At 60.3% G+C, this 115,343-nt stretch carries 97 protein-coding genes (2 of these 97 cut by a window edge); 51 read left to right on the forward strand and 46 right to left on the reverse strand.

The features are described from left to right. A protein-coding gene (locus BLW36_RS02330; protein ID WP_091384744.1) for a pirin family protein crosses the window boundary here: on the forward strand, nt 1-619 show its 3' portion. The gene continues 299 nt to the left of window position 1, outside the view; only the last 619 of its 918 coding nucleotides appear in the window; the start codon falls outside the window, past its left edge; the stop codon is at nt 617-619. Nucleotides 620-755: 136 nt separating this feature from the next. On the opposite strand, the gene BLW36_RS02335 is transcribed toward BLW36_RS02330, so the two are convergent. The 4 genes from BLW36_RS02335 to BLW36_RS02350 all read right to left on the reverse strand — a co-directional run bounded on the left by BLW36_RS02335 (nt 756) and on the right by BLW36_RS02350 (nt 5,645). After that, nucleotides 756-1,226 (reverse strand): hypothetical protein, encoded by a 471-nt coding sequence (locus tag BLW36_RS02335; protein WP_091384746.1) that lies wholly within the window; start codon nt 1,224-1,226, stop codon nt 756-758. Nucleotides 1,227-1,339: 113 nt separating this feature from the next. After that, entirely contained in the window at nt 1,340-2,545 is a 1,206-nt protein-coding gene (locus BLW36_RS02340; RefSeq protein WP_091384748.1) for an efflux RND transporter periplasmic adaptor subunit, read from the reverse strand. A 1-nt stretch (nt 2,546) separates the two neighbouring features. Next, on the reverse strand, nt 2,547-4,925 hold the full coding sequence (locus BLW36_RS02345; protein ID WP_211567120.1) for an FtsX-like permease family protein: 2,379 nt from the start codon (nt 4,923-4,925) through the stop codon (nt 2,547-2,549). Nucleotides 4,926-4,928: 3 nt separating this feature from the next. Then, nucleotides 4,929-5,645 carry an ABC transporter ATP-binding protein gene (locus BLW36_RS02350; RefSeq protein ID WP_091384751.1) on the reverse strand — a complete coding sequence of 239 codons (717 nt, stop codon included), beginning with the start codon at nt 5,643-5,645 and terminating at the stop codon, nt 4,929-4,931. A 236-nt stretch (nt 5,646-5,881) separates the two neighbouring features. Here BLW36_RS02350 and atpD point away from each other — a divergent pair, with 236 nt between their 5' ends. Genes atpD through BLW36_RS02390 form a run of 8 tightly spaced genes read left to right on the forward strand, consistent with a single transcriptional unit; the run spans nt 5,882 to nt 12,057 of the window. Then, nucleotides 5,882-7,288, forward strand: a complete 1,407-nt coding sequence (gene atpD / locus BLW36_RS02355; protein ID WP_091386876.1) for a F0F1 ATP synthase subunit beta — start codon at nt 5,882-5,884, stop codon at nt 7,286-7,288. Continuing rightward, nucleotides 7,285-7,695: a F0F1 ATP synthase subunit delta/epsilon gene (locus tag BLW36_RS02360; RefSeq protein ID WP_211567121.1), complete on the forward strand. Its 411-nt coding sequence runs from the start codon at nt 7,285-7,287 to the stop codon at nt 7,693-7,695. The genes atpD and BLW36_RS02360 overlap by 4 nt, the downstream gene beginning before the upstream one ends. Before the next feature lie 8 nt (nt 7,696-7,703). Continuing rightward, complete coding sequence (locus tag BLW36_RS02365; RefSeq protein ID WP_091386881.1) at nt 7,704-7,979, forward strand: AtpZ/AtpI family protein; 276 nt, start codon at nt 7,704-7,706, stop codon at nt 7,977-7,979. Nucleotides 7,980-7,982: 3 nt separating this feature from the next. Next, nucleotides 7,983-8,696 (forward strand): F0F1 ATP synthase subunit A, encoded by a 714-nt coding sequence (locus tag BLW36_RS02370; RefSeq protein ID WP_091384753.1) that lies wholly within the window; start codon nt 7,983-7,985, stop codon nt 8,694-8,696. Next, on the forward strand, nt 8,693-8,962 hold the full coding sequence (gene atpE / locus BLW36_RS02375; RefSeq protein ID WP_091384756.1) for an ATP synthase F0 subunit C: 270 nt from the start codon (nt 8,693-8,695) through the stop codon (nt 8,960-8,962). The genes BLW36_RS02370 and atpE overlap by 4 nt, the downstream gene beginning before the upstream one ends. 6 nt (nt 8,963-8,968) lie before the next feature. Then, the gene (locus BLW36_RS02380) at nt 8,969-9,724 is read left to right on the forward strand and encodes a F0F1 ATP synthase subunit delta (RefSeq protein WP_091384758.1); all 756 of its coding nucleotides are present in this window, start codon (nt 8,969-8,971) and stop codon (nt 9,722-9,724) included. 3 nt (nt 9,725-9,727) lie between these two features. After that, nucleotides 9,728-11,203, forward strand: coding sequence for a F0F1 ATP synthase subunit alpha (locus tag BLW36_RS02385; RefSeq protein ID WP_091384760.1), 1,476 nt, complete (start codon nt 9,728-9,730; stop codon nt 11,201-11,203). Further along, entirely contained in the window at nt 11,170-12,057 is an 888-nt protein-coding gene (locus tag BLW36_RS02390) for a F0F1 ATP synthase subunit gamma (protein ID WP_139304797.1), read from the forward strand. Before BLW36_RS02385 ends, BLW36_RS02390 begins: the two co-directional genes overlap by 34 nt. 140 nt (nt 12,058-12,197) lie before the next feature. On the opposite strand, the gene BLW36_RS02395 is transcribed toward BLW36_RS02390, so the two are convergent. Beyond that, nucleotides 12,198-12,686: a Crp/Fnr family transcriptional regulator gene (locus BLW36_RS02395; RefSeq protein ID WP_091384764.1), complete on the reverse strand. Its 489-nt coding sequence runs from the start codon at nt 12,684-12,686 to the stop codon at nt 12,198-12,200. Nucleotides 12,687-12,867: 181 nt separating this feature from the next. Here BLW36_RS02395 and BLW36_RS02400 point away from each other — a divergent pair, with 181 nt between their 5' ends. Then, a complete protein-coding gene (locus BLW36_RS02400) occupies nt 12,868-15,564 on the forward strand; it encodes a cation-translocating P-type ATPase (protein ID WP_091384766.1) in 2,697 nt (898 codons plus the stop codon). 30 nt (nt 15,565-15,594) lie between these two features. On the opposite strand, the gene ppsA is transcribed toward BLW36_RS02400, so the two are convergent. Next, nucleotides 15,595-18,006 carry a phosphoenolpyruvate synthase gene (gene ppsA / locus BLW36_RS02405; RefSeq protein ID WP_091384768.1) on the reverse strand — a complete coding sequence of 804 codons (2,412 nt, stop codon included), beginning with the start codon at nt 18,004-18,006 and terminating at the stop codon, nt 15,595-15,597. Nucleotides 18,007-18,318: 312 nt separating this feature from the next. Here ppsA and BLW36_RS02410 point away from each other — a divergent pair, with 312 nt between their 5' ends. Continuing rightward, nucleotides 18,319-19,299 (forward strand): universal stress protein, encoded by a 981-nt coding sequence (locus BLW36_RS02410; RefSeq protein WP_091384770.1) that lies wholly within the window; start codon nt 18,319-18,321, stop codon nt 19,297-19,299. 146 nt (nt 19,300-19,445) lie between these two features. Here the strand turns inward: BLW36_RS02410 and BLW36_RS17585 are convergent, their stop codons facing one another. After that, nucleotides 19,446-19,568, reverse strand: a complete 123-nt coding sequence (locus BLW36_RS17585) for a hypothetical protein (protein WP_280140339.1) — start codon at nt 19,566-19,568, stop codon at nt 19,446-19,448. Between the two features lie 204 nt (nt 19,569-19,772). On the opposite strand from BLW36_RS17585, the gene BLW36_RS02415 reads away from it, so the two are divergent. Next, nucleotides 19,773-27,971, forward strand: coding sequence for a GH36-type glycosyl hydrolase domain-containing protein (locus tag BLW36_RS02415; RefSeq protein WP_170833091.1), 8,199 nt, complete (start codon nt 19,773-19,775; stop codon nt 27,969-27,971). Between the two features lie 57 nt (nt 27,972-28,028). Here the strand turns inward: BLW36_RS02415 and BLW36_RS02420 are convergent, their stop codons facing one another. Next, nucleotides 28,029-28,577 carry a GNAT family N-acetyltransferase gene (locus tag BLW36_RS02420; protein ID WP_170833092.1) on the reverse strand — a complete coding sequence of 183 codons (549 nt, stop codon included), beginning with the start codon at nt 28,575-28,577 and terminating at the stop codon, nt 28,029-28,031. 132 nt (nt 28,578-28,709) lie between these two features. On the opposite strand from BLW36_RS02420, the gene BLW36_RS02425 reads away from it, so the two are divergent. The 12 genes from BLW36_RS02425 to BLW36_RS02480 all read left to right on the forward strand — a co-directional run bounded on the left by BLW36_RS02425 (nt 28,710) and on the right by BLW36_RS02480 (nt 39,958). Then, on the forward strand, nt 28,710-29,831 hold the full coding sequence (locus BLW36_RS02425) for a 4Fe-4S dicluster domain-containing protein (RefSeq protein WP_244506102.1): 1,122 nt from the start codon (nt 28,710-28,712) through the stop codon (nt 29,829-29,831). Next, nucleotides 29,828-30,310 carry a cyclic nucleotide-binding domain-containing protein gene (locus BLW36_RS02430; RefSeq protein ID WP_091384778.1) on the forward strand — a complete coding sequence of 161 codons (483 nt, stop codon included), beginning with the start codon at nt 29,828-29,830 and terminating at the stop codon, nt 30,308-30,310. The genes BLW36_RS02425 and BLW36_RS02430 overlap by 4 nt, the downstream gene beginning before the upstream one ends. Further along, nucleotides 30,310-31,116, forward strand: coding sequence for an FAD/NAD(P)-binding protein (locus BLW36_RS02435; protein WP_091384782.1), 807 nt, complete (start codon nt 30,310-30,312; stop codon nt 31,114-31,116). Before BLW36_RS02430 ends, BLW36_RS02435 begins: the two co-directional genes overlap by 1 nt. 42 nt (nt 31,117-31,158) lie before the next feature. Continuing rightward, nucleotides 31,159-31,959 carry an NADH-quinone oxidoreductase subunit B family protein gene (locus BLW36_RS02440; protein ID WP_091384786.1) on the forward strand — a complete coding sequence of 267 codons (801 nt, stop codon included), beginning with the start codon at nt 31,159-31,161 and terminating at the stop codon, nt 31,957-31,959. Then, a complete protein-coding gene (locus tag BLW36_RS02445) occupies nt 31,946-33,265 on the forward strand; it encodes a Ni/Fe hydrogenase subunit alpha (protein ID WP_091384788.1) in 1,320 nt (439 codons plus the stop codon). The genes BLW36_RS02440 and BLW36_RS02445 overlap by 14 nt, the downstream gene beginning before the upstream one ends. Next, nucleotides 33,265-33,747: a hydrogenase maturation protease gene (locus tag BLW36_RS02450; protein WP_170833093.1), complete on the forward strand. Its 483-nt coding sequence runs from the start codon at nt 33,265-33,267 to the stop codon at nt 33,745-33,747. Before BLW36_RS02445 ends, BLW36_RS02450 begins: the two co-directional genes overlap by 1 nt. Continuing rightward, a complete protein-coding gene (locus BLW36_RS02455) occupies nt 33,729-34,001 on the forward strand; it encodes a hydrogenase/urease maturation nickel metallochaperone HypA (RefSeq protein WP_091384792.1) in 273 nt (90 codons plus the stop codon). The genes BLW36_RS02450 and BLW36_RS02455 overlap by 19 nt, the downstream gene beginning before the upstream one ends. Beyond that, nucleotides 33,991-36,315, forward strand: a complete 2,325-nt coding sequence (hypF, locus tag BLW36_RS02460) for a carbamoyltransferase HypF (protein ID WP_091384794.1) — start codon at nt 33,991-33,993, stop codon at nt 36,313-36,315. Before BLW36_RS02455 ends, hypF begins: the two co-directional genes overlap by 11 nt. Continuing rightward, on the forward strand, nt 36,306-36,548 hold the full coding sequence (locus BLW36_RS02465; protein WP_091384796.1) for a HypC/HybG/HupF family hydrogenase formation chaperone: 243 nt from the start codon (nt 36,306-36,308) through the stop codon (nt 36,546-36,548). The genes hypF and BLW36_RS02465 overlap by 10 nt, the downstream gene beginning before the upstream one ends. A gap of 9 nt (nt 36,549-36,557) precedes the next feature. Beyond that, complete coding sequence (hypD, locus tag BLW36_RS02470; protein WP_091384799.1) at nt 36,558-37,661, forward strand: hydrogenase formation protein HypD; 1,104 nt, start codon at nt 36,558-36,560, stop codon at nt 37,659-37,661. Next, entirely contained in the window at nt 37,651-38,688 is a 1,038-nt protein-coding gene (gene hypE, locus BLW36_RS02475; protein ID WP_091384802.1) for a hydrogenase expression/formation protein HypE, read from the forward strand. Before hypD ends, hypE begins: the two co-directional genes overlap by 11 nt. Before the next feature lie 94 nt (nt 38,689-38,782). Next, the gene (locus BLW36_RS02480; protein ID WP_091384804.1) at nt 38,783-39,958 is read left to right on the forward strand and encodes a thiolase family protein; all 1,176 of its coding nucleotides are present in this window, start codon (nt 38,783-38,785) and stop codon (nt 39,956-39,958) included. A 71-nt stretch (nt 39,959-40,029) separates the two neighbouring features. On the opposite strand, the gene BLW36_RS02485 is transcribed toward BLW36_RS02480, so the two are convergent. Beyond that, complete coding sequence (locus tag BLW36_RS02485; protein ID WP_091384807.1) at nt 40,030-40,359, reverse strand: hypothetical protein; 330 nt, start codon at nt 40,357-40,359, stop codon at nt 40,030-40,032. A 224-nt stretch (nt 40,360-40,583) separates the two neighbouring features. Between BLW36_RS02485 and BLW36_RS02490 the strand changes: the two genes are divergently transcribed. Beyond that, nucleotides 40,584-41,081: an acyl-CoA thioesterase gene (locus BLW36_RS02490; protein ID WP_091384809.1), complete on the forward strand. Its 498-nt coding sequence runs from the start codon at nt 40,584-40,586 to the stop codon at nt 41,079-41,081. A gap of 24 nt (nt 41,082-41,105) precedes the next feature. On the opposite strand, the gene ccoG is transcribed toward BLW36_RS02490, so the two are convergent. Further along, entirely contained in the window at nt 41,106-42,464 is a 1,359-nt protein-coding gene (gene ccoG / locus BLW36_RS02495) for a cytochrome c oxidase accessory protein CcoG (RefSeq protein WP_091384811.1), read from the reverse strand. 116 nt (nt 42,465-42,580) lie between these two features. On the opposite strand from ccoG, the gene BLW36_RS02500 reads away from it, so the two are divergent. Both BLW36_RS02500 and BLW36_RS02505 read left to right on the forward strand, forming a co-directional pair. Continuing rightward, complete coding sequence (locus BLW36_RS02500) at nt 42,581-43,984, forward strand: aminotransferase-like domain-containing protein (RefSeq protein ID WP_091384814.1); 1,404 nt, start codon at nt 42,581-42,583, stop codon at nt 43,982-43,984. A gap of 116 nt (nt 43,985-44,100) precedes the next feature. Continuing rightward, nucleotides 44,101-45,741 carry an acetolactate synthase large subunit gene (locus BLW36_RS02505; protein WP_091384816.1) on the forward strand — a complete coding sequence of 547 codons (1,641 nt, stop codon included), beginning with the start codon at nt 44,101-44,103 and terminating at the stop codon, nt 45,739-45,741. A gap of 59 nt (nt 45,742-45,800) precedes the next feature. Here the strand turns inward: BLW36_RS02505 and BLW36_RS02510 are convergent, their stop codons facing one another. The 7 genes from BLW36_RS02510 to BLW36_RS02540 form a co-directional block, all read right to left on the reverse strand. Further along, nucleotides 45,801-46,598 (reverse strand): CLCA_X family protein, encoded by a 798-nt coding sequence (locus tag BLW36_RS02510; RefSeq protein ID WP_091384818.1) that lies wholly within the window; start codon nt 46,596-46,598, stop codon nt 45,801-45,803. 80 nt (nt 46,599-46,678) lie between these two features. Then, nucleotides 46,679-49,174: an ATP-dependent DNA helicase gene (locus BLW36_RS02515; protein ID WP_244506103.1), complete on the reverse strand. Its 2,496-nt coding sequence runs from the start codon at nt 49,172-49,174 to the stop codon at nt 46,679-46,681. A 17-nt stretch (nt 49,175-49,191) separates the two neighbouring features. Then, nucleotides 49,192-50,886, reverse strand: a complete 1,695-nt coding sequence (locus tag BLW36_RS02520; protein ID WP_091384822.1) for a VRR-NUC domain-containing protein — start codon at nt 50,884-50,886, stop codon at nt 49,192-49,194. Between the two features lie 338 nt (nt 50,887-51,224). After that, nucleotides 51,225-52,337 (reverse strand): 5-(carboxyamino)imidazole ribonucleotide synthase, encoded by a 1,113-nt coding sequence (locus tag BLW36_RS02525; RefSeq protein WP_091384824.1) that lies wholly within the window; start codon nt 52,335-52,337, stop codon nt 51,225-51,227. Then, on the reverse strand, nt 52,337-52,834 hold the full coding sequence (gene purE / locus BLW36_RS02530) for a 5-(carboxyamino)imidazole ribonucleotide mutase (RefSeq protein WP_170833094.1): 498 nt from the start codon (nt 52,832-52,834) through the stop codon (nt 52,337-52,339). Before purE ends, BLW36_RS02525 begins: the two co-directional genes overlap by 1 nt. Further along, nucleotides 52,834-53,763: a sodium-dependent bicarbonate transport family permease gene (locus tag BLW36_RS02535; protein ID WP_091384827.1), complete on the reverse strand. Its 930-nt coding sequence runs from the start codon at nt 53,761-53,763 to the stop codon at nt 52,834-52,836. Before BLW36_RS02535 ends, purE begins: the two co-directional genes overlap by 1 nt. Before the next feature lie 2 nt (nt 53,764-53,765). Further along, complete coding sequence (locus tag BLW36_RS02540; protein WP_091384829.1) at nt 53,766-53,993, reverse strand: hypothetical protein; 228 nt, start codon at nt 53,991-53,993, stop codon at nt 53,766-53,768. A gap of 120 nt (nt 53,994-54,113) precedes the next feature. Here BLW36_RS02540 and BLW36_RS02545 point away from each other — a divergent pair, with 120 nt between their 5' ends. Further along, nucleotides 54,114-55,052: a LysR family transcriptional regulator gene (locus BLW36_RS02545; RefSeq protein ID WP_244506105.1), complete on the forward strand. Its 939-nt coding sequence runs from the start codon at nt 54,114-54,116 to the stop codon at nt 55,050-55,052. Nucleotides 55,053-55,382: 330 nt separating this feature from the next. Next, nucleotides 55,383-55,937 (forward strand): cytochrome b, encoded by a 555-nt coding sequence (locus BLW36_RS02550; protein WP_091384831.1) that lies wholly within the window; start codon nt 55,383-55,385, stop codon nt 55,935-55,937. A 7-nt stretch (nt 55,938-55,944) separates the two neighbouring features. On the opposite strand, the gene BLW36_RS02555 is transcribed toward BLW36_RS02550, so the two are convergent. Beyond that, entirely contained in the window at nt 55,945-56,565 is a 621-nt protein-coding gene (locus BLW36_RS02555; RefSeq protein WP_091384832.1) for an ABC-type transport auxiliary lipoprotein family protein, read from the reverse strand. After that, entirely contained in the window at nt 56,562-57,515 is a 954-nt protein-coding gene (locus tag BLW36_RS02560; RefSeq protein ID WP_170833095.1) for an MlaD family protein, read from the reverse strand. Before BLW36_RS02560 ends, BLW36_RS02555 begins: the two co-directional genes overlap by 4 nt. 271 nt (nt 57,516-57,786) lie before the next feature. On the opposite strand from BLW36_RS02560, the gene BLW36_RS02565 reads away from it, so the two are divergent. Further along, nucleotides 57,787-58,053, forward strand: coding sequence for a hypothetical protein (locus BLW36_RS02565; RefSeq protein ID WP_139304798.1), 267 nt, complete (start codon nt 57,787-57,789; stop codon nt 58,051-58,053). Nucleotides 58,054-58,326: 273 nt separating this feature from the next. On the opposite strand, the gene BLW36_RS02570 is transcribed toward BLW36_RS02565, so the two are convergent. From BLW36_RS02570 to BLW36_RS02580, 3 genes are all read right to left on the reverse strand, one after another. Continuing rightward, complete coding sequence (locus tag BLW36_RS02570; RefSeq protein WP_091384840.1) at nt 58,327-58,914, reverse strand: isochorismatase family protein; 588 nt, start codon at nt 58,912-58,914, stop codon at nt 58,327-58,329. Between the two features lie 155 nt (nt 58,915-59,069). Continuing rightward, nucleotides 59,070-59,282 (reverse strand): zf-HC2 domain-containing protein, encoded by a 213-nt coding sequence (locus tag BLW36_RS17590; RefSeq protein ID WP_091384843.1) that lies wholly within the window; start codon nt 59,280-59,282, stop codon nt 59,070-59,072. A gap of 6 nt (nt 59,283-59,288) precedes the next feature. Next, complete coding sequence (locus tag BLW36_RS02580; protein ID WP_091384845.1) at nt 59,289-59,912, reverse strand: RNA polymerase factor sigma-70; 624 nt, start codon at nt 59,910-59,912, stop codon at nt 59,289-59,291. Nucleotides 59,913-60,192: 280 nt separating this feature from the next. On the opposite strand from BLW36_RS02580, the gene BLW36_RS02585 reads away from it, so the two are divergent. Both BLW36_RS02585 and BLW36_RS02590 read left to right on the forward strand, forming a co-directional pair. Then, the gene (locus BLW36_RS02585) at nt 60,193-61,233 is read left to right on the forward strand and encodes a methyltransferase domain-containing protein (protein ID WP_091384847.1); all 1,041 of its coding nucleotides are present in this window, start codon (nt 60,193-60,195) and stop codon (nt 61,231-61,233) included. 23 nt (nt 61,234-61,256) lie between these two features. Next, nucleotides 61,257-61,772 (forward strand): arsenate reductase ArsC, encoded by a 516-nt coding sequence (locus BLW36_RS02590; protein WP_170833096.1) that lies wholly within the window; start codon nt 61,257-61,259, stop codon nt 61,770-61,772. On the opposite strand, the gene BLW36_RS02595 is transcribed toward BLW36_RS02590, so the two are convergent. The 5 genes from BLW36_RS02595 to BLW36_RS02615 all read right to left on the reverse strand — a co-directional run bounded on the left by BLW36_RS02595 (nt 61,769) and on the right by BLW36_RS02615 (nt 68,470). After that, complete coding sequence (locus BLW36_RS02595) at nt 61,769-62,740, reverse strand: hydrolase (protein WP_091384849.1); 972 nt, start codon at nt 62,738-62,740, stop codon at nt 61,769-61,771. The two genes, BLW36_RS02590 and BLW36_RS02595, sit on opposite strands and share 4 nt — an antisense overlap. A gap of 184 nt (nt 62,741-62,924) precedes the next feature. Next, nucleotides 62,925-63,422, reverse strand: coding sequence for a DUF411 domain-containing protein (locus tag BLW36_RS02600; protein WP_244506107.1), 498 nt, complete (start codon nt 63,420-63,422; stop codon nt 62,925-62,927). Then, on the reverse strand, nt 63,406-64,368 hold the full coding sequence (gene egtD, locus BLW36_RS02605) for an L-histidine N(alpha)-methyltransferase (RefSeq protein WP_244506176.1): 963 nt from the start codon (nt 64,366-64,368) through the stop codon (nt 63,406-63,408). The genes BLW36_RS02600 and egtD overlap by 17 nt, the downstream gene beginning before the upstream one ends. Nucleotides 64,369-64,376: 8 nt before the next feature. Continuing rightward, a complete protein-coding gene (egtB, locus tag BLW36_RS02610) occupies nt 64,377-65,660 on the reverse strand; it encodes an ergothioneine biosynthesis protein EgtB (RefSeq protein ID WP_091384855.1) in 1,284 nt (427 codons plus the stop codon). Nucleotides 65,661-65,863: 203 nt separating this feature from the next. Continuing rightward, entirely contained in the window at nt 65,864-68,470 is a 2,607-nt protein-coding gene (locus BLW36_RS02615; protein WP_244506108.1) for a TonB-dependent receptor, read from the reverse strand. A gap of 296 nt (nt 68,471-68,766) precedes the next feature. Between BLW36_RS02615 and BLW36_RS02620 the strand changes: the two genes are divergently transcribed. Further along, entirely contained in the window at nt 68,767-71,124 is a 2,358-nt protein-coding gene (locus BLW36_RS02620; RefSeq protein WP_091384859.1) for a penicillin acylase family protein, read from the forward strand. A gap of 99 nt (nt 71,125-71,223) precedes the next feature. Here BLW36_RS02620 and BLW36_RS02625 read toward each other — a convergent pair whose 3' ends face one another. From BLW36_RS02625 to BLW36_RS02655, 7 genes are all read right to left on the reverse strand, one after another. Then, nucleotides 71,224-71,448: a hypothetical protein gene (locus BLW36_RS02625; protein ID WP_244506109.1), complete on the reverse strand. Its 225-nt coding sequence runs from the start codon at nt 71,446-71,448 to the stop codon at nt 71,224-71,226. 117 nt (nt 71,449-71,565) lie between these two features. After that, a complete protein-coding gene (gene cysG / locus BLW36_RS02630; RefSeq protein WP_091384861.1) occupies nt 71,566-72,951 on the reverse strand; it encodes a siroheme synthase CysG in 1,386 nt (461 codons plus the stop codon). 88 nt (nt 72,952-73,039) lie between these two features. Continuing rightward, nucleotides 73,040-74,329: a serine--tRNA ligase gene (gene serS, locus BLW36_RS02635; RefSeq protein ID WP_091384863.1), complete on the reverse strand. Its 1,290-nt coding sequence runs from the start codon at nt 74,327-74,329 to the stop codon at nt 73,040-73,042. Nucleotides 74,330-74,347: 18 nt separating this feature from the next. Beyond that, the gene (gene crcB / locus BLW36_RS02640; protein ID WP_091384865.1) at nt 74,348-74,722 is read right to left on the reverse strand and encodes a fluoride efflux transporter CrcB; all 375 of its coding nucleotides are present in this window, start codon (nt 74,720-74,722) and stop codon (nt 74,348-74,350) included. Between the two features lie 132 nt (nt 74,723-74,854). Next, nucleotides 74,855-76,204 (reverse strand): replication-associated recombination protein A, encoded by a 1,350-nt coding sequence (locus tag BLW36_RS02645; protein WP_091384867.1) that lies wholly within the window; start codon nt 76,202-76,204, stop codon nt 74,855-74,857. A 6-nt stretch (nt 76,205-76,210) separates the two neighbouring features. Beyond that, nucleotides 76,211-76,822 (reverse strand): outer membrane lipoprotein periplasmic chaperone LolA, encoded by a 612-nt coding sequence (gene lolA / locus BLW36_RS02650; protein ID WP_091384870.1) that lies wholly within the window; start codon nt 76,820-76,822, stop codon nt 76,211-76,213. Nucleotides 76,823-76,918: 96 nt separating this feature from the next. Beyond that, nucleotides 76,919-79,261 (reverse strand): DNA translocase FtsK, encoded by a 2,343-nt coding sequence (locus BLW36_RS02655; RefSeq protein ID WP_091384873.1) that lies wholly within the window; start codon nt 79,259-79,261, stop codon nt 76,919-76,921. 396 nt (nt 79,262-79,657) lie between these two features. Here BLW36_RS02655 and trxB point away from each other — a divergent pair, with 396 nt between their 5' ends. From trxB to infA, 4 genes are all read left to right on the forward strand, one after another. After that, nucleotides 79,658-80,602, forward strand: coding sequence for a thioredoxin-disulfide reductase (gene trxB / locus BLW36_RS02660; protein ID WP_091384876.1), 945 nt, complete (start codon nt 79,658-79,660; stop codon nt 80,600-80,602). Nucleotides 80,603-80,726: 124 nt separating this feature from the next. Continuing rightward, the gene (gene aat, locus BLW36_RS02665) at nt 80,727-81,446 is read left to right on the forward strand and encodes a leucyl/phenylalanyl-tRNA--protein transferase (RefSeq protein WP_091384878.1); all 720 of its coding nucleotides are present in this window, start codon (nt 80,727-80,729) and stop codon (nt 81,444-81,446) included. Then, a complete protein-coding gene (locus tag BLW36_RS02670) occupies nt 81,439-82,158 on the forward strand; it encodes an arginyltransferase (RefSeq protein ID WP_091384880.1) in 720 nt (239 codons plus the stop codon). The genes aat and BLW36_RS02670 overlap by 8 nt, the downstream gene beginning before the upstream one ends. Nucleotides 82,159-82,284: 126 nt before the next feature. Then, entirely contained in the window at nt 82,285-82,503 is a 219-nt protein-coding gene (infA, locus tag BLW36_RS02675) for a translation initiation factor IF-1 (protein ID WP_067081888.1), read from the forward strand. Between the two features lie 118 nt (nt 82,504-82,621). Here the strand turns inward: infA and clpA are convergent, their stop codons facing one another. Further along, nucleotides 82,622-84,898: an ATP-dependent Clp protease ATP-binding subunit ClpA gene (gene clpA, locus BLW36_RS02680; RefSeq protein WP_091384883.1), complete on the reverse strand. Its 2,277-nt coding sequence runs from the start codon at nt 84,896-84,898 to the stop codon at nt 82,622-82,624. Nucleotides 84,899-85,034: 136 nt separating this feature from the next. Continuing rightward, nucleotides 85,035-85,415, reverse strand: coding sequence for an ATP-dependent Clp protease adapter ClpS (clpS, locus tag BLW36_RS02685; RefSeq protein ID WP_091384884.1), 381 nt, complete (start codon nt 85,413-85,415; stop codon nt 85,035-85,037). Nucleotides 85,416-85,694: 279 nt separating this feature from the next. Between clpS and cspD the strand changes: the two genes are divergently transcribed. Next, nucleotides 85,695-86,000: a cold shock domain-containing protein CspD gene (gene cspD, locus BLW36_RS02690; protein WP_091384887.1), complete on the forward strand. Its 306-nt coding sequence runs from the start codon at nt 85,695-85,697 to the stop codon at nt 85,998-86,000. Nucleotides 86,001-86,125: 125 nt separating this feature from the next. Here the strand turns inward: cspD and icd are convergent, their stop codons facing one another. Then, on the reverse strand, nt 86,126-87,376 hold the full coding sequence (gene icd, locus BLW36_RS02695) for an NADP-dependent isocitrate dehydrogenase (protein ID WP_091384889.1): 1,251 nt from the start codon (nt 87,374-87,376) through the stop codon (nt 86,126-86,128). A 148-nt stretch (nt 87,377-87,524) separates the two neighbouring features. Between icd and BLW36_RS02700 the strand changes: the two genes are divergently transcribed. From BLW36_RS02700 to BLW36_RS02740, 9 genes are all read left to right on the forward strand, one after another. Further along, nucleotides 87,525-88,127 carry a pseudouridine synthase gene (locus BLW36_RS02700; protein ID WP_091384891.1) on the forward strand — a complete coding sequence of 201 codons (603 nt, stop codon included), beginning with the start codon at nt 87,525-87,527 and terminating at the stop codon, nt 88,125-88,127. 119 nt (nt 88,128-88,246) lie between these two features. Further along, nucleotides 88,247-89,419, forward strand: coding sequence for a tRNA 2-thiouridine(34) synthase MnmA (gene mnmA, locus BLW36_RS02705; protein ID WP_091384893.1), 1,173 nt, complete (start codon nt 88,247-88,249; stop codon nt 89,417-89,419). 9 nt (nt 89,420-89,428) lie between these two features. Further along, a complete protein-coding gene (gene hflD / locus BLW36_RS02710; protein ID WP_091384895.1) occupies nt 89,429-90,064 on the forward strand; it encodes a high frequency lysogenization protein HflD in 636 nt (211 codons plus the stop codon). 15 nt (nt 90,065-90,079) lie between these two features. After that, nucleotides 90,080-91,453, forward strand: a complete 1,374-nt coding sequence (purB, locus tag BLW36_RS02715) for an adenylosuccinate lyase (protein ID WP_091384897.1) — start codon at nt 90,080-90,082, stop codon at nt 91,451-91,453. 107 nt (nt 91,454-91,560) lie between these two features. Then, entirely contained in the window at nt 91,561-92,715 is a 1,155-nt protein-coding gene (locus BLW36_RS02720; protein WP_091384899.1) for a cupin domain-containing protein, read from the forward strand. A gap of 2 nt (nt 92,716-92,717) precedes the next feature. Continuing rightward, complete coding sequence (locus BLW36_RS02725; RefSeq protein WP_091384901.1) at nt 92,718-93,140, forward strand: GNAT family N-acetyltransferase; 423 nt, start codon at nt 92,718-92,720, stop codon at nt 93,138-93,140. Next, nucleotides 93,133-93,627 (forward strand): DUF7931 domain-containing protein, encoded by a 495-nt coding sequence (locus BLW36_RS02730; RefSeq protein ID WP_091384903.1) that lies wholly within the window; start codon nt 93,133-93,135, stop codon nt 93,625-93,627. The genes BLW36_RS02725 and BLW36_RS02730 overlap by 8 nt, the downstream gene beginning before the upstream one ends. An 85-nt stretch (nt 93,628-93,712) precedes the next feature. Then, nucleotides 93,713-93,994 carry a hypothetical protein gene (locus BLW36_RS02735; RefSeq protein ID WP_091384905.1) on the forward strand — a complete coding sequence of 94 codons (282 nt, stop codon included), beginning with the start codon at nt 93,713-93,715 and terminating at the stop codon, nt 93,992-93,994. Between the two features lie 101 nt (nt 93,995-94,095). Continuing rightward, complete coding sequence (locus BLW36_RS02740; protein WP_211567123.1) at nt 94,096-94,974, forward strand: CheR family methyltransferase; 879 nt, start codon at nt 94,096-94,098, stop codon at nt 94,972-94,974. Here the strand turns inward: BLW36_RS02740 and BLW36_RS02745 are convergent. From BLW36_RS02745 to BLW36_RS02770, 6 genes are all read right to left on the reverse strand, one after another. Next, the gene (locus BLW36_RS02745) at nt 94,969-95,547 is read right to left on the reverse strand and encodes a flavodoxin family protein (RefSeq protein ID WP_091384908.1); all 579 of its coding nucleotides are present in this window, start codon (nt 95,545-95,547) and stop codon (nt 94,969-94,971) included. The genes BLW36_RS02740 and BLW36_RS02745 overlap by 6 nt on opposite strands. Beyond that, complete coding sequence (locus BLW36_RS02750) at nt 95,544-96,380, reverse strand: arylamine N-acetyltransferase family protein (RefSeq protein ID WP_091384911.1); 837 nt, start codon at nt 96,378-96,380, stop codon at nt 95,544-95,546. The genes BLW36_RS02745 and BLW36_RS02750 overlap by 4 nt, the downstream gene beginning before the upstream one ends. Before the next feature lie 108 nt (nt 96,381-96,488). After that, nucleotides 96,489-98,810: an FdhF/YdeP family oxidoreductase gene (locus tag BLW36_RS02755; RefSeq protein ID WP_091384913.1), complete on the reverse strand. Its 2,322-nt coding sequence runs from the start codon at nt 98,808-98,810 to the stop codon at nt 96,489-96,491. Next, the gene (gene fdhD / locus BLW36_RS02760) at nt 98,807-99,694 is read right to left on the reverse strand and encodes a formate dehydrogenase accessory sulfurtransferase FdhD (RefSeq protein WP_091384915.1); all 888 of its coding nucleotides are present in this window, start codon (nt 99,692-99,694) and stop codon (nt 98,807-98,809) included. The genes BLW36_RS02755 and fdhD overlap by 4 nt, the downstream gene beginning before the upstream one ends. Nucleotides 99,695-99,902: 208 nt before the next feature. Beyond that, a complete protein-coding gene (locus BLW36_RS02765; protein ID WP_091384917.1) occupies nt 99,903-102,083 on the reverse strand; it encodes a malate synthase G in 2,181 nt (726 codons plus the stop codon). Nucleotides 102,084-102,194: 111 nt separating this feature from the next. Beyond that, nucleotides 102,195-103,130 carry a LysR family transcriptional regulator gene (locus BLW36_RS02770; protein ID WP_091384919.1) on the reverse strand — a complete coding sequence of 312 codons (936 nt, stop codon included), beginning with the start codon at nt 103,128-103,130 and terminating at the stop codon, nt 102,195-102,197. A 116-nt stretch (nt 103,131-103,246) separates the two neighbouring features. On the opposite strand from BLW36_RS02770, the gene BLW36_RS02775 reads away from it, so the two are divergent. From BLW36_RS02775 to pta, 4 genes are all read left to right on the forward strand, one after another. Then, nucleotides 103,247-104,845 (forward strand): isocitrate lyase, encoded by a 1,599-nt coding sequence (locus BLW36_RS02775; RefSeq protein WP_091384921.1) that lies wholly within the window; start codon nt 103,247-103,249, stop codon nt 104,843-104,845. A 504-nt stretch (nt 104,846-105,349) separates the two neighbouring features. Further along, nucleotides 105,350-106,684 (forward strand): isocitrate lyase, encoded by a 1,335-nt coding sequence (gene aceA, locus BLW36_RS02780; RefSeq protein WP_091384922.1) that lies wholly within the window; start codon nt 105,350-105,352, stop codon nt 106,682-106,684. Nucleotides 106,685-106,814: 130 nt separating this feature from the next. Continuing rightward, nucleotides 106,815-108,023, forward strand: a complete 1,209-nt coding sequence (locus BLW36_RS02785) for an acetate kinase (RefSeq protein WP_091386894.1) — start codon at nt 106,815-106,817, stop codon at nt 108,021-108,023. 5 nt (nt 108,024-108,028) lie between these two features. Then, nucleotides 108,029-110,155 (forward strand): phosphate acetyltransferase, encoded by a 2,127-nt coding sequence (gene pta / locus BLW36_RS02790; protein ID WP_091384925.1) that lies wholly within the window; start codon nt 108,029-108,031, stop codon nt 110,153-110,155. 4 nt (nt 110,156-110,159) lie between these two features. Here the strand turns inward: pta and BLW36_RS02795 are convergent, their stop codons facing one another. The 3 genes from BLW36_RS02795 to BLW36_RS02805 all read right to left on the reverse strand — a co-directional run. Then, nucleotides 110,160-112,367, reverse strand: coding sequence for an acetyl-CoA hydrolase/transferase C-terminal domain-containing protein (locus tag BLW36_RS02795; protein ID WP_091384926.1), 2,208 nt, complete (start codon nt 112,365-112,367; stop codon nt 110,160-110,162). Nucleotides 112,368-112,391: 24 nt separating this feature from the next. Continuing rightward, on the reverse strand, nt 112,392-114,626 hold the full coding sequence (locus tag BLW36_RS02800; RefSeq protein WP_091384930.1) for an acyl-CoA dehydrogenase: 2,235 nt from the start codon (nt 114,624-114,626) through the stop codon (nt 112,392-112,394). Between the two features lie 93 nt (nt 114,627-114,719). Continuing rightward, nucleotides 114,720-115,343 carry the 3' portion of a DMT family transporter gene (locus tag BLW36_RS02805; RefSeq protein WP_091384932.1) on the reverse strand. It continues 219 nt past the right edge of the window, so only the last 624 of its 843 coding nucleotides appear in the window; the start codon falls outside the window, past its right edge — the gene reads right to left on this strand; it ends in the stop codon at nt 114,720-114,722.

Below are 115,343 nucleotides of genomic sequence, written 5' to 3' on the forward strand. Positions count from 1 at the left end.
GCCGATCCGTCCCGGGGATATCAATCTGATGGTGGCGGGTAGTGGCATCGTCCACTCTGAGCGGGAACGCCCGGAAGTCCGCGATATCGACCACTGCCTGCACGGGCTGCAGCTGTGGCTGGCACTGCCGGAAGCTGACGAGGAAATGGCGCCTGAATTCCACCATTACCCATCGGCAGACATTCCGGCACTGAACGTGGATGGCGCCCCAATCCGCGTCATTATGGGCACCGCCTACGGTGTCACGTCTCCCGTCAAGACTTTTGCCGAAACCCTTTACGTTGAGGCACACCTTCGGGCCGGACAGAAAATAACGCTACCGGAAGCCCAGGAGAGGGCTGTCTACGTGGCCGGCGGTAACCTGAAAGCGCGAGACGCCGAGATTCCGGAGTTCTCACTGGCAATATTTGCCAACCAACCCGGTGTGGTGCTGGAGGCGACCGAGGAAAGTCGCATCGCCATCATTGGCGGCGAGCCATTTGCGAAGCGGTGCATCGTCTGGAATTTCGTCTCCAGTCGGGCGGAGCGCATTGATGAGGCGGTGCGGCAGTGGAAGGAGGGCGGTTTCCCGCGGGTGCCCGGCGACGAGACGGAGTTTATTCCATTCCCGGATAAGTAGTCCCAGGTGCTGAGATCTAATTTGCCCGTACATTCGGTGTCAGGGAGCTTTTCCCTTCCGCAATGATGCCGGTCGTAGTCACAATTGGCAACAATGAGGCTAATAACAGTGCCAAGGGCATCGAGCCAAGTTACTACTAGTGTTGCCTGGAACAGTCACGGGCGCTCAGCCCGTAGATAAACCAGGTCATGATTTTCCAGTCGCCATTTAGCTTGGCGAGGGAGAGTATGTTGCAGAAATCTTTCAGTCTGGGATCCGCTGCAGATTTCCTCCGGAACGCAACCAGTACCGCTGCGGAACCATCGGCCCCGATTGCCTGATTCTCGATGTCGAAAGTGGTAAATGGATGGGAGTCAACGTGAAATGTTTCGCGATATCCTTGCACCATTTTCGCGGCCAGCTCTGGACTCGTACTGAATCCGGGCATTTCCCCGATGTAGAAAACCGGAGTGGCGGCAAAGTGGATCTCCGCGACATCCGATGCGCTCTTGGATTGATCGGAAAAGTCCTCGAAGAAGTTCTGGGTAAAGACCGCCAATTCTTGCTCTTCGTCGGCGTGGACCGAATACGTTAAGAGCATAAAAGCCGACAGCAATATGAGTTTCATAGTGACTGGATCATGTTGAGCGGGGATGTTTCAGATAGTGGGTGACTCCGTTAGCAATAACCAGAAATCCTGTGTTTTTGTCATGAAAGTGCGCGTTTTCTAGAGTGCGCTGACTAGATCTTTCGCTCTGTCAGCGCGGTTCCGTTCTCTATCCGCTCACTGGGGTGCAGGACCACTTTTTCGCCGGGTACCAGGCCGTCGAGAATTTCGGCCGTCTGTCCGTTGTTGTGCCCAACTTTCACTGCGGCGCGCACGGCACGACCATCCACCACTTTAAATACGGCCCACTCCCGCTTGTGACGAAACAGAGCACCAGTGGGCACCTGTACCACGTCGTCTCCCCGCCAGATCTCAATCGCGGCATCGACGCGATAGCCGTGGCCGAGCCGCGACCAGACCTCCTGGGGGTCGGTAAAATCGATAATTACGTTGACCCGCTGTTCCTCGATACCGAGGGCGGAGATCTTGGTAAAGCCAAAGGGCTCCACCAGGCGCACCCGGCCGTGGAGGGGACTGTCGCCGCCCCAGCTGGTGATCTGAACGGGCGCACTTTTATCGACCTTGACCGCATCGCGGGACAACAGGTCGACAACGATTTCCAGTTGTTCCGGATCGCCGATTTCCAGCAGTGGTGTACCGGCGGGAACAACCCTTTCACTCTCCTGCGAAATACGCAGCACACTGCCGCTGACCGGAGAGGTAACACGGACCAGATCGTCTTTCTTGATTTCCACCTCGCCGGGCTCTATCAGCGCGGCGCGGGCGTTTTCCAGTTCCCCCATGCGCATGCGCTCGGCGGCGCGGGCGGTATCCAGCGAGGCTTCAGCGCTGTCCAGGGCCAGCTCGAAGCGCTCCAGCTCAACCGTCGAGATATGCCCCTTTTTCGCCAGAATCCGCGCGCGCTTGGCATCGGCCCTGGCGAATGCCAGCTTGGCCTCGGCGTCGCGGCGTTCGGCAGCCGCAAACTTGAGAGCCGCCTCGGCGCTGCGGATATCAGCCTCGGCCTGGCTGCGGCTGCGTTCGTCGAGAAATTGCGGTTGCAGGGGCAGCAGGTCGGCGAGGCGCGTCTTGTTGGCGACCACGACATCGCCGACCTCACTTTCGATGCGCAGCAGGTAACCGGTCACGGGCGCCGACACCACATACACATCGTGGACCCGGGTGTAGCCCTCATCACTGACCGATACCTGCATCGGGCCCCGGCGCACTTCATCCATATCAACCGGCACCGGCTCCGGCAGGAAGGCGTAGACAAAAAAGAGCAGCAGCCCGGCAAGTAGTACCAGTCCAACGATGCGCTTGATCAGCTTCCTGGGCATATCACTCCCGGGTCTTCAGTACGGCGATCAGATCCAGGCGGTCGATACGGCGCCGCACCAGCAGGCCGGACGCCACCGCCGCCAGCACCACCACCAGCGCCGCGTAGCCATAGGTGCTCGACGAGACCACCAGTGGAATGCGAAACAGTTCGGTATCGAAGGACTGCACCAGCGTCCAGGCGAGCAGATAACCGAGCAGGGCGCCAAGTGGCAGCGCCGCTAGCGTCAGTAACGCGAGTTCGCCCAGCAGAATATACGACACCTCGCCGCGGGTGAGTCCCAGCACGCGGAGGCTCGCCAGCTCGCGGCCGCGCTCGGACAGGGAGATTCGCGCGCTGTTGTACACCACGCCCACGGCGATCAGGCCGGCAAACAGGGTGTTGAAAAATACAAAGGTACCGAGGCTCTCCTGCAGGGTCTCGTAAAAGGCATTCTGTGCCTGCTCCTGCAGGCTGACGCCGGCCACCACCGGGGTGCCTTTCAGTTCTGTGTAGAGCGCGTCGGTCAGGTCCGGGTCCACCAACAAGTAGGTGCCGGAGATGGCAATGTCCTCCTTGAGCAGGCGGTTGAGGCTTCTCAGGTCCATGTAGGCCTGGGTGCCCATAAAGGTTTTGACGATACCGGCGACGGTAACGTCCAGTTCCGGACGCCGCCCGGTGCGAATTTCGACGCGCAGCGGTTCCCCGGCGCGAATGGCCAGTAATTCGGCCAGCTTGTCTGACAACACTATACCGTGTCTGGGAAGCGGTACTGGCTGCAAGTCAGTATCGACCAGTCGCCCGAGATCGGCGCCCGGAACCAGGCCAATGATGGCTTCACGCCGGGTGCGCTGACCGTTGCGCAGCACCACCGGCACTGCGCGAAACGGTTCGGCGGCGAGCACACCCGGGGCATGAAGAACATCCTGCACCGCCCGCAGGTTGCGCGGCTCGACAAAATTGACCGTTACATCCTGACGATCGATCACATTAAACGATATATCGACCATATAGAGCATCGCATCCATCGAAAAACTCGAGCCGATCAACAGTCCCATGGACATGGCGATACCGATACAGGTCATGGCCGCCCGCTTAGGCCAGCGGTACAGGTGGCGCAGGATCATGCGCGATGGCTGATCGATCCAGGGCGCGAGCATTTCGAGCCAGCGGGCCGAGCGACTGTAATCCGGTGGAGGCGGCGGCACCATCGCCACCGCCGGTTCCAGGCGCATGACTTTCACTACCGACGACGAGGTACCGACGGCGGCCACGATCAGGCTGAAACCGATCGACAGCAGATAGACGTCCGCCGGCGCGCGAAAAAGCAGAAACGGAAATTTGAAATAGTCCTGGTACATACGTGCCAAGCCCTGGCCGAGCCAAAGGCCGAGGATGATACCGATAACGATTCCTATCAGGGTGATGGCGCCGATCATCTTCAGGTAGTGCAGCGCGACCGCCCTGTCACGATAGCCGAAAGCCTTCAGCAGGCCGATCTGCTCGCGCTCGGTATCGATCAGGCGGCCAACCACGACATTGAGCAGGAAGGTGGCCACCAGCAGAAATATCGGCGGCAGCAGCCTGCCTATGGTCTCCAGCTGCTTGATTTCGTTGGTCAGAAACTGGTCCGAAATCTGCTGTGATCGCCCATAGGCACCGGTGGCGCCGTAGCGTTTCAGTAACTGGTCAAGCCGCTCGAGCAGGGCTTCTTCGCTGGAGCCGGCAGAGGTGAGGATCACCGCCTCGTTAAAGGCGCCGTCCAGGTCGAATGCGTTTGCCAGCGCCTCGCGGTTCATCCAAAGGACGCCGAAGCGTTTTTTGTCCGGAACGATTTCTCCCGGTGAAATGGCGTACACATATTCCGGTGACTGCACTATCCCGGTGATCGTCAGTTTTTTCTTGGTGCCGTTCAGAATTCCATACAGGTGGTTGCCCGGCTCGAGGCCGTGCGCTTCTGCAAAGGCATCCAGCGCGAGCACCTCTTCCTCGTGAATCGGATCAGGGTAACGGCCCCGTCGCAGCACTATGTCATTGATATGGGGCCTTGCGATTTTCGGCAGCGACTGGATCTCACCGGTGATTGGCGCCGCTGCGCCCTCCACATCCAGAATGACGCCGGCGCGGATACGCGTCTCGGCACGGCGCACGTCGGGAAGCTCGGTGATCTGCTCCAGTAGCGCATTGGGTGCGCGTTTCACCGGCGCCCAGACATCGGCAAACCGGTAGCGTTCGTAGTAGGCGGCACGGGTTTCGGCCAGCGAGATCAGCATGCCCTTGGACATGATATACATGCCCACGCCGCAGCCGATTACCACGGCAATGGCGAGCGCCTGACCCTTGATGGCCCAAAGGTCCCGCAGCAGTTTGCGATCGAGTGGTTTTAGCAGTTCGATCAGCATCGCCTACCAACTCAGCTCGTGTGGATCACAGGGGTGGCTGTTCAGTTCGGTCTGCTGGATCTGCCCGTCGGCCATATGCAGTACCCGGTCCGCCATGGCGGCGATGGCCGCATTGTGGGTGATTACCATCGCGGTCGTACCGAGTTCGTGATTGACACGCGCTATGGCCTCCAGTACCACGATGCCGGTCTTGCTGTCGAGTGCGCCGGTGGGTTCGTCGCAGAAGAGTACGCGCGGTTGCTTGGCGATGGCGCGGGCGATGGCGACGCGCTGCTGTTCACCGCCGGACAACTGCGCAGGAAAGTGATCCATGCGTTTGCCGAGCCCTACCAGTTCCAGCGCCCGCTCCGGCGTCATCGGCTCCTCGGCGATTTCGGTCACCAGTGCCACATTCTCCCGCGCGGTCAGACTGGGGATCAGGTTGTAAAACTGGAAGACAAAGCCAACATATTCACGCCGGAATCTGGTCAGGTGCTCGTCGTCGAAGGCGGTGAGCTCCCAGCTGTCGAAATACACGCGCCCCTCGGTCGGGGAATCCAGCCCGCCGAGGATATTCAGCAACGTCGACTTGCCGCTGCCGGAAGGGCCGAGCAGGACCACCATCTCGCCACGGGGAACCTCGAGGTCCACACCGCGCAAGGCATATACGCGGGATTCACCGCTGCCGTAGAGTTTGGTCAGGCCCTCGGCGCGAAATGCCGGATGCTCGTTTTTTTCCATGGATCGATAGGCTTTCCGTGGCCCGCCAGTGCGCAATCCAACTATTTTAGTAACTGAGATGCCGTATCCGGTTTCGGAATAGGGCACTTACCCTGAATCGATAGACCGCACGGGTTGTTTCTATCCTTCAGCAACTTCTTACAGCAATAAGCAACCAGAATGGAACATGTTGCGACTAAAAGCCGCCATTGCGGTGGTAGCGCCCGCCAGTGTCGTCAAGTATGGCACCGGTGCCGATGACCAGTTCAGTAGCAGGCGAACAGACTGCCAAACCCACCGCGGCACCGATCGGCACTATCGCGGAGGTCCACGGCCCTGTGGTGGTGATTCGCTGCGAGAAGCTGCCGCCATTGCGCCAGGCGCTGAAGACCCTGCTCGACGGTGAAGCCTACCTGTTTGAGGTGCACCAGCATCTCGACCAGCGCCAGGTGCGCGCCATCACGCTGCACCGCACGGCCGGCCTGCGCCGCGGTATGCCGGTGTACGACACCGGCGCGCCGCTCCATGTGCCGGTTACGGCGGATTGCGTCGGGCGGCTGTTGAATATATTCGGCGAGCCGCTGGATGGCGGGGAGCCGCTGGAGGCGCGTGAATACCGCAATATTCACACGCCGCCGGCGGCACTGTGGGACGCCGTCGGTGCCGGCGCCATCCTGGAGACAGGTATCAAGGTGATCGACCTGTTGTGCCCGTTTGTGCGCGGTGGCAAAACCGGGCTGTTCGGTGGTGCCGGCGTCGGCAAGACGGTGCTGGTGATGGAATTTATGCACGCGGTGGCGGCGCTGCACAGTGGTGTATCCGTGTTTGCCGGTGTCGGCGAACGTATCCGTGAGGGCCACGAACTGTGGCAAGAGATGCGCGAGGCTGGAGTCATGGAGCAGACGCTGATGTCCTTCGGGCAGATGGATGAATCACCCGGTGTGCGCTTCCGCGTCGGCCTGTCCGCACTGACATATGCCGAGTACCTGCGCGACACGCTGCAAAAAGAAGTGTTGTTCGTGATGGACAATATCTTCCGTTTTGTGCAGGCGGGTAGTGAGATATCCAGTCTGCTCGGGCGCATGCCGGCGACTGTTGGCTACCAGCCCACGCTGATCAGTGAGGTCGCCGAGCTGCAAGAGCGGATTCTGTCTACCCGCGCCGGCGCGATTACGTCCGTGCAGGCCGTTTATGTGCCCGCAGATGACATGACCGACCCGGCGGTGAGTGCCATCTTCAGTCATCTGGATGCTTCGGTAGTGCTTTCCCGCGCGCAGGCGGGCAAGGGGATTTATCCGGCGGTGGAACCCCTGCTGTCCAGCAGTCGGCTGATGGACCGGCACACGCTTGGCGACCGCCACTATGCCGTCGCCGAAGGGGTGCGTGAACACCTGGCGCGCTACCACGAGCTGGAAGACATTATTGCCATGCTCGGTATTGAAGAACTATCCGAGCGGGACAGGCGTATCGTGATGCGCGCACGCAAGTTGCAGCGCTACCTGACACAGCCATTTATGGTTATCGCTTCACACACTGGTATCGCTGGTGTCTCGGTGCCTCTGGAACAAACACTGACCGACTGCGAGGCGTTTTTGCGTGGCGAATATGATGAGCTGACGGAGGAGGACTGCTACATGCGCGGCGGCATGCGCGACGGCGGATGATGAAGGCCTTTACCCTGCAACTGTATTCGGCCACCGAACACGAGGAGTTCGCCGATGTGACCTCCTTTGTCGGTGAAGACGCGTCCGGCAGCTTCGGCATTCTCGCCGGGCACCTGCGCTGTGTGACGTCGCTGGTATTCGGGCTGGCGCGTTTTCGCCGCGGGGGTGACGACTGGCAATATCTGGCGCTGCCCGGCGGGCTGCTCTATTTTCTGGACAACCGCCTGCAGATTTATTCCCGCAGTTACCTGCTCGACAGCGACTACGAACGGATCTCGACCTTGTTGCGGCAGCAGTTGCTGGCCGAAGAGCAGAGTCTGCATCAGATGAGGGAAAGTATGCGTCGCATGGAGGAATCGATATTGCGCCGGCTGTGGGAAGTCGGGCGCCGCCGAGTGCAGGATTAGGTTTGGCGATGGTCGACAACGGCGATAAAAAGCTGCGTAACCGGGTCGAGCGTCAGGCCCGGCGAATGAAACAGGCCGAACGGGACCGACCGACGCTGATCGCGCAGACGATCTATATCGGCACCCTGGGACTGGTGTTTGTACTGCCGGTGGTTGGTGGCGCCTATCTGGGCCACTGGCTGGATGGTCTGGTCGAGGGCTACTCCACCCGCTGGACATTGAGCCTGATATTTGCCGGCGTGATCGTCGGTGGTGTCAATGTCTATCTGCTGATTCGGGAGTAGGGCATGGACGGCGGCGAACTCTTTCCGTCAGCGTTGTTTCGGCTCGGACCGCTCACGGTCACCAGCACCGTTGTGACTACGTGGGCAATCATCGCTGTTATCGGACTCACGTGCTGGTTGCTGTCGCGGCAGCTGCAAACGCGACCCGGCGCCGTGCAGACGCTTGCGGAAGGTGTGGTGACGGCGATCGAAGATGCCATCGGTGCGGTGGCGCCGGATCACGTAAAGATGCTGCTGCCATTTATCGCCAGCCTGTGGATCTTCCTCGTGATTGCCAACCTGTGTGGACTGATCCCCGGCGTACACTCGCCGACGCGCGATCTGTCGGCGACGGCAGCACTGGCCATCCTGGTATTTCTGTCGGTGCACTGGTTTGGCATTCGCAGCCAGGGACTGCGGCGTTACTTGCACCACTACCTGACGCCGACCCCGCTACTACTGCCATTCCACCTGATCTCCGAGGTTACTCGTACTGTCGCGCTGGCCGTGCGGCTGTTCGGCAATATCATGAGCCTGGAAATGGCGGCACTGCTGATTTTGCTGGTGGCCGGTTTTCTGGCACCGATTCCTATACTGATGCTGCACATCATCGAGGCCCTGGTGCAGGCGTATATTTTTGGCATGCTGGCGCTCATTTATGTCGCTGGCGGCCTCCAGTCACAGATGCTGAGGCAGCAGCGGAAGGAGAACTCTGATGCGGAAGGAGAGCAGCGATGAATGACATAAGCTGGTTTGCGCTCGGTTCCACGGTGATTGCCGCCCTCGCCATCGGCATTGGCGTTATCGGGCCGGCTTTCGCAATGGGACGCGCCATCAGCAGTGCACTCGATGCCCTGGCCCGCCAGCCCGAAGCAGAGCGGTCGATCATGCGTACCCTGTTTATCGGGCTGGCAATGATCGAATCACTCGCGATCTATGTGTTGGTGATCGCGTTGATCATCCTGTTCCGCAATCCGCTGCTGGAATACCTACTGAAGAGCTAGAACAACGTGGAACTCAGCTGGTCGACATTCCTGCTGGAAATTATCAATTTTCTTGTCCTCGTGTGGATACTGAAACGGTTTTTCTATCGGCCATTGCAGGACGTGATAGCGCGTCGCCAGCGCGGCATCGAGGAACGGCTGGCCAAGGCCGAGGAAATGCAACGCACCGCACAGGAACTGCAGAAGAAATACCAGGGCCGGCTCGAGCAGTGGCAGGCCGAACGCCAGCAGGCCCGCGAGGTCCTTGAGAATGAGCTCAAGGCGGAGCGCGCGCAGCGGCAAGCGGCGTTGCAGCAAGAGCTGGCGCAACAGCGTGAAAAAGCCGCGGCGATGGAGCAGCGTCGGCAGCGCGATCAGCACCGCAAGTTGGAGTTACAGGCCCTGGAGCAGGGCAGCCAATTTGCTGCGCGCCTGCTGGAGCGGGCCGCGGGTCCGGAGCTGGAAGAGCGGCTCGGGGAAATGCTGACCGATGCTATTGAAGAGCTGGAACCGTCACAACTGCAACAGCTGCGCGCGCAGCTTACCGAGCGGGATACAGTGGCGGAAGTGGCAAGTGCCTTTCCGCTGGCTCCAGAACAGCGGCAGAAAATCGAAGCGCTGTTACAGGAGGTCCTGCAACGACAGCTGCACTGTCACTATGTGGAGGACCCGGAGCTTGTCGCCGGGCTGCGCATCGGTGTGGGGGGCTGGGAGCTGGATGCGAATGTCCGAGATGAATTACATGGTTTCGCGCGGCTGGCTCGTGAGCCCGCTGGTGACTGAGCCGTGAGCGGAAAACTGCTGCGTCGCCGTGCGCAATGGCTCAGCGAATACCGTCCGCAACTACATATTCGCGAGCGGGGACGGGTGGTCTCCGTCGGCGACGGCATTGCCTGGGTCGCCGGGCTGCCCACTGCGGCGATGGACGATGTGCTGGATTTCGACGATGGCAGCCGCGGCCTGGTGTTCGATCTCACCGGAGCGCTGGTCGGCGCAGTGCTGCTGGTGGAAAGCGAAAATCTGACCGCTGGCACCGGTGTGCGCCTGACGTCCAAGCCGCTGGGTATCTCCGTCGGCGATGCGCTGATCGGGCGGGTTGTGGATCCGCTCGGCAATCCCCTCGACGGCGGCGAGACGCCGGACTGTGCGGGCTGGCAACAGCTGGAGAGGGCATCGCCGACCATCGTCGAGCGGGACTTCGTGCAGCAGCCGCTCTACACCGGCAGCAAGGTACTGGACACGCTGATCCCTATCGGCCGCGGTCAGCGCCAGTTGCTGATCGGCGACGAGGGGCTCGGGCGCAGTTCGCTGGCACTGGATGCGGTGCTCAACCAGAGTGACCAGGATGTGTACTGCGTCTATGTACTCATCGGCCAGAAACGCTCATCGGTGGTCTCCACCATTGCGCTGTTGCGCGATGCCGGCGCGCTGGACTACACAGTGGTTGTCGTGGCCGAGGCCAGTGCACTGCCGGGCATGCAGCACCTAGCACCTTTCGCCGGCTGTACCATTGCCGAATACTGGATGCGTCGAGGACGCCATACGCTGGTGGTCTACGACGACCTCTCCACCCACGCCAAGACCTACCGGGAACTGTCGCTACTGTTGCGTCGGCCTCCCGGGCGCGAGGCTTTTCCCGGCGATATCTTCTCCGTGCATGCGCGTCTGCTAGAACGCACCACCTGTCTCAATGCCGCAGGCGGTGGAGGCAGTATGACGGCACTGCCGATCGTCGAAACCAAGCTGGGAGAAATTGCCGCCTACATTCCCACCAATCTAATCTCCATCACCGACGGCCAGGTCTATCTGGATCGGGACCTGTTTGCCGGCGGCTTTCGCCCGGCCATCGACATCGGCATGTCGGTGTCCCGCATCGGCGGGCGCGCCCAGCACGCGGCGATCAAACGCGAAGCCGGGCGCATGAAGCTGGACTACCTGCAGTTTCTCGAACTGGAGATGTTCACCCGCTTCGGCGCCAAGCTCGAAGCCGGTATGGAAAAGGCTATTCGCCGCGGGCGGCTGTTGCGGGAAATTCTGAAGCAGGAGCGGTTTTCGCCGCTGCCGATCACCTTCCAGTTAGCATGGATGGTGGCATTCAACGACGGTCTATTGGACGAGATCGAATTGGAATCACTGGCCGGCCTGCTGGACGAATTGCAAGTGAAGGTCGACGCGAGTGGGCTGACACTGGATGATGAGCGGCCGCGGTGGCACGGCCTGGTGCAAGAGTGGCTGCCCGATACGATCGGGGCCTCGACGTGAGCCACCGCCGGGAAATGCAGCATCACCGCCGGCAGTTGGCCGAAGCACGCCAGATTATCAGTACGATGCAGTCACTGGCGTTTATCGAAGTGCGGCGGCTGCGGCGCGTACTCGAAATTCAGCAACAGGTAGTGCGCGGAATCTTTGACATTGCCGCTGACTTCCTCAGTTTCCATGCGCAACTGATACCGGAACCACAGCCGTTGCAGAATCTATTCCTGGTGATCGGCTCGGAACGCGGTTTCTGCGGCAACTTCAACGAAGTACTGATACAGGAGCTGGAACGCTGTCTCGCCGCAGCTACCGGCGAACACACCGGGGTAGTGGCCTGCGGACGCAAACTCTGTGAACGCTTGACCGGACACCCCAGGCTGCTCGCACCGCTGGACGGGGCCGCCGTACTCGACGAAGTCGATGGCGCTCTGAGCCGCCTGATCGCGCGAGTTACCGACCTAGACGTGACCAGTGGCTCCATGGCTCTGACGGCGATTTACTGTGATCCACAACAGGAAAATCCGCAGGTTCGGCAATTGCTGCCGCCGTTTGAAGTACTGCGCGACGCCGAACGCAAATTCGCCTTTGCGCCGCAGCTCAATCTGCAACCGCAGCAGTTGCTACTGGAACTGGCGGATCAGTACCTGTTCGCCGCGCTCCATGAAATTCTCTACGTTTCGCTGACGGCGGAGAATCTCCGGCGCATGCAGCACCTGGAGGGAGCAGTGCGGCATCTGGACAACAACCTGGAGACACTTCAGCACCGGGAAAATCAGTTGCGGCAGGAAGAGATTATCGAAGAGATTGAAGTGATTCTTCTCAGCATGAACAGCGCAAGCCTGGCGCCGGCGGGAAAATAGACGGCTGATGGCACGTGCAGTGGCGGCCGGCTGCTAACTTCAAATTACCCTGCGATGAAACGTGAACTTCTGAGAAACTTGAATCCGGCAGCCCCGATGAACAGCAGTGACCACCAGCGCCAGTGGCGAGGCCTGCAACTTCATTGGTCGGCTTTTTTCAATTCCGCCACCGTCTTGGCGAGAGTCAGGATTCTCCGCGCCAACTCGCGAGACAGGTTGATCAGCAACACGCCAAAGTCCAGCGGCTTTTCACAATGCAGGGCATAAAACAGATCCGTCGTTACTTCCAACACGTAACTGTTATTGGCCGCTATCGCTGTTCCCGGCCATGGCGTTAACGCGATCATGCTGACGAAGCCAACCGCCTCCCCAAAGTGAAAATCAAATATATGCTCGCTGTGGTCATTCGATGCCTGGTAATAGGCAATCGAACCTTTGAGAACGATGAAGAAGGAAACGGATGGATCCCCGGCTTTGACGACTGTCTCGCCTTTGTGAAATGCGTGGATACGGCCATTTTTTAACAGATAAGCAATGGCGTCGTCGGACATGGCGCCTAATACCGCGGCATTTTTCAAATGGTCGATGCCGAGTTCGTTAAGTAAAACCGCACCGTCTAGCAGTCGCATCGCAACCTTCCCGATCGGAGGCTATTCGAGTTTAAGTATGGATCAATGGCGGCTGTTATGTTTTTTTCGTGGTGGGACACCACCTCGAGTCCACCGAAATTCTCCCGCTGGGCGGGCTGCAGTTTTTTTCGACTAATGTTGCATATTCATTGACGACAATCGGTCGTGTAAGCCGAAAGATATGACCAATCCTGACAGCTCGCGCCTGTGGCAATGCCTGCCGTTGCCGGAACTGCAGCGGCAGCTCGATAGTTGTGACGAGGGTTTAACAACAGCTGAAGCCGGTCGGCGCCTGACTATGTATGGCAGCAATGCGCTGCCACAGCCGCGCCCGCCGGGGTTTACACGCCTGTTCCTGCGCCAGTTCATCAGCCCGTTGATCTACGTGTTACTGGCGGCGATGCTGGTTTCTCTCATTGTCGGCAAACTGGCGGACGCGACTTTTATCGGCCTGATTCTGTTGCTCAACGCGTTGATCGGTGGGCTGCAGGAGTACCATGCCCACCGCAGTGCACTGGCGCTGCGCAACCTGATGGTCAGTCGGGCGCGCGTGCTGCGCGATGGCCAGATAGAGGAAATACCCACCTCGCAATTGGTGCCCGGCGACCTGGTGCTGCTCGCCTCCGGCGACCGGGTGCCGGCGGACTTGCGCCTGTTCGATGCCACGGGTCTCGAGATCGACGAGTCCGTGCTCACCGGGGAATCCCTGCCGGTACGCAAGGACAGCGGCGCCCTGTGCGAGGCCGACACGCCGGTGGCGGAGCGCTTGAATCAGTGCTTCGCCGGCAGCCTGGTCGCAGCCGGACGCGCAAGCGGCCTGGTGATTGCCACCGGCCTGCACACGGAGATGGGCAAGCTGAGTCTGAGCCTGGAGACGGCGGAAGAGGTCAAACCGCCACTGTTCCAGCGCATCGAGCGCTTCAGTAAAAAGCTTACCATCGGACTGCTGATTACGGTGGCGCTGCTGGCGTCGCTGGAGCTGGCGCGCGACACACCACCGCTGGTGATTTTTATGACGGCGGTGGCACTGGCGGTATCGGCCATTCCCGAGGGGCTGCCGATGGCGCTTACCGTGGTGTTATCGATCGGTACCCGGCGCATGGTGAAAAGGCACGTTATCGTGCGCAATTTGGTGGCGGTGGAGAGTCTCGGCTCCTGCACCGTCATAGGCGCCGACAAGACCGGTACCCTGACACAAAATCAACTGACCGCACGGGAAGTGGCGACCTGTGACGGTGACCGTTTTCGTATCGACGGCACTAGCCAGCCACCGGCGGCAGATCCTGTGACGACAAGCAGCGAGGCGGTGGCGCGGATCATCAGGGTAGCGGCGCTGTGTAACGAGGCAGAACTGCACACGCTCGAGAATGGCGACTGCCACAGTAGCGGTGATGCGGTGGATCAGGCGCTGCTGTTGATGGCCTACAGAAGCGGGCAGACACGGCAGCAGCTGCTCGCCGTACATCCGCTGTTGGCGCAGATTCACTACGAGCCGGTGCTCGGCTTCGCCGCCACGCTGCACGCTGACGGAGAACGCCGCCTGGTCTGCGTCAAGGGCGCACTGGAGAAGTTGTTGCCGATGTGCGCCCGGATGGCCACGGCGCGGGGTGATACTGCGCTGGATCGCGAGCGTGCCCTGGCCACTATGCATGAATTGGCGGAGACCGGCGCGCGCGTGCTGGCGATGGCCGAGGGTAGCTGGAGCGACGATCAGAAATTCAGCGCGGAAAACTTTGCCGCGCACCTGAGCGACCTGTGTCTGCTGGGACTGGTGGCGATGGTAGACCCGATGCGTCCCGAAGCGGCCGCAGCCGTGCGGGCATGTCGGCAGGCGGGTATCAGGGTATGCATGCTGACCGGGGACCACCCCCGCACGGCGCTGAGTATCGCGCGCGAGCTGGGCCTGACCGACGGTGACGAAGGGGCAGTGACGGGGGGTGAACTCGCGCAGGCCGAGAAAGCCGGAGCAGAGGCGGTCGATGCACTGACCGCAAAGACACGGGTTTACGCCCGTGTCTCGCCGGAACAGAAACTGACCATCGTGCAGTCGCTGCAGCGGCAGGGGCAGTTCGTGGCTGTCACCGGCGACGGCGTCAACGATGCACCGGCGCTGCTGAGTGCGCATGTGGGCGTTGCCATGGGCCAGCGCGGCACCGAGGTGGCGAAGGAATCCGCCGACCTGCTGCTGACCGATGACAACTTTGCGTCGGTGGTGTCCGGTGTCGAGGAAGGTCGTATCGCCTATCAGAATATCCGCAAGGTCATCTTCTTCCTGATCTCCACCGGTGCCGCCGAGGTGGTGCTGTTCGTGCTCAGTACTGCCCTCGGACTGCCACTGCCGCTTACGCCGGTGCAATTGCTGTGGCTGAACCTGGTCACCAACAGCGTGCAGAGTATCGGCCTGGCACTGGAACCGGGAGAGGGCGACGAGATGCAGAGGCCACCGCGGCCGCCGAAGGAGTCGCTGTTCAATCCGCTGATGCTGCGTCGCGTTATCACGTCCGGGCTGGTGATGGGCGTTCTCGGTTTCACATGTTTCTATGTGTTGCTACAACAGGGATTGGCAGTGGAAGCGGCGCGCAACAGCCTTTTGTTACTGATGGTGTTGTTCGAGAATGTGCAGGTATTCAACAGCCGTTCGGAAACCCACTCGATTTTCCAGCAGCTTTTTTTCAGCAACCCGATTCTGCTGCTGGGTACCCTGGCGGCCCAGGGCATACATATACTGGCGATGTACTCGCCGCTGATGCAGGAGGTACTGGGCGTGACTCCGGTCAGTGCGGCGCACTGGTCGACGCTATTGGGAGTGGCCCTGCTGCAGCTGCTGGCGATGGAAGTGCTACTGAGAGTTTCACAGCGATACACCGCGCCGGCATAGGAAGCAGGGCCGCGACGCTTCGAGCGTGCCTTAGCGCTTTGCCTCTATTTCCGTCACCTTCTCAATGGTGCGCAGCAACGCATCCGGACTCAGGCTGATCGAGTCGATACCCAGCTCCACCAGGTATTGCGCGACTTCAGGATAATTTGACGGCGCCTCGCCGCAGATACCTGCCGGTATCTTGTTGCGCTGGGCACCCTCTACCGCCAGGCGGATCATCTGCAGTACCCCGGGATCGCGCTCGTCAAAATCGAAGGCGACGATATCTGAGTCGCGATCCACGCCCAGTACCAGCTGGGTCAGGTCGTTGGAGCCGATCGAAATACCGTCGAACAGTTGGCTGAACGCATCTATCTGCACGACGTTGTTCGGGATCTCGCACATCACGTAGACCTCGAGGCCGTTGCTGCCCGGCGCCAGGCCGTGCTCGGTCATGGCCTGCAGGACCCGTTCGCCTTCGGGGATACGTCGACAGAAGGGGATCATCACCTTGATATTGTCGAGCCCCATATCCTCCCGCGCCCGCTTCAACGCGGCGCATTCCAGTGCGAAGCCGGCCGCGTAGGCCGCGTGCGCATAGCGCGCCGCGCCGCGAAAGCCCAGCATCGGGTTTTCCTCCCGCGGCTCGAAGGCGGCGCCACCGATCAGGCGCGCGTACTCATTCGTCTTGAAATCCGAAGTCCGCACGATTACCGGGCGGGGATAGAAAGCCGCGGCGATGGTGCCGATACCCTCAGAGAGTTTTTCGATAAAGAAATCGGCACCGCTGTCGTGATTGGCGGTCAGCTCGTCCAGTTGTTTTCTGTCAGCTTCGTTGTCGACCTTTTCCGGACAGACGAGCGCCATCGGGTGCGCCTTGATGTGTTCGCTGACGATAAATTCCATGCGCGCCAGGCCCACACCATCGCAGGGCAGGGCACTCAGGCGAAAGGCCTGTTCGGGGCTGCCCAGGTTGATCATCATGCGGGTCTCGGGCCTGGGGACATTGTCTAGCTCGATGGTTTCCATATCGAACGGGATTTCGCCGCGGTATAGTTTTCCCACGTCGCCCTCGGCGCAGGACAGCGTCACGGTGTCTCCGGCAGCCAGGTTGTGGCCCTCCTCGCCGATGCCGACCACGGCCGGAATGCCGAATTCACGCGCGACAATGGCCGCGTGGCAGGTGCGGCCGCCGCGTTCTGTTACTAGCGCCGCCGCACGGCGCATCGCCGGTCCCCAGTCAGGGCTGGTACTCTCGGCAAACAGTACTTCGCCATCCTTAAAGTCGGCCAGTTGCTCCGCACGCTCAACCCGGTGCAGTTTACCGCTCGCTATTCCGGTGCCGATTGCGCGACCACGGGCGAGCGTCAGTGCCTTGTCCGGCTTTTCGCGAAATTTGTAGCGCTGCAGCTGGTTGCGTGGCTTTTGTGAGGCGACGGTCTCCGGCCGGGCCTGCAGCAGGTAGAGCTGGCCGTCGTCGCCGTCCTTGGCCCACTCGATATCCATCGGGGACTCCTCGCCGCGGCGCTCACTGTAGTGCTTTTCCGTCTTGATGGCGTAATCGGTGAGCGTCAGGACTTCCTCATCGGAAAGGCTCAAATGATGCCGCCGCGCATCAGGCGTCTCTATATTGTGCAGTTCCTGGCTGTTGATATCCTCGTCGCACACCAGCGTGAGCTGCTTGGCTCCAAGCTGCCGACGTAACACGCAGCGATAACCGCGCTCAAAAGTCGGTTTGTGCACATAGAATTCATCCGGGTCCACCGCGCCCTGCACGATGTTTTCGCCGAGGCCGAAAGCCGAATTGATAAACACCACATCGCGGAAGCCGCTATCGGTATCGAGGGTGAACATCACGCCACTGGAAGCCAGGTCCGCGCGCACCATTTTCATCACTGCGATAGCCAGCGATACCTTGAAGTGGTCGAATCCGTTGCGCTCCCGGTAGCTGATTGCGCGTTCGGTAAACAGGGACGCAAAGCAGCGCCTGCAGGCCTCCAATAATCCGTCCTTGTCGCCAATATTCAGGAAACTGTCGTGCTGCCCGGCAAAACTGGCGGTCGGCAAGTCCTCTGCGGTAGCGGAGCTGCGCACGGCGAGGCGTATCTGCGGTCCGTACTGTTCGCATAGATCCACATAGGCAGCGGTAATGTCATGCGCGAGCCTCTCGGGCATGCCAGCGTTGTAGACGATCTCCCGCGCCTGGGCGGCAACCTGCGCCAACTGTTGGCTGTCATCGGAGGCGCGCTTCTGCAACAGCTTTTGCAGCGACACTCGTGCGTCTCCCTGGTCCAGCACCGTCTGGTAGGCGGCCGCCGTGATCGCAAACCCATTCGGCACCCGGATTCCCTGTGGCGTCAATGTTCGGTACATCTCTCCCAGCGACGCCGTTTTCCCCCCGACGTCGGCAATATCTTCGAGACCAATGTTTGCAAACCAGCGGACAAAGTGACCTTTGGGCATCGCACATTCCCTTGCAGTGACTGAGGTGTAGCCACGTACTGAACAGGTATTAAGTAATCCTGACCATAGACAAGTCTGCACCCTTCGTGCGGGGCATTCGAGGCGAAACCGGAAAGAAAACCAGCAGGGAAGGTTACAGCTGCTAAACTCAATGTCCTGCGGGAAGCGCATTCTCCCGTCAGTGGATGGCCCGCGGAGAACAATGAAAATTGCGACGCCAGATTGCGCTGCTGCGGCATCACGCGGCACTCTCGAAAACCTCCATCAACACAGAAAACGACCCACTGCCCAATCCGAGCAGAGGAAATTGGCATGCTGTTCAAACATATTCTATTGCCACTTGACGGTTCTTCCGTCGCCGAGGAAGCCATTACCCATGCGCTGCAACTTGCCCGTAACTGCGGAGCTGAAATCCATCTCCTGCATGTACAGCGCACCACTTCGCACACAGATGAGCACAGTATCGACCCGGTGCACTGGCGTTTACGCAGGGCCGAACTGCGAAGCTATCTGAATCGGCTTGCCGATTATATTTCCGGAAAAGAAATAGCCGTAACCGTTTCCGTTCGAGAAGGTAGGCCCGCCGAGCAGATCGTCGAATACTGCGAAGAGGCGGACATCGACCTGATCGTTTTCACTGCCTACGGCAAGGGCGGTGTCAGCCGATTCCATTTCGGCAGTACTGCCCAGAAGGTGTTCAGTGGTTCCGGCCGCTCATTTATGATCGTGCGTCCGGGTGAAGCCCCGCCGGACCCAGATCAATTTGCCTATCGTCGTATCCTGATCTCCGTTGATGGCTCGCCGCATTCCGAATGGATGGCCTGCCAGGTGGCTGCGATGATGCGCGGGCAGCCGGCAGAACTGATACTGCTACAGGTGATTGCTGTGCCCGAAATGCCGCGGCGAATGCCTATTACCCGAGAGGAGCAGGCCACTCGCGAAAAGTTTGTCGAAAACAACCGTCGTGCGGCGCAGACCTACCTCGATGAAATGGCCCAGCAACTGGAAAACGGCATCAAGGTAAGTTTCCGCTTGCTGATAGCGGAGAACATGGCGGATTCCATTTGCAAGACGGCCGCCGAGGAAGGGGTCGACTTGATCGCGATGAGTGCGCATGACTGGCAGAGTGGTGGCCAGCGCGTTATGGGCAATATCTGTCAAACGGTGATGTGCCACAGTCCTATTCCTGTCCTGGTATTGCAGGACCGGAGCGAGACCCGTCTTCCGGGTGAGGAGGATGAGGATTCCTGCCGAATTCACCGGGAATTCGACTCAGATAACGGCGCCGAGTGAAGATGAAATTGCGTCGCAAACTGAATTGGAGTGCCCGCGCAGGGCGTAAATTTTTTTCCGGACTGAAACTATCCCATAAGGCGATACTACCTCCGCGCGCTGCAGTGCTTTCAGCGGCGAAACGACTGCGGGATAGGGATCGTCAATTAGAAGAAGATATCGTCGCGCTTGCCATGCATCACCAGCAGCGAGATGGTGGCACGCGCGACTATTCCCTCAGGTCCCACCTGCACAGTATCGAAAATCACTTCCGGGAAATATATCGTCACCTCGCCAGGCGAGTGGAGGCCGGCGATAGGGGGTCCCGCGGAGAGGAGTGGCTACTGGACAATCGCCACATAGTGCAGGAAGCCCTCGAGCTTGTCCGTGAGTCCCTGCCACGCCATTTTCTCAGGCAGCTACCGACAATCCAGGCTGAAGGAGACCGGTCTGACCTGCGCGCGCGTGCACTGGCCACAGTGCTGGTGTCTGACATGGCGCAACCCCTGGATATAGGGTTGGTGTCCGAACTCGTCGACCGTTACCAAAGTGAGGTCGTATTGACCACCGGTGAACTGTGGGCGCTTCCGGCATTTTTACGCCTTGGCCTGCTCGATCAACTGGTGGATTCCGCCAAGGACATATTGGCGACGGAACAGGAGCCGGCCAGCGACGAAGAGTCCAACGCCGGCGATGTGGGAATCGCCAGTGCCATTATCAGCCTGCGCGAACTGCGTTCCCACGATTGGCGCGATTTTGTTGAGGCGCTCAGTCGCGTCGAGGACACGCTGCGGCAAGATCCGGCGGACGCTTACGACAAGATGGATTTTGACTCCCGCAATACCTATCGCGATGTGATCGAGGAGGTGGCGCGGAGTAGCGGCAAAACCGAAATCGACGTAGCCCGGCGAGCCGTGGAACTGGCCTCTGCGCACACCTCTGGAGACCGGCGCCGACATGTCGGTTACTACCTGGTAGAGGAGGGCCGTCAACAACTGGAAGCGGCGCTCGAGTGTGAGCCGACGCTCAGGAGTCGCCTGTACCGGGCCATATCTGATAGGGCGGCTACCGTCTATTTTTGTGTATTGGCACTGTTTTCCGTTCCATTCGTCGCCGCACTCGGAATCTACCTTCTGGCGAGTGGTATGCCGCTGTTTCAGACCCTGTTGGTCTTGATGCTGGTCACGGTGCCGCTACTCGGTATGGCCCTGGCATTCGTCAACGGACTGATCACTCACACGCTGCCGCCGCGGAAACTCGCCAAACTGGACTACGAACTCGGCGTACCGGATGACTGTCGCACGGCGGTGGTGATGCCAGTGCTGCTGACGGACTTCGATGACCTGCAGCACAACCTCGAATGCCTGCAAATCAATTTCCTCAATAATGACGACCCCAACCTGGTGTTCGCCATCCTGAGTGATTTCGCCGACACTGCCACGAAAGACGAGACAGGTGACGCGCAGCTTCTTGCGGCCGCCGAGGAGCAACTGCGCCTTCTGAATCAGCGCTACCTCGACAGCGAGGGCCGGACGCCGTTTCTTTTGCTGCACCGCAAGCGATGCTGGAATGCGAAAGAACGCTGCTGGATGGGCTGGGAGCGCAAGCGCGGCAAGTTGATCGAGTTCAACCGTCTGCTGCGGGGAGAGGAGACGAACTTCCGCACCTGTTTCGGCGATCGTGCACAGCTGAACGATATCCGCTATGTGATTACCCTGGATGCGGATACGCACATGCCGCCGGGGAGTGCGCGGCGTCTCGTTGGAGCCCTGGCACACCCGTTGAATCAGGCGTTGGTAGACAGTGGGCAGCGCAGAGTGGTGGCCGGCTTTGGATTCTTGCAGCCGCGTCTGGAAACCGATCCGACCAGCTCCGCCGATACGGTCTTTACCGATATCTTTTCCGGCGATCGAACCGTGGATATCTATACCCATGCGGTTTCCGATGCCTACCAGGATCTATTCGGCGAAGCCATATTCACCGGAAAGGGCATTTACGATCCGAGGGTTTTCAGCGAGACGCTGGCGGGAAGCCTGCCGGAGAATGCCGTGCTCAGCCACGATCTACTGGAAGGCGCTATTGGCGGCACGGCGCTGATATCGGACAGTGTTTTTTACGAGGAGTATCCGCCCAACATCTTTGCGCTACTGCGCCGCTCCCACCGCTGGATACGGGGTGACTGGCAGCTGCTGCCCTGGCTGCGCCGCGAAGTGCCAACGGCCTCGGGCGATAAGGTGCCGAATCCGCTGCCGCCCATCCACCGCTGGAAAATCATCGACAACCTGCGCCGCAGCCTCGAGACCCCCAGTCTGCTGGCTTTGTTCCTGCTGGCGTGGAGTGGCTGGCTGCCGGGGAGCCCATGGCTGTGGACGCTTGGCCTGCTGGGGCTGGCTGCGACACCGATCTGGGTGGAGCTGTTATCGCTTCTTTGGCGGACGATAGCCAAGCCGCTATATGTTCACCGACATTTGCTTGGCAGTCCCGTCCTGCTTCAGCAGCGCCTTGTGCACTGGGGACTCTCGCTGGCGCTGCTGCCCAGCTATGCGTTCAATGCACTGGACGCAATAGTGCGCACGCTCTACCGGCTCGGCATTTCCCGCCGGCGCCTGCTGGAGTGGACCTCGGCGGCCCATGTGAATCGCCTGGTGGGCAACAGTGCAACAGCAAACGCCACTTGGCGACAACTGTGGATTTGCGCCGCCTTCGCGCTGGCTGTTGTGGTGCTGTTGCTCTTGTGGGCACCCGTCAATCTGCTCGCCGCCGCGCCCCTGTTGCTGGCCTGGCTGTTCGCGCCGCAGCTGATCTACCGCATCGATCGGCCCCACCGCGTCAAAGAGCCGCTAATCAGTGACGCCGACCGCCGTGAACTTCGCCTGGTGAGCCGGCGCACGTGGCATTTCTTCGAGCAGTTTATGGGCCCCGACGATCACTGGTTGCCACCGGACAATTACCAGGAGGAACCGCTTGCGGTACTGGCGCGGCGGACTTCGCCGACCAATATCGGCCTCGGCCTGCTGAGTGTCCTGAGTGCCTATGACTTTGGCTATCTGGATCTCTCACAGCTGTTGGCGCGACTGGGCAACAGCTTTGACCGCATGGGAGGTCTCGAACGCTACCGCGGCCATTTCCTGAACTGGTACGAAACGCGGGAACTGCGCCCCCTGCAACCGCGTTACGTGTCCGCGGTGGATAGCGGCAACCTGGCGGCGAGCCTGCTGACCGTGGCCCAGGGACTGGAGGAGTTGCTGCTGCGGCCGTTTGACGGCCGCCAACTCGTACTGGGCATTGCGGATACGCTCGGCGTCGTCGAGGAGACGCTCATGCCGGATGAGAGCGCCGACACCGCGGCCGCGGTGCAGGCGGTGATCGGTGACATTCGCGAGCTGCGCGAAGGCCTGGAACAGCGGGCCGGTGATCGACACTGGTGGCGAACCATCGACGACATCTACGAGCGGGAGGTGCCCGCACTACAAGAACGCGTGATCGCAGTGATCGAGAGTGACGATCGAAATTTCAGTGCCGAGGCGTTGTCGCGACTGCGCCAGTGGCTCGACGAATTACATCACCAGGCGGTCGGTGCGCGACGTTATCAGGAGACATTCGAACCCTGGCAGCGGCTGGTCGAATCGCCACCAGAGCTGTATAGCCAGCCGGGGGCAGCGCAGGGCGACGTGTCGCTGCAGGCGAAATTCCGCGCCTTGTCTGATTTGCTCAGTGGCCCCGTGTCGATGGCCAGTCTACCGGCGGTCCGCGTCGACGCACTGAAGATTATCGATGCACTCGACAGTGCGCTCGGCAATATCGCAGAAGAAAAAACTGAGCAAGCCGCAGCGTGGAACAAAAGGCTGCGTGCAGTGCTGCAGACGGCGGCGGACAACACCAATATCTATTGTGCCGAGCTTTACAGCCTGGTCGACCGGGCGCGCGGCTGGGTGGCGGAGATGGATTTTGCCTTTCTCTACGATAGCGAGCGCCACCTGTTTCACATCGGCTACAACGTCACCGATGCCAGGCTGGATGCGAACTACTACGACCTGCTGGCTTCGGAGTCGCGCCTCACCGGATTCGTCGCCATTGCCAAAGGCGACGTGCCGGCGCGGCACTGGCGGCACCTGGAGCGGCCATTCCGGCGGCTGCATCGCAAGGTGGTGCTGATGTCCTGGAGTGCCACCCTATTTGAATACCTGATGCCGCGCCTGCTGATGGAAACGCCGGACAGGAGCCTACTGTGGCGTGCGTGCCGCAATGCGATTGACGCGCACCGCCAGTTTACCGGGCGCCTCGGATTGCCCTGGGGTATTTCCGAGTCGGGCTACTACGAACTGGACAGCCATCTGCACTACCAGTACCACGCCTTCGGTGTGCCGGGCATCGGTTTCCGCCGCGACCTCGGCGAACGCATCGTGGTATCGCCATATTCGTCGATGATGGCGTTGCCGTTTGGTGCCGACGAGGTGATGGACAATCTGCGTGTACTGCGGGCCCACGGCGGCAGCGGACAATACGGCCTATACGAAGCGATTGACTTCGGCCGCACCGCCAAGCCGGCGCCGCGACGCGCACGCGTCGTTCGCTCCTACATGAGTCACCATCAGGGCATGATCATGCTGGCCCTGAACAACTTTTTTCACGATGACATCATGCTGCGCCGCTTCCACGGAGACGTGCGCATCGCCGGGCTTACCGCGCTGTTGCACGAGCGCATACCCACTGCACCACCGGCGCCGCGCCCCTGGAAGCGCCCCGGCGTCATGCGCAGCTTTCACCCGGAGGTGCCACTGGAGAGTTGGTGGGCATCACCCCAACGCCCCTATGCTCAGTACAACCTGCTTTCCAACGGTCACTTCACGGTGGTCCAGTCGGCGGATGGCGGTGGCGGCAGCTACTGGCACAATATCGCCGTTACGCGCTGGCAGCCGGACCCGACCCGCCATCAGTGGGGGCAGTGGTGTTATGTGCGCGATCTCGATAACAGTCATCTCTTTTCCGTGGGCCTCGCCCCCTGTGGCGATGATGACGGTGACTGCTCTGCACATTTTTCTCCGCAGCGCATCGAGTTTCAGCGTCGAGAGGCCGAGCTTTTTTGCCGCCTGCAGGTGGCGTTGAGCTCCCAGCACGACATCGAAGTACGCCGGCTGATCATTAAAAACGAGAGCGATCGCGCTCGCCGTTTGTTGCTGGCGGACTATGCCGAAGTGGTGCTGGCGCCGGAAAAAGAAGACCAGCGTCACCCGGCCTTCGCCAAGCTGTTTGTCGAGAGCCAGTATCTCCCGCAAGAGCGGACGATGCTCTACCGGCGCCGGCCGCGCAGCAGTGCGGAGAAACCGATCTACCTGGCCCACTGCGTATTGCTGGCGTCGAACGTCAAGCATCGGCTCGCGTGGGAGACGGACCGTCAGCGTTTTCTCGGCCGCGGTGGTTCCGCCGCACACCCGCAAGCGGTGGTCGCCGGACTCGACGGCTTCACCGGCACCACCGGCCCTGTACTGGACGCCGTGATCGCTGCAGGCCTGGAGGTGCTGGTACCCGCGCAGGCGGAGATAGAGGTGATATACCTCACCGGAGTAAGCAAGTCGCGGCGGGAACTGCTGTCGGTATTGCATTCGTACCGCTCACAACCCAAAGCGCGCTGGATCTTTGATCTCGCGCGTATGCAGTCGGAACAGGAGCTGCGCCACCTGCAGATCGCCGCCAGTGAGATGCCGTGGATGATGGACCTGCTGTCGGCGGTGCTGGCGCCGGGCGGCGGCCTGCGCGCACCGTCCCAGGTGCTCAGTCACAGCGATCATATCCAGCCGTGCCTGTGGAGCCGCGGTATATCCGGTGACAACCCGATCCTGCTGGTACAGATCCGCAATGAGCAGGATATCGGCTTTGCCGAATCGATCATCCAGGCGCATACCTATTGGTGTGGCCGCGGTATCGGCGTCGACCTGGTACTCATCGACGAGGAGTCCGCTGGCTACGCCCAGCAGACGCGCGATCGGTTGCAGCAATTAATTATCGATATCCGCGGACGCACAATGCGCAAACTCAACGGCTCGGTGGTGGTAGTGCCGGGAATGGAGCTGCCAGCCGCGGAGCGGGTGCGCTTGCTGGCCGCCGCCAGGGCGCTGCTGGATTCGGGCGCCGGGTCGGTAGCCGCGCAGCTGGAGGCCGCCAGCGTGAAATTGCAGGCACAACTGCAGCCGCTGCCGCCGTTTGTCCCCGTGCACTCAGCCGATTACGCCCCCGAGCCAACGCCGGTGCTGGAGCGTCCCGACGACCTGGAGTTCGACAATGGCATCGGTGGCTTCAGCGCAGACGGGCGTGAGTATGTCCTGCACCTCAAGGCGGGCCAGCGCCCGCCGGCACCCTGGGTCAATGTGATTGCGAATCCGGACTTCGGCTGCCTGGTATCGGAGAGCGGCTCCTGCTGTACCTGGAGTGGCAACAGCGGCGAGCACCGGCTGACCCCATGGAACAACGATCCGGTCCGCGATCCCAGCGGCGAGGCCCTGTACCTGCGCGACGAGGAGACCGCCGAAGTCTGGTCACCAACGCCGGCGCCGCGGCCCGCCAACGCCGATTACCAGGTGTGTCACGGCGCCGGCTTCAGTGAATACCGCCACCACAGTCACGGCCTGAAGCAGGCCTGGCGGATATTCGTCGACCGCACGGCGCCGGTCAAAATAGGGCGCCTGACACTGACCAACTGCTGGCGACGGCCGCGGCGCCTGACCGTTACCTACTATCTGGAATGGGTGCAGGGCCTGACCCGCGCCAATAGCTGGCCGCATCTGGTCAGTGAATTTGTCGCCGACAGTCACGCGCTGCTGGCCCGCAACGCCTTCGTGCCCGATGCCGAACCCGGTGTGGGATTCCTGACCGCGAGCCTGCCGCCCCACGGATTGACGACAGACCGGCACGAATTCCTGGGCACCGGCGGAGATCTGGCGGCACCCGAGGCCATGTCCCGTATCGGTCTGTCGGGGCGGGTGCAGTGCGGCGGCGACCCCTGCGCCGCCTACCAGGTACATGTGGATCTCGCCCCCGGGGACACCCAGCAGGTTTATTTCGTGCTCGGCGAAGGCGCGGATCGCGCTGAAGCGCTGTCACTGGCGTCGGAGTTCCGACAGCCGGACAGGGCAGAGCGGGCGCGGACTGAGTTCGAACAGTTCTGGGAGGACTTCCTCGGCAGTGTGCAGATTCGGGTGCCCGACCGCGCCACCGAGTTGCTGGTCAATCGCTGGCTGCCATACCAGACCCTGGCCTGCCGACTGTGGGGGCGCAGTGGCTATTACCAGTCGAGCGGTGCGTTCGGGTTCCGCGACCAGCTGCAGGATGTGCAGGCGTTGTTGTGGACCCACCCGGAGTGGACCCGTGGACATATCCTGCGCGCCGCGTCGCGACAGTTTCAGGACGGCGATGTCCTGCACTGGTGGCATGAAAAGCCGCTGCGTGGCGTGCGCACCCGCTGTTCCGACGACCTGCTGTGGCTGCCGTTCGTCACCACACAGTACATCCGCACCACCGGCAACTACGACATATTGCACCAGTCGATTTCCTATCTGCAGGGCCCACCGCTGGAAAAGGACGAGAATGAGCGTTACGCCGAGTATGCAACCAGCGATGAGTCGGGCTCGCTCTACGAACACTGCTGTCGTGCCATAGAGCGGGCCGGTGCCGTCGGTCCCCATGGGCTGCCGGTAATCGGCAATGGCGACTGGAATGACGGCTTCAACCGCATCAGCACCACCGGCCGCGGTGAGAGTGTATGGATGGGCTGGTTTCTGCTGCGGGTCTGCCGCGATATGGCGCCCCTCTGCGAATACATCGGCGATACCGCATTGGCCGAACATTACCGCCAGCTCGGCAATAACCTGCACCAGCAGGTGGAGGAGAGTGGCTGGGATGGTGCCTGGTATCGGCGGGCCTACTATGACGACGGTACGCCGGTGGGGTCGGCACAGAGTGACGAGTGCAAAATCGATCTGATTGCGCAGGCCTGGTCCGTGCTGGCTCCAGCCGAACCCGCGGCGCGCGCCAGTGAAGCAATGGATTCCGCCTACCGCTACCTGGTGCAAGAGGATGCACGGCAGATATTGCTGCTAACGCCGGCGTTCGATCGCACCAAGAAGGACCCGGGTTATATCAAGGGCTACCCGCCGGGTATTCGCGAAAACGGTGGCCAGTATACCCACGCCGCCACCTGGGCGGTCTGGGCGGCGGCCGGTCTCGGCCACAGCGAGCGCGCCCACCACCTGTTCAGTCTGCTGAATCCGATCACCCATACGTCCGATGCGGCCGGAGTGCAGCGCTATCGCACCGAGCCCTATGTGCTCGCCGGCGACGTCTACGGGGTTCCGCCCCATGTGGGGCGCGGCGGCTGGACCTGGTATTCGGGCGCCTCCGGCTGGCTTTACCGCGGTGCACTGGAAGCGCTGCTCGGCGCGCGTATCTGCGACGGTACCAGCCTGGAGATAAAACCCTGCCTGCCAACTAACTGGAAACAGTTCCAGCTGTCATTGTGTTTTGGCAGCAGTCGCTACGAGATCGACGTGCAAAACTGCGGCGGTTGTCCAAGGGAGGTTAGGGAGATCACCATAGATGGCGTTCACGCTACTGGCGAGCGTATCCCGCTCGCGGATGATGGTGAAGAACATCGCGTTAGAGTCATTTTTGTTCCGGTTTCGGCCACCACCGAGCAATGAGCCGTCGACTGCGATTCTGCGAGTCAAAGCAAAATCTACCGCCTATGGAACAGGACGCTATACGGCAGTCAGATCGAAGCTGTAGATAACCTGGGTCGGGTCTTTCGGATCGCTGTGACATTCCCAGCCGAACTTCCGCGCAATCTCATTCAGCTTGTGGTTGTCCGCCGCATCCGTGGAGTAGAGTCGCTGGATACCGCGGGCGCGCGCCGATTCTATAAGTCGACTCACCAAAAGCATGCCGAGCCCATGTTTCTGCCAGTCATCGCCGACCACCACCGCACATTCCGCGGCCTTGCCATCCGCATCCTGGGCATAGCGACACTGGCCGATTTCCTGTTCTCCGTTATCCCCCTGAATGACGGCGATAAAGGCCTCCCGCTGGTCGTGATCGATATCGGTCAGCTGTTCCAGTAATTTCTGTGTCGGCTTGCCGATACCGCCGTGAAAGCGAAAGCGCCGGGAATCCGGCGAAAGGTTGCTGAGAAATTCCCGTTCGAGCTCTATATCCTCCCTGCTCATTGGGCGGATGGTCACTACCTGGCCGCCTTGCAATTTTTCCGTGACGGCAGTCGATAGCGCTTTCTGGGGTTGCTCACCGGACATTGTCATCTGTCTCCTCTCAAGCCATTCCGCAGGTCTCTACAATCTGTCTCAATAATAGATCTCTAAATTTGTTCCCGGCCATTTAAATGAAAGTATTTCAGTGCTGCATTGACCGGGATGGGGCCTTGCAAGATGCAATATTCTGTTCTGCTGGCAACGGATCTGGATCGGCTGATTCAGGCACTACGCGCGGAAGGGTACCAGGTCATGGGACCGACACTGCGCGATCAGGCGATTATTTACGACGAGATCCACAGCGTCGCAGAGCTTCCCAAGGGCTGGGGCGACGAGCAGGAAAAGGCACATTACCGGCTGAAGCAGCGCGAGGACGGCGCCTATTTTGGCTATGCGGCCGGCCCCCACTCGTGGAAAAAGTTTTTACAGCGCCCCCGCCGACCGGTATGGCGGGCGCAGAAGAGCGAAGATTCACTGCAGATCGTCGCCGCCGTGGAGACCGTCCCAGCCATGGCGTTTCTCGGTGTGCGCAGCTGTGAATTGCACGCCATTGCCACGCAAGATCGCGTCTTCACTGGCGACCAGTACCGCAACGACAGCTATAGCGAGCGAAGGGCAAAGCTGTTTATCGTGGCCGTGAACTGCACCACGGCGGCGGCGACCTGCTTCTGTACCTCGATGCATACCGGCCCCCAGGTCACACTCCCCTGTGATCTCGAAATGACCGAGGTGATTGACGACGCAGAGCACTTCTTTCTGCTGCGCAGTGGTTCTGCGGGCGGAGAAAGAATCCTGCAGCAGTTGCCGCTGCATGCGGCTGCACAGCGACATCACGTGCTGGCGCAGAGTGCTGTCAGTAATGCAGTTCGCCAAATGGAGCAGGGGCCGAGGAATTTTGACAGTTCCGATCTACAAGCGCTGCTGTACCGCAATTACGACAGCGTGAGCTGGGATCAGGTGGCGGATCGCTGCCTCTCCTGTGCCAATTGCACCATGGCCTGTCCGACCTGTTTCTGTTCGACCGTGGAGGACACCACCGATCTCTCCGGCGACCATGCGGAGCGCTGGGAGCGCTGGGATTCCTGTTTTACCGGTGACTTCAGCTATATCAGCGGCGGTGCCGTGCGCGCGGATACCCGCTCCCGCTACCGCCAGTGGATGACGCACAAATTGGCGACCTGGTACGACCAGTTCGGCTCATCGGGCTGTGTCGGCTGTGGGCGCTGTATTGCCTGGTGTCCGGTGGGGATCGATATCACCGAGGAGGTACAGAGTATTCGGGAGGCCGAAAAAAGGTGAAAAGTATCGAACAGCTGTTACAACAGCACCCGTTTTTTCACGGCTTGCCCGCCACAGATAGGCAACTGATCAGCGGCTGTGGCGAAAATTGTGTGTACAGCTCCGGCGAATATATTGCGCGAGAAAATACCCCGGCCGATTTCTTCTTCGTGATACGCGAGGGGCGGGTCGCGGTGGAGACCTATATGCCCAGTCACGGTGCCCTTTGCCTGCAGACACTGCACGACGGCGATATCTTCGGCTGGTCCTGGCTGTTTCCTCCCTACCGCTGGACATTCGATGCGCGCGCGCTGGAAAAAGTCCGCGCAATACGCCTGGACGGCAAGTGCCTGCGCCAGAAATGCGAGGAGGATCCGCGGCTCGGTTTCGAACTGATGAAACGCTTCGCCAAGATTGTGGCCGAGCGGCTGCAGGCGACGCGGTTGCAACTGCTGGACGTCTATAGCACTGAGCGTCCACCGCCGGCCGAAGTCCGCTAATGGTCCCGGATATCTATCGGATTGCCAGCCGCACGGAGGAGTTTCCGGGTACCTGCACGCTGGGGATCACGCCGCATTCCGGTGGCCGCGCGGGCAACTTCAGCGCCGGCCAGTTCAATATGCTGTATGCCTTTGGCGCCGGTGAAGTGGCCATTTCGATGAGCGGTTCGGCACAGGACGGCACATATATCCACACGATCCGCAGCCAGGGGCTTGCGACCCAGGCACTGCACCGCCTGCGAGAGGGCGAGTTCCTCGGTGTCCGCGGCCCCTTCGGCAGTGGCTGGCCAATGGAGCAGGTGGCCGGCAGGCACTTGCTGATCGTTGCCGGCGGCCTGGGCATGGCGCCTCTGCGACCGGTGATCTATTCGCTGCTCGAGGGAAAAACGCAACCTTCCTCAGCGCAACTTTTTTACGGCGCCCGGCGCCCGCAGGAAATGTTGTACACCGGCGAACTGCAACGCTGGCAGCAGGCACTGAAGGTGGTCACCACCGTGGATCACGCAGAGACCGAGTGGCCCGGGCAGATTGGTGTCATTACCAAGCCGCTCGGTGCAGCGACTTTGGACGCCGAGAATACGGTGGTATTTCTCTGTGGCCCCGAGGTGATGATGCGCTTTTGTATCCAGGTGCTGCTTGGCAAGGGGGTTTCGGCCGACGCCATCTATCTGTCGATGGAACGCAACATGAAGTGTGCCATAGGACACTGCGGTCACTGCCAGTGGGGACCGAACTTCATCTGCAAAGACGGCCCAGTTTTCCGTTACGGCGATATCCGCGCCTGGTTCGATATTCGCGCGCTGTGACAACCATGCTGGACGCAAAGGCAACTTCCATAGGACACCGCATTGAGTAACACGCAGGGCAAACCGAAACTGGCGGTCTGGAAATTCGCGTCCTGCGACGGCTGCCAGCTCAGCCTGCTCGACTGTGAGGACGAATTGCTGCAACTGGCGGACTCCATCGATATCGCCTATTTCATGGAAGCCAGCAGCCGCCAGGTCGAAGGTCCCTACGACCTGTCACTGGTGGAGGGATCCATCACTACCGCAGACGACGAGCGTCGCATCCGTGCGGTGCGCGATCAGTCACGAGCCCTGGTTACGATCGGCGCCTGTGCGACCGCCGGCGGTATCCAGGCACTGCGCAACTTTGCCGATGTCGAGGAGTTTACCGCGGTCGTCTACGCGCACCCGGAATATATCGCGACACTGAAAACCTCGACGGCGATCAGTGCCCATGTACCGGTGGATTTTGAACTGCAGGGCTGCCCGGTCAACAAGAGGCAGTTGCTCGAGGTGATCAGTGCTTTCCTGCACCGCAGGCCACCGCAGGTGCCGCCGCACTCGGTGTGCATCGAATGCAAACTGAGAGGCAACGTGTGCGTCTGGGTTGCCCACGGCACACCCTGCCTGGGTCCGGTCACGCACGCCGGCTGCGGCGCTATTTGCCCGAGTTACAACCGCGGTTGTTATGGCTGCTATGGCCCCAAGGAGAATCCGAACACTGCGTCCCTGTGCCACTGGTGGCGCGAGGAGCTGGGCGCGGATCAGGCCACGCTCATCGAAAACCTGCGCAACTTCAACGCCGCGGCGCCGCCATTCGAACGTGAGAGCCGCCGGCAGGAGCAACGGGATGGCGAAGAGTAAGACCATCAAGGTGGATTACCTGGCGCGGGTGGAGGGCGAGGGCGCACTGCATATCCGCTACGACGACAGCGGTGTCCACGACGTAAAACTGAAAATCTTCGAACCACCGCGTTTCTTCGAGGCGTTTATGCGCGGGCGCGATTACCTTGAAGCGCCGGATATCACCGCGCGTATCTGTGGCATCTGCCCGGTGGCGTATCAGATGAGTGCACTGCATGCGATGGAGCATGCGCTTGGCCTGGTGCCCACACCGGAGCTGCGCGCGCTGCGCCGGCTGATTTACTGCGGTGAATGGATAGAGAGCCATGTGCTGCATATCTACATGCTGCATGCGCCGGACTTCCTCGGTTATGACAGTGCGGTCGCCATGGCCAAGGACCATCCGAAAATCGTCCAGGACGGCCTGCAGATCAAGAAAGCCGGCAATGCCCTGGTGCGGTTGCTGGGGGGCAGGGAAGTGCACCCGATCAATGTGCGGGTGGGAGGCTTCTACCGTGTGCCCGGCACGACAGAGCTTGAAACCCTGCGCGAGCAACTGCAACAAGCCCGCGCGCTGGCCGAGGATACAGTGCGCTGGACGGCGTCGCTGCCGTTTCCGCAATTCGAACGGGCGGATGGCGATCAATATGAGTTTGTCGCCTTGTCGCATCCAGACGAATACCCGATGAATGAGGGCCGCATTGTCTCGACACAGGGCCTGAATATCGACGCGCAGGAATACGAGCAATATTTCCGCGAGGAGCATGTCGAATACAGCAACGCGCTGCACAGTGTGCTGGAGCAGCGCGGCGCCTATATGGTCGGGCCCATGGCGCGCTACAACCTGAACTTTGACCGGCTGGCCCCGCGGGTCCAGCGGCTTGCCGAGGAAATCGGCTTTCCGCCGTTCTGCGCCAATCCGTTTCAAAGCATTGTGGTACGCAGTCTAGAGGTGCTGCACGCATTTGATGAGGCACTGCGGATCATTGATGACTATCGCCCGCCGAGTGAACCTTTTGTTAGCGGAACGATACGGGCGGCTACCGGCTGTGCCGCCACCGAGGCACCGCGCGGACTGTTGTATCACCGCTACAGCGTGGACGACGCGGGCAAGATCACGGCGGCCAGGATAGTGCCTCCAACTTCACAAAATCAGAAGACCATCGAAGAGGACCTGCGCCTGATGCTGCCGCAGTTTATGCACCTGCCGGAAGCACGACTGCGCGCGCGCTGCGAACAGGCGATCCGCAATTACGATCCATGTATTTCCTGCTCCACCCACTTTCTGCAATTGCATCTGCAGCGCGGTGCCGGAGCGCTGGGCTGATGCGCTGGATGGTGATTAGCCTGGGCGATCGCTTTCGGGGCGACGACGGCGTCGGCCCGCTGGTCCTTGATGAGTTGCGCCGGCGGTACGGGGAGCATCTGGAAGGCGTCGAAAATCGCGGTGACATGACTCAGCTGTTGGAAGACTGGAGAGATCGTCAGGTTTTTCTCGTGGATGCCGTTGTCGCACAAGATAAGAGCGCCGGCGAAATCCTTCGCCTGGATGGTCTGACAGAGTCGGTGATGCAAAGCGTCTGCACGACATCCAGTCACGGTCTCAACCTTGCCGAGGCGCTCGAACTCGGTCACGCCGTTGGGGCACTGCCCGAGCGGCTGAACATCTACGCGATCTGTGGCGAGAATTTTGCCACCGGCGATGGCCTGTCACCGCAGGTGGCGGCGTCGGCGAGACGCGTGGCGAAGGAAATTGGCGAACATCTGCATGCGCAGACAGGAGGTCCATTTTGCACGAGCAATCCCTGATTAAGGATCTGGTGGAGAAGATTCATCGCATTGCCAGTGGTGAGGACGGGAGACTGGTGGCCGCAAATCTGCGTCTCGGCGCACTGGCCCATATTTCAGCCGATCACCTGCGCGAGCACTTCGAACGTGAGATTGCCGGCACCAGCCTCGAGGGCCTCCGCCTGGATATTGAGGAAGTGCCGGACATTCATCACGCCGAGGCACAGGAGATAGTGCTGGATAGCGTTGAATTCGAATACGGCCATGACCTCTGAGCGGTGGCACATCGCGATCGGCGGACTGGTGCAGGGCGTTGGTTTTCGGCCGTTCGTCTACCGCCTGGCGAAAACCTGCAACCTTTCCGGCTGGGTACTCAATGACAGCCATGGCGTGCAGATTGAAGTGCAGGGTGATCGGCAACAGTTGCGGAATTTTCTGCATAAGCTGCGCAAAGATAAGCCGCCGCTGGCTCGAATCAGTAGCTTGACGACCGAATCCAGGCCGCCGTGCCCAGAGACCAACTTCAGGATTCTAAACAGCGACGGTGATACGCCACCTTCGGCGACAATCCTGCCGGACCTGGCGCCCTGCCCAGACTGCCTGCGGGAAATGTTCGCGCCGGACAACCGGCGCTTTCGCTACCCGTTTACCAGCTGCACCCAGTGCGGTCCGCGATTCAGCATCGCCGAGCGGCTGCCTTACGATCGCGCCAACACGACGATGCGCGACTTTCCGCTGTGCGAAAGTTGCCGCATTGAATATGAGGATCCGCAGAATCGGCGCTTTCATGCCGAACCCAATGCCTGCCCAACATGCGGCCCGCAGCTGCAGCTCTGCGACGCCAATGGTCGTGGAGTGGCCGTGCGCGAAGACGCGCTAAAACAGGCCCGGCAAGCCATAGAGGCGGGGCAGATAGTCGCACTGAAAAGTATCGGCGGTTTCCAGCTGTTAGTGGACGCGAGCAACAGCGATGCCGTGCTGCGACTCCGTGCGCGCAAGCGCCGTCCACTCAAGCCGTTCGCGCTGCTGTACCCGGATGTCGAGAGTGTCGAGCAGGATTGCTCGGTCTCGGATCTGGAAAAGGGGCTACTAGAGGCGCAGGAGCGACCAATCGTATTGCTGGCCGCGCGCGGTCAGGCGCGGCGCCATGTCGCGGCGGCGGTGGCACCGGACAACCCCAACCTGGGTGTGATGTTGCCAAGTTCACCGCTGCATCACCTGCTGATAGCGGGCCTGCAGCGGCCACTGGTGGCGACCAGCGGCAATCTATCCGGTGAGCCGATTTGTTACGACAACGGTGGCGCCATCGAGCGACTGGGAGCTATCGCGGACCTGTTTCTGTTACACGACCGGTCAATCGCGCGGCCGCTGGACGATTCGGTGGTGAGGGAAATGGACGGATCCCCAGTGGTGTTGCGCCGCGCGCGGGGCTACGCGCCGTTGCCAGTCGAGTTGCCGGTGTTGCCGGACACTTTTTCAGCCGGGGATCTGCTGGCGGTGGGTGCGGACCTGAAGAATACCGCGGCCATATCTCGCGGTCGCGCGGTCTACGTCACCCAGCATATCGGCGACCTGCAAAACCGTGTCGCCCGTGAAGTATTTGAACAGGCGGTCGACGATCTCGCCGGCTTCTACCGGAGTGAACCCGCGGCCGTGATCGCTGATCTGCACCCCGCCTATGTGTCCAGCCGCTGGGCCCGCCAGCGAGATCCGCAATATCTCGGCGCGCAGCACCATGTTGCGCATTTCTTTTCCTGTATGGCGGAACATGGCTACCGCGGTCGCGCACTGGGTATCTGCTGGGACGGCACCGGCTGGGGCGCCGATGGCATAGTCCGCGGTGGTGAATTCTTGTGCTGGGACGGGCGCGAACAGGTGCAGCGAATTGCCGGACTGCGCACCTTCCCGCTCCCGGGTGGCGAGGGCGCGATCCGCGAGCCGCGCCGCCAGGCAGCCGGATTGCTGTATGCCGTAATGGGAGAGCGTGCTTTCGCCGGCAAATTTTTACTGGAGCAGTTCAGTGCCGGCGAGCGGCACAACCTCGCCCGCATGTTCGAACGCAAAATCAATTCGCCCCTGTGCAGCAGCGCTGGTCGCCTGTTCGACGGGGTGGCGGCACTGTTGGGACTGGCCAACGCTGTGACTTTCGAGGGCCAGGCCGCGATGGCAGTCGAGTTCGCCGCGCAGCAATCCGCCACGACGCGTAGCTATCCTTTCGCCATCAACCAGCATGACAGCTGCAGGACACTGGACTGGGAACCTCTGGTCGCCGCACTGCTGCAGGATGGAGAGCAGGGCGTGTCCGTTCCGGATCGGGCCAGGGCATTTCACAACACACTGGCGCAGATGATGTGCGCGATGGCCGTGCGCGCCGGAGAGGAGAACATTTTTTTATCCGGTGGCGTTTTCCAAAACCGCGTCCTGACAGAAAGCGCGGCCACATTGCTGCGGCAAGAGGGATTTCGCGTGCACTGCCACTGTGTTGTGCCACCAAACGACGGGGGCATTGCGCTGGGTCAGATTTACTACGCCCGCTGCATGGCCGCGGCGCGGACGCCGGCAGAGGAGGGTAGCAGACAATGTGTTTAGGCATTCCCGGCCGTGTACAAGCAATGCTGAACAGGACACCACTGGAGCGCAGTGCGCTGGTGAACTTTGGCGGTATCTGCAAGGAAGTGAATCTCGCCTATGTGCCCGAGGCCCGCGTCGGTGACTACGTGATTGTCCATGTGGGCTTTGCGATCAGCCGCGTGCACGAGCAGGAGGCGGACCGGATATTTCGGTATCTGGAGCAAATCGGTGAACTCGGGGACCTGGAATAGGACAACAACATGAAGTTCCTGCACGAATACCGTCAACGCGACGCGGCCGAAAAGATCGCGGGTGAGATCGCCAGGCTCGTCACGCGGCCATGGACCATCATGGAAGTGTGTGGCGGACAGACGCATGCGATCGTCAAGTTCGGTCTGCAACAACTGCTGCCGGAACAGATCGAATTGGTGCACGGACCGGGCTGCCCGGTGTGCGTGACCTCGCTGGAGGTTATCGATCAGGCGATCGCCATCGCATCCATACCCGATGTCATTTTCTGTTCCTTCGGCGATATGCTGCGCGTACCCGGCAGCGAGCGGGATCTGCTGGCCGTCAAAGGCGCCGGCGGGGATGTGCGTACGGTTTACTCGCCTCTGCATGCGCTGCAGTTGGCTGAGAAGAATCCAGACAAGGAAGTGGTTTTCTTTGCCATCGGCTTCGAGACTACCGCGCCGGCTAATGCAATGACGGCATTTATGGCCGCAAAAAAGGGCCTGCACAACTTTTCGCTACTGGTTTCCCATTTCCTGGTGCCGCCGGCGATTGAAACCATCTGTTCGGCTGCCGATTCGCGGGTGCAGGGTTTTCTCGCTGCTGGCCACGTGTGCGCGATTATGGGCTACGAACAGTACCTGGCACTGGCCAGGCAACACCGCGTGCCGATTATCGTCACCGGATTTGAGCCGCTGGATATTCTCGAAGGCGTGCTGCTGTGCGTGCGAGAACTGGAACGTGGCGGCTGTGCGGTGCAGAACCAGTATGTCCGTGCGGTGGAGCGCAAGGGCAATATTGCCGCGCAGCAAATGCTCCAAAGGGTATTCGATATTACCGGCCAGACCTGGCGCGGTGTCGGCCATATCGACGCCAGCGGTTTGCGCCTGCGCGCGGAATACAGTCGCTTCGATGCGGCGAGAAAGTTCGCCCCGGTGACACCGATTTTGGCCGGCGACAGCGGCTGTATCAGCGGCCGAATAATGCAGGGGCAGAGCAAGCCGTGCGATTGCCCCCATTTCGGTGGGCGCTGTCGCCCGGAGCAGCCGCTGGGGGCGCCCATGGTGTCCAACGAGGGCGCCTGCGCCGCCTATTATCGCTATCGCAAACGGAGCACTGCCAATGAACACTGAATGTCCCCTACCGGTTGCCGAAGATGAAACTGTGCGCCTCGGTCACGGTAGTGGCGGCGAGCTGACCCAGCGGTTGTTACGGGATTACATCTATCCGCATTTTGACAATCCGTGGATCGCCCAGGGCCACGATAGTGCAACGCTGCCGCTGACAAACGAACAACTGGTATTCAGCACCGATTCCTTTGTCATAACGCCGCTTTTCTTCCCGGGGGGCGATATCGGCGAACTCGCGATCTATGGCACCGTCAACGACCTGGCCATGAGTGGTGCCAGGCCCCGCTACCTGAGCTGCAGCCTGATCCTGGAAGAGGGCCTGTCGATGCAAACCCTCGCCAGGGTGATGTCTTCGATGGGCAAGGCGGCGGCCGCAAGCGGGGTACAGCTGGTGACGGGCGACACCAAAGTGGTGGAAAAGGGCAAGGGCGACGGGCTCTATATCAATACCGCTGGCATAGGGTCGGTGGAGCACGGCCTGTCTATCGGTGCGCACAGCATCCTGCCCGGGGACCTGATCCTGATTTCCGGCGACATTGGTCGCCACGGCATGGCGGTGATGGCGAAGCGTGAAAGCCTGGAGTTCGAAGGGCCGCTGCTCAGTGATTGTGCGCCGCTGCACGAGCCAATACTCGCCTTACTGGATGCCGAAATCAGCGTGCACTGCCTGCGTGACCTGACACGCGGCGGCTTGGCAACGGCGCTGGTTGAACTGGCCGAGACTGGTAGCCAGCAATTTTACGTGCGTGAAGACGACATCGCCATTTGCGAGCCGGTGCTGGGCGCCTGTGAAATGCTCGGCCTCGATCCATTGTATGTCGCGAATGAAGGGCGCTTTGTCGCTTTCGTGCCAGCGCAACAGGCCGAGCGTGCGCTTGCGGTTCTCGCTCAGTTCTCGGTTACGGCAAACAGCCGCGTGATCGGGGCCGTCGCTGACGGCAGGACCCCGCAGGTGATTCTGCAGAATTCGCTCGGTTGCGAACGCCTGCTGGACCGACTTGCCGGCGAGCAGTTACCACGGATCTGTTGACCGGGCTCTGTGCTGTTCGCCGATCGCAGCGGTTCGGCGCCACGCCAGTGACCTATGTTTATTGATATAGCGGTTATGCCACCAGGAGCCAACCATGAAGGATGTCGCCGTTGTCGCTTATTGTCGCACTGCTATCGCCAAGGCCCGCCGCGGCGCTTTCAACCAGACCCACGGCATCCCGATGGCAGCCCATGTATTGAAAGAAGTGGTGCGCCGGGCCGGGGTGGCGACCGACGAAGTCGAGGATGTGGTACTGGGCTGCGGCCTGCCGGAGGGCGCTACCGGGCATAACATCGCGCGCAATGCGGGCCTGTATGCGGGCTTCGGTATGGATATCCCCGGCGTCACGATCAACCGCTACTGCGGCTCGGGGCTGACCGCCGCCTCGATGGTGGCAAACCGTATCGCGACCGGCGAGATAAAGGCCGCGATCGCCGGCGGCGTGGAAAGTATCAGCCTGGTGCAGTTCAACATGAACCTGAATCATTTCATCTACGAGCCGCTACAGCAGCAGATACCCGCGGTCTGGTGGACCATGATCCAGACCGCCGATCATGTGGCGAAAAAATACGGCATCAGCCGCGAGTCGCAGGATGAATATGTGTTGAAGAGCCAGCAGCGGGTCGCCGAGGCCAGCGCGGCGGGCAAGTTCGCCGAAGAAATCGTGCCGTTGGAAACGACCATGTTGGTGAAGGATAAAGAGAGCGGCGACACCAGCGAGCAGCGAGTGGCGCTGGCCGAAGACGAGGGCCCGCGGCCGGATACCACGCTGGAGGGGCTCGCCGGCCTCGAGCCGGTGAATCCGGGCGGCACGGTTACGGCCGGCAATGCGTCCCAGCTCTCGGACGGAGCGGCAGCGGTGCTGATGATGGATGCCGACCTCGCTTCCCAGCGTGGCCTGCCGGTGCTCGGACTGTTCCGCGGCATGCAGCTGGCGGCGGTGCCTCCCGAGGATATGAGTATCGCGATCGCACCGGCGGTAACGAAACTGATGCGGCACCACGGACTCGGCGACAGCCAAATTGATCTGTGGGAGCTGCACGAGGCCTTTGCAGTAACCACGTTGTACAACCAGCGCGAACTGGACACGCCCTGGGAGACCACCAACGTGAACGGTGGCGCCATCGCGCTGGGGCACCCCTACGGTATGTCCGGCGTGCGCTACCTCGGCTCGACATTGCTAGAGCTCGAACGACGCAATGCGCAGCGGGCGATCATCGGTGTCTGTGCGGCGGGCGGCATGGCCACCGCGGCCTATCTGGAGAGATAGGCACAGCGGAGGCCTGCTACGGAACTCTGGGTATCGCGTCGAGCGCGCCGATACTGCAAACGCGACAGCCGTCAGTTGACCGCGCAGGTCTGCTGTAACTCGGCGAAATCCAGGTAATAGGACATGTACTTATGCATCGCCTGGAAGGCCTCGATATTGCCGTCGATTGCCTGCTCGAACTCCGGATGGAACGTGATTATATGCGCCATGCCCAAATGATAATCGCCGTCGGCGTGGCTACGCAGCGTCTCGGCGGCAACGGCCGCCATCCGTTCGGCGTTCGCGGCCGGCGCGCCGTTGTCTATTAACGTTTCACGGAATGTGATTTTGAAGCGGTCAAAGTGCGGTTCTTCGGTGCTGAAAAGTTCTATGGCCTGATAAATTTTTTGTCCTGTGGTCATGGTCATCTCTCCCCCAATACGTCGAGCCGCGCATACTACCGAAAGGGGAGAGACGGCCAAATAGATTCGCCGGTGAACTGCATGAAATTGATGACAATATTTTCGGAGGCAGCGTTATTCGCGCCAGTGGCGCTGTCGTGAATCGGATTCCTGTACTACGGCTTTATTTCTGTCGCTGTAATACCAGGTAGGGAAACTGCACGTTTGCGGCAGAAGGAGTGCTTATGGAAGCTCGCGAACACCAGCTCAGCATGAGTGTGCTGATGACGCCGGATATGGTCAATTTCACCGGCAAGGTGCATGGGGGAGAACTGTTGTCCTACCTGGACAAGGTGGCCTACGCGTGCGGCAGCCGCTATGCCGGCACCTACGTCGTGACGCTGTCGGTGGACAGGGTGATCTTTCGGCAACCGATTAATGTTGGCGAGCTGGTCACTTTTCTCGCTTCGGTAAATTACACCGGCAATACCTCGATGGAGATTGGCATCAAGGTCATTACCGAAGATATTCGCAACAGAATCGTGCGTCACACCAATAGCTGCTATTTCACGATGGTCGCCATCGACGATGACGGCAAACCGACGCCGGTACCGAAATTTGAACCGGAGACGGCGGTGCAACGGGAGCGTTTCGAGGCCGCGGTATTGCGCCGTGAACTATTGCGGGAGCAGGAGGCCGCGCACGATGCCATCAAGGCAAAAGTGCGCGGGCGCAAGCCGTGACCTCGCCCGGGCTAACCGTTTATTCTAGAAGGCCCGGTTCAGGAATGTCGTCTTCTTCGCTGTGGTCGCCGAACCGCCGTGAAAGTTAAAGGTCAGCTCCGCCATCGGTGCTGTTAGATCGCGGACGCAGATCCGGTACGGCAGCCAGTTGGCGCTGCTCTCGCCCAGGTCGATCTGGCGTGGGCCGAACAGCTGATAGTCTCCGGCGCCGGATATAGAAACCTCGACCGCGCTTTGGCCCTCGATGAATCCCTCGACTTTGATGCGGTAATTGTTGCAAACCGTGCGCTCATCCAGCCGCGTAAACAAGGTGCCTCGATCACGCCTGATCTCTACCAGCAGCTTGGTGGTGTCGGCGAAGCCAGCCAGTACCGCGCCGAAGGCACAGACCATGACGGCACCATATCCAGCCAGGCGAGGGCGGAGGAAGCGGCCGTCCTTGCCCGCCAACTGGGATTCGGAGGCGAAACGGATCAGTCCCCTCGGCCGCCTGACCTTGTCCATTACGCTGTCACAGGCGTCGATACAGGCCCCGCAATCGATACAGGCGGCCTGCAGCCCATCGCGAATATCGATCCCAGCCGGGCAAACCTGCACACACAGGCCGCAGTCGACGCAGTCACCGCTGTTGGCAGCGCCGCTACGCAGGCTGGCACGGGGTTCGCCGCGGCGCGCGTCGTAACTGACGGTCTGCGTATCGCCGTCAAACATCACGCTCTGGAAGCGCGAGTAGGGGCAGGCGTGCAGACAGATCTGTTCACGGACAAGGCCCGCATTGGCGTACGTCAGCGCCGCCATCAGCAGCAGCCAGCCGGTCACCGATGCCGACAGCTGCAGCTGCATGCTGTCCGCCACTATCTCGCGGATCGGAATGAAATAGCCGGTGAAGGTGGCCGCGGTGGCGAGTGCCAGCAGTATCCACAGCAGGTGTTTTGCAATTCGCCGCAGGAGCCGTATTCCCGTCAGCGGCTGGCCTTCCTGTCGGGCTCTCTTGCTCGCCCTGCCTTCCGTCAGGTCCTCGATGCGGATAAACAGCCAGGTCCAGATGCTCTGCGGGCAGGCAAAGCCGCACCAGACACGGCCCCAGGCAACTGCGAGGAAGAACAGCAGGCAGGCCGCGGCGATCAGCAGCCCGGCCAGCAACGACAGATCGCGCCAGGACAGGGCGCTGCCAAACAGGATGATGCGGCGCTGCTCAAACGAGAACAGCAGCCAGGGCTGGCCGTCGAACTGCACCCACACCAGCCCGAAGAACAGCGCGAGCAGTGGCCAGCTGATCAGGCGCCGGAGATTCTGGAAACGACCACTGGTGAGTCGTACATGAAACTTGCCGTCTTTGGCTCGGGTGGGCGTGAAATCTTGGACTACTGGGATTTGTTCCATCGCGGCGATCTTGCTCGGTGTCTGATGGCCGGCAGACTACGACTATCGGCTCGATAGGGTCAGGCCCAAAAAAATCAAATACAATAGGTACAGATTTGCGGGGTGGAGAAGCGTAGATGGCGCAGAATTTCCGTTATCAGCAGCTGGAGGCCTGGTTGCTGCGGGGTATCGAGGAGCAGCGCTGGCGGGAGGGGGAGCGGCTGCCGTCAATCCGGACCCTATGCCGGGAGCACGCGGTTTCAAAGGCGACGGTGCAGCATGCACTGCAAAGGCTGGAAGCGCGCGGGCTGGTGGAGGCGCGCGCGAAAGCGGGCCACTTCGTGTCACCGCGAGGGGTCGCGGCCAGACAGCCTCTCAGCCGGGCGCGCATCGAGGCGCCACGGCCGGTTACTGCCGGCGATCTGCTGCTGGATATCATGGGCAGGGGTGCGGCCTTCGACCTGCTGCCCGACCATCACGGCGGAGACCTGCCAGCGGGTATTGTCGCGTTGAATCGCTCGATCGGCCGGGCCCTCAGGCGCCAGAGCGGTGACGATTTCCAGTATTACGATACCCCTGCCGGTGACACCGGCCTCCGCGAGCAGCTGGCACTGCACCTGTCCCGGCGGGGGGCCAGGTTGGAGCCGGATCAACTCTGCATCACCTCCGGGTGTCAGCATGCGCTGTTTCTGGCACTGATGGCCTGCTGCGAGCGCGGCGATGTGGTCGCGGTGGAATCGCCCGGATTTTACGGTGTGATGCAGTTAATCGAGCAGCTCGACCTGCAGGTAGTCGAAATCCCCACTTCCAGCGAAAGCGGCATGGATATCGATGCGCTGACAGAGGTACTGCAACGCTGGAAGGTGAGGGCCTGTGTCGTCTCACCGGCATTCGCCACACCCAGTGGCGCCTCGATGACCGACGCCGCCAAACAACACTTACTGGAACTGGCACAAAAGCATGACCTGGCCGTGATCGAGGACGATATCTACGCGGACACCGCTTTCGGCCCGGTACCGGATCCACTGAAAAGCTTCGATAGCGACAATCGGGTGATCCTGTGCAGTTCCTTCTCGAAGAATCTTTCCCGTGACCTGCGCCTTGGATGGATTTCGGGCGCGCGTTGGCACGGCCGGATTCTGCACCTCAAGCTGGTGACTCAATTGGCCAGCAGCCGCTATCTTCAGCAGGGCGTGGCGGAGTTCATCGCCGACGGCGGCTTCGCTGCTCACCTGCGCCGCCTGCGCAATGACCTGCAGGGGCGGCGGGATCGTTTGCTGGCACTGTTGCACACCTGGCCGGGCGACGTCCGCGTAAGTGTGCCGCAAGGGGGGCTGGCGGCCTGGGTCGAACTGCCGGATACAGTGGATACGCTGGCGGTCTATCCGCAGGCGTTGGAGCAGGGCATTGTCATCACGCCCGGGCCTCTATTCTGTGTTTCAGGGCAGTTTAAAAACTGCCTTCGCATCAGCTTTGCCCATCCGTGGGACGATGCGCGAGTAGCGGCGCTAGGGCGGCTACCGGACCTGTTGTTGAAGTAGTTGATAACTGCGCAGCGGCGAACGTGTAATTGCGGTAACTTGGTGGGTTGTGCACTAGTGGCCTGTACGCTGGCTTTTTGACAGCCGATAGGGCAGCCAATACTGAGGACTTGTTAATGAAAGCATCTGATCTGTTCGTTCGGGCTCTGGAAGCGGAAGGCGTCGAGTACGTGTTTGCCATTCCCGGTGAAGAGAACCTCGACTTGCTGGAGTCCCTGCGCGGATCGAAGATTGAGCTCGTCGTGACGCGTCACGAACAGGCGGCCGGTTTTATGGCGGCCACTTACGGCCGCCTCACCGGCAATTCCGGCGTCTGCCTATCGACGCTGGGCCCCGGCGCGACGAACCTGGTGACGGCGGCCGCCTACGCGCAACTCGGTGGCATGCCGATGGTAATGGTCACGGGGCAGAAGCCGATCAAGAGCTCCAAGCAGGGACAGTTTCAGATCATCGATATCGTCGACATGATGCAGCCGCTGACCAAGTTCACCAAAACCATCGTCAGTGGTGACAATATCCCCGCCCATATCCGTGAGGCCTTTCGCCAGGCGGAGGAGGAGCGCCCCGGCGCCACCCATCTGGAACTGCCGGAGGATATCGCCCATGAGCACTCGACCATGCCGGTGCTCGAACCGAGCTACACGCGGCGCCCCATCGCCGAGGAAAAAGCCATCCGCCAGGCGGCGGAAGCGATTGCCGCTGCGCGCCAGCCGCTGCTGCTGATCGGCGCCGGCGCCAACCGCAAGCTGACCGCCAAGATGCTGCGTGAGTTTGTCGAGAAGCTGGGCATTCCCGCGGTCACCACCCAGATGGGCAAGGGCGTAATCGACGAAGCCGGCCCGCACTTTATCGGTAACACGGCCCTGTCCGATGGCGACTTCGTCCATCGCGCTATCGACCAAGCCGACCTGATTATCAATGTCGGCCACGACGTCGTCGAAAAGCCGCCTTTTTTCATGCGCCCCGGTGGCGCGGCGGTGGTGCATGTCAATTTCAATTCCGCCCAGGTGGACCCGGTCTATTTTCCGCAGATTGAGGTGGTCGGCGATATTGCCAACAGCCTGTGGCAATTGAAGGAGCAGCTGGAGCCGCAGGAGCACTGGAGCTTTGCCGACGCGCATCGTATCCGTGACGCGCTGCAACGGCATATTTCCGAAGGCTGCGACGACGACGGCTTTCCGGTTCGTCCGCAGCGCCTGGTCAAAGAGGTTCGCGATGTGATGCCGGAGGACGGCATCATTGCGCTGGACAACGGTATGTACAAGATCTGGTTTGCACGGAACTATCCTGCACACGCCCCGAATACGGTACTGCTCGATAATGCGCTGGCGACGATGGGGGCCGGTTTGCCCTCTGCGATGGCGGCCAAGCTGGTCTATCCGGAACGCAAGGTGATGGCGATCTGCGGCGACGGCGGCTTCATGATGAACTCGCAGGAAATGGAAACTGCCGTGCGATTGCAGATGGACCTGATAGTCCTGCTGCTGCGCGACGACGGCTACGGCATGATCAAGTGGAAACAGTCACAGATGGATTTCCACGATTTCGGCCTCGACTTCGGCAACCCGGACTTTGTCGCCTACGCGAAGGCCTACGGCGCTCACGGTCACCGGATTGACGGCACTGGCGAGCTGAAACCGCTGATCGAAAAGTGCTTCGCGGAAGGCGGTGTGCACCTGATCGATGTGCCGGTGGATTACAGCGATAACGAGCGCATTCTGAACCGGGAAATACTCGAGCTATCGAGAAAACTGTAAGAGCTGACCACTGAAAACAGGGTCGCCGCAGCTCTCGCGATGACCCTGTGCGACCGCCCTCAAGCCTGCCGGTGCGAACCCTGCAAATTCGCCTGCAGGGCCCTGCCCAGACAAGTGAAATACTCTGTGAACGCCGCATTGATACGCTGCCGCTGACGACCGCTCGGGTAGAGACCGAGACGTGCTTCTTCCGTGGCCTTGGTTCCGCAGACAAGAAAATTGTTGCTGATGCTGGCGTCCTGTACGAATGCCTCGAAGGCCCGCGCGCACAACTCTGCCGGATCACTGTAATACACACAGCCGTTGGCTTTATCGGCCTGGCAGGAAATCCGGAACAGTTCGCTCGGTTCCTCGCCGTCCTCGTCGAGCATAATGCTCCTGAAGCAGGCGAACAGGCGATCATTGATAGGGTGGGGCACCGGGGTGGCGTCGCGTAGCCACGCCTCCGAGGCGTACATAGTCCCGGATGTGTCGCTGAAGGCTTTGTCGGCGAGATAGTGGTCGAGTGCGTGAAACCACTCGTGCGCAATCGAGCCGGGCCCGGCATTTTTCGCCAGGGAGAATGTTCTGGTTGCGGGCTCATAGAACGCCAGCATTCCCGGGCGGCCGCCAATACCGTACTGAAACGACAGTGTCGCGCGCAGGGAGATCAGCACTTCGGGCCCCCGCAGTATCGACATCAGGTCGGCGAGCGCATCGTAAAACAGGCCGGCCGCACGATCGCGCTCCGCTTGCGTGACCCAGCGACCGATACTGATTGACCTGAAGCCAAACTTTCTCCTGACATCGGCAAAGGTGACCGGCTGCTGGTCACGTTGAATGGGGCCGCGGCGGTAAAACTGTCGGGATGACACCATAAGTCTGGACGTGCTGGAGGGTGTAAATCAGGCTCGAAACTGTATATTAATACAGCCTTGTTGCGCAACGACGGCGCCATTTAGCCGTTGTGTACCGGTTGCCAGAACCGGTGTAGGGCGTCAGACAGCGCCTCGCCGCTTCCGCAGGTCCGCAGTTGCCAGTGGTCGGGGTACAGGGCCCGGTAAAAAGGGTCCGCGAAGCGGTAATCCGCCAGTATCACCACGCCGCGGTCGGCCTCGCTGCGAATCACCCTGCCGGCGGTCTGCAGCACCCGGGTCATACCCGGGTAGCGATAGGCAATATCGAAGCCGTTAGTGGCCGCGTGAGAGTCGCCCGCATCGCAGGCCCGGCGCAACAGTTCCTGCTCCTCGTTGACCTGTGGCAGGCCCACGCCCACCACAATGGTGCCGATCAGCCGTTCCCCCACATAGTCGACGCCTTCGCCGAAGACGCCGCCCATAATCGCAAAGCCCAGGCTCTGGCGGCCTTCGCTAAAGCGTTCCAGGAATGCGGCGCGCTCGCGGTCACTGCTGCCGGACTCTTGCTGAACCAGCGCAATATCCGGAAAACGCTCGCTGAAGCGCGCTGCCACCTGTTGCAGGAAGCGATAGGAGGGGAAGAACACCAGGTAATTGCCCGGTCGACTCTGATACACGCGGAACACCATTTCCACCAGCGCATCGGTGGCCCGGTTCCTGGCCCGATAACGGGTATCCACATAGGGGCACAGGTAAACACCCAGCTGTTCGGGCCGGAATGGCGATGGCAGCGCGAGGTAGGGCGACTGTGCCCCCAGTCCCAGCTGGCCGGTGATATAACTGGCGGGCCGCAGTGTGGCGGAGAAGGCAATCACCGCGTGAAACTGTTGGTAACACTGCTGCAGGTAGTCGGCCGCATTCAGGCACAGCAGTTTCAGTTCGTGCTCCTGCCAGGGCGGCTGCCGGGTTTCCGCCCGGGTCAGGCAGCGGTGCTGATCCGCCAGCAACTGCTCTATCGTCAGGTAGCGGTACAGCGTGCTCAACCATTCCGCGATCGCCTCAGGCGGCGACTGTGACTGCTCCCACAACTGGCTGACTATCGCCATCACTTTATGGGCTGCACGGCTGATCGCCGTCGGGCGGTGGTCGGCGTCTGACAACGGTGTAACCCAAGTCTCGGTGTCCCGGTTCGCTTGTGTTGCTGTGTCGTTTTGCCGGCATTCCGCAATCCATTTGTCGAGAGCCTTTACCAGAGACTGAATGCTGCGGCGCAGCGTCGGATGCGAACCTTTACAGGCTGCCGCGGCACGTCGGCTGTCACTGCGTCGCAGCGCAGCGCTGTACATTGCCCGCGCGCGGTCGCCGAGGTTGTGGGCTTCGTCTATCAGCAGTGCCCGCCGCTGGCGCTGGTCCTGCAGGGCCGCCATGCGCACCAGCGGATCGAATACATAATTGAAATCGCACACGACCAGGTCGACCCAGGGCAGCATCTGCAGCGACAGCTCGAACGGGCACAGCTGCAGGCGGTCCGCCACCTGCGCCACCACCGCCGGCGTTATCAGCGGCTCGCCAAGGAGTTCGCGGCGTGCTTCGGGCAGGCGATCGAAGAATCCCCGGGTGCGCGGGCAGATACCATCGGCATCGCGGCTGCACAGGCCCAAGCGGCAGGCGCAGGTCTTGTCGCGCGCCTGGATTTCGAGCACCGACAGATACAGCCCTTTTTCGTGCAGTCGCGCCGCTGTTTCGCGCACTACCTGGCGACCGGAGTTCTTCGCGGTCAGGTATACCAGCTGGTCCACCTGGGCCTCGCCGATGGCCTTGATGGCCGGGAACAGCGTGCTGACGGTCTTGCCGATACCGGTGGGTGCTTCCACCACCAGCTCGCCGCCGTCGCGCAGGCAGCGGTAGGCCGCCACCGCCAGTTCCCGCTGGCCGGGACGGTAATCGTTGAACGGAAACGCGAGCGCCCGGGCCGAAGCTTTCACCCGCTGGCGATGCTGCTGCCAGCTTCGGTGCCACTGGATATATTCTCTCAACGCCACACGGGTAAAAGCTTCCAGTTCCGCCCAGTTGAACTCGAGTAACTCCGGATATGTCTTTTTCTCTTTGAGGTTGTGCCACAACATCTGCAGCGCGACACGGTCGTCAGCGGGGCCTGATTGGTCGGCGTCAGCCCGTTGCTGCAGCAGGTAACAGAAGCCGTAGACTTTCAGCTGGGCCCAATGCAGCTGCCGTACCGAATCCGGTAATTTATCGGGCGGGCAGTAGGTGGTCTTGATTTCGTCGAGTTGTACCGGCCGGTGCAAATCTGTCTGCGGATGCAGGATATCCACCCGGCCGCCGAGGGTTAGTGTCTGTCCCTCACATTGCCATTGCACCTCCAGCCGGTACTCGGCCTCGCTACCCGGCGGGCGCTGTTTCTGCAATTTCTGATGCGCGCGAATGCCTTCCTGAGCCGTAGGTCCAGAAGGACCATCGCCGACCAGGTCGCCGCGACGGCACGCAAACGCCACCAGCTCGCCGACCGACACCCGCAGGGTTGCGCTGTCGCAGAGGGAGGTTGTGCTGTCTCGCTCGGGTGCCGTCGCTCCGCTCACGGCTGTTTCCACCCCGCTCATGGCTGTTGCCACTCAACATGTAACACCCGGTGGGGGATCTGGTGCCGGGCGAAATACGCCAGCCAGCGCTGCTGGTTCTGCTGCAGGCGATCGCCGGGACCTTTTACCTCCACCAGCTCGTAACCACCGGCTGCCGGAAACAGAATCAGATCCGGGAGACCGTTGCGGTGGTGGGCGATATCGCCGAGCAGGCGCTCGAAAATCCGCCGCCAGTGTTCGGCCGGAATGCGCGCGAGTGCCAGTGCCAGCAAGGGCTCTGGCAGGGCTTCCCAAGCTGCCAGCGGATTGGCGATACCGTATTTCTCGCGATAGTTCCGCCACACCCGTTGCGCCAAGTTCTCGCTGTCGAGTTCGGCCAGACGCTGTTCGAAAACCGCCCGCCGTTGCGGATAAAAGTCTGGTGTACGGAAGTCGCTGGGCGCCACCTGGAATGGGTTGAAGAATGCCCCAGGAACCGGGCTGAACAGGATGTCCCACACATAGAGCCCGAGCACGCCGTTGAACAGGGTGTTCTCCACGTAGAAACACCGGTGGGCAAGTTGGCCGGCTTCTACGTCGGGTGACGCTTGTTCCAGGAATGCGGCGGCCAACAGTTCCACCCGCTCCGGCGCCGGTGGCAGCGTAACGGTTTCCGTCGGCGGCTGATATTTGGCCGGTGGCTGCCAGCCAGCCAGTCGCCGTGCCTTTTTTGCCGTTCGGTAGCCGAAGCTCTCGGCAAATACCCGCTCGGCTTCATTGTGGGGCGCGGCGAGGATTTCCCGGCACAGCACCAGCCCCGTATCGATATCGCCGCGTTTGACGGCGATCCGTGCGCGGCGCTCCCGCGCGGGTGGCCGAGCGCAGCACTGGTACAGCTGATCTGCCGCCTCGAGGGCCTCCAGTCGCTCCAGCTGCCGGGCCAGCGTCAGCCGTAGCCGGTCCAGCCGCCGGTGCAGGGTGGCATCATTGTCGATGCCGTCGGGTAGCTGCTCCGCCAGCGCCTGTATCTCCTCGGCTCCGGCCTCAAGAGCAGTTTCCAACTGCTCCAGGCAGTCGTAATAGCGCAGGTGCTGGTCGATCTGTGCGCGACTCTGGAACGGCAGGTTTTCCCCGTCCAACGGATATTTCTCATAGCGGTAGAGCCCCAGATCCCGCAACACATAGTCGGTCAGGTCCTGGTTCAGGTTGCCGAAGAAGCACAGCTTGAAGGTCTCGAAATGCCCCGCCGCCTGAACCGCCAGCAGGGTGTCCGCGGCGGTCAGGGCACCCTGCAGTGCCGGTGATTCCGACTCCTGCTGCAGCAGGGCCTGTTCCACGGCCGGCCGTTTCAGCGATTGGGGCAGGGGAGTGGAGCTAAGGGCCAGCAACTCGGCTTTGCTGAACAGTGGCAGGTATTCGTGTAGCGCCAAGACCGGATCACGCTGCAGCAGGCCGCCCTCCACCAGCTGGTGCGCCGCCTGAGCCAGGTCATCGATCTCGGCATAGTTCAGTTTGCCGAGCCGGAACAGTGCACCCCGGGAGGACGGCACGCCCTTGCGCGACAGCAGCCGCACATACAGCCGCTGGCTGTCGAGTTCCAGCGCCTCGAACTTGGTGTAAAACTCCAGCTCCGCCGCTGACAGCAGCCGCTCATACCGGGCCACGACAAAATCCACCAGGGCGCGGAAGTTGCTCAGGTAGTAATCCGGTGCGAGTTCAATGGCTTCAACCATGGGGTACTGCGTGGGTGTTGCTGTCGTGACGGTTTGTTCCGGGAGCGGGGCGCCGCTCAGGGGCTGTATGGTTATACAGGATGTGGCGGATTCGGACAAACCCGGGAAGGCGACCGGGCGGCCACTCCGATATCGAGGGGAGGGTGGCTTGCTGCCGCAGCAGCAGCCGGCTGTGACCCTAGTCGGACAACGGGAGCAGCTTGGCCCGGTTGAGATTCAAGCGGTGGTGTGTTGTGGAACAGCCGGCCCGCTCGCCGCGGCAGCTAATGCTGACGATGAGCCCGAGCTATCGAGGGATCTTTCCATCCCCGTTAAGTCCGGCGGGCCGACTTCTGTCCTCAGGCCGTTTGATAGATCAGGTCAATGGCCTTTTGTGCTGCATCTCTAAGCTTGGCCATATCCTCGCTCTGCAACAACATATGGCCCATTTTCCGCCGCGGCTTCAGGGTCTTACCGTAAAGCGTGATATTGGTGGCGCTCTGCTTCACCGCATCGGGCACGACATCGACACCGAGCAGGTTGATCATCGCTGTGGGGCGGTCAGCGCTTGTGCTGCCCAGGGGCAAATCGAGAATGGCGCGCACGTGATTTTCGAACTGACTGGTGGCCGCGCCACCCAGAGTCCAGTGGCCACTATTGTGAACGCGCGGTGCCAGTTCGTTGACGAGCAAGCCCTCGTCGGTGGCAAAGCACTCCATCGCCAGCGCGCCGACATAATCCCAGTCGTTCAGCAGTTTCGTCAGATAGGATTCCGCCGCGCGCATTGTCTCATCCGATGCTGCGGCCGCGGGCGCCAGTGACAGCAGCAGTGTACCGTCCTGGTGATGATTTTCCGCCAACGGGTAAATCTTGACTTCGCCGCTACGGGAGCGCGCGCCGATCAGCGAGATCTCGCGAATAAAGTTCACTCCCTTCTCGACGACATAGGCATCCGGCTTGATGACTTCAGAAAGGCTGCCCAGCTGTTCCGGGTTGTCCACGCGCCACTGGTTCTTGCCGTCGTAACCGTTTTCGCAGCTCTTGATAAATGCCGGGTAGCCCAGGGATTCGATCGCCCGGCAGATTTCCTCATAGCTGTTCGCGGGCAGGAACGGGGCGACCGGTATGCCGCTCTCGACCAGCGCCTGTTTCTCGCGCAGGCGGTGCTGGGTATCTGCCAGGGCGTCCGGCCGCGGGAATACCGGGCAAAACTGTTCGAGTTCTCGTAGCAGGGGAACCTGTACCTGCTCCCGCTCGGCAGTAATGACTTCGGGATTGCCGAGAGCCTGATACAGGGCTTCCGCGGAGTCAAAGGCCTCTGCGTGTACTATCTCACCCAGCCCTTCGACACAGCCCGTGCTCTCGCCATGCTCGGCAACAAAACTGAATTCGATCCCCAGTGGTCGCCCTTCCCTGGCCATCATCTGTGCCAGCTGTCCGCAGCCGACGATTGCCACTCGTCTTGTCGCCATTATTCCACCTCGAAAGGAACCTGAGCACTCTGGCGTTCGCGCCAGTCAATCAGACGCTGTTGCAGCTCCGGATCCGCCAGGGACAGGATCTGTGCCGCCATCAAGCCGGCGTTGAAAGCACCAGAGGCACCAACGGCCTGGGTGGCCACTGCTACGCCCTTCGGCATCTGCACGATGGAAAGCAGGCTGTCGAGGCCTGTATTGAACTTGCTTTCCACGGGCACGCCGATCACCGGTAGCGGCGTCATGGCGGCGATCATGCCCGGCAGGTGCGCAGAGCCGCCGGCGCCGGCGATAATCACTTCTGTGCCTTCCTCACGCGCGCGAGTGGCGAACTCGACTAAACGCTGGGGGGTGCGGTGAGCCGAGACAACGGCCGTGGCAAACGGCACCTCGAGTTCCTTTAGCGGCGTGGTGGCATTGCGCAAAGTGGGCCAGTCGGACTGTGAGCCCATTACGATGGTGACTTTTTCGAAAGGCAATTGATTCACGTCCATTAACTCCAGTGTTGAACGAGCGCCAGATAGACCGGAATGGCCACCAGCACATTAAAGGGAAAGGTAATCGCCAGGGACAGGGTGATCGACACACTGGCATTGGCCTGCGGTAGAGCTACGGCCAGAGCCGCCGGCACCGCAATGTAGGAAGCGCTGCTGCCGAGCACGGCGAGCAGGAATATACCACCCGGTGACAGCCCCAGCAGCACCGCGAGTGCAGCACCGCCGGCGGCGCCGATCAGTGGCATCAGGATACCAAAACTCAACAGAAAGGCACCCTGGGCGCGAACATCCGGCAGCTTTTCGGCTGCGACCCGGCCCATTTCGAGCAGGAACAGCGCCAGTACGCCGTGGAAGAGGTTACCGAAAAATGGCATCACCGAGGCGGTGCGCTCCCCGGCCCAGGCACCGATGGCGATCCCCCCCAAAAGCAACAGCACGCCCTGGTTGAACGCAATTTCATGGCCGACCTTTTTCCAGTTAGCGTCGGCAACGGCGCCACGTGCCAGGAGAATGCCCACCAGGATCGCCGGAACTTCCAGCAATGCAACGAACAGGGGGAAGTAGCCTTCGTAGTCAATCCCGCGTGAACTCAGCAGGGCCACTGCGACGGCATAAGTCGCCACACTGACCGAGCCGTAGTGGGCCGCCGCGGCCGCGGCATCCACACGCGACCAGCGGCCAATCCAGTACAGAATGGGAAATGCGACTAGCGGCAGCAAGGCCCCGAAGACCACCACGGCCAGAGACTGGGGCAGCAGAGTCGCGGCGGAGTAAGAGCTGAGCGCAGCGCCGCCTTTCAGGCCGATTGCGATCAGCAGAAAGATCACACAGCTTTTATAAAGCCCGGCTGGCAGCCGGAGATCGCTGCGCACGAGCTGGGCGAAGGCGCCCAGGATGAAGAAGCCGACGACTATATCCAGCTGCATGCTCAGTGCCCCTGTTGGCGGGCAGGCGGGGAGTTGCGGAGGTTTCCAAGCCGCAAGGCTGCTAGCGGCGTGCGGTGCTGCGCTAGCCAATAGGCGCCGTTCGCCAGCAGGATCAGCAGCCCCACTGCTGCCAGGGAGCCGTCGGCGATGCCACTACTGGTCAGCACCACTCCCATGGCCGATACTACGGCGCCGACCGCCATGCCAAACAAGAATTGTGCTTTAACCATCTGCAAGCCTCACTTTTGCCCAACCGTCGAGTGGGGCGCATTATGGTCGTCATCGATAATAGATAAAAATAGATATTCAAGATACTATCCATAGATACGTATCTATATATGGTGAATGCTATGGCCCGCCACCGCGCGCACACCCGAATCGGCACGGCCCGCCAGATGGAGATTTTGCTAACCGTTTACGAGGAGCGCAGCATCAGTGCCGCGGCCAGGTCCCTGCATTTGACCCAGCCCAGCGTGTCGATGCAGCTGGCAAAACTCGCCGACGCCGTGGGCCTGCCGCTGTACTACGCGATGGGCAAGCAATTGCGCTTTACCGAGGCCGGTTTGGCGTTAGTGGAGAGTGCGCGCGAGATCCTCAAGTGCTACGAGTATCTCGACCTGAAACTGGCCAGCTTGCGCGGGGTGGAAGCAGGGACCCTGCAGTTGGCGGTCGTGACCACGGCCAAATACTTTATTCCGCACCTGATCGGTGACTACTACGAGAAGCATGCCAATCTCGATATTCGCTTCAAGGTGGGCAATCGCCAGCAGATCATTGACCGCACCGAACGAGACGAGGACGATTTCTATGTCTTCAGTCACCCGCCGGAAAATCCCGATCTTGAGCTGGTGGAGTTTCTGCCAAACCGCCTGCTGGCCATTGCGCCGGCAAACCATCCTCTGGCCGACCAGAAAAATATCCCCCTGACAGAGTTCGCCCGCAGTCCCTTCCTGCGCCGTGAGGAAGGGTCGGGCACTCGCCATGCCATCGAGCGCTTTCTCGCGCGCGAAAAGGCAACACTCAATGTTCGTATGACCATTGAGAGCAACGAGGCCATCAAACACGCGGTCATGTCCGGACTCGGTGTCTCCATACTTTCAGAGCACACCCTGTCTTTCGGTGGCAGTGCCGGCTTGGCCGTGCTCGATGTACAGCGACTGCCCATCATTACGCACTGGTATCTGGCCCGGCGCAAATCCCGACCCTTATCGCCGGCGGCACAGGGCTTCCTCGAGTACGCCCGCAATCTCGGCAATCTGCCGCTCGACCCGGATTTCCCTAAGGCGTAATGCCTTCCCAATCGAGAGAACTGTGTCCGCACCTGTGCGGGCATCGTAATTCCATGGCGCCGAATCAGGGTGGGGGCTATGTACCGTATCTAGTGTGATATGTTTACCCGGGCACTGGCTGCTTCTTATGCGGTGGCGGTGATGTCTCCACTGCGTTAAACAGTTGAACACCAAGCCAATCTTTTACCGAGGTCCGGGTGTAGCGGCATAGTAAATGGTTCATATCGTGCCCGGCATCGCAGATCCAGTGAAGTTGCAGCTAAAGCGAGCACAAACGAGGCGTGCAAATATGCGAGATCAGTATCTGATCGGCCGGTGCGATCGATAGCAATGCTCGTGAACACGGATCAGCAATACGGTGCCGTTGCCATTGCGCTTCATTGGTTTATGGCGGTATTGCTTGTTGCGCTCATCGTGCTGGGTCTCTACGTGAGCGACCTGCCCGACGTCGGGTTCAACAAGCAAAAAATCCTGCTTATTCTCTATCATAAAGAATACGGCATGCTAGCGCTGGGGCTAGCCGTGGTTCGACTGGCTTGGCGCATTGGCAACGTGCTGCCGGTGCTGGTTGAAAATATTCCTGACTGGCAGAAGGTGGCTGCGCGGTTTGTCCATCTCTCTTTTTACGGCTTGATGTTCGCCTTGCCGATTACCGGGTGGCTGATGTCTTCCGCCGCGAGTATCCCGGTGTACGTCTTTGGTGTCAGGCTGCCGGATTTAATTGGACACAATGAGCACCTGTTCCAGGTGTTCATCGAGGTTCATAAGTGGCTGAGCTATGCATTGATCGGCTTTATTCTGGTGCACGCGGGAGCGGCGTTAAGGCACCATTTCCTTTGCCGGGATGACACACTGAAAAAGATCCTGCCCGGAAAACGTAGATAGGCCGCGCTCACTGCACTGTCTCAAGCACAAATCCGGCTACCTGTTGGAGGGCCTTCACGGAGGCATCGTTCGCCGCCACGACTCCGGCATAAGGCGTATTCTGTAACATGGGCTCGCGTAGCGATATCGCCCGTGTGGAGATGATACGGTTCGATGCGCCATCGGTGAGCTGCACCCGCAGGGAAAGGTGCAGCGTTGCCGGATCGGAGGTGAAGTCCTGTGTAAGCTCGAGAATCTCCGTCCGCAACGCATAACTGTATGGACCGAAGTAGGGCGGCGTGATCACTGCGTCAAAGTAGTGGGTGCGCTCCAGTGTTCGCGCCAGCAACGGAAGCAGCATCTCTGCAGGTGATGCGCCCCATTCGTGCTTGCTGAAATAGTCAATCTGGTGCGGCCGGACTCTGTAGATCATTCGGACGGTGTCATAAGCGGGATTGATTGCAGGCGGTAGTACCAGCAGTGTCGCCGCATGCGTTTCCCGTTGGGGAATTGCGAGCGGCAGCTTGTCTATCATTTCGACCCGGATTTCGTTTTCCACAGGGGAGAGCAGCGTGCAGCCGGAAATCAATGCCGCGCAGAGGGCGGCGAGAAGGGACTTGGCCAACGTATCGTAGCCGCCTCCTTTCATTTCGTTTCGCCGGGGCCGAGGGGGGGAGGGGTGCTGCCGCGGACCAGGATTGATGGGTCGCGATTGATCTTGTCCGTCAAGCGGTCCATCGAGCTGGTAAGTTTATTCAGGTTGGCCATCGTCCGATAGGCTTCGGGCAGGACCTGAAGCTGGAGTGCGTTGATGGTGTCGCTACTCGACTTCAGCAGAGGGCCGAGTCGCCCGCTCGCTTGCTCGGTGTTCGCAATGATCGAGCTGAGGTGTTCTTGTTTCTGGGCGAGCATGCGGCTGACGCGCTCCAGCCCCTTCATGGTGTTGTTGCTCGAATCCAGCAGCGGGCCGAGCCGGTCGCTTGCCTGCTGCGTGTTCGTAATGATCGCGCTGAGACTCTCCTGGTTCTCGGCTAGCATATGGCTGACCTGCTGCAAATTTTCCACTGCACTCCTGAGCGATGCGATGCTCTCGTCGTCCAGTAGCGCGCGCGCCAATTCTGTCAGCACTTGCACATTCTGATTGACCTGGCTGATCGCGGTATCCAGGCTCACGTAGCGGGATGCTGTGCTGGGTATCCGCGGATAGCGTTCGCCCTTGGCGGCTGTAAGTGGGCGCTGGTCCGTGCCAGCGTCTTCCAGCAGGACGTAGACATAGCCGGTGAACCCGCGGGTGGCGAGCCCGCGGGCGGTGATGGTTGCGGCCGTCGCCCTCGTGATGGGCGCACCTTTCTCGACCTCCAGCAGAATGCGGACGGAGCGGGGACCGGTGAGTTGGACTTCGGTAACCGTTCCTACATCCACTCCATGGAACTCGACGGGGGCACCGGGAATCAGGCCGGATACGGAATCCTGCGTGAGAATCTGATAAGTCGTGAATCGGGCGGATGCCAAGCTGTGCCAGATTAACCACACCACGACACCGAGAAGCACTGTGATCGCAAATGCCAATCTTGCCCGGTTCTCTATGCTGAACTTCATCGAGCGCTTCTCCGCCGGTGACATTGGTCCTAATTTAGGTCGGTCCAAGTTTAGATCATAATGATCTGGCGCCATGCTGGACGCATAAATAATTATGTTCGGCGGTGTTGATGGCAAGCTGCATTCGACACATAAATAGTTATGCGACCTTGGCATAAATAATTATGTGCGATCCCGGCTTGGGTGGTCGTGTACCTGCAGCATAATTATTTATGTAGAATGTGCGCGTGTATTTATATGTGCCGAACGCAATTAATCATGTGGGGACGGTGTGGCATCAGTAATTATCGACGGCAAAAATGCGGACTCTACCCGAGTCTCAATCAGTTTGGACGAGTTTTTGTGGAAACTGGTTTCTGCGGATTTTGAATCTGAAGCCGACGCGCGGAGCTGGGTTAGGCAGTACATTTCTACGCTGCACACAACCAAGGGGCTGACCGCGATCGTCCGCGACCATTGCTTGCACCGTATCGTTAAGCCCTCACTGATTCGTCGCGTCCAGGGGCTGGAGGCCCAGATGGATATCGAGGAGGCATAAGCGAAGCTGGAAGTCCTGATGTCGGCCTGGCTGGCGGGGCAAGCACTGATGATATCTATGTGTACTATCTGCATCGGCTCCAGGCTTCGTCGATAGAAGCGCCTGCAGAGGTGCGCATTGGGCACACACTGAGCACTGGTAACCACACCCTTCCCCAATGTTAAGTGCGCATAATATAGATTATGTTAAATTATATATGGGCTATCTAAGACGTTGATTCAGTTGCTCCCCGCGGCCGCTCCACCGTACCGCTCTCGGTATCCTGAGAGATCTTCACCCCAACATCGCCGGCATGATGACCTGCTGAATGATCTGGCTACCTTCCGGTGTGCTCCAGTCACCCGCGAGTTCTGCAATGACCTGGTTGGTGCTAGTCAGGACGACCCCGGCGTGCTCCATGCGGCGCAGTGCCATATCGTCGGCCATGTTGCTCGTTGATCCGCCAGCGTCAGCGACTACCTGCACATCGTAGCCCTCGCTTACCAGGGTAAGTGCCGGATACACTGTGCTGACATCATTGGTAACGCCAGCAAGGATTAGTTTCTTGCGGCCAGTGTCTTTGACCGCTGCGACAAAGGTTTTGTCCTCCATTGCGTTGATAGCGCCGACGCGCTTGATACGTGCAGCGAAGGCTTCCGGCAGGATCGGCTCAAGCTCGCTGAGTAGTGTGCCCAGGCCTTGGTCCTCCATATTTGAGGTCAGCACGACCGGTATGTTCAGGGTGCTTGCGGTCTGCGCCAGCATCAGCACATTGCGTTGCATCTCTTCAACGGATATGGATTTGACCCAGCCCATGGTGCCAATCTGGTGGTCGATCAGCAGTAGTGCGGCGTTCTCGCCGGTGAATCTCTCGAATAGCATTGCGATTTCCTGATGCCTGGGGGACAAGCCGCCCCTCAATTTAAGGCTGCCAAGTGGCTACATCAAAATCAAAATGCGCCGTAATCCCCTTCCGACATACGCTTTCAGCGGCATCCAGCGCCGCCTGTGCAGCTCCGGCTGCCGGGATTGCGGGATCACTTGTCGCGTTTACCACCGCCCTCAGCTCTATCGGCTGCGCCATGTGCATAGGAGCGGGCAATCTGTCGCAACGTTCCCAGCTGTTTGCCAAAATTTCGGCAAGCCGAGCACATTGCCAGGTGAAACTTAAGGCTCGTGCGCTCGCTGAGAGTTAGTTCGCGTTCCTGGGATTCGGATAGCAAGCGGGTTGTTTCCCGGCAGTTTCTCATCACGGCTCAAGCCTCCCGCACAAACCAGTTGTTTTCGAGGCACTCCCGCAGCCTGAGGCGGGCTCGGTGCAGCGTCACGTTGAGATTGCTGACCGTGATTTCTGCCGCCGCGCAGATCTCGTGGCTTTCCAGTTCGATAAATTCTCGCATCATGAACACCTGGGCCTGGCGCACAGGCAGATGATTCAGGCAGGCATCAAATACTCGCCAGAAATGCTTGTCGTGAATCGCCGCTTCTGTATCCTCCCAGTGCGCCGGTCGCTCGTCTTTCAGCCAATGTCCGCGTCGATCGAATAACTCATCGAGGTCGTGCCCTTCCCTGTCAGCGTGCAAGAGCTGATCGGCATCAACGAAACGCTGGCGCTGACGCAACACGTCTGCGATCTTGTTCTTGAGAATCGCGAAGACCCAGGTCTTCAGTGCCGCGCGTCCGGCAAAGGTGCGCACGTTCTTCAGCGCACCGATCAAGGCTTCCTGTACCGCGTCTTCCGCCAACTGCGAATCGCCGAGCTGCAGGGTGGCGAAGCGGTGCATCTGTTGTCGCAATTCCTGCAGGAATTGCTCGTCACTGAGGGGGGATCCCTCCGATCCACTGGTCTGGTCGGCATCCGGGGCCGCATTTTCGCTCAATGCCCTGTCCTCGAATAAAACACTGGGGTCAGGCAATACTACCCGAAATCGGCGCGCACTCGCACAAACCAGAATCTTACCCGTGGCAGAACTGCCAATACGGAGCGCTTATATACTTGGTCGGCAACCACGGCGCATTTATTACACAAAGAGCAAAAGTGTTGTAACAATCTGCGTGCTACTTGCGACAGACAGCCTGAATTGCGCTTGAATAGACCCTGTGCCGCACCCTACCCCGCGGCCGACAGTGAACAACCCCCCTGCAGAAGGAAGGCTACAGATGCATGAAGTCGTACAGGACTACTACGGACGCCAGCTCCAGGGCTCGGCCGACCTGAAAACCGATGCCTGCTGCGACGCCAGCGCCGTGCCCGAATGGCTGAAGCCGCTGCTGGCCAGGATCCACCCGCAAGTCCTGTCGCGCTATTACGGTTGTGGCCTGGTGTGCCCGCCGCTGCTGGAGGGCTGCCGCGTGCTGGATCTGGGTTGTGGCTCCGGGCGCGATGTCTATGCTCTCGCCCAGCTGGTCGGTCCGTCCGGCTCAGTGGTGGGCGTCGATATGACGGCTGAACAGTTGGCGGTGGCTGAGCAGCACCGCGACTACCACGCCGAGCAATTCGGTTTTGACAATGTGCGCTTCCTGCACGGCTATATCGAACGCCTGGAAGATCTGGATCTGGAGCCGGGCAGTTTTGACGTGATTGTGTCCAACTGTGTGGTGAATCTGTCCACCGACAAAGAAGCCGTGTTGCGCGGCATACACCGGCTGCTGAAAGAAGGCGGTGAGTTCTATTTCTCCGATGTCTATGCCGATCGTCGCGTCCCCGACGCATTGCGCACAGATCCTGTTCTCTATGGTGAGTGCCTGGGCGGCGCGCTTTACTGGAATGACTTCATAAGCCTGGCGCGCTCCAGCGGCTTTATTGATACGCGCCTGATTGAGGACCGCCCGCTGCAGATTACCAATCCGGAGCTCGCGGAGCGCTGCGGCAACCTGCGTTTCTTCTCTGCCAGTTACCGCCTGTTCAAGCTGGCACAGCTGGAGAGCGATTGCGAAGACTACGGCCAGGCGGTGGTTTACCGCGGCACTGTAGTCAACAGCCCGCACCGATTTGTGCTGGACAAACACCACGTCATCGAGGCCGGCAGGGTGTTCCCGGTTTGCGGCAATACTTGGCGCATGCTGGCGGACACACGCTTCGCCGAGCATTTCGAATTTATCGGTGACTTTTCCACGCACTACGGCCTGTTCGAAGGCTGTGGTGGCGGCCTGCCGTTTGATGGTGAAGCGGGTGGTGGGGCTGACGCGCCGTGTTGCTAGAAACGGCAGAGAAAAAAATCGCAGTGCCACGCTGGAATATTCTGGTGTTGTGTACCGGTAATTCGGCCCGCAGCATTTTGGCGGAGGCCCTGTTCAATCATTGTTCCGCTGGCTGGTTTAAGTGCAACAGCGCCGGCAGCCAACCGACCGGCCAGGTGAATCCTTTCGCGTTGCGGGAAATTGCTGCGCAAGGTATCGAGCCAGTAGGCTACCGCAGCAAGAGCTGGCAGGAGTTCACCGGCAAATCCGCTCCGCGGCTGGATGTGCTGCTGACGGTTTGCGATAGCGCTGCGGCAGAGGTTTGTCCTGCTTTCGCGGGCGACTACGAGCATGTGCACTGGGGGTTGCCGGATCCCGCCGCGGCGGGCGACGACGAGAAACCGGCAGCTTTTGCCAACTGCTTCGCGACGCTGAAGCAGCGACTCGATGCACTGCTTCGGCTGCCACTAGCTGAGTTCACCAGAGGGGATCTGGCACTGGCAATGCGGAAACTCGCAGGCGCTGATGTGCCCGCGCCGGTACTGGACGGCGTCGATTAGCTTCCCGAGACGAGGAATTCAGGGATACGGCTTTCCAGCCAGTAAGTCGGGCGCCACAGGGAACCGCTGATAAAGCCGACATGACCACCCTTCTCGCTGATCTGTAACTGCACGTCGGCGCTGACTTCCGCCTTGGCCGGCAGAGCCGATGGGCAGATAAACGGGTCGTCTACCGCGTTAATGATCAGTGTTGGCACGCGGATATCCTTCAGCAGCGGCTTGCTGGACGCGCGGGTGTAGTAGTCGTCGACATCGCGGAATCCATGCAAAGGGGCGGTAAAGGCATTGTCGAAGTGGCGGAAGTTTGCGAAATACGCGCCGTCATCCAGGTTAGGCAATGCTGCAGCCAGGTACGGATCACTGGCCTTCAGCCGCAGGCTTCGTCTCAGGCAGGCCAGAAGGTGACGCTGGTAAACGCGCGACAGGCCGCTGTTGATGCGCCGGCTGCAGGCGTGCAGGTCGAGCGGCGCCGACACCGCAACCGCAGCCGTAAGCGGGCTGCCCTGCCCGTCTTCCCCCAGCATCTTCAGCAGCACGTTGCCGCCCAGTGAATAGCCGACCGCGATCAGCGGTGTGTTCGGGAACTGTGTCCTGAACTCACCCAGCAGCCAGCGCGGATCATCGCTATCACCGCTATGGTAGGCGCGCGGCAGCTTGTTCGGAATCCCGCCACAGCCGCGGAAATGCATCACCGCCACCTGGTAGCCACGCCGCAGCAGTTCTTCCATCAGTCCCTGCGCATAGGGAGATGCGACAGAGCCCTCAAGACCGTGCAATACCAGTACCAGTGGCGAGGCCGGATCGTCCTGCAGCAGTCGAGGAGTATGTACGGCGAGTCGGTCGCCATCTGGCGTCGTGTACCAGTGGCGATCCGTCTGAATCCAGGGCTCGGAGCGGTGAAAACGGGCAAATACCGTCTGCAGGTGACAATTAGCCAACCCTCTAGCGGGCGAGAACTTCTCGGTCATACATCGGATCCAGCTTACTCAGTGCGCACCTTAACGCGTTTTGCGGTGGAACCAAAGAACGGGGCCTTGCGGCTTAAGCAGTCGGAGGCCACCTATCGATTTTAACTATTCCCTGATTACTCACCGGCTGGTGAGCGGAGTCTGGCGCAGAAATAGTGGAGTTTGGCGGTTATTTTGAGGGGTTCTATTCGGCTTCTTCCGGTTGCTCGACACGCGCATAAAAGCGGTAGTCGCCACCGCCCAAAAGCAGGTAGACATTATAGGGTTCGAACTCGCCACCTTTGTACATGCCCGGACTACCATCGGGCATGCCCGGTACGGCCAGGCCAAAACTGCCCTCCGGCGGGTCGGCGAGAAATTTGTTGATCAATCGCGCCGGGACGTGGCCTTCGAAAACATATTTGCCGCGCCACACCGCGGTATGGCAACCCCCCATGCCCTCTGGTACACCCCACCTCCCTTTCACCTCAGTCATATCGCCCCGATATGCCACCTCGGTCTGTATCCCGTTAGTGTTGAGATGCTCGATCCAATGCTTGCAGCAGAAACAAAACCGGTGCTTGTAAACAACGAAAGTGTTGTTATCAGTAGTGGCTGCGGGTTCTGCCGCGTAACTGACGGATGCGCAGAGCGAGGCGGCCAGCGCAAGCATGTAGAGCGTGAATTTAGCTGATCTGGGCATAGTGGACAGCGTAGCGTTGCTCGGAGTCACACCAGTGGCGTATCGGTGTGAATCCGGCGCTCGACAGCAGCCGGTTAAAGCCGGAAATTGAGTACTTGTGGCTATTTTCCGTGTGAATGGTTTCTCCTTCGGCAAACTCGAACTTTCTGCCCGCAATCTGCACGGTGTGGCTTTTCAGGCTGACAAGATGCATTTCCACACGCTGCCGCAGCGGGTGGTAAAAGGCGCGGTGGGCAAAATGGGCAAGATCGAAATTGGCATTCAACTCGCTATTGATACGAGCAAGAATGTTCTTGTTGAACTCCTCGGTAACATGCTCGCTGTCGCAATAGGCCCGCTCGAGTACGATGGAGTCTTTTACCAGGTCCGTGCCTATCAACAGACCATCACCGCGACTGAGCTTCGAGGCAAAAAACTCTAGTAGCACCTCGGCGTGTTCGGGAGTGAAATTGCCGATGGTGGAGCCGGGAAAAAACAGCACGCGCTTGCGTGGGGTTATGTCTTTCAGGCCCTGCCATACATCCGCCTGGGTGAAATCCCCAATGGAAGCCGTCACTTCGATGTTCGGCAGGCGGGCGGTTATCCGTGCCTTGGCCGCCAGCAGAATCTCCGGGGATATATCGATGGGGTAATAACCGCTCGGAGCCTGCAGATGCTCGAGCAGTAACTCCACCTTCTCGCAGTTGCCTGCGCCGGGCTCGACGATCAGCGCACCGGGGCCAACCTGCTGCGCCATGGCAGTGATATGTTCGCGAAAAATGGCCGCTTCGGTACGAGTCAGGTAGTAATCGTCCAGTTCACAGATTTGTTCGAAAAGTCGTGAACCTGCTTCATCGTATAGATACTTGCACGGCAGTGTTTTCTGCTCTTCACTCAGCCCTGCCAACACATCTGTCAAGAAATCGCTGTTTTGTAGCTTGTCATCAGGAATGGGCGACACGGCCATATTCACATTCAGTCTCCTGCCAGACGGATTCCGGTAAATTGCCACGCTTGGTGCGGGTAGAAGAAATTGCGGTAACTCATGCGGATATGCTCCGCCGGGGTAATACAGGATCCGCCCCTCAGGACTTTCTGATTGCACATAAACTTGCCGTTATATTCACCCACGGCATCGCTGCTCGCCCTGAATCCGGGGTATGGCAGGTAGGCGCTCGAAGTCCACTCCCATAGGTCCCCGAGGAACTGTGTCTGTCCGCGCCCGGCAGCGAGGGGCCGCAGGGCCCGTTTTTCTAGCAGGTTTGCGGTGGCCAGCTGATCCGGCCTGCGTAACTGGAAGGCTGCCGCTTCCCACTCGAATTCGGTGGGAAGGCGTTTGCCTGCCCAGCTCGCGTAGGCGTCGGCCTCGTAGAAACTGATATGGCAAACCGGCTCACTGTATGTAATGGGCTGAAGGCCGTGGAGAGTAAACTGAAACCAGCCTTCTTCTCTCTTTTGCCAATAGAGCGGATGTTTGCAGGCATTCTGCTGCACATGCGCCCAGCCGTCAGACAGCCACAGGCGCGGATCGCGATAGCCACCGTCCTCGATAAATTCCAGGTACTCGCCATTGGTTACCAGTCGAGAGGCGATGGAAAAATCCTGCAGCAACTGTTGATGGGCCGGACTTTCGTTGTCGAAATAAAAATGTTCCCCCTCGCTGCCGATTCCGTAAACCCCACCGGCTACACGCAGCCAGCGCAGTTCTTCGGCCGGACCGGTATCTTCCTCTTCCTGCGTGGAATCACTGTAGCTGGGAAACGTGGGATTGATCGAGAAGGCGTGCTTGATATCCGTTAGCAGTAGCTCCTGATGCTGTTGCTCGTGATTGAGGCCAAGGGTGACCAGGGTTTCGAGCCCCTGGCTCAGGGGCTGCTCGTCCAGTAACTTCCCGATAAATTGGTCCACAGAGTGGCGATAGGCAAAGACACTATCGAGATCGGGACGCGACAACATACCCCGCTGCGGGCGGCTAAACGGTGTGCCGAGGCTGTTGTAGTACGAGTTGAAGAGCTGGTGAAAGTCGGGGTCGAACTGGCGATAGTCGGGAAGATGTGGGCGCAGGACAAAAGTTTCGAAGAACCAGCTGGTGTGGGCCAGGTGCCACTTGGTCGGACTGGCATCGGGCATAGACTGCAATTGCATGTCTTCCGCCGATAGCGGATCCGCTAACTGCTCAGTCTCTCCGCGAACCCGTCTGTAACGTGAGAGGAGTTGTTGCTGAATTTCCGAATTTACCTCACCCGCCAGTATTGTCATGGCAACTGCCAACTGCGATTAAATTCAATTGTTTGAAATGATCATACGCAGTTTTAGCGGGAATCCTATGAAATCGCCCGCAAAGAGGATCTATTCGGCGCCACTTTCTGTGACCCAAGGTGGCGTAAATAAGGGTGGCGCAAATAAAAAAGGGGCCGGCGATTGCCGGCCCCTACTCTCATCAGGCTGATTCAGCGACGCGCTTAGAAGCGGACGGTGAAATCCGCACCGTAAGTACGCGGCATGTAGCGCCAGGCGGGGCTGGCACCAATCGCTGCGCCGGTACCGCCGTAACCGCCGGCGATTTCCTCGTCGGTCGCATTCTGTACCCACAGGGCCGCGGCGTAGCGGTCAGAGGCACTGTTCCAGCCGGCACGCAGGTTCAGCAACTGGTAGTCGTCGATGATACGGCTCGGATCGGAGATAGAACCGATGCGCTCGTCAGTCCAGTTGTAGTCAGCACGCAGGCGCACATCCGCGCCGGAAGCCATGTCGATGGTGTATTCGGCCATCACATTGAACTTGCTTTCCGGAGTGGAAACACGCGGTTGGCCGATCTTTTCTTCGGCGTCTGCAGGGGTTTCACCGATCGCCTCGATGTAGCCGTACTTGGTGAACTCGGTATCGAGGTAGGAGTAGTTACCGGCGATAAACAGGTTATCGGTAGCGGCCCACTGCACCTCGACTTCCGCACCGGTACCCTCGGCGTCGGAGTTACGCAGGTTGTAGCTGGGAATCGGAGAGCCGACCAGATCCAGCTCCTGCAGGTTGTTGTACTCGTAGCTGAATACAGAGGCATTCAGGCGCACACGGTTGTCGAACAGGCTGCTCTTCACACCGATTTCCAGGTTGACCACGTCTTCCTGGTCGAAGGACGGCTCAACGCCCGGGCCGAAGTTCAGGCTGTTGAAACCACCGGCCTTGAAGCCGTCAGCCAGGGACACGAAGGTCATGACGTCGTCGTTCCAGCGGTAGTCCAGCACGATACGGCCGGAGATATCGCTCCAGCTGTCGTTCAGCTTGGAATCCAGCATCGGCTGACCGTTGTTGTAGAACGCCATACCGAACGGCTGCGCCGGCAGTTGCAGGGCCGGCAGCGGCAGAACGCCGATCACGTTGCCGTTCGCGTCCATCAGCGGTACGTTGCCACCGGTCAGTGCGATCGGGATCGCGTTCTGGTAGGCGGTCTGGATGGTGAAATCTTTCTCGTCGTAGGTGTAACGGGCACCGACGGTCAGGTCCATCTTGTCGGTCAGGCTCCAGGTAAAGTCACCGTAGACGGCGGTGGAGCGATAATCACCGGTGTTCAGGACATTTTCGTTCCACGGCACATCGCCAGCGACCCAAGGCTGGAAGCCGGCCAGCAGCTGCATGGCCATCGCCTGGGAGTTCAGCATGTTGCCGGTAATACCGGCGGGCGCGCCGAAGGCGGCCAGCAGCTGATCAACCTGGCCAGACTGCAACATCAGGTCATAGACGAAAGACGCGGCGGCGATACCTTCCAGGCCCAGATCCCTGTAATACTGGCGCTGCATAACGGCCAAGTCTTCCAGTTCAGTCTGGGTCAGCTCGGGGAAGTCGATTCCGGCCGCTTCTGCCTGAGCTTTCTGCGCCTCATAGGCCATTTTGGTACCTTCGTAAACCGCGAAGGATTCCAGTGAGCCAGAGGTGAAGTAGGCTTCGGTCAGGTGTTCCAGTTTCTCCTGCGAGTAGGAAGCGCCGACGGTCCACTTCAGGGTGTCGGTGGCGCCGTTCAGGCGGAATTCCTGTGAGAACTGTTCCTGCTCATCGAAGTTCGCGGAACCGAACATGTAATCCGGGTTGGCGGTGCCGTCCTCATCCTGCTGCAGGTGCGCATCGAACTTGCGGAACGCCGTGATGGAAGTCAGGGTAAAGTTTTCGAAGTCGCTGGTTACGGTCAGCGAGGTGCCGAACGAATCGCGGTCTTCGATAGTCGGGGTGTCCAGCGCGTAGTCGCCGAATACGTCGGTACCACCGTCCAGCGCCTGCAGGCTCGGCACGATGCTGGAGCGCAGTGCACTGCCCTGGTCCATCACGCCGTAGTCGGCGCGCCACAGCACTTCGGTGCTGGCGCTCGGTTCCCACAGCAGGGAGGCACGGTAAGTCTGGGTGTCCTGGTTGCCGGCTGAGAAGCCGCCCGCCAGGTTGTCGGCGAAGGCATCGCGACGGTTGTTGGACGCGGTGAAGCGGCCGTACAGGTTGTCACTCAGCTGGCGATTCAGCAGCAGGTCAGAGGACTGGCGGCCATAGTTGCCGGCGGTCAGGCTCAGCTCGGCGGTATCGTCAGCCTGCGGCTTCTTGGTGATGATGTGGATGGCACCGCCGGTGGCATTGCGGCCGAACAGGGTACCCTGCGGGCCTTTCAGCACTTCGACGCGCTCGATATCGGCCAGAGGCACTTCGGCGCCGGCGCCACGGCCAGTGTAGACACCGTCTACATAGACGGCTACGGCCGGGTCGGAGCCCACGGTAAAGTCGCCGGTTTGAATGCCGCGAATACTGTAAGTGGGCTGCAGCGGGGTGTCGTTATTCATCTCCACGCCCGGGGTGAATTTACCCAGGTCGGTGAGATTTTCCACACCCATTTCTTTCATGCTCTCGCCGGTAAAGGCAGAGATTGCAATAGGAACGTCCTGAAGGTTTTCCGCACGTTTCTGTGCGGTTACCACTACTTCCTCGATTTCCGCAGCGTAGGCTGTGCCGCTGATAGCAGTGGCAAAGGCAATGGCTCCAGAGAGGATGGACAGGCTGAATTGCCGGCTTTTACCGGTCTGATCGGCATCGTGCATCATCGCGTCCTCGCGTTTGTTGTTATAAAAGCGTGATGTTTTATGTGTCTAGTTTTTGTTATTGGGCGCCATCTTACGATCGAAAAGGTGGATTTAAAAGCCCGTTATGACTTTTTTCTAGTGACTGGTCAGTTCTGTATGGCGTGTAAATATGAATCGCGACTTTACTGGCATTTGATTCCTCAGAAAATCTGATTTTGTGACCGGCATTTGTCCCCCAGTAACTATTTTGGCGCGCGCGGCGATTGCTAAAATCACGCATTCCAGCAATTAAAATAACGCCCGATGGAATCCCCATGGCCCAGAAATCCCCTATCGTCCGCCTGTTGCCGCGCATACTGATCGGCGCCTGTGTAGTTATCGTCGCAACAGTGCTTATTGCCTGGACGTGGCTGCGACAGAGCCTGCCCGTCCTCGAGGGCACACTGGACACCGGCACGCTGAATACTCCGGCAACCATTTACCGGGATGCCCAGGGGATTCCGTTGATCCAGTCGGAGGATCGCAATAGCACGGCATTTGCACTGGGTTTTCTGCACGCCCAGGAACGCTTCTTCCAGATGGACCTGCTGCGGCGCAATTCCGCCGGAGAGTTGTCCGAGCTGGTCGGTGCGGCGGCACTGAAGCATGACAAGTCTGTGCGCCTGCACCAGTTCCGCAAGCGGGCCGAGCGCAACATCGCTGCCCTGCCAGAGGCCCAGCGCCGGCTGCTCAACCACTACGTCAAAGGGGTCAATTACGGCCTGCAACAACTGGATGCGAAGCCCTGGGAATACGCACTGCTCGGTAAAGAGCCCAAGCCGTGGACCAGCGCCGACAGCCTGCTGACTATCTTCAGCATGTACCTGACACTGCAGAGCCCCATCGGCAAGTTCGAGCTGCGCGATACCGCGCTCGCGGAGCTGTTGCCGCAGGATCTCTACGAGTTCTATTTTCCCACCGGGGGCACCTGGGATGCGCCCCTGATCGGCGAGGCCCGCGGCCCCGTCACTATTCCCGAGACACCCATCGCCTCCCTGCTGAGTCAGGGCGATGTCATCGCCTACCAAGAGCTGGAGAGTGACGACAAGGTCTACGGCAGCAACAACTGGGTTGTCGGCGGAGCGCTGACCGAGCACGGCGGTGCGATACTGGCGGACGACATGCACCTGGGTCTTAACGTTCCCAATATCTGGTATCGCGCTGGCTGGAACATTCCCGGCAGCGACAGGACGCTGCGCGGCGCTACCCTTCCCGGCGGCCCGATAGCGGTCGTCGGCAGCAACGGGCTGGTGGCCTGGGGCTTCACCAATACCTTCGGCGACTGGGGCGATCTGATTCCCCTTGAGGTCAGCCAAGACGGCAAGCAGTACCGAACACCCGACGGCTGGCGCACTTTCGATATCGAGCGCGAATCCATCGCGGTAAAAGGCGGTGATGCAGAGACCCTGGAAGTCCGGAAGACCATCTGGGGGCCAGTGGTTACCGAGAACCACCGCGGTGTGCCGCTGGCCTATCGCTGGATTGCCCACGATGTCCGCGGCGCGAACCTGAACCTGCTGCGCCTCGAGGGTGTGACTTCCGCAGAAGAGGCTCTGGACCTGGGGCCGCAACTGGGCATTCCACACCAGAACCTGGTGGTCGGGGACAAGGACGGCCATATCGGTTGGACGGTAGGCGGCCCCATTCCGCGCCGCGTCGGGCTCGACGGTAGCCGCTCGGTGTCCTGGGCAGACGGCAGCGCCTATTGGGACGGTTACCTGAGCGTCGAGGAGCAGCCACGGGTCTACGATCCGCCCTCCCACCGCATCTGGACCGCCAATGCGCGCACAATGGACAGTGATTTCCTGCGCACCATGGGCAACGACGGCTACGCACTAGGCGCGCGCCAGCAGCAGATCCGCGACGGTCTGTTCGCGCGGGAACATTTCGATGAGCAGGCACTGCTGGACATTCAGCTGGATGATCGCGCCGTTTTCCTGCAACGCTGGCAGGAACATCTGCTCGCCCTGCTGGACGGACGGGACAGCTACCGCGAAGTGCGCGAGCAGGTGCGCAACTGGGGTGGCCGCGCCAGTGCCGACTCTGTCGGCTACCGGATCGTTCGCAACTACCGCCTCAAGTTCATGAAGATCACGACTGCGCCCATTCTCACTTATATGCGCCGCTATCAGCCGGAATTCTCGTTCGGCCCGATGAAGCGCCAGTTTGAATATGCACTCTGGGAAATGGTGCAGCAGGAGCCGGCGCAGTTATTGAATCCGGAATTTGAGTCCTGGCAGGCAGTGAAGCTCACTGCTCTGGACCAGGTGCTGGCAGAAATGGCCGCAGATGGTCGCCCGCTGGCGGAGCAGACCTGGGGCGCGGAGAATACGGCCCGTATTCGCCACCCGCTCGGCCGCGCGGTCGCCGCAGTCAATTGGCTCACCGAGATGCCGGCGGATCAGTTGTCGGGTGACACCCACATGCCGCGATTCCAGTCCCCTACACACGGCGCATCGGAGCGAATGGTGGTCGCGCCGGGATATGAAGAGAACGCGATCTTCCACATGGCCACCGGCCAGAGTGCCCACCCGCTGTCGCCCTTCTTTGGCAATGGGCACAAAGACTGGGTAGAGGGCAATCCGTCTCCGCTTACCGAGGGGGAAACTCGCTACACGCTGCGACTGCAATAACTGGGCGCAGAGCGTCCGGGTCGGGATATCTGAAGGGTTCGCAATCGATGACCGGTGCCGCGAACGCCGCACCGGTTGTTAGCGCTGGCGTTGTCGCCGTCAGGCGGTTTCGTCGAGTATCGCGAATGACAGGAAAGAAGTGAGCAGACCGATAGCCAGCACAAAGGGCAGCAGCGGAAAGCAGAGCATCAGCAGACAGGTGCCAATCCATAGGTTTTTAACCCAGCTTCTTTTCAGGCGGTAGCGCCGGGAATAGCGGCGCGTGTGACTGTCTTCCTGACGCGGCACACAGAGTTCGCTTTCCCGCGGCAGGAAGAATCGCACTAAAAGAGTGCATTGAAACCGGATCAACGCCAACAGCATATCGAGCACCCCTCGCCAACATCCCTTGGAGTATAGATGCTCGATATGAGGCGGCCCGGCGGGCTGGCGATTGGGGATTTATTTGGGGTGATACCAGCGCAATTTGTCGTGCAGGCTAACAACGCCGCCGATAATGGTCAGCGCCGGCGCTTCCACCGCTTCGGTCACTGCCAGCTGCGGCAGCGATCGCAGGTCGCCGACCACAACGCGTTGCTCACTGGTGGTGCCCTTCTCCACCAGCGCCGCCGGTGTGTCGGCCGGCAGGCCGTGTTCCTCCAGCTGGCGGCAGATAGTCTGCAGCCCGGTCAGGCCCATATAGAAAACGAGCGTCTGACCCGGCGATGCCAGCTCATTCCACGGCAGATCCAGTTCTCCCTGCTTCACGTGGCCGGTGATAAAGCGCACCGACTGGGCGTGGTCCCGATGCGTCAGCGGGATACCGGCATAACTGGCACAGCCGGAGGCGGCGGTGATACCGGGGACGACCTGGAATGGAATGCCGGCCGCGGCCAGCTTGTCGATTTCCTCCCCGCCCCGGCCGAAAATAAACGGATCGCCACCTTTCAGGCGCAACACTTTCTTTCCCTGCGCGGCCAGATCCACCAGCAGCTGATTGATCCCTTCCTGGGGCACGGAGTGAAACTCCTTCTTCTTGCCCACGTAAATGCGTTCGGCGTCGCGACGCACCAGATCCAATACGCCCGGCGACACCAGGCGATCGTACAGCACCACATCGGCCTGCTGCATCAGGCGCAGGGCGCGGAAGGTCAGCAGATCCGGATCGCCGGGACCCCCGCCTACCAGGTAGACCTCGCCGCTGGGTGCGGGACTGCCCTGCCACTGCTGCAGAGCCGCGAGGAACTCGTTTTCGCCGTCAACGACATTGCCGGCTTCCACCTTGTCCGCCACCGGACCGGAAAACACCCACTGCCAGAAATCCTTGCGGCTGGCTTCGGGCAGGCTCGCCTTGACCTGATCGCGCATCCTGGCCGCCAATTCAGCCAGCGAGGCGATTCCGGGCGCGAGCAACGCCTCCAGTTGCGCCCGGATCTGGCGCGCCAGAACGGGGGCCGCGCCGCCGCTGCTGATACCGATGGACAGGGGGCCGCGCTCAACGATGGCCGGAAAGGTGAAAGTACAAAGCTCGGGGGAGTCGACCACATTGACCGGCAGCCGCTGCGCCTGGGCATCGGTGGATACCGCGCGATTGACCTCGCTATCGGCAGTTGCGGCGACTACCAGTTGCGCCTGCTGGAGAAATTCCGGCCGGTACACTTCGCGGAAATGTTGCCCACCTGAGGTCGTCACCAGCCGCGCCAACTCATCGGTAATCTCGGGCGCGACCACCAGCAGGCGGGCACCGGCCTTGTTCAGTAAGCGCGCCTTGCGCGTGGCAATGGCACCACCGCCCACGATAAGGCAGGGGCAGTCTTTGACATCGAAAGCGAGAGGCAGGTAACGCAAGGTGATAATCCGTTATTGTGGGTAATGCTGAGCCGCGGTGGCGCCAAAATAAAAAGGGCGAACACGTGTTCGCCCTTACTGGTTGTGATTAAGCGGATTCCGCGGAGATAACTTCCTGCCCGCGCATATAAGGCCGCAGCACTTCCGGTACCTCGATGCTGCCATCCTCACGCTGGTAGTTTTCCATCACCGCGATGAGCGTACGCCCTACCGCCAGGCCGCTGCCATTCAGGGTGTGCAGCAGCTCCGGCTTGCCGGTTTCCGGGTTGCGCCAGCGGGCCTTCATACGGCGCGCCTGGAAGTCACCTACCAGCGAGCAGGAGGAAATTTCCCGGTATTTGTCCTGAGATGGAATCCAAACTTCGATATCGTAGGTCTTGCGCGCGGCAAAGCCGATATCGCCCCCGCACAGCACTACGGTGCGATACGGCAGGTTCAGTTTCTGCAGGATGGTTTCCGCATTTTGCGTCAGTGTTTCCAAGGCCTCTTCGGACTGATCCGGGCGGGTGGCCCAGACCAGCTCCACCTTCTCAAACTGGTGCTGGCGAATCATACCGCGGGTGTCGCGGCCGTGAGAGCCGGCTTCAGAACGGAAACAGGTCGTGTGCGCAACATACTTATGCGGCAGGGATTCGGCGTCCTCGACAATCTGGTCGCGGTAAAAGTTGGTCACCGGTACTTCCGCCGTCGGGATCAGGTAAAAGCCGCGCTCGTCGGTGAGCTTGAACAGATCCTCTTCAAACTTCGGCAGCTGTGAAGTGCCGTACAGGGAGTCGGCGTTGACGATTACCGGTACATTGGCCTCGCGGTAGCCGTGTTCCTCGATATGGGTATCGAGCATGAACTGCGCCAGCGCGCGATGCAGCTTGGCCACCTGCCCGGTCAGTACGGCGAAACGCGAACCGGTCAGTTTGACCGCCATTTCGAAATCAAGACCGCCGAGCTCCGCGCCCAGGTCTACGTGATCCTTGACCTCGAAGTTGAATTCACGCGGCTGGCCCCAGCGACGAACTTCGACGTTGTCATCCTCGGTCTCCCCTTCCGGCACCGAATCGTCCAGCAGGTTGGGAATGGCCGACAGGATCGCGTCCAGCTCTGCCTGCAGTTCGGTCAGGGCGTGTTTGGCTTCATTCAGCTCGCCGCCCAGGGATTCCACCTCTTTCAGCAGCGGTGCGATGTCCTCGCCGGCGGCCTTGGCGCGGCCAATGTTCTTGGATTTGCTGTTGCGCTCGTTCTGCAGGCTCTCGGTGCGCATCTGCAATTCCTTGCGGCGCTCTTCGAGGCTTTCCAGCTTGGCGGTGTCCAGTTCCACGCCGCGCTTTTTCAGTGCCGCGGCCACTTGGTCCATCTGAGTGCGAATAAGTTTAGGGTCGAGCATGTTGGTTTTCTTACTGCGTTAGAAGTACTTCATGGTAATTGCCATGGCTGCTGCAGTCGCCGCCAGGCAGAGCACCAGGCTGATGAATACATAGGCCAGTGCCGTCAGAGGCTGGCCATTGTGCCATAACAGCAGGGTTTCCAGCGAGAATGTCGAAAAGGTAGTCAGTGCACCGAACAGGCCGGTCATCAACAGCAGGCGCCACTCCTGGCCCAGTAGGCCGCGCTCGACAATCAACACGTAGACGATGCCAATAAGAAACGCACCGGTGATGTTGACGATCAGAGTGCCGAGCGGAAACCGGCCCTCGAAGACCGGGTAGCTCCACAAGCTGATCAGGTGGCGCATCAGGGCGCCGACCGCACCGCCAAAGGCGATTGCCAACCACTGCATTGAACTGTCCTAGATGTGTCGGCCCGGATGGCCGCGTGGGAACTCCCTGACTCGGTATGGCCCCTGCTCGGCCGCCCCCTGTCGCAAGGGGCCGATTTTACCGAAAATTGCCCGCGCCGGCAGGCCCCTTCCTCAGCTGTCTTCGATCTTGCTATAGCGCTGTTGCGGACTGTCACGATTGAGGCTGCGCAGCCGCTCCAGCTTTTCGCCGATCTTCAGCTCCAGGCCCCGCGGCACCGGCTGGTAATAGCTGCGGCTGGCGATTTCTTCGGGAAAGTAGTTCTCACCGGCGGCGAAGGCATCGGGCTCATCGTGCGCGTAGCGATACTCGGCACCGTGGGCCATGCTCTTGGCCAGCTTGGTTGGGGCATTGCGCAGGTGAATCGGCACGTCGTAACTCGGGTCGCGGCGAACATCCGCGATGACGCGCTTGTAGGCGGTGTAGACGGCGTTGCTCTTTGCCGCCACAGCCAAATAGGCTACCGCCTGTGCGATCGCCAGCTCTCCCTCGGGGCTGCCGAGGCGCTCCTGTACATCCCAGGCGTTCAGTGCCAGCTGCAGAGCCCGTGGGTCCGCGTTGCCGATATCCTCACTGGCCATGCGCACTACGCGGCGAGCGATATATAGTGGGTCGCAGCCGCCGTCCAGCATGCGCGCAAACCAGTACAGTGCCGCATCGGGATCGGAGCCCCGCACGGATTTGTGCATGGCGGAGATCTGGTCGTAAAAGTAGTCGCCGCCCTTGTCGAAACGGCGTACGTCGGCGCTCAGCACCTCCGCCAGCACGTCCTCGTCAATCACCAGGCGGCCGCCCTCTTCCCGCGCAAGATCGCAGGCGATCTCCAGCAGATTCAGGGCGCTGCGGGCGTCGCCATCGGCGGCATTGGCGATCTTGGCCAGCACTGCCTCGTCGATGGCAATGTCGCGCCGGGCCAGCTCTTCATCTTCGCGCAGGGCGCGACTCATCAGTGCCAGCAGGTCCTCTTCGGCGATGCTGCGCAACAGGTAGACGCGGCACCGGGACAGCAGCGCATTGTTCAGTTCGAAGGATGGGTTCTCGGTGGTCGCGCCGACAAAGGTGACCGTGCCCTCTTCCACATAGGGCAGGAAGGCATCCTGCTGCGCCTTGTTGAAGCGGTGTACCTCATCGACAAACAGGATGGTGCCGCGGCCGAATTGGGCGTGGTGCTGTTCGGCCTCGGCCACCGCCTGACGTATTTCCTTCACGCCGGCGAGTACGGCGGACAGAGTGGCGAAGCGGGCATCGCACTCCTTTGCCAGCAGTCGCGCAAAGGTGGTCTTGCCTACCCCGGGCGGCCCCCAGAGCACCATCGAGTGCAGCTGCCCCCGCTCCACGGCCTCGCGCAGCGGTTTTCCCGGTCCCAATAAATGCGCCTGGCCCACATATTGGGCCAGGGACTCCGGCCGCATGCGGGCGGCCAATGGCTGGTGTTTCGGTGTTGACTGAAACAGGTCACTCATCGCGTTCTATTCATCACGAATGACGTCGGTACCGGCCGGCGGCTTGAAATTGAAAATTGAGGAAGACAGTTTCGGATTCGCGGTCATGCCGCTGAACTTGATCTTGGTAGTCTGCCCCATGCTGTCGCGCACCGTCATCGCAGATGGCAGCCCAGCCTTGCTGAAGCGGATTTCCATCGTCTTAAACGGCGCTTGCGCATTCTTAGGCGTCAGCTGGTAGGCACCTTCCTTGCTGCTGACATTGAAGGAGCCGCGAATCTCCTCGACCTTGCCGCCGAGCAGCAACGCCGGGGTGTCTTTCATGCGCTTGTCGACCGGGCGCACGGTGACCTGCTCCAGGTCAGGATCGTAGAGCCACAGCTTCTTGTTGTTGGTGACGAGCAATTGCGGGAAAGGAGCACCGGTTTCCCAGCGCAGTTTGCCCGGGCGCTGGACCGAAAATTTGCCGCGACTTTTTTGCAGGACTTTGCCGCGCTCATCGATCAGCGTCTGCTGGAATTTGCCGGAAATCGCCCCGAGCGGCTGCAGCAGGCGGCTCAGATCGTCGGTGGCATCGGCCCAGGCCGCGCTGGCGACCATGCCGAGGACTAGCAGAGAGTTGCGCATAAGACTTTTCATATCAGGATTCCAGTCGGACGATTTCCTTAAAGATTAGATCCCGGTGGGTGAATAGCGGCTGAACCGCTGGCTCCCTCGAGTTCCACCGCCGGCCAATCAGGCGGGCGGCGGCGCCAGGACGGTGCGGTTGCCGTTGTGTTCCGCCGGCGACACAACGCCGGCGGCCTCCATGGCATCGATAATTCGGGCGGCCCGATTGTAGCCAATGCGCAGCTGACGCTGCACAGAGGAAATCGAAGCCTTACGGGATTTGGTAACGAAGGCCACCGCTTCATCGTATAAGGCGTCGGTCTCGGGATCATCCTCTTCCCCACCCTCCGTCTGCAGGCCGGGGACCGGGATACTGTTGTTGCTGTCGTCGACGATACCGTCGATATAGTCGGGCTCGCCGCGCCGGCTCCAGTCCGCCACCACCTGGTGTACCTCGTGGTCGTCGACGAAGGCACCGTGCACCCGTACGGGCACACCGCTGCCCGGCGGCAGGTACAGCATGTCGCCGTGTCCGAGCAGCTGTTCGGCGCCGCCCTGATCGAGAATGGTACGGGAGTCCACCTTTGAGGACACCTGGAAGGCAATACGCGTCGGCACGTTGGCCTTGATCAGACCGGTGATTACATCCACCGACGGGCGCTGTGTCGCCAGCAGCAGGTGAATACCCGCGGCACGGGCCTTCTGCGCGATACGCGCGATCAGCTGTTCCACCTTCTTGCCGACGATCATCATCATGTCGGCGAATTCGTCGATCACCACGACAATGGCTGGCAGTGGCTTCAGGTGTGGGCGTGTCTGCTCCGCTTCCGGAACGCTGGACATCGGGTCGGGCTGCCAGATGGGGTCTTCCAGCGGCTCACCGGCAGCAATGGCATCCTTAACCTTGCGGTTGAAGCCCGCCAGGTTGCGCACACCCATCGCCGCCATCAGCTTGTAGCGGCGCTCCATCTCGCCGACACACCAGCGCAGACCGTTGGCGGCGTCGTTCATGTCGGTGATGACCGGCGTCAGCAGGTGCGGGATGCCCTCGTAGACCGACAGCTCCAGCATCTTGGGATCCACCAGGATCAGGCGCACCTCATCCGGGGTCGACTTGTACAGCAGGCTCAGCAGCATCACGTTGATGCCGACGGACTTACCGGAACCGGTGGTGCCCGCCACCAGCAGGTGGGGCATCTTGGCCAGATCCGCGACCACCGGTTGCCCGGAAATATCGTGACCCAGGGCCAGAGTCAGCGCGGACTTGGCGTTGTCATAGACATCCGCCGACAGCACCTCGCTGAGACGCACCATCTGCCGGTTTTCATTCGGTATTTCGATCCCCACGACCGATTTGCCCGGGATCACTTCCACTACCCGCACGCTGATCACGGCCAGTGAGCGCGCCAGGTCCTTGGCCAGGTTGGAGATCTTGCTGACCTTAACGCCTGGCGCAGGCTGGATCTCAAAACGGGTCACTACGGGACCCGGTAGTACCGAAACCACTTCCGCCACCACGCCGAAATCCTTCAGCTTCAGTTCCAGCAGGCGCGACAGTGCTTCCAGCGACTCGCGGGAGAAGCCGGCCTTCTTGTTCTGATCCGGCGGATCAAGCAGCGATAGCGGCGGCAAGGTGCCGGTGACAGGACCGCTCTTGAACAGCTCGCCCTGCTTCTCCTTGGCCGCGCGTGGGCTCTGCTTCGGTTTCGGAGCAGTGGGCTCGATCTTGGGTGGCAGCCGCTTGGCGGTACGCTGTTTCTCCTCCTCCACCGCGGCCTTGCGCACCACGATTGCCTGTCGGGCAGCGCGCTCTTCCGCGCGCTGCTGGCGCGCGCGCTGATAGCGATTGCCGAGCCAGCCGATAAAGCCGAGAACATTGCGGCCGATGGCATCCACCAGCTTCAGCCAGGAGAGGCCGGTAAATACGGTGATACCAATGGCAAATAGCGCCAGCAGCAGGATGGTCGCCCCCACATAGCCGAGGCTCACTTCCGCGGACTCGGCGATGGCCGCGCCGATGATACCGCCATTGGAGAATGGCAGTGGCTCCTCGGCCTGGGCGAAACACAGGGTGGCGATGCCGGCGCCGGTGATCAGCAGCAGGCCGAGACCGGAGACGCGCAACGTGAAAAGCGGGCCGTGAAAGCGCGCGTTGCGATCGCGCAGAATTCCGACAGCGCGCCAGCCGATCAGTATTGGGAACAGGTAGGCCATCCAGCCCAGCAGCGACAGGCAGACATCTGCGAGCCAGGCACCGGTCGGCCCGATTGCGTTCTGAATTTCCCCGCCGTGGCCCGTATGGGACCAGCCCGGATCCTGTGGGCTGTAACTCATCAGGCTGATCGCGAGCAGCAGCGCCCCCGCCAGGAGTCCGATCAGCGCCCCTTCACGCAGCAGGCGGGCGATCAGGGAATCCGGCAGGGTTCCATGTTCATCGTTGGACTGGTCGGTCGCGCTATCGGCCTTCAATGGCTTACCTCGGCTGTTCTTACTGCTTAATAGATCTGGATCGGCGGCAGATAAGCCGTCTGTGTACTACAGACGCCGCCGAAATGCTACCGATCGCCCTCTTAAGACTTCGCTTTAAGTATCTTTTAATTCAATCAAATCATAAAGATAGAGCACTTTCTTCACACGAACTGTGAGTAATTTGGAGTTTTCCAAAACCTGTTTCCGCGCCGCCTTCGCGACCAAAGAATAGTGCCCCCCAATCGGGCAAATTAAGTGAAACTATTTCGCCGTCCTGTATCTATCGCCTATCATGGCGGCCAAATTGATAGTCTCCACCGATCAAAAATTGGTCGATCGAGACTGTCCCAGCATCACTGAGTACACTGTGTTCAACCGACTTTGTAAGAGCGTTCCATGAGTAACAACCACCATCGACTGATAATCCTCGGCTCGGGCCCCGCCGGCTACACCGCAGCTATCTACGCCGCGCGCGCAAATCTGAATCCGGTCGTGATCACCGGAATGCAACAGGGCGGACAGCTGACCACGACCACCGAAGTGGAGAACTGGCCGGGTGGCGTTGCGGATCTGCAGGGTCCGGACCTGATGGTGCAGATGCAGCAGCATGCTGAGCGATTCGAGACTCAGATCATCTTCGATCACATTGATTCCGTAGACCTCAAGCAGCGCCCCTTCACGCTGAAGGGCAACGAAACCTATACCTGCGACGCACTGATTATCGCTACCGGCGCCTCGGCCCAGTATCTTGGCCTGCCTTCCGAGGAAGCCTTTCAGGGGCGCGGTGTCAGCGCCTGCGCTACCTGCGACGGATTCTTCTACCGCGACCAGAAAGTTGCGGTAGTCGGTGGCGGCAACACCGCGGTAGAGGAAGCACTATATCTGTCGAACATCGCCAGTGAAGTGACCCTGATCCATCGCCGCGACGAGCTACGGGCCGAGAAGATCCTGCAGGACCGCCTGATGGACAAGGTCGAGAACGGCAATATCAATGTCTGCTGGCACCACACGCTGGACGAGGTCCTAGGTGACGACAACGGCGTGACTGGCGTACGCTTGCGCAGTGCACAGGACGGCTCCACCAAGGAGCTGGAGGTGTCTGGCGTGTTTATCGCTATCGGCCACAAGCCGAACACCGACATCTTTGCCGACCAGCTGGAAATGAACGGCGGCTACATCCTGGTGCAGAGCGGTCTCGACGGCAACGCCACCCAGACCTCCATTCCCGGCGTATTCGCCGCTGGCGATGTGTCCGATCATATCTATCGCCAGGCGGTGACTTCTGCCGGCACCGGCTGTATGGCGGCACTGGACGCCGAGCGCTTCCTGGACGCCCAGTAAGGCAATAGCCGGTTGGCGACGGAAGAATTGGGGCGATCCTTGTGATCGCCCTTTTTCATTCTGCGGCCGGTAGGATGATGCAGACAGATAGAGGGGCAATGCCCGAATTGCGAAGGCCAGAAACATGACGGGATCCAACGACGGCTATCTGACTCTGCTGGACGAGAACCGCATAGAGTTCCCGCCCACCCGCCGCGCGTTGCGCGATCCCAACGGTTTGCTGGCGATCGGTGGCAAGCTGACACCGGCATGGCTGCTGGCCGCCTATCGGCGCGGTATCTTCCCCTGGTATTCCGACGACCAACCGATTCTGTGGTGGAGTCCTTCACCCCGCTGTGTGGTCATTCCCGAGCTTTTCCGTATCGGTCGCAGCCTGCGCAAGGAGCTGCGCCGGGGGCATTTCCGGGTCACCTTTGACCAGGCGTTCGACCAGGTAATCGAAGCCTGCAGGGCCCCGCGTGCCGACGCCGAGGGCACCTGGATCACCGATGAAATGCAGGCGGCTTACGAGGAGATGCATCGGCTTGGACACGCCCATTCTGTTGAGGTGTGGCGGGATGGCCGCCTGGCCGGGGGCCTCTACGGCATTGCCCTCGGAAGGGTCTTTTTTGGCGAGTCCATGTTCCACCGCGAGACGGATGCCTCAAAAGTCGCTTTTGTCCACCTGGTGCGGCAATTAGAATTGTGGGGCTGCCCGCTGATCGACTGCCAGGTTAGTAATCCTCATCTGGCCAGTCTGGGGGCGGTAGAGGTGTCGCGTGAGGATTTCGAGCGTCTGCTGGAGGCCGGTATTCGACAGCCACCGTTCCCGCAGCCCTGGAAGATGTCCTGGAGCTATGAGTAAGTATTCTCAACTGGATTCCGTGCGCCTGCTGGCCACCTTGCCCCATCCCTGCGGTTATTTGCCGGACGAGGATGCAACCACCGTGTTCGTGGATCCGCAGACCCCCATCGACCAGCGGCTTTACAGTCGCCTGTCAGAACTGGGCTTCCGCCGCAGTGGCGGCTACCTCTATCGGCCGCAGTGCGCGGCCTGCCAGGCCTGCATACCGGCGCGCGTGCCGGTGGGACTGTTTGTTCCCGACCGCAGGCAGCGGCGCTGCTGGCGACGCAATCGCGACCTGGATATTTTCCATGTCGAGACCATCGACACCGATGAGCACTATGAACTCTACGCGCGTTACATCGAGCGGCGCCACGCCGACGGCGAGATGTACCCGCCCAGTCGCGATCAGTTCCGCAGCTTCCTGCTGCAGGCCTGGGGGGCGACCCGCTATATCGAGTTTCGTGCCCGCGGTCGCCTGGTGGCGGTTGCCGTGACCGACCTGCTCACCGCGGGATTATCGGCCATCTATACTTTCTTCGATCCCGAAGAGGACAAGCGCAGCCTGGGTAGCTACTGCATCCTCTACCAGATCGAATGGGCCCGACGCCTCGGACTGCCCAGCCTCTACCTCGGCTACTGGATCGAACAGTGTCAGAAAATGGCCTACAAGAGTCAGTTCCAGCCCATCGAACTGCTGCGCGAGAACCGCTGGGCACTGAAAGCCCGTTAAGGCCGGGCATTCAGCCTTTGCTCTATTGTGCCTTTTCGTGCAAAATGCTCGCCCGTCGCGCCGCGGCCAGGCCCGAGTGCCACCGGGGTAAAGCTCAGATCAAGTTATTTTGAAGGTTACTGCCGCATGGCAAAAGACGATTACATTGAGATGGAAGGTGAGGTGATCGACACCCTGCCCAATACCACTTTCCGCGTAAAGCTGGAAAACGGACACGTGGTGATCGCGCATATTTCTGGAAAAATGCGCAAGAACTATATTCGTATCCTCACGGGCGACAAGGTCAAGGTAGAGCTGACTCCCTACGACCTGACCAAGGGTCGTATCACCTACCGCGCCCGCTAACCCTGAGGCGCGCAGCTGGCGCCCCTGTTTAGGCGCTTACTGCAGAAACAAAAAAGCCACCTACCGGTGGCTTTTTTTGTTGCTTGTGGCTAATTGCCGATCGGCGGCACGCTCCCGGTCAGGCGGGCACCGCCGTTTTGATGGCGAGCTCGTCGTTTTCTATGGTGACCTGCACGCGGCCGCCCTCTTCCGCCAGATCGCCGAACAACACCGCTTCCGCCAGCGGTTTGCGCAGCTTGTCGCGGATCAGGCGGGCCATGGGCCGCGCGCCCATCTTCTCGTCGTAGCCGTTGACGGCGAGCCATTCACGCGCTTCGTCGTCAACTTCCAGTGTCACATGGGACTCGTCCAGCTGCGCCTGCAGCTCGACAATAAACTTGTCCACCACCGTCTTGACCACTTCGAGGTTCAGCGAACCGAACTGGATAATGCTGTCCAGGCGGTTGCGGAATTCCGGGGTAAACATCTTCTTGATCTCTTCCATACCATCGCTGGAATGGTCCTGGTTGGAGAAACCAATGGAGCGGCGACTCATCAGTTCCGCACCGGCGTTGGTGGTCATGATCAGGATGACATTGCGGAAATCCGCCTTGCGGCCGTTGTTGTCGGTCAGCGTGCCGTGGTCCATGACCTGCAGCAGCAGGTTGAACACTTCCGGGTGCGCCTTCTCGATCTCGTCGAGCAGGACCACACTGTGCGGATGCTTGGTGACCGAGTCGGTCAACAGACCACCCTGGTCGAAGCCGACATAGCCCGGAGGTGCGCCGATCAGGCGGGAAACGGTGTGGCGCTCCATATATTCGGACATATCGAAGCGGATCAGCTCGATCCCCATCACCTTCGCCAGCTGGCGGCATAGTTCGGTCTTACCGACACCGGTAGGACCAGCAAACAGGAAGGAGCCGATGGGCTTCTCTTCAGCGCCCAGGCCCGCGCGACTCAACTTGATCGCGGTGCCGAGGGCCTCAATTGCCTTATCCTGACCAAACACAACCATTTTCAGGTTGTCATCGAGCTTGGCGAGCTGGTCCTTGTCGGACGCGGAGACACTCTTGGCCGGAATGCGCGCCATCTTGGCGATCACCACTTCAATTTCAGTTACGCCTATCACGTCCTTGCGCTCCTCCAGCGGCAGCAGCGACTGGTAGGCGCCGGCCTCATCGATGACATCGATGGCCTTGTCCGGCAGAAAGCGCTCGGTGATATGGCGGCTGGACAGCTGCGCGGCAGCCTCCAGGGCCTGGTCGGTGAAGCGAACCTTATGGTGGTCTTCGAAGCAGCTTTTCAGCCCCTGCAGGATCTGCACCGTCTCCTCAACCGAGGGCTCATTGACATCGATTTTCTGGAAGCGGCGCGACAGGGCCCGATCTTTCTCGAAGATGCCCCGATATTCGGTGAACGTAGTGGAGCCGATACAGCGCAGCTGGCCGCTGGAGAGCAGCGGTTTCAGTAGGTTCGAGGCGTCCATCACGCCGCCGGAAGCCGCGCCGGCGCCGATGATCGTGTGAATCTCGTCGATAAACAGCACCGCGTGCTCGCGCTTTTTCAACTCTGCCAGCAGCGCCTTGAAGCGCTTTTCGAAGTCGCCGCGGTATTTGGTGCCCGCCAGCAGCGAACCCAGATCGAGGGAATAAATGGTCGCGTTGAGCAGTGGCTCCGGGACTTCCTCATCGACGATTCGCCGCGCCAAACCCTCGGCAATCGCGGTTTTGCCGACACCGGACTCTCCCACCAGCAGCGGATTGTTCTTCCGGCGCCGGGCCAGTACCTGGGTCACGCGCTCTACTTCGGGGCCTCGGCCCACCAGGGGATCGATACGGCCAAGGATGGCTTCCTGGTTGAGGTTGGTAGCGTAGCTTTCAAGCGGGTCCGAGCCGCCAGGTTCGGCGCCGGTACTGATATCCTCGTCAACCTGCTCCGGAGCCGGATCTGAATTGTGATGAGGGTGGCCACTGGAACCGACACGGGATATGCCGTGGGTGATGTAATTGACGACATCAATGCGCGCGACACTCTGCTGCTTCAGGTAGTAGACCGCCTGGCTCTCCTGTTCGCAGAAGATGGCAACCAGCACATTCGCACCGGTCACTTCTTTCTTGCCGGAAGACTGGACGTGAAACACGGCACGCTGTAGCACACGCTGGAAGCCGAGGGTTGGCTGGGTTTCCCGGTCGGTGTCGGCCTCGGGAATAAGCGGGGTAGTGGAATCTACGAACTCCAGCAGCTCGCGGCGAAGAGCGCTCAGGTCAGCCCCGCAAGCATGCAGCACATCGGCAGCGGACTCATTGTCCAGAAGTGCTAGCAGCAGGTGCTCCACGGTCATGAATTCGTGCCGTTTCGCGCGCGCACCCTTAAACGCCAGATTGAGCGTTACCTCTAAATCCTTGCTGAGCATCTAAACCTCAAACCCTTAACGCCAATGTCACCCGCCGATTCCACCGGTAAGCGCGCGCCGGAAGCCGGCGACTTGAGTGTGCCCGAATCCTTTCAGGCGACGGGACCCTTGTTTCAAAAGCAACTGCACGACAGCGTCAATCTTCTTCGCTTTCGTCCGCTTCGATCTCACACAGCAGGGGGTGCTGGTGGTCCCTGGCGAATTGATTAACCTGCGCGGCCTTTGTCTCCGCTATATCTCGAGTATAGACACCGCAGATCGCTTTTCCCTGTGTATGAACCTGCAACATCAGCTGAGTAGCGCGCTCCCGGTTCGCACCGAAAAACAGCTCCAGTGCCTCGACCACAAAGTCCATCGGCGTGTAGTCATCATTCAGCATCACGACCTTATACATGGGCGGACGCTTCAGTCGTGGTGGCGCTTCTTCCAGCGCCAGGTCTCCGTCCAATTCGCCCGGATAGTGGAAGTCGTCTTCGGCGTCGTTGGAGTGTAGTTTAATGGCCAGTGAAATACCCATAGCGCTTATCAATGAGTTCCTGCAGTGATTTAGATGTTGTTTCCGGCGTACATGGTCAGAGGGGTGCCATTGTAACCTTCATTTGCCGATGGGCACAGCGGACGCCAGCAGCCCTTGACATTCCCAAACCAGTTAGCTACAAGAGGTAGTGCCCGCCCTGTCAAGGGCACCATCGCGACAGGGATTTGAAATCGCGATCGATGTGCAAGCAAGCGCAGATAAATATAAAGACTCTGTAAGGCGGCCAGCAGTCGCCGAGGCAATTAGAGGGAATTCGCCATGCCTACCGGTACCGTCAAGTGGTTCAATAACGCCAAAGGATATGGGTTTATTCTTGCGGACGAAGGGGGAGAGGATCTGTTCGCGCACTACTCCGCGATTCAGATGGAAGGATACCGAACATTGAAAGCGGGCCAACAGGTCACTTTTGACATTATCAAGGGTGACAAGGGCTACCACGCCGCAAATATATCGGCCCTGACTGGGGTAGATACCGGCCGCGCGGAGCAAAACTCGAAAGGTTCTGACTCAGAGCCGGAAAAGAGTCAGGCCCAGCGCGAGAAAGAGGCTGAGCTCCTCGATTAGCGCTGCCAAGCAGCTGCTCACTTGAACACAGAAGCTGAACATTAAAAAAAGCCCCGCACCCTGAGGTACGGGGCTTTTTGCTTTCGGGGGCGGGCAGCGACTGAGCGGCCCACCCTCGAGCCATCTTAGGCCATGTGCTTGATGACTTCGTCGCCGAACGCGGAGCAGGACTTCAGTTCCGCACCGTCCATCAGGCGCTCGAAATCGTAGGTCACGGTTTTGGCTTCGATCGCGCCTTCCATGCCCTTGATGACCAGGTCGGCAGCTTCGTTCCAGCCCAGGTGACGCAGCATCATTTCGGCGGACAGAATCAGGGAGCCCGGATTCACCTTATCCTGACCGGCATACTTCGGCGCAGTGCCGTGAGTCGCCTCGAACAGGGCTACCTCGTCGGACAGGTTAGCACCCGGAGCAATACCGATACCACCGACCTGGGCGGCCAGGGCGTCGGACAGGTAGTCGCCGTTCAGGTTCAGGGTGGCGATCACGTCGTACTCGGCCGGACGCAGCAGGATCTGCTGCAGCATGGCGTCGGCAATCACGTCCTTGACTACGATCTCCTTGCCAGTCTTCGGGTTCTTGAAGCTGTGCCAGGGGCCGCCATCCAGCGGCTGAGCGCCAAACTCTTCACGAGCAATTTCGTAGCCCCAGTCAGCGAAGGCACCTTCGGTGAACTTCATGATGTTGCCCTTGTGCACCAGCGTCAGAGAATCGCGGTCCTGGTCGATGGTGTACTGCAGCGCCTTGCGCACCAGGCGCTTGGTGCCCTCTTCGGAAACCGGCTTGACGCCGATACCGCAGTTTTCCGGGAAGCGGATCTTCTTAACACCCATCTCTTCCTGCAGGAACTTGATAACCTTCTTCGCTTCGTCGGTATTGGCTTTCCACTCGATACCGGCATAGATGTCTTCGGAGTTCTCGCGGAAGATCACCATGTCGACCTTGTTCGGCTCCTTGACCGGAGACGGAACACCACTGAACCAGCGCACCGGGCGCTGACATACGTACAGGTCCAGCTCCTGGCGCAGAGCAACGTTCAGAGAGCGGAAGCCGCCGCCGACCGGAGTAGTCAGCGGGCCCTTGATGCTCACGACGTAGTCTTTGATGGCCTCGAGGGTTTCAGCCGGGAACCAGTCCCCAGCGTAGGTTTCCGCTGCCTTCTCACCGCAGTAGATCTCCATCCAGGCGATACCTTTGTCGCCACCGTAAGCCTTCTCTACGGAAGCGTCGATCACCTTGCGCATGACCGGGGTGATATCCACACCGATGCCATCACCCTCGATGAAAGGAATAATCGGGCGATTCGGAACATTCAGCGAACCGTCGGAATTGACTGTAACTTTTTCGCCGTCTGCCGGCACTTGGATATGACCCATATTGCTTAAACTCCCAAAACTCTGTGACTATTTAGGCCAGGTGTTGCTTGACCTGCCCTTTTGGACCGCTGGGCGGGATTAAAAAACGGCGGGATTATATCAGCATCAGCTCATTTTTGTAGTTGGATTACAATAGCCCACTTTTACCATGGCGAAGATCATCCTTTTTAATAAGCCCTATGGCGTGCTCAGCCAGTTCACTGACGACCGCGACCGCCCGACCCTCGCCGACTACATCAAGCGCAAGGGCTTCTACGCGGCCGGCAGGCTCGATTTCGACTCGGAGGGGCTGTTGCTGCTCACGGACGACGGCACCCTGCAGCACCAGATCAGCCACCCGCGACAGAAACTGCCGAAAACCTACTGGGTGCAGGTTGAGGGTGAAATCGGTGCAGAGGCCCTGTCGGCCCTGCGCCGCGGCGTACAGCTCAAGGACGGCCCGACCGCACCGGCGCGGGCGCGACACCTGGCCGAACCGGACGTATGGCCACGGATTCCGCCGGTGCGGGAGCGCAAGACGGTACCGACAAGCTGGCTGGAGCTGACGATTCGCGAGGGGCGCAACCGGCAGGTGCGCCGCATGACCGCCGCGGTCGGCTTCCCTACCCTGCGCCTGATCCGCACCGCAATCGGTAACTGGCAGCTGGGCCAACTGGCTCCGGGAGAGCAGCGGCTGGAAGAGGTATTTGTCGCGCCGCAGGCGAATTCTGCCCCCGACCGCCGGCACCAGCGAAGCCGCCGCCGGCGGTAAGACGCCCTTATCACCACTAATCTATAGGGGCAGATCAACGCGGTCTTGGTCACAGGCCCCATTCGCGGGTAAAATTCGCCCCCTTTTTATAGCCGTGATGTAGCTGATTGCCCCAATCTATGCCTGAATCCACCTCTAAACAGCCCCAGCGCGACCATCCCCAGCGTGTCATTGTCGGCATGTCCGGCGGTGTGGACTCCTCCGTAGCCGCCCTGCTCCTGATGCGGCAGGGCTACCAGGTGGAGGGCCTATTCATGAAAAACTGGGACGAAGACGACGGCACCGAGTACTGCACCGCCAAGGCCGACCTGGCGGATGCGCAGGCGGTGTGCAAGCGGTTGGGGATCAAGCTGCATACGGCAAACTTTGCCGCCGAATACTGGGATCATGTGTTCGAATACTTCCTGGCCGAGTACAAGGCCGGCCGCACGCCGAACCCGGATATCCTCTGCAACCGTGAAATCAAGTTCAAGGTGTTCCTGGAGTACGCCGAGGTGCTCGGCGCCGATGCCATCGCCACCGGTCACTATGCGCGGCGCAGGGACATCGACGGGCGCACCTATTTACTCAAGGGTTTGGATGCGAACAAGGACCAGAGCTATTTCCTGCACGCGGTCGGTGAGGCTGAGTTTGCCAAGTCACTGTTTCCCCTCGGTGAACTGGAGAAGCCGGAGGTGCGCCGCATCGCCGAGGAAAACGGCTTCATAACTCACGACAAGAAGGACAGTACCGGCATCTGCTTTATCGGCGAGCGCCGCTTCAAGGATTTCCTGGAGCAGTACCTGCCGGCACAGCCCGGTAATATGGAGACACCCGAGGGCGAGGTCATGGGCCAGCATGCGGGGTTGATGTACCACACGATCGGGCAGCGCCAGGGCCTGGGTATCGGCGGCGTCAAAGGGGCTGGTGAGGAACCCTGGTATGTGGTGGGCAAGGACCTGCAGCGCAACGTACTGATCGTCGCCCAGGGGGCTCATCACCCGCTGCTCTATGCGACCGGCCTGGAGGCGGCGCAAACACACTGGATCAACGGCAGTGCACCGGCGGCAGCCAACACCAGAGAGGGACTGCGCTGCCGGGCCAAGACGCGCTATCGCCAGCCGGACCAGGACTGTATCGTGCGCGTGCAGGAAAATGGGAAACTGGTGGTCGAGTTCGACGACCCTCAACGCGCGATCACGCCGGGGCAGTCACTGGTGCTCTACGATGGTGAGGTCTGTCTGGGTGGTGCCGTGATCGAGCGGGCCACCGGTGTCGGCACGGCGGTGCCGGAAAAGTATCAGCAGAATTAAGGAGCGACTTTGAGCAACTGGCGGGATCAGGCACTGGCGCTGGCGGCAATTTTTCAGTCCGCCACGCTGGTGGAGCGCCTGGCGAAAACCGGCACCGCACCCCAGGAACAGCTGGAAACGGGCGTTTACAGCCTGTTTCAGCTCAATGCCGACTGCGCCGATGACATTTTTGCCGGTTCCGAAAACCTGCTCCCGGGGCTACAGGTGTCGCGCCAGCTATTGCGCTCCCGGCAGCACCCGGAATATACCGACTGCCTGCGCTACGCCTTGTCGATCCTCTATCTGCAACGCCAGCTGAGCAAGAAGAGCGACCTGCTCGCCATCATCGGCAGCAGGCTGGAAAAAGCCAAATCGCAGGCGGACCACTTCACGTTGACGCACGAAAATGTGTTTTCCAATCTGGCCAGTATCTACAGCGACACGCTGAGCACCTTCCGTTTCCGCATCCAGGTACTCGGCGACTTCAATTACCTGCAGCAGCAGCGGATCGCCAACCAGATTCGCACCATGCTGTTTGCCGGCGTGCGGGCTGCCACCCTGTGGCGCCAACTGGGCGGCCGGCGGCTGCACCTGTTATTCCAGCGCAAGAAGCTTCTGGCCGCGACCGAAGCTCTGATCGCGCAAATCGAATCTACAAATCACTAAATCCGGAGATTTAACATGACAGTCGAGCTATCCGCCCTGACCGCGGTGTCACCCATTGACGGACGATACGAAAGTAAAACCGCTCCGCTGCGCGATATTTTCAGCGAGTACGGCCTGATCCGCGCTCGGGTGGAAGTGGAAGTCCGCTGGCTGCAGAAGCTCTCTCGTCACCCGCAGATCGAAGAAGTGCAATTGTTTGACAACTCCGCCAACCAGCTGCTCGACGCCATCGTCGCAGAGTTTTCCCTGCAGGACGCGGAGCGCATCAAGGAAATCGAACGCACCACGAATCACGATGTGAAGGCAGTGGAGTACTTCCTGAAGGAAAAAATCAGCGGTAACGAAGCACTGGCCAATGTCAGCGAGTTCGTACATTTCGCCTGCACCTCCGAGGACATCAACAACCTCTCCCACGCGCTGATGCTGCGCGGTGGGCGCGATCAGGTGTTGCTGCCGGCGATGAACAAGATCATCAGCGAAATCGCCGACCTGGCGAAGAATTTTGCCGATGTGCCGATGCTGTCCCGGACTCACGGCCAGACCGCCAGCCCGACGACCGTTGGCAAGGAGCTGGCGAATGTCGTCGCGCGCCTGCGCCGTCAGGTCCAGCAGATCCGCGAGGTGGAGCTGCTCGGCAAAATTAACGGCGCGGTCGGCAACTACAATGCCCACTTGTCCGCCTACCCCAACATCGACTGGGAAGAGAATGCGGAAGAGTTTGTCACTTCCCTGGGGCTCAGCTGGAATCCCTACACCACCCAGATCGAACCGCACGACTATATCGCCGAGCTGTTCGATGCCATCGCGCGCTTCAACACCATCCTGATTGATTTCGATCGCGATATCTGGGGCTATATCTCGCTGGGTTATTTCAAGCAAAAAGTCGTAGCCGGCGAAGTCGGTTCCTCCACCATGCCGCACAAGGTGAATCCGATCGACTTCGAAAACTCCGAAGGCAACCTGGGCATCGCCAACGCGGTCTTCCAGCACCTTGCGGCCAAGCTGCCGATCTCCCGCTGGCAGCGCGATCTGACCGATTCCACCGTATTGCGCAACATGGGTGTCGGCGCCGGTTACTCGGTGATCGCCTATGCCGCCACACTGAAAGGCCTGAGCAAACTGGAAATCAACCGGGAGCGCCTGGCCGAAGACCTGGACAACGCCTGGGAAGTACTGGCGGAGCCGATCCAGACAGTGATGCGTCGCTACAATATCGAAGAGCCTTACGAGAAGCTGAAGGCGTTGACCCGCGGCCAGGGCATTAACCAGGAAACCCTGAAGACCTTTATCGACAACCTGGATATTCCCGCCGAAGCGAAGAAGTCCCTGCACGAGATGACGCCTGCCAGCTACATCGGCAACGCCATCGATCAGGCGCAGAAGATCTAACCAGCCCAGTCTTGGTCCCCGTGCGGCACTGCGGCAGCAGGCCACCGGGGATCACAACCAACGAAGCCGCGTGGTTTCACCCCGCGCTTCAAGCACAGATAACCACCATGCCCAACCCGCTTACACACCTCGGTGATATGCCCGTAGCGGATTTCCTCCGCGACTACTGGCAACAAAAACCGCTGCTGATTCGCAATGCTTTTCCCGGTTTCAGCTCGCCAATCTCCGGCGAGGAGCTGGCCGGCATGGCACTGGAGGAGGCGGTCGAGTCCCGCCTCGTGCTCGAGCACAGTGACGAGGGGCCATGGCAGCTGCGCACCGGGCCGTTCAGCGAAGAGGACTTCCTGTCTCTGCCGCGCTCCCACTGGACACTGCTGGTGCAGGCGGTGGATCAGTGGCTGTCGGAAATTGCGGACTTGAAAGCCTACTTCCGCTTCCTTCCCGACTGGCGGCTCGATGATGTGATGATCAGCTACGCCGCCGACAAGGGCAGCGTGGGACCGCACTTCGACTATTACGATGTGTTCCTGTTACAGGCCGAAGGCAAGCGGTTGTGGCACCAGGGACCGAAAGTGGATGACTCCCATCCCCGCGTGGAGGGTACGCCGCTCAATATCCTCCGCGATTTCGAGCCGGAAAACAGCTGGTTGCTCGAACCCGGTGACATGCTCTACCTGCCGCCACAATACAGCCACTGGGGCATTGCCGACGGTGCCTGCACCACGATTTCGATCGGCTTCCGCGCCCCGTCCGCAGCAACCATCCTCGAGGATCTCGCCGCCGAACTCGCGCACGGCCTGCCGCAACACCTGCGCTATACCGACCCGGGTATCGCGCCCGCCGGTAACCCGGCTGAAATCGATGCGGCTGCCGTGGGCAGGCTGCAGCAGCAGCTCCGCAGCTGGCTGCAACAACCCCAGAATATCGCCCAGTGGTTCGGTGCGGTGATGACCGAGGCCAAATATCCGGATACCGTCGCACTGGATGCCGGTGAGGCGGACGACTGGCGGGAGCAACTACAAGAGGGCGCGGAACTGGTGCTCAATCCGGCCTCCCGCTGTGCATTCTGCCGCGAGCCGGCCAGCCTGTTTGTCGACGGTGAATCGTTCCCGGTGTCCCTGCCCTTGGCCGAGCGATTCTGTGCGAACCACCGCCTGGTCCAGGAGGATATTGAAGCGTTTCCGGAGCTGGGCCACACTGGCGGACTGATTGATCAACTGGTCTCTCAGGGAAGCCTGATTTATCCGCCGGAGGACTTCTGAATATGGCGACAACCATTCGCCCAGCCGACTGGAACACGGATCGCGCGGCGATTCGCGCCGTCAGGGAAGCAGTATTCATACGCGAGCAAAAGGTCGACCCCGCGATCGAATGGGATGACCAGGAGGAGTCAGCACAGCATTTTCTCGTGCTTGAAGGTGATTCTCCCGTCGGCACCGGCCGCATTACCGGCTCAGGGAAGATCGGCCGCATGGCGGTGCTGCAGTCCGCCCGCGGCAGCGGCATTGGCCTGCGGCTACTCGAATCCATCTGCGCGTATGCGCGCCAAGCCGGCCTGCAGAGTGTCTACCTGCACGCGCAGCGCCACGCCGAAGATTTTTACCGCAAGGCGGGCTTTGTCGCCGAGGGCGATGAATTCATCGAGGCGGACATTCCGCATATCAAAATGGTGCGTCATTTTGACTGAGCAAACCAGCGCGGAATACCGGTCACTGGAAGACCTGGCCGGCTTCCGCACGGCACTTGTGGAACTGTTGAGCGGCGCGCGGCGGGAGGTCTGCATTTTCTCGGAGCAGCTGGCGCGCGGCCTCTACCACGAGAAGGCCGTTGCCGAGGCGCTTTCCGCATTTGCCCGCGGCAGCCACTTTGCCCGTGTGCGAATTCTGGTCCGCGACACCACATCGATCATCGGGCGTTTTCATCGCATCCACGAGTTGGCACAGCGGCTCAGCACACGTATCGACATCCGCAAAGTTGAGGCGACCGTCGATACGCCCGACTGGGAATTCGTTATCGCCGACGGCCAGCAGGTACTGCAGTGCGAGGACCGCGATCAGTGGCTCGGGGTCTTCTACAGTGCAAATCCAGTCCGAGCGCGCCAGCTGCTGGACCTGTTCGAGCAGGATTGGCCGTTGGCGGCGACCGACCCTAACTTGCGGCGCCTGTCGCTATGATTACTGCGCTTTAATTTTCGTGGGCATCTTCTGCTAAGCTTATTTCCACAGCCGAGTTAACAGGCTGCGGAGCGGCAACCGCGCCATGTACCGTAAAGATCTCATCGATATTCTGCTTAATCATCCCCAGTCCGTGCATGACCTGTCGGCATTGATGGAAGAACCCATCAAAGACATGGTGAATGATCTTCAACACCTGCAAAAATCCTTGCGCCACAGTCCCTATGATCTCGAGATTACACCGGCCAAGTGCAAACACTGCGGATTCGACTTCAGCCGCAGCCACATGACAAAACCGGGCAAATGCCCCAAATGCCGAGGCACCTGGATCGCCCCGCCACTGATCGAGATCACAGAAAGGCACTGACGTGGATACCGGTCCAGAGCGGGGTTGATCAGGCCGAGATCAAGCGCGGGCGTGCCGGCACTGGTTGGCAACAAACTTTATCCACGGGATAGCACCAGAAGGTGAAGCAAGACCAAAAAGTTAGCTTGCATATCGAGCGGCCCGGCGCCACAGCCGGGCATGGAATCATGCGCGGCGAACTCTGCGTAGCGTTTCTGCAATGGGCCCTGCCCCATCTGCATATGCGCTGGCCGGGTTTTCGCAAGGTCCGGGGCCAGGTCTGCAAGCGTCTTCAACGGCGCATTAAACAGCTTGGACTCGAAGACGTGCCGGCCTATCGCCGTTATCTGACTCAGCACCCGGAGGAATGGCACACCCTGGATGCGATGGCCCGGATAACCATCTCACGCTTTTACCGCGACAAGGAAGTGTTCCACTACTTAACGGAAGCGGTGTTGCCAGCGCTGGCACAACGGGCGCGGGCTAGAGGAGCCGAGCGCCTACACGTCTGGAGCGCTGGCGCTGGCGCCGGGGAAGAGCCCTATACGCTGGCCATTATCTGGCAATTACAGCTGCAAGCTTCGTTTCCAGATCTGCACCTGCACATCATCGCCTCCGATGCCGATGCAAACCAGTGCCGCCGGGGCCAAGAGGCCTGTTATCCCCGCGGCAGCCTCAAGGATCTACCCGCCGAGTGGCTGGATACTGCCTTCACCTTCAATGCCGGGCGCTATTGCCTCAAACAGCGATTTCGCCGCGATGTCGAGTTCAGGACCGAGGATCTGCGGAAAGGCGTGCCCAAAGGGCCTTTCGACCTGGTGCTCTGCCGCAATCTGGCATTTACCTATTTCGATGCGAAACTACAACGCACCACTCTCGACCATATAGGGACGGTGATGTATCCGGGAGGCGCCCTGATACTGGGCAGCCACGAGCACCTGCCCGAAGGCACCACAGCCTTCCATACATGGAATGACCACCTGCGGATCTACCGCTTATAAGTCCCCTTCCGTGAGGATGGAGCGGCGCAGGCCGGCGATCCTCTCGCCGAGATACATCGCGGTGAGGCGATCCAGCTGGTGTACACCATTCGAGTCGCACCGTACTGCAGTCAGGCCGGACTGGGAGCCGAGACGGTTGCGGCCGCTAGAATCCCATCCTGCCGGGAGATCGATACCGGACCACAACATGCCGTGCTGACTGGCAAACACCTGTAGTGTCTGCAGCGTATTCAGCTGATCGCCGCTCGGGCTGCCACCAATAGTAAATCCCGCGGCCAGTTTACCGGTCCAGGCACGCCTGCCCCAGCGCTCGCTGGTAGCGTCCATAAATGCCTTGAATTGTGCGGCGACGGAGCCCATAAAAGTCGGCGAGCCGAAGACGATGCCGTGACATGAATCCAACTGCTGCAGTAGTTCCGGGTTCTCGTAGCGTCCCTCTCTAACATCCTCGCCCTCAATCTTTAATAACGCGGCTTCGGCGCCAACGTTCGTGTGAATGCCGGCCGCAACCGCCCGGGCAAGAATCTCGGTGGTGCCGGTAGCCGAGTAGTAAACAACGGCAAACTTCGTCATACGCGACTCTCCGCGACAGGAAACAGCCTGGCGATGGCGAGGTCCACATCTGGCCCGGTGGGTATCTGGATATCGAACACGTCGGTGAGTGTACGACACAGGTCCTGAGGGCTTGCCAGCCGCACCACGGTTTTCGGTCCCGTGAGAGGATAGTAGGTAAGTTCGCGGCCGAGCAGTGTGTGGCGTCCACCGGAAAAGGCGCGGGCCGCTACCAGCTCGTTGACAAAACGCGATTCCGGATGCGTGGAGCAATACCAGTTAAATACCTTGTAGTCACCGGCAGACTGCTTTTTCATATTGAACGAATACACGGGCAACCAGTTAGTGGAGATTTTTGTCTCGAGGAGGTAGTCGCCCTCGTTGTTCCGTATGCGATACACGCCGTGCGCTGTCGACTGCGCCGCTGAGTCCTCGAGGCGCAAGGGCGCCGTAGGTGTCTGCCCCCCGAATCCGACATCAACCAAATAGACGGTGCCGTCGATTTCCGCACAGAGCATCATGTGCGACTGTGCAGGCTGGTGGCCCGCAGGCATCTGCCACAGCACCCGCGCAGCCAGACCTGTGACTGGTATGCCTATAGCCTGCAGAACAGCGCGAAACAGTGCGTTCTGCTCATAGCAATAGCCGCCGCGCCCTTCGCGTACCAGTTTGCGTTCCACCGATGCCAGGTCGATATCCACCGGCCAGCCGAGAAATGGGTTGAGGTTTTCGAACGGGATAAACCGGGTGTGCAGTTTGATGATAGTCTTTACGGTGTGCAGATCCGCAGCCGGCGTTCCGCTGTAGCCAACGCGCTGCAGATAGGCATCGAGATCAATTGTCACCGTGTTCATAGTTGGCTGCTTCCTCTGTGCCAATGATTGAGGCGTGCAGCTTAAGACCTCAACCAAGGTTAAGGTCAACGGTGTTCGTGCAGAATTTTGCCGCGACTGAGAAACCCGTCAGACAATCCTCTCAGGCGCCGTACTCTGTTCCAGTCGCACGGCAATAAATTTCGAGGTGGGTGTAAAACTGCCTATGCCGTAACTCTCCAGCGGCACCAATGGGTTCGCCTCCGGGTAGTAGGCCGCGGCCTGCCCCTCGGGAATATCGAACGCAATGAGGGTAAAACCCTGCACCCGACGCTCGATTTCATCGTCCCACAGCGACACGACATCGACTTTCTGGCGATCCTCGAATCCCAGCCGGTGTATGTCCTCGAGGTTCGCAAACAACACGTGCCGTTCCCCCCGTACGCCCCGATAACGGTCGTTCAGGCTGTAAACCGTGGTGTTGAACTGATCGTGGGAGCGCAGCGTCTGCAGTACCAGGTCCGGCTTGCGCGCCCTGTGGCGGACGCCTTCATTGAGCAGCGAATCGGGCAGCCGATGGCTGATGAATTTTGCCTTTCCCACATCCGTGTTCCAGCGCCGCTGTGCGGCCGGATTCTGCAGGTAGAAGCCGCCCGGTTGCTCGAGCTTGCGATTGAAATCGCCAAAGCCGGGAATCACATCGGCGATCAGATCGCGAATTTTGCCGTAATCCTCTATCAGTGACAGCCAATCGACGGTGTCGCTACCGAGTGTTGCCGCCGCGATTCCCGCGATAATGGCCGGCTCCGAGCGCATCTGTGACGAGAGCGGCTGCAGCTGACCGAACGACGCGTGCACCATGCTGAAGGAGTCCTCCACCGTAACTGCCTGTGGTCCCGTCGCCTGCCGGTCGATATCGGTCCGCCCGAGGCAAGGTAGAATCAGTGCCTTCGATCCAGTGACCAGGTGGCTGCGATTGAGCTTGGTGCTGATCTGTACCGTCAACTGACAGGATTGCAGGCCCCTGTGGGTACGGGGGCTATCCGGCGTGGCCTGCGCGAAGTTGCCACCCAGCCCGACAAACACTTTAATTTTGCCCTGCTCCATCGCCTCGATGGTCTGCACCACGTTGACGCCGTCTTCCCGCGGGCAGCTGAAGCCGAAGCGTTGCTCGAGGGCATCCAGCAATGCGGGCGGCGGCCGGTCGGCGATGCCCATGGTGCGGTCGCCCTGCACGTTACTGTGACCGCGCACCGGACACAGACCGGCGCCGGGCCTGCCGATCTGCCCCCGCAGCAGTTGCAGGTTGGCGAATTCCTGAATGGTCGGCACCGAGTGCCGGTGCTGGGTGATGCCCATGGCCCAGCAGAAAATAACCCGGTCACTGCGGCTGAAGATATGCGCCGCGCGCTCCAGCTCGTGCCGTTGCAGGCCGCTCTGCGCGAGGATGTGCCCCCAGCTGGTTGCATCCACGGCCGCGCGATACTCCTCGAATCCGGCGCTGTGGTCGGCGATGAACGCCAGATCGAGCGGTCCTGCTGCGCCTTCACTCTCAGCTTCGCGTTGCCACTGAAACAGAAATTTCGCGATGCCGCGGATTGCCGCCATGTCGCCACCGAGCGCCGGGCGGAAGAAGGCGGTGTTCATCGCAGAATCTCCGTCCGTCAGCATCTGCAGGGGATCCTGGGGAGACTGGAAGCGCTCCAGACCCCTTTCGCGCAGTGGGTTCAGTACCACCACCTGGGCGCCGCGCTCCACCGCTTCGCGCAGGGGTTCCAGCATACGCGGGTGATTGGTGCCCGGGTTCTGCCCGATCACGAAGATGGCGTCGGCATGGGCGAAGTCTTCATAGGTGACGGTGCCCTTGCCGGTGCCGATACTCTGCTGCAACGCGACACCGCTCGCCTCATGGCACATGTTCGAGCAGTCCGGCAGATTGTTTGTGCCGTACAGGCGCGCGAACAACTGGTAGAGAAAGGCCGCCTCGTTGCTGGCGCGCCCGGATGTGTAGAAAGCTGCTTGGTGTGGTGACGCAAGTCCGTTCAGGTGCCCGGCAATAATGCCGAAGGCTTCATCCCAGCCGATGGGTCGATAGTGATCCCCACTGCCGTCAAAATACATTGGCTCGGTCAACCGCCCCTGGTACTCGAGCCAGTAATCGTCATGCTTTAGCAACTGCTTTATGCTGTTTTGGCGAAAGAAGGCGGCATCCACAGCGCGGCCGGTCGCTTCCCAGTTGACCGCCTTGGCACCGTTCTCGCAGAAGCGGATGCGCCCTTCTCCCGGCGCCTCGCCCCAGGCGCAGCTCGGGCAGTCAAAGCCCCCGTGCTGATTCGTCTGCAGCATTGCGCGCAGGTTCTTGAACGGCTGCTTGCTGTCGCGCCAGGCGTGCGCAACGCTGCGCAGCGCCCCCCAGCCGGCCGCGGGGCGCTGGTACGGATGGAAGCGGAATCGGTCGGCGGGTGGTTTCATACGGGCTCCATTACGCGAATCGCCCGGGGGGAGTACAGGCGCGCGGGTGCCTGAGCGGGCTGGTGCAACAGGTTGAGGTGATTTTCCCGTGCCCAGCGCACGCACATGTCGGTGGGCGCAGAGAGGCTGACCAGCGTACCGACACCGGCCCGCACCGCCTTCTGCACCAGCTCCAGGCTGCAACGGCTGGTGATGGCCACAAAGCCATGCTGCAACTGGACTCCGCGCTGCAGGCAAGCACCCAGCAGTTTGTCCATGGCGTTGTGGCGACCGATGTCCTCCCGGCACCACAGGGTCTTACCATTCACGTCTACATAGATAGCCGCGTGCATGGCACCGCTGCGCTGCAGGTGGCGCTGTGCGCGCCGGATACGTTCGCGCAGGCTGTGCAGATGCGCGGGATCCGGAAGTGCCCCGTGACCTGTTGCGGCGCGATGCTGCCGCAGCGGCGCCAGTGCCTGGGAAATTGCCTCGACACCACAGAGTCCACAGCCGCTGTTGCCGGCGAGCGCCCTCCTCGCGCGCTTCAGTGCGTGATAGGCGCGCTGGTTGAGGCGGATGTCCAGGCAGACGGTGTCGCCGTCGCGGTGCACCTCGACATCCAGAATGTGCTTCGGATCGCTGACGACGCCGTTGCCGACACTGAATCCGAGCGCATAGTCCTCGAGATCCTCCGGGGTCGCCATCATCACGGCGTGGTTGACGCCGTTGTAACTGATGGCCACCGCCGTTTCTTCGGCTAGCTGCTGATCCGCCGGTATCGACAAGTCACCAGCACCCCGGTCTGTCCAGTGCAAATATTGCAGCGGCGCCGGAGCAGCCGTTTCCGGGCTCTCGGGCTCTGCGGTGCGGGCGGCTAGCGATGGCGAAGGCACAGCGGACATAGTCGCATCCTTGTTGCGGCTGCTGGGAAAGTGTTTGCAGGGCCAAGAATATACCGGGGCGGTTGCGGGCGGGGATCAATCAGGCGCCATTTAACTCACGGCGTTGTGAGAGTGGATGGAGAGAAAGACATCACGGGCACGGCGCATCGCCGGCGAGACAAGAAAAACCCCGCACGGGGCGGGGTTCTAGGAAGGGAAGCTACTGATCTCAGCCGGCTTTACAGCTGGCCTTGAACTCACGACGGCGGCGGTGCAGAACCGGCTCGGTGTAACCGTTTGGCTGCGCACAGCCTTCGAAGACCAGTTCGCTGGCAGCCTGGAAGGCAATGCTGCTGTCGAAGTCGGGCGCCATGTCCCGGTAATTCGGATCGCCGGCATTCTGGCGGTCGACCACTGCGGCCATGCGCTGCATGGTTTCCTCGACTTGCGCCTTGGTTACCACGCCCTGCTTCAGCCAGTTGGCAATGTGCTGCGAGGAGATGCGCAGCGTTGCGCGGTCTTCCATCAGACCGACATCATTGATGTCGGGCACCTTGGAGCAGCCGACGCCCTGCTCTACCCAGCGCACCACGTAGCCGAGGATACCCTGGGCATTGTTATCGAGCTCGCGCTGAATTTCCTCGGCGCTCCAGTTGGCTTCTTCGGCAACCGGAACGGTCAGGATATCGTCGAGACTGGCATGCGGACGACTGGCGAGCTCTTCCTGGCGCTTGGCCACATCCACCTTGTGGTAGTGCAGCGCGTGCAGCGTTGCAGCGGTGGGCGACGGTACCCAGGCGGTGTTGGCGCCGGCCATCGGATGCGACAGCTTGGCGTGCATCATCGCCTCCATCTGGTCCGGAATCGGCCACATGCCTTTGCCAATCTGTGCCCTGCCCTTGAGGCCGGTGGCCAGACCCACGTCGACATTCCAGTCCTCGTAGGCGGAAATCCACTTCGACTGTTTCATGTCGCCCTTGCGAATCATCGGGCCGGCAAGCATCGAGGTATGTATCTCGTCACCGGTGCGGTCGAGGAAGCCGGTATTGATAAATACCACGCGCTCTTTCGCCGCGGCGATACAGGCCTTCAGGTTGACGGTGGTGCGCCGCTCTTCGTCCATGATGCCCATCTTCACGGTATTGCGCTCGAGACCGAGAGCGTCCTCGATGTGATCGAACAGCGTGTTGGCAAAAGCCACCTCTTCCGGGCCGTGCATTTTCGGCTTCACGATATAGATGCTGCCGGTGCGGGAATTCTTGATCGGGCCGTCGCCGCGCAGGTCGTGCAGCGCAATCAGGCTGGTGATCATGCCGTCGAGGATGCCCTCGGGCACCTCGTTGCCGTCTTTGTCCAGCACCGCGTCGTTGGTCATCAGGTGCCCGACATTGCGCACGAACATCAGGCTGCGGCCCGGCAGCGTCAGCGAGTTGCCATTCGGTGTGGTGTATTCGCGGTCGGCGTTCAGCTTGCGCTCAAAGGTTTTGCCGCCCTTGCTGATCGATTCCTTCAGGTCGCCTTTCATCAGGCCCAGCCAGTTGCGGTACACAACCACCTTGTCTTCCGCGTCCACCGCGGCGACGGAATCCTCACAGTCCATGATGGTGGTCAAGGCAGATTCCACCAGGATATCTTTGATCCCGGCGGCATCGGTCTTGCCGATCGGGCTGGCGGGATCGATCTGAATTTCGAAGCGCAGGCCGTGCTGCTTCAGCAGTATGGCGCTGGGGGATTCGCTGTCGCCGCGGTAGCCGGCGAACTGCTTGGACTTCTGCAATGTGGCGATGTCACCACTGGCAAGCACGACTTCCAGCAGCGAACCATTGATCCGGTACTCGACCGCATCCTTGTGACTGCCACAGGTCAGCGGCGCGGACTGATCGAGAAAATCCCGCGCGTACTGGATAACCTTGGCGCCGCGGGCCGGATTGTACTGATCGCCCTTTTCGGCCCCGCCGTCTTCACTGATCACGTCTGTGCCGTACAGCGCGTCGTAGAGACTGCCCCAGCGGGCGTTGGCCGCGTTGAGCGCATAGCGGGCATTCATGACCGGCACGACCAGTTGCGGGCCGGCCATGGTGGCAATCTCCGGGTCGACGTTTTCGGTCGTCGCGGTGAAATCCTCCGGCTCATCGACGAGATAGCCGATCTCGCGCAGAAACGCCTTGTAACGGTCCAGATCGCGGAACGCGCCGGGATTATCGCGGTACCAGCTGTCGATTTGTTCCTGAATACGATCGCGCTTTTCCAGCAGGGTGCGGTTCAGCGGCGCCAGGTCGCGGACGATCTTCTCGAACTCGGCCCAGAACACGTCGGCGCTGACACCGGTACCGGGAATCACTTCTTCGGTGACCATTTTGTGCAGCTCGGACGCGATCTGCAGTTCGCCGATTTGGACTCGTTCCGTCATATCCTGGGCCTCTCGCTGATTGTTTGATTTGCGGCATTCTAAACAGCCGCTCAGTCATACCGCTAATTTATAGGCGCAATTTCCGCTATTCACAGACTGAATTTCCTCGGTTTAGAGGGACCTGCCGATATCCAGAATCAGACGGCGCAGCCAGCGGTGCGGAGCACTCTGCTGTAGCAGCGGGCTCCAGGCCATTTTCAACTCCAGCGGCGGAATCTCCAGCGGCGGGTCGCGCCGTACGACACGGGGGTTGTCGCTCGCCAGCTGCGCCAGTCGCGTCGGCACCGTGACAATGAGGTCACTCTGCTCCGCCAGCAACATCGCCACCTGGTAGTGGCGGGTGAACACGGAAATCTCCCGCTTTTCGCCGTGGCGACCGATGGCCTCGTCCACCCAGCCGAGCCGCTGCACATCCTCGGGGTTCACGCCGACGCCGACGCCCATGCCGGTTTTACTGACCCAGATATGCTGGGCCGCCAGATAGCTCTGCAGATTGTAGTCGTCGAGAATCGGGTTATCGGCGCGCATCACACAGGAGAAGGAGTCGCGCCAGACCGTGGCCTGATGAAAGCTCTGCGGCATGCTGTCGAAGCGGTTGATGACCATGTCCACCTTGCCCTGCTCCACGTCCACGAAGCTGACGTCACTGGGGGTCATGATGTCCAGGCTGATGCCCGGCGCCGTCTCCCGCAGCTGAATCAGCAGTGATGGAATCAGGGTGGATTCCGCGTAGTCACTGGCCATGATGCGAAAGGTGCGCCGCGCGTCGACCGGCTCGAAATCCCGGTTGGGCTGTATCACCCGGTCGATGGTGGCCAGCGCTTCCCGGACCATCGGCTGCAGCTCGAGAGCGCGCTCGGTCGGCATCATGCCGTCGCGGGTGCGCACCAGCAGGGGGTCACCGAACAGTTCCCGCAGGCGCTTTAGGCCGTTGCTCATCGCGGGCTGGGACAACCCCAGATAGTTGGCGGCACGGGTCACATTGCGCTCGCGCAGCAGTACATCGAGGTAAACAAGCAGGTTCAGATCGGCTCTTTCAAGGTTCATGCGATATTCGTCAGGCTGATAGCGAAAATAAAATCAATAAATTAGGCAAATTATGCCAAGGCCCCTAGCATATGCAACAACATTTCGCAGTCATCTCTTTTCGAGGAAATACAGCCATGTCCACTTACTCGCAAGAAATCGAAACGGCAGCCAAGCTCTGCAAAGCCAATGGCGGCTCCTGGGATTCCATTAGCCCGGAATCTGTGGCACGTATGCGCCTGCAGAACAAATTCCAGAACGGCATCGAAATCGCCAAATACACCGCCAACATCATGCGTAAGGACATGGAGGCGTACGACAAGGACTGCACCAAGTACACCCAGTCACTGGGTTGCTGGCACGGCTTTATCGGCCAGCAGAAGATGATCTCCATCAAGAAGCATTTTGAAGGCAACACCGACCGCCGTTACCTGTACCTGTCCGGCTGGATGGTTGCTGCCTTGCGCAGTGAATTTGGCCCCCTGCCCGACCAGTCCATGCATGAAAAGACTTCAGTCGCTGCCCTGATCGAAGAGCTGTATACCTTCCTGCGCCAGGCTGACGCCCGTGAGCTGGGCGGCCTGTTCCGCGAGCTGGACGCGGCCCGTGAAGCCGGCGACAAAGACGCCGAGAAAGCGATCATCGACAAGATCGACAATCACGTCACCCACGTCGTGCCGATCATTGCCGACATCGATGCCGGTTTCGGTAACGCGGAAGCGACATACCTGCTGGCCAAGAAGATGATCGAAGCCGGTGCCTGCTGTATCCAGATCGAAAACCAGGTTTCCGATGAGAAGCAGTGTGGCCACCAGGACGGCAAAGTGACCGTTCCCCACGAAGACTTCCTGGCCAAGATCCGTGCGGTACGCTACGCGTTCCTCGAGCTGGGTGTAGATAACGGCGTGATCGTTGCCCGTACCGATTCCCTTGGCGCCGGCCTGACCAAGCAGATCGCCGTAACCAAAGAGCCGGGCGACCTGGGTGACCAGTACAACTCCTTCCTGGATTGCGAAGAAGTCGCTCCGGGTGACCTGGCCAACGGCGATGTGATCATCAACCGTGACGGCAAGCTGCTGCGTCCGAAGCGCCTGCCTTCCAACCTGTTCCAGTTCCGCAAAGGTACCGGCGAAGCCCGCTGTGTACTCGACAGCGTAACCTCCCTGCAGAACGGCGCCGACCTGATCTGGATCGAAACCGAGAAGCCCCATGTCGGCCAGATCGGTGCCATGATGGACGAGATCCGCAGGCAGGTTCCGAACGCGAAGCTGGTGTACAACAACAGCCCGTCCTTCAACTGGACCCTGAACTTCCGCCAGCAGGTATTCGATGCCTGGCAGGAAGAAGGCAAAGACGTGTCCGCTTACAACCGCGATAACCTGATGAGTGCGGAATACGACGATTCCGAGCTGTCCAAGGCGGCCGATGACAAGATCCGCACCTTCCAGGCGGATGCTGCCCGCGAAGCCGGTATCTTCCACCACCTGATCACTCTGCCGACTTACCACACCGCCGCCCTGTCTACCGACAACCTGGCGAAAGAGTACTTCGGCGACAAAGGCATGCTGGGTTACGTGGAAGGCGTGCAGCGCAAGGAAATCCGCCAGGGTATCGCCTGCGTGAAGCACCAGAACATGGCCGGATCCGACATGGGTGACGACCACAAAGAATACTTTGCCGGCGAAGCTGCACTGAAGGCAGCCGGTAAAGACAACACCATGAACCAGTTCGGCTAAGCACAGCCAGCAAACAAGAGTTCGAGTAGACCGAAATACTGCCTACCTCTGTATTTCAGCCACTCACTTTTTGGGGCCACTTTGTGGCCCCTTTTTTATGGGCGGGTGAAAGACGTGGGTTGTTTGCGCATTTGGGCCGCAGTGCTGCCCCGTCGATTTAGCCCACCCGAAACAGCGGATATCGCGCCAAATTCGACTAGCCTTAGGGAATGACGGCGTCGATTTGGCGGACTCTATGGCCGCGTCTAGCCGCATTCTGGTATTTAATTCTGGCTGTTCCTCGCGCGAGTTTGCGCTGCTCAACCTCGTCAGTGGCGAACAGTACCGAGCAGTAGCGGCGAGGCACAGGGGGGAAACCCGGGCCTTTGTCCCTCGGATGTGCTGGGGCAGAGGCACCGCCGGACGACGGCGCGGCACAGACCGTAGTGATTGAGCCGCTCGTGCTGTTCTGGCGCCAGATACTCAACACCCAATCGCAGCCACCATTTCGAGGGAAAGCAAGAGATGACTACCGGCAACTATGACCGCAAGGCCGAAATCGCGGCCATCGACAAAGACTGGGCAGAGAACTCGCGCTGGAAAGGTGTAAAGCGCACCTACAGCGCTGAGGACGTGGTACGCCTGCGCGGCTCCATCAAGCGCGAAAACACCCTCGCCAAGCGCGGCGCAGAGAAACTGTGGCAGCTGGTGAACGAAGGCGGTCGCCCGCCCTTCCGCCCGGACAAAGACTTTGTCAACGCCATGGGCGCCCTGACCGGTGGCCAGGCCGTTCAGCAGGTGAAAGCCGGCGTACAGGCCATCTACCTGTCCGGCTGGCAGGTTGCGGCCGATGCCAACACCTCCGAAACCATGTACCCGGATCAATCCCTGTACGCAGTGGACTCGGTACCGACCGTTGTGCGTCGCATCAACAATGCCTTCGAGCGTGCAGACCAGATTCAGTGGAAGGCCGGCAAGAACCCGGGCGATGAAGGCTACATCGACTACTATGCGCCGATCGTGGCAGACGCCGAGGCCGGTTTCGGCGGCGTGCTGAATGCCTACGAACTGATGAAGAACATGATCCGTGCCGGCGCTGCCGGTGCACACTTCGAGGACCAGCTGGCTTCGGTCAAGAAATGTGGGCACATGGGCGGCAAGGTACTGGTACCGACCCAGGAAGCCGTGCAGAAGCTGATCGCCGCGCGCCTGGCTACCGACGTCGAGGGCGTGCCAACCATCGTGCTGGCCCGTACCGACGCCAACGCGGCCGACCTGTTGACGTCTGACCACGACGAATACGACGCGCCCTTCCTGACCGGTGAGCGCACTGCCGAAGGCTTCTATCGCGTTAAAGCCGGTATCGATCAGGCGATCGCCCGCGGTCTTGCGTACGCGCCCTACGCCGATCTGCTGTGGTGTGAAACCGCGACCCCGGATCTCGACGAAGCGAAGAAATTTAGCGAAGCCATCCGCAAGGATTACCCGGATCAGCTGCTGTCCTACAACTGCTCTCCATCCTTCAACTGGAAGAAGAACCTCGACGACGCCACTATCGCCAAGTTCCAGCGCGAGCTGTCGGCGATGGGGTACAAGTTCCAGTTCATCACCCTGGCGGGTATCCACAATATGTGGAACGGCATGTTCAACCTGGCCTACGACTACGCCCGCGAAGACATGTCCGCTTACGTCCGCCTGCAGGAGAAAGAATTCGCCGATGCCGAAAAGGGATACACCTTCGTCGCACACCAGCAGGAAGTGGGCACCGGTTACTTCGATGATATGACCAATGTAATTCAGGGCGGCCAGTCTTCCGTGACCGCACTGACCGGTTCTACCGAAGAAGAGCAGTTCAAGTAAATATCACTTCTAGATTCTCACTGAAGGTCAGGGCCGCAGCTGCGGCCCTTTTTATGCTCGCCGGAAACAGGGGAAGCCGTGCCAGAGTCGTCTAGCCTTAATGGGTGAGAGTGACTATTTGGCGGATCCTATGGCCGATTCCAGTCGAGTTCTGGTGCTGAATTCCGGCAGCTCCTCACTCAAGTTCGCGCTGCTGGATCCCCACAGTGGCGAACAGTACCTGAGCGGTATCGGCGAGGCCCTGGGCGGGCCTGAGCCGTTGCTCACCTGGAAGTCGCCGGGGCAGAAACACAGCCGGCAGCTGGACAGCGGTGCCGCCCACGGGGTGGTCATCGATCTGCTGGTGCGCGACCTGCTGGCGGGGAGTCAGCCCGCAGCGGGTAACCTGATCGCCGTTGGCCACCGTGTCGTGCACGGCGGCGAGCAATTCGCCCACTCGGTAGTGATTGACCAGAAAGTCATCGATGCTATCGCCGAGTGTGCGGCGCTGGCGCCACTGCACAACCCTCCCGGCCTGCTCGGCATTCACGCCGCCATCAACGCTTTCCCCGAAATCCCCCAGGTGGCGGTATTCGATACCGCCTTCCACCAGACGCTACCGCGGCACGCGTACCTCTACGCCCTGCCCTATGCCCTGTACCGCGACCAGCGCATCCGGCGCTACGGCATGCACGGCAGCAGCCACCGGTTTGTCTGCGAGCGGGCGGCGGAGCTGCTGCGAAAGCCTCTGCGAGAACTCAACATCATTTCCGCGCACCTGGGCAACGGCGCATCGGTGACCGCGGTCAGGAATGGACAGAGTGTGGATACCAGCATGGGGCTCACGCCCATGGAAGGACTCGTTATGGGCACCCGCTGCGGTGACATCGATCCGGGCCTGCTGCTGCACCTGGGAGATGCTCTGGGTTTTTCCCTGGAGAAGATCAGCAGCCTTCTCAACCGTGAGAGCGGTCTGCTCGGCATCTCGCAACTCAGTAATGACTGCCGGGAGCTGGAAAGTGCCGCCGCTGACGGGCATGAGGGTGCAAAGCTGGCTCTGGAGATCTTCTGCTACCGGCTGGCGAAATATATCGCCGCCTACACAGTGCCGCTGCAGCGCGTGGACGCGGTGGTATTCACCGGCGGCATCGGGGAGAACTCTATTTTTGTGCGTGAACAAGTGCTGCACCAGTTACGGCATCTCGGTTTCCACGTCGACGCCAAGCACAATGAAAGTATCCGCTTTGGTGCCGAAGGCCGTATCACCGCAGCCGACAGCGCGGTGGCCCTGGTGATTCCCACCAATGAAGAGTGGGTAATCGCGCGGGATGCCGCGGCACTGGTGAGACCCGGGGAGTAAGTGCAATGTCGCGAACCCTGATGTTGATTCCCCTCAGTGCCCGCGTCGGCATTACCTCTGTCAGCCTCGGTATTATCCGCGGGCTGGAGCGCAACGGTGTCAGTGTCAGCTTTTTCAAGCCGGTCAATGAGGCCAGCGGCGCAGCCAGTGAACGCTCCACAGAAATTCTGCGCAAGGTTTCCTCCATCGATATTCCCGACTCATTCAGCAATCAGCATACCGAGTCGATGATCTCGGGCGGACATATCGCAGAACTGCTCGAGGATATACTGGCAAGGTTTCGCGCCGGTGCCGCCGATGCGGATGTGGCGCTCGTTGAGGGGCTGCTGCCGAGCGCGGAAAACCAGTACGCCAATCAACTGAATTATCAGGTCGCGAAAACACTGGATGCGGAAATAGTGTTGGTGGCCACGCCCTACCGGGACTCGACGCAACAGCTCAAGGAGCGTCTGGAATACGCCGTCGCCGAATTTGGCGGCAGGGAATCCAAGCGGGTTGTGGGTTGCATCATCAACAAAGTCGGCGCGCCGACAGAGCTGCCGGATGCACCGGGAGCGGATATCACCGGTGTCTTCGAAAAGCCGCGCCGGCGCCGCAGCGAGCTGGATATCCTGTCCCTGTACGGCAAGAGCCCACTGCGTATCGTCGGCTGCATTCCCTGGGATGCCGAATTGCTCGCACCGCGCGCTCGGGACCTGGCGGACCATTTCAATGCCGAGATCGTGAATTACGGAGAGCTCGAGAGTCGCCGCCTGCACAGCATCACCTTCTGCTCACGCTCACTGAGTAACATGATCTATCGGTTTACGCCCGGCGCCATGCTGGTCACCTCCGGCGATAGACCCGATGTCATCGTGGCGGCGTCCCTGGCAGCGATGAATGGCGTCAAGATCGGCTGCCTGCTGCTGACCGGCGGCTTTCACCTGGAACCACTGGTGCGCAAGCTGTGCGCACCGGCACTTGAAACCGGACTGCCGGTGCTGCTGGTCAACAACAATACCTGGCAAACGGCCATGCAGCTGCAGACATTCAATAACAAGACCCCCAGCGATGATCCGGAACGTATTGAGCGTGTGCAGGACTTTATCGCCGGTCACCTGGACAACCAGTGGCTGGAGTCCCTCAGTGTGGAATCGGCGCGACCCAAGCGACTGTCGCCCCCGGCCTTCCGCTACCACCTGACGGAACTGGCGCGCAAGGCCAATAAACGCATAGTACTGCCCGAAGGCGAAGAGCCCCGCACTATCCGTGCGGCACTGATCTGTGCCGAGCGCGGTATCGCGCGGCCGGTGTTGCTGGGCAAGATGCGGGAGATCCACCGGGCCGCGGAACAGCAGGGGCTGCACCTCGGTGACAAGGTGGAGATCGTCGAGCCGGAAAGTGTGCGCGAAAAATATGTCGAGCCGATGGTGGCCCTGCGCAAGGGCAAGGGGCTGACTGAGGTCGTCGCCCGCGAGCAGCTGGAGGACAATGTCGTACTCGGCACCATGATGCTGGCGCAGGAAGAAGTGGACGGGCTGGTTTCCGGTGCAGTGCATACCACGGCTAACACGATTCGCCCGGCGCTGCAGTTAATCAAGACGGCTCCCGGCGCGCAACTGGTATCGTCGGTGTTCTTCATGCTGCTGCCGGAACAGGTACTGGTCTACGGCGACTGCGCCATCAATCCGGATCCCAATGCGGAGGAACTGGCGGAGATCGCCATTCAATCCGCAGACTCGGCGCAATCCTTCGGCATAGAGCCCCGCGTCGCGATGATCAGCTACTCGACCGGATCTTCAGGCTCCGGCTCGGATGTGGAAAAAGTGCGCGAGGCAACCCGTCTGGCGCGGGAGCAGCGGCCCGATCTGGTGATCGATGGACCGCTGCAATACGATGCGGCGGTAATGGAAAATGTCGCCCGGCAAAAAGCCCCGGACAGCCCGGTGGCCGGGCGCGCCACCGTGTTTATTTTTCCCGACCTGAACACCGGCAACACCACTTACAAGGCGGTACAGCGCAGCGCCGACCTGGTCAGCATCGGGCCGATGCTGCAGGGCCTGCGCAAGCCGGTGAATGACCTGTCTCGCGGTGCGCTGGTGGATGATATCGTCTATACAGTTGCGCTGACGGCCATTCAAGCCAGCCAGTAGTCGGTTATTCGCCGCGCAGCGGCCGTCGCTGATCGATGAATTTTTGCAGTGCGCCCGCCACCGCATAGGCTTCCAGTCGGTGTTCGTAAGTGTCGGTGCGCTCGAACTCCATACGCGCCAGGCAGCGGTGAATGTACTGCATGGATTCTGAGTGGTCTTTCCACGCCCGCCGCCCCTGCAGCATCAGCGGCAACATCTTCCACCATTTCTTGCTACAGACGTTGAGAGACTTCAGGGCGATGGCAAGCTGCGCCTCTTCTTCGGTAAAGTCGGTGCCCAACGGAAAATACGGCAGCAGGGTCAGGCGCTGGGGATCATCGAAGACCGCGCAGATTCTTTCCGGGCTGTTGGCAGTAAACTGCAGCGGAATCGCGAAATCCTTTTCGACCTTGCCGGCACTTTTCGCCTTCTCCAACAGTTCCCCCTGAAAGCGGGAATCGCAGATACACAAAAGCGCCACCATCACATCGCGATCGGATTTGCCACGCAGGTCAGCGACTCCATATTCGGTCACGATGATATCCCGCAGGTGACGCGGAATAGTCGTGTGCGGATACTGCCAGACGATGTTGCTCTTGACGCTTCCGTCACTGATGCGGGTGCTGGGCAGAGCAATAATCGAACGCCCACCTGGTAGCTCATGAGCCTGGGCGACAAAATTGTATTGCCCCCCTACCCCGCTGACCACCTGGTTGTTGGCCAGCCCATCGGATACCACTGCACCATTCAGTGTCACCATCATCGCCGAATTGATAAAGCGTGCGTGCGGGCGCTGCGCTATCTTCAGCGCCCGCCCCTGTTGCAGCTCGTTGATAAAGTCGATCGCGGTCATATTGATGCCAGACCGCTCATCGTCCGGCAATTCTCGCAGTTCGCGGTACATGGCTTCGGGGCCCAGATAGAAGCCGCCGTGCAGCCAGATCCCGCCGCGCAGCTTTTTATTCAGGCAATTGCCGAGCAGACGGCGGCGACCGTGCTCGCTGTGTAGATCGCACTCCTCCTCTTCGCCCTGCGGATTCAAAAGTTTGTGGCCGCGCCAGCTATAACTGGGATCGACAATTCCAAACCTTTGCAAAAACTCCGTATCGGCCGGCGTCAGGGGGCAGCTAATGCGACCACTGTTCTTCAGCGCCAGCAACATTTCCTCATTGACCGTCGTGGATATCTCGTCACTGTCGAGCAGGCGCTGTACTACCGCATCCGGGTAAACCTCGCGCTTTAGCACGCCCGCCCGTCGCAAGTGCAGGAATCCGGGCGGCACCATTTCGCTGGCACCGTAGAGCCCCTGTTCGAAGGTATCAACGGCCGGCGGCAGCCTTTCCCGCAGCTGTAACGAGTCGTCGCTGGAGAGATCCTGCACTATCTGGCGAAAGTCATCGTTATCGCTTTGGCGCAGGCACAGCGCGTGGCAGATCGCATCCCCCAGTGCGCCGATCCCGACCTGCAAAGTGCCGCCGTCGACAACCAGGCTGGCGATGTGAAAGGCAAGGCTGTATTCGGTCAGCCCAACCGGCAGAGACGGCGCGGCAAACAGTGGCGTATCAAAGGTGTCGCCCTCGAGCAGGAAGTCGAACTCATCCGCGGCCAACTCGCTGTCGCCGACCATATACGGCAATTGCGGGTTCACCTCGCCGACCAGGAAAAACGGGTAATCGTCACGTTCGCGCGCCAGTTGCATTACCGGCAGCGTCAGGTCCGGGTTGCTGCTGAGACTGTAACTGTTACCCGACGTACCTGGCGCGATCATCTGCGCGAGAACGTTGATCCCCCGATCCAGCAGATCGCGCGGCACATGGGTGTAATTGGCGCTAACATAATTCTGCTGTGCGATCGCATTGCCCAGATACGCACCGGGCTGCATGAAAAATTCGCACACCTCGATGTTGTCAGGCAGCAGGCCTTTGCGCCGCGCCGGTGTATAGCCGAGATCCTGGTAGTGGTTGTAGAAGCGATCCAGCAGCGGCTGTACGAAGCGCCGGCCGATCTCGCCTTTGCCAATCGGGCGCTCCAGCGTCAGCGCGGTAAAAATCGTCAGGGAAATGGATGGGTCGGCGGCAGCGCGGGCATAGAGGGCGTTGGCAAAGTGGTTGGCCTTGCCAATGCCCAGTGGTAAGCCGAGCACGATGCGTTTGCCGACTCTGTCGAGGACCGCATCGACGCATTTTTCGGCGCAGTCGAAGCGCTGCGGATTGTCGGCGCCGGTTTCTTTCATGTGCGTATAGAGTGTGGCTGGCTCCTAGCGGGCACCGGCAGCTTCCGGGCTGAGCTGGTCGAAGTGGTCCACCTGGATGGCCAAATCAACCGCATCTGCGGTATCGCGCAGCTTTTCCGCCTCCTCCTCACTGATCAGGCCTCGCTCCAGGCCGTCGTCGATCGTTTGATGGTTCAGCGTGCGAATACCACCTTTTTTGAGCTTATCCCTCGCCTCTTCAGTGGCGCAGACCTTGTTGAACGCCTGTTCGACCAGGTCGACGCCATCGCCGGGATTGCCGAGAAATACCCCCTTGGTAAGCCGGTCGCGGCTCTCCGAAGGGGTCATCAACAGATCGGCGCAGGCCCGTGCCTGACGATCCGAGGCCGTGTGGACACTGTGTCCCCAGGGCATGGTGAGGAAATGCATCAGCTGACCGAGAAAGCGGCGCGGGAAGTTCTGAAATACCTCCAGCAGGCTGACCTCGATTTCGTGCAGCCCTGCACGCATCGCAAACTCCAGCAGGGGCCGATCCTCCTTGGGGCTGCCGTCGTCCTTGAACCGTTTCAGCGCACAGCTCAACAGGTACAGCTGACTCAATACATCGCCGAGGCGCGAAGAGATCAGCTCTTTGCGCTTCAGCTCACCGCCAAGCGACATCAGCGAGATCTCGGTGACCAGGGTCAGTACCGCGGAATAGCGGTTCAACTGTCGATAGTATTTGGCGGCTGCGCCTACGCCCTTGGGGCTGCTGGCGAAGAGCCCGATTGTCCACCCGTGGAAAACGCCGCGCAGGAAGGTCTTGAGCTGGAACCACATATGCTTCGGCAGCAGCTCATCCAGCGCTTCGATCCCCTCTTCGGTATCGGGATTCTCGGCCGCCATCATTTCATCGAGCAGGTAGGGATGGCAGCGGATGGCGCCCTGGCCAAAAATCATCAGGCTGCGGGTGAGGATATTGGCGCCCTCGACGGTGATCGCCACCGGCACGGCCCGGTAAACATTGCCGATGTAATTCAGCGGGCCATCCATGATCGCCTTGCCGGCGTGGATATCCATCGCATCGTTGATGGCCTGGCGCAGCCCGGTAGTGGCGTGCGCCTTCATGATGGCGGAGACCACGGCGGGTTTACGACCCTCGTCGAGGGCGCGCGTCGTTGTCTTGTGGGCGCTATCGAGGACGTAGGCGATAGAGGCGATTTCTGCCAGGCGCCGCTGCACGCCCTCAAATTTGCCGATCGGTATACTGAACTGTTCGCGCACACGCGCATAGGCGCCGGTGGTGCGGGCCGCCATTTTCGCCCCGCCGGTGGACAATGACGGCAGTGAGATACCCCGCCCCGCGGCCAGCGCACTCATCAGCATGTGCCAGCCGCGGCCGACGTTTTCCTGGCCGCCGATAATCCACTCCATCGGTATAAAAACGTCTTTGCCCCAGTTGGGTCCGTTCTGGAATGCCTGCATGGCCGGCAGGTGGCGCTGGCCGATAGTCACGCCCTCGGTATCGGTGGGAACCAATGCAACGGTAATACCCAGTTCATCCTTGTCACCGAGTATATGGTCCGGATCGTAGAGTTTGAATGCGAGACCGAGAATGGTTGCCACCGGCCCTAGCGTGATATAGCGCTTGTGCCAGTTGACCCGCATCCCCAGGGTTTTCTCCCCTTTATATTCGCCGTAGCAGACGACTCCATTGTCGACCATGGCCGCGGCATCGGAGCCGGCCTCGGGACTGGTCAGCCCGAAACAGGGGATTTCCCGCCCGTCCGCCAGGCGCGGCAGGTAATAATCCTTCTGCTCATCGGTACCGTGCGCCATCAGCAGTTCGCCAGGTCCGAGAGAGTTGGGCACCATGACGGTTACGCCAACACTGGTGCTGCGCGTCGAGATCTTGGTAACAATCTCGGCGTGCGCGGTTGGCGAGAAGCCGAGACCGCCGTATTCCTTCGGGATGATGATGCCGAAGAAGCGCTCTTTCTTGAGGAAATCCCAGACTTCGTCGGGGATACGGTGCTCCTCAAAGCTGATCTGCCAGTCGTCCACCATTTGGCACAGTTCCTCGACCGGGCCATCCAGAAACGCCTGTTCCTCTTCACTCAGGCTGGGCGGCCCCATACTGAGCAACTGCTCCCAGTCTGGCTTACCCGACAGCAACTGCGCATCCCACCAGACCTCACCCGCTTCCATCGCCTCTCGTTCCGTTTCCGAGATCGGCGGCAGGACTTTTTTGATCAGATTGAGTAGTGGCGCCGTAATCCACTTTTTGCGCAAGTCGCTCATTTTGACCTTCCATGTGGCAAAAATACTCGGACACAGAGATCGCTGTGCCGGGAGCTGATAAGGGATGTCAGCTCACAATGATAGGCGACGACGTCAAGCGAATGCCAGTGCGCCGACGCCGGTAAAGATAATCAGCGCCGCAATCAACCGCCGAACGGAAAAGCGTTCATTCAGAACATAGACAGAGATCACCGACGCGAAAAGTATGCTGGTCTCGCGCGTCGCTGCCACCGCCGCTACCGGCATCACCGAGGTGGCCCACAGCGCGATGGCAAAGCCACCACTGGCCAGCACTCCCGAGGCTGAGCCGCGCAACAGGTTAGCCCGCGCAAAGGCAAAACCGCGCAGAGGCTGGGTTAACAGCACGGCGAGGAGAATTCCGGCCCCCGAGAGTATCTCCAGCCAGGCGACAAAGCTGAGCGGGTTGCCAACTGCACGCACACCGGCGGCGCCCAGTGTTGTGTAACCGGTGATGGCGATACCAGTACCCAGCGATAGCAAAATTCCAGTGCTAGGTACACGCAGCTCTTTCATTAATAGAGCGAGAATGCCGCAGCTCACCAGCAATACACCAGTCAACTGCAGCGGCTGTAGAGACTCATCGAGAAACAGCAACGCCGCGAGCGCGACCAATAATGGTGTTACTCCCCGGGCCAGGGGATAGGCGGTGCCGTAGTCCAGTGCACGGTAGGACCGGGTAAGCAGGAAAAAGTAGAT

It is taken from the genome of Microbulbifer marinus, assembly GCF_900107725.1.
Lineage (GTDB): Bacteria > Pseudomonadota > Gammaproteobacteria > Pseudomonadales > Cellvibrionaceae > Microbulbifer > Microbulbifer marinus.

Coding starts and splice junctions, on each gene's coding strand:
- BLW36_RS02335 (WP_091384746.1), bottom strand. CDS start 1,226: ATGAAACTCATATTGCTGTCGGCTTTTATGCTCTTAACGTATTCGGTC.
- BLW36_RS02340 (WP_091384748.1), bottom strand. CDS start 2,545: ATGCCCAGGAAGCTGATCAAGCGCATCGTTGGACTGGTACTACTTGCC.
- BLW36_RS02345 (WP_211567120.1), bottom strand. CDS start 4,925: ATGCTGATCGAACTGCTAAAACCACTCGATCGCAAACTGCTGCGGGAC.
- BLW36_RS02350 (WP_091384751.1), bottom strand. CDS start 5,645: ATGGAAAAAAACGAGCATCCGGCATTTCGCGCCGAGGGCCTGACCAAA.
- atpD (WP_091386876.1), top strand. CDS start 5,882: ATGACCAGTTCAGTAGCAGGCGAACAGACTGCCAAACCCACCGCGGCA.
- BLW36_RS02360 (WP_211567121.1), top strand. CDS start 7,285: ATGATGAAGGCCTTTACCCTGCAACTGTATTCGGCCACCGAACACGAG.
- BLW36_RS02365 (WP_091386881.1), top strand. CDS start 7,704: ATGGTCGACAACGGCGATAAAAAGCTGCGTAACCGGGTCGAGCGTCAG.
- BLW36_RS02370 (WP_091384753.1), top strand. CDS start 7,983: ATGGACGGCGGCGAACTCTTTCCGTCAGCGTTGTTTCGGCTCGGACCG.
- atpE (WP_091384756.1), top strand. CDS start 8,693: ATGAATGACATAAGCTGGTTTGCGCTCGGTTCCACGGTGATTGCCGCC.
- BLW36_RS02395 (WP_091384764.1), bottom strand. CDS start 12,686: ATGCGACTGCTAGACGGTGCGGTTTTACTTAACGAACTCGGCATCGAC.
- BLW36_RS02400 (WP_091384766.1), top strand. CDS start 12,868: ATGACCAATCCTGACAGCTCGCGCCTGTGGCAATGCCTGCCGTTGCCG.
- ppsA (WP_091384768.1), bottom strand. CDS start 18,006: ATGCCCAAAGGTCACTTTGTCCGCTGGTTTGCAAACATTGGTCTCGAA.
- BLW36_RS02410 (WP_091384770.1), top strand. CDS start 18,319: ATGCTGTTCAAACATATTCTATTGCCACTTGACGGTTCTTCCGTCGCC.
- BLW36_RS02415 (WP_170833091.1), top strand. CDS start 19,773: ATGGCGCAACCCCTGGATATAGGGTTGGTGTCCGAACTCGTCGACCGT.
- BLW36_RS02420 (WP_170833092.1), bottom strand. CDS start 28,577: ATGTCCGGTGAGCAACCCCAGAAAGCGCTATCGACTGCCGTCACGGAA.
- BLW36_RS02425 (WP_244506102.1), top strand. CDS start 28,710: ATGCAATATTCTGTTCTGCTGGCAACGGATCTGGATCGGCTGATTCAG.
- BLW36_RS02435 (WP_091384782.1), top strand. CDS start 30,310: ATGGTCCCGGATATCTATCGGATTGCCAGCCGCACGGAGGAGTTTCCG.
- BLW36_RS02445 (WP_091384788.1), top strand. CDS start 31,946: ATGGCGAAGAGTAAGACCATCAAGGTGGATTACCTGGCGCGGGTGGAG.
- BLW36_RS02450 (WP_170833093.1), top strand. CDS start 33,265: ATGCGCTGGATGGTGATTAGCCTGGGCGATCGCTTTCGGGGCGACGAC.
- hypF (WP_091384794.1), top strand. CDS start 33,991: ATGACCTCTGAGCGGTGGCACATCGCGATCGGCGGACTGGTGCAGGGC.
- BLW36_RS02465 (WP_091384796.1), top strand. CDS start 36,306: ATGTGTTTAGGCATTCCCGGCCGTGTACAAGCAATGCTGAACAGGACA.
- hypD (WP_091384799.1), top strand. CDS start 36,558: ATGAAGTTCCTGCACGAATACCGTCAACGCGACGCGGCCGAAAAGATC.
- hypE (WP_091384802.1), top strand. CDS start 37,651: ATGAACACTGAATGTCCCCTACCGGTTGCCGAAGATGAAACTGTGCGC.
- BLW36_RS02480 (WP_091384804.1), top strand. CDS start 38,783: ATGAAGGATGTCGCCGTTGTCGCTTATTGTCGCACTGCTATCGCCAAG.
- BLW36_RS02485 (WP_091384807.1), bottom strand. CDS start 40,359: ATGACCACAGGACAAAAAATTTATCAGGCCATAGAACTTTTCAGCACC.
- BLW36_RS02490 (WP_091384809.1), top strand. CDS start 40,584: ATGGAAGCTCGCGAACACCAGCTCAGCATGAGTGTGCTGATGACGCCG.
- ccoG (WP_091384811.1), bottom strand. CDS start 42,464: ATGGAACAAATCCCAGTAGTCCAAGATTTCACGCCCACCCGAGCCAAA.
- BLW36_RS02500 (WP_091384814.1), top strand. CDS start 42,581: ATGGCGCAGAATTTCCGTTATCAGCAGCTGGAGGCCTGGTTGCTGCGG.
- BLW36_RS02505 (WP_091384816.1), top strand. CDS start 44,101: ATGAAAGCATCTGATCTGTTCGTTCGGGCTCTGGAAGCGGAAGGCGTC.
- BLW36_RS02510 (WP_091384818.1), bottom strand. CDS start 46,598: ATGGTGTCATCCCGACAGTTTTACCGCCGCGGCCCCATTCAACGTGAC.
- BLW36_RS02520 (WP_091384822.1), bottom strand. CDS start 50,886: ATGGTTGAAGCCATTGAACTCGCACCGGATTACTACCTGAGCAACTTC.
- BLW36_RS02525 (WP_091384824.1), bottom strand. CDS start 52,337: ATGGCGACAAGACGAGTGGCAATCGTCGGCTGCGGACAGCTGGCACAG.
- purE (WP_170833094.1), bottom strand. CDS start 52,834: ATGGACGTGAATCAATTGCCTTTCGAAAAAGTCACCATCGTAATGGGC.
- BLW36_RS02535 (WP_091384827.1), bottom strand. CDS start 53,763: ATGCAGCTGGATATAGTCGTCGGCTTCTTCATCCTGGGCGCCTTCGCC.
- BLW36_RS02540 (WP_091384829.1), bottom strand. CDS start 53,993: ATGGTTAAAGCACAATTCTTGTTTGGCATGGCGGTCGGCGCCGTAGTA.
- BLW36_RS02545 (WP_244506105.1), top strand. CDS start 54,114: ATGGCCCGCCACCGCGCGCACACCCGAATCGGCACGGCCCGCCAGATG.
- BLW36_RS02550 (WP_091384831.1), top strand. CDS start 55,383: ATGCTCGTGAACACGGATCAGCAATACGGTGCCGTTGCCATTGCGCTT.
- BLW36_RS02555 (WP_091384832.1), bottom strand. CDS start 56,565: ATGAAAGGAGGCGGCTACGATACGTTGGCCAAGTCCCTTCTCGCCGCC.
- BLW36_RS02560 (WP_170833095.1), bottom strand. CDS start 57,515: ATGAAGTTCAGCATAGAGAACCGGGCAAGATTGGCATTTGCGATCACA.
- BLW36_RS02570 (WP_091384840.1), bottom strand. CDS start 58,914: ATGCTATTCGAGAGATTCACCGGCGAGAACGCCGCACTACTGCTGATC.
- BLW36_RS17590 (WP_091384843.1), bottom strand. CDS start 59,282: ATGAGAAACTGCCGGGAAACAACCCGCTTGCTATCCGAATCCCAGGAA.
- BLW36_RS02585 (WP_091384847.1), top strand. CDS start 60,193: ATGCATGAAGTCGTACAGGACTACTACGGACGCCAGCTCCAGGGCTCG.
- BLW36_RS02595 (WP_091384849.1), bottom strand. CDS start 62,740: ATGACCGAGAAGTTCTCGCCCGCTAGAGGGTTGGCTAATTGTCACCTG.
- BLW36_RS02600 (WP_244506107.1), bottom strand. CDS start 63,422: ATGCCCAGATCAGCTAAATTCACGCTCTACATGCTTGCGCTGGCCGCC.
- egtD (WP_244506176.1), bottom strand. CDS start 64,368: ATGGCCGTGTCGCCCATTCCTGATGACAAGCTACAAAACAGCGATTTC.
- egtB (WP_091384855.1), bottom strand. CDS start 65,660: ATGACAATACTGGCGGGTGAGGTAAATTCGGAAATTCAGCAACAACTC.
- BLW36_RS02615 (WP_244506108.1), bottom strand. CDS start 68,470: ATGCACGATGCCGATCAGACCGGTAAAAGCCGGCAATTCAGCCTGTCC.
- BLW36_RS02620 (WP_091384859.1), top strand. CDS start 68,767: ATGGCCCAGAAATCCCCTATCGTCCGCCTGTTGCCGCGCATACTGATC.
- serS (WP_091384863.1), bottom strand. CDS start 74,329: ATGCTCGACCCTAAACTTATTCGCACTCAGATGGACCAAGTGGCCGCG.
- crcB (WP_091384865.1), bottom strand. CDS start 74,722: ATGCAGTGGTTGGCAATCGCCTTTGGCGGTGCGGTCGGCGCCCTGATG.
- BLW36_RS02645 (WP_091384867.1), bottom strand. CDS start 76,204: ATGAGTGACCTGTTTCAGTCAACACCGAAACACCAGCCATTGGCCGCC.
- lolA (WP_091384870.1), bottom strand. CDS start 76,822: ATGAAAAGTCTTATGCGCAACTCTCTGCTAGTCCTCGGCATGGTCGCC.
- trxB (WP_091384876.1), top strand. CDS start 79,658: ATGAGTAACAACCACCATCGACTGATAATCCTCGGCTCGGGCCCCGCC.
- aat (WP_091384878.1), top strand. CDS start 80,727: ATGACGGGATCCAACGACGGCTATCTGACTCTGCTGGACGAGAACCGC.
- BLW36_RS02670 (WP_091384880.1), top strand. CDS start 81,439: ATGAGTAAGTATTCTCAACTGGATTCCGTGCGCCTGCTGGCCACCTTG.
- infA (WP_067081888.1), top strand. CDS start 82,285: ATGGCAAAAGACGATTACATTGAGATGGAAGGTGAGGTGATCGACACC.
- clpA (WP_091384883.1), bottom strand. CDS start 84,898: ATGCTCAGCAAGGATTTAGAGGTAACGCTCAATCTGGCGTTTAAGGGT.
- clpS (WP_091384884.1), bottom strand. CDS start 85,415: ATGGGTATTTCACTGGCCATTAAACTACACTCCAACGACGCCGAAGAC.
- cspD (WP_091384887.1), top strand. CDS start 85,695: ATGCCTACCGGTACCGTCAAGTGGTTCAATAACGCCAAAGGATATGGG.
- icd (WP_091384889.1), bottom strand. CDS start 87,376: ATGGGTCATATCCAAGTGCCGGCAGACGGCGAAAAAGTTACAGTCAAT.
- BLW36_RS02700 (WP_091384891.1), top strand. CDS start 87,525: ATGGCGAAGATCATCCTTTTTAATAAGCCCTATGGCGTGCTCAGCCAG.
- mnmA (WP_091384893.1), top strand. CDS start 88,247: ATGCCTGAATCCACCTCTAAACAGCCCCAGCGCGACCATCCCCAGCGT.
- purB (WP_091384897.1), top strand. CDS start 90,080: ATGACAGTCGAGCTATCCGCCCTGACCGCGGTGTCACCCATTGACGGA.
- BLW36_RS02720 (WP_091384899.1), top strand. CDS start 91,561: ATGCCCAACCCGCTTACACACCTCGGTGATATGCCCGTAGCGGATTTC.
- BLW36_RS02725 (WP_091384901.1), top strand. CDS start 92,718: ATGGCGACAACCATTCGCCCAGCCGACTGGAACACGGATCGCGCGGCG.
- BLW36_RS02735 (WP_091384905.1), top strand. CDS start 93,713: ATGTACCGTAAAGATCTCATCGATATTCTGCTTAATCATCCCCAGTCC.
- BLW36_RS02745 (WP_091384908.1), bottom strand. CDS start 95,547: ATGACGAAGTTTGCCGTTGTTTACTACTCGGCTACCGGCACCACCGAG.
- BLW36_RS02750 (WP_091384911.1), bottom strand. CDS start 96,380: ATGAACACGGTGACAATTGATCTCGATGCCTATCTGCAGCGCGTTGGC.
- BLW36_RS02755 (WP_091384913.1), bottom strand. CDS start 98,810: ATGAAACCACCCGCCGACCGATTCCGCTTCCATCCGTACCAGCGCCCC.
- fdhD (WP_091384915.1), bottom strand. CDS start 99,694: ATGTCCGCTGTGCCTTCGCCATCGCTAGCCGCCCGCACCGCAGAGCCC.
- BLW36_RS02765 (WP_091384917.1), bottom strand. CDS start 102,083: ATGACGGAACGAGTCCAAATCGGCGAACTGCAGATCGCGTCCGAGCTG.
- BLW36_RS02770 (WP_091384919.1), bottom strand. CDS start 103,130: ATGAACCTTGAAAGAGCCGATCTGAACCTGCTTGTTTACCTCGATGTA.
- BLW36_RS02775 (WP_091384921.1), top strand. CDS start 103,247: ATGTCCACTTACTCGCAAGAAATCGAAACGGCAGCCAAGCTCTGCAAA.
- aceA (WP_091384922.1), top strand. CDS start 105,350: ATGACTACCGGCAACTATGACCGCAAGGCCGAAATCGCGGCCATCGAC.
- BLW36_RS02785 (WP_091386894.1), top strand. CDS start 106,815: ATGGCCGATTCCAGTCGAGTTCTGGTGCTGAATTCCGGCAGCTCCTCA.
- pta (WP_091384925.1), top strand. CDS start 108,029: ATGTCGCGAACCCTGATGTTGATTCCCCTCAGTGCCCGCGTCGGCATT.
- BLW36_RS02795 (WP_091384926.1), bottom strand. CDS start 112,367: ATGAAAGAAACCGGCGCCGACAATCCGCAGCGCTTCGACTGCGCCGAA.
- BLW36_RS02800 (WP_091384930.1), bottom strand. CDS start 114,626: ATGAGCGACTTGCGCAAAAAGTGGATTACGGCGCCACTACTCAATCTG.